Genomic DNA, 115,343 nt, shown 5'->3' on the forward strand with positions numbered 1-115,343 from the left:
ACTACGCCAATAACATCTGGAAACTAGAAGCTGTGAAGCGTTAATTCACACCCCATTTGGTGAATTAAAAGTCTGAATTGATATCAGCAAAACCCTAACATCGTAGCGGCCGCGAGGCCGCTATCGGAGAGAACGATGAAAAACGATCAAGTATTAAAGCAAGTTGCTGACATGGTAGGTCTTGCAGATAGCTATGTCAGTGCTTGGGGAGATGAAGCTAAGGTAAGTGATGAGACGCTGCGTCGTCTGCTTGCAGCCCTTGGCTATGACACAAAGAGCGATGAAACATTGCTGGAATCAGCAACTAAAAAACATCGCCCGGACGTACTGGCACCGGTACAGGTAGTGCGCACTGGTGAGCCGATGCACATTGCCATGAACCTTGGCCAGAGTGCACGCATCAGTGATTTTAGCTGGCATCTTGAAACCGAGCAGGGCGAGGTGATGGAAGGCTGGTTACAGTCGCAGCTGATCAAAGATGAGCGTGCAGAAGGTGGTGCACTGGTATTTGCACTACCGGATGATCTGCCTTGGGGTTACCACAAGTTGCAAGTGTTCCGTAAGCGTCGTAAATCTCCTTTTGAAATGACCCTGATCGTGACTCCTCAATCTTGCTACAAGCAGAATGAACTGCTGGAAGGCAAGAAAGTATGGGGTACCAGCGTTCAGCTGTATTCAATTCGTACCAATCATAACTGGGGTATCGGTGACTTCGGTGACCTGAAACAACTGGTTGCCGATGTTGCTGCCCGCGGTGGTGATTTTGTCGGTCTTAACCCGATTCATTCTCTGTTCCCGGCTAACCCAGAAGGCGCGAGCCCTTACAGCCCGTCTTCACGACGCTGGCTGAACCTTATGTACATTGATGTAAGTTCTGTTTGCGAGTTTGCACAGTGTGATGAGGCACAGCAGTTGGTAGGCAGCCAGGAATTCCAGCAGCGACTTGCGGAGGCCCGCAATTCAAACTGGGTTAACTACAGCGAAGTATCTTGCCTGAAGATGGCAGTACTGCCTTTGCTGTTCGAAACATTCTGTGAACGTCACCTTGATCAGAAGACAGCACGTGCTCAGAAATTCCTTCAGTTTGTTGAAGATGGCGGTGAAAGCCTGCTTCACCAGGCAGCTTTTGATGCGTTGCATGCCGAACTGAAGAAAGAAGATGATTCTGTATGGGGCTGGCCTGTATTCCCTGAAGAGTACCGCCACTTCGACAATTCTGCTGTTCAGACGTTCATTAAGAAAAACTACAAGAAAGTTCAGCTATTTATGTACCTTCAGTGGCTGGCTGATACTCAGCTTGCAGAAGTACATGAATTGGCAGATGAAAAAGGCATGGTAATGGGTCTTTACCGCGACCTTGCCGTTGGTGTCTGTGATTCTGGTGCTGAAACCTGGGCTGACCACGGTGCACTGTGTCAGGACGTCAGCGTTGGCGCGCCACCAGATATCCTGGGTCCACTAGGCCAGAACTGGGGCTTGCCACCACTGAACCCGCAAGTGCTTCAGGAAACGGCTTATGATCCGTATATTCAGCTGCTTCGCGCTAACATGCGTAATTGTGGTGCACTGCGTATTGACCATGTTCTTGGCCTGCTACGCCTATGGTGGATTCCTAAGGGTGAAGGTGCTAAAGATGGCGCGTACATGTACTATCCAGTAGAAGACATGATGTCGATTCTTGCTCTGGAAAGTCATCGTCACAACTGTACTGTTATCGGTGAAGACCTTGGTACAGTGCCTGATGAAATCGTTGATAAGTTGGCTACCGCAGGTATTCACTCTTACAAAGTATTCTTCTTTGAAACAGCGGAAGACGGTGGTTTCTATTCACCGACTCACTACCCGGATCAGTCAATGTCGGCACTATGTACCCACGATATGCCGACCTTGCGAGGCTTCTGGCACTGTGATGATCTGAAAATGGGCGAAGAGCTTGGTCTGTACCCTGATCAGGAGCAACTGGCAGGCCTGTTTGATGGCCGTGCTGAAAGCAAGCAGAAAATCCTTGATAGTCTGGCTTGGCATGGTTATCTTCCTGAAGGTGTTGGTCGTGATGCTGCATATGTACCGATGGACAGTTATCTGAGCGAAGGTATGCAGTTACACCTTGCTTCCGGTTCAAGTGCATTGCTGAGTCTGCAGTTGGAAGACTGGCTGGAAATGGATAAGCCGGTAAACATTCCTGGCACCGTCGATGAATATCCAAACTGGCGTCGTAAGCTCTCAACGACGTTAGACGATATCTTTACACGTCAAAACATTATTGATTTAACTAGACGTTTAACTGAAACACGAGAGAAAGCTTCACAAAAACAATAATCAGGAGTAATGCGTTGGACACACCTACAGTGACCCGCAGTGATAAGGAATACATGCAGCTCGAAAGAGCTGCATTTTCGGACCCGTTTTCATATTTAGGGCCTCAATATCAGTCTCAGGACATTGCACTTCGCGTGTGGATGCCTGGGGCTGAGTCTGTTGAAGCATTAACTGAAAAAGGAGAGCGTTTCACGCTTAACCGCGAAGCCGAGAGTGGCTTTGTACTAGAAGGTGATACGGATTTTACCACTGCACTTTATCAACTTATCGTTCGCTGGCCACATGGCGAACAAACACTCTACGACCCGTACCAGTTCCACAACCTGCTACCATCAGGCGATGCCTTGAATGATCCATCTCAGATGCACAGTGAGATGGGGGCGCAATTGATCACGCTTAACAGGGGCAACAATCCTGTTTCAGGTGTTCGTTTCTTAATTTTCGCGCCAAACGCCTCGGCAGTTAGTGTTGTTGGTCACTTCAATGCGTGGGATGGTCGTCGCCACCCGCTGCAGAAGCTGGATAACGGTTTGTGGGGACTGTTTGTCCCTGGCCTGGATGATGACGAACTGTATAAGTTCGAACTGAAAGATGCAGCAGGCCATGGATTACCGCATAAAGCTGACCCGTGGGGTTACCACTCAGAGCAGTATCCGTCGTTTGCTTCTAAGGTTTATAATCAGGAGAAATACCGCTGGAATGATGAAAAATGGCAGGGCCGTCCGGTTACCGCTAAACATCAGGAAGCGTTGTCATTCTATGAGCTGCATGCAGGTTCATGGCGTACAAAGGAAAACGGTGACTTCCTTAATTACCGTGAATTGGCTGATGAGTTGATTCCGTATCTGAGCGAGATGGGGTACACCCATGTTGAGTTGATGCCTATTTCTGAGCATCCGTTCTATGGCTCATGGGGATACCAGCCAATCGGCCTGTTCGCTCCAACCAGCCGTTACGGTTCACCGGATGACTTCAAGTACTTTGTCGACCAGTGCCACCAAGCGGGTATCGGTGTTGTTTTGGACTGGGTTCCGGCTCACTTCCCGTCAGATGATCATGGTCTGGCGAATTTCGACGGTACCGCATTGTTTAACGATCCGGATCCGCGTCGTGGCTGGCATCAGGATTGGCAGAGCTACATCTACGACTATGGTCGTGATCATGTTCGTCGTTTCCTTGTTTCTAATGCTCTGTTTTGGTTCGAGCATTACCACATTGATGGTCTGCGTGTTGATGCGGTTGCATCAATGCTGTATCTCGATTACTCACGTGAGCATGATCAGTGGATTCCTAACCATGAAGGCGGTAACGTTAACTTCGATGCGGTTAGCCTGCTGCGTTGGATGAACGAAGAAGTTTATCGCCGTTACCCGAATGCAATGACGATTGCTGAAGAATCTACGGCGTTCCCTGGTGTATCTAAACCGACTGATATGGGCGGCTTGGGCTTCGGCTTTAAATGGAATATGGGCTGGATGCACGATAGCCTTTCTTATATTAAGGAAGAGCCTGTACATCGTAAGTACCATCACAACACTATTACTTTCCCACTTGTGTATGCATTCAGTGAAAACTACGTGTTATCGCTTTCTCATGACGAAGTGGTGTACGGCAAAGGTTCTCTTCTGAACAAAATGCCGGGTGATGAGTGGCAGCAAACTGCTAACCTTCGCGCTTACATGGGTTACATGTATGGTCAGCCGGGTAAGAAGCTGAACTTCATGGGTGCTGAAATTGCACAGAGTGCCGAATGGGCGCATGAAGGACAGCTGGAATGGCACTGGTTACAGTATCCAAGACACAGCGGTATGCAGAAGCTGGTTAAGGACCTGAACAAGTTATATACCTCTGCGCCTGCTTTGTACGAACAGGATTGCAGCCCTGAAGGCTTTGAATGGCGTGTTCAGGATGATGCTGATGACAGCATTCTGGCTCATGAGCGCTTTGCTCTTAATGGCGATAAGGTACTGGTTGTCTCTAACTTTACTCCTGTTCCTCGTCAGGGCTACACCCTGGGTGTACCGCAAGAAGGTGAGTATAAGCTGTTGCTAAATACAGATGATGGAAAATATTGGGGTAGCCAGGCACCTGTTACCCAGGCTGTGAAATCGACTGATAAGCCGAGTCATGGTCTGGCGCATTCAATTAAGCTTGATCTGCCGCCGTTATCGACAGTATTCCTTTCTTTTTCCAAGAAATAAATTTACCAATATGAAAAAAGCCCATGATATAAATCATGGGCTTTTTTTGTTATACATATCACCGTTGAATTAGTCCGTTTGTAACTGACAGACACAGAAATGTGCTTTTGTTCCGCTTGCAATAATTTATGTCGATTTAATCTAAATCATTTTGGTAAAATGGAACAAATGTCACAATGGCATTGAAAGCTTGCGTCATTTTAGTGGTTGACACGATCCAACCCGAAATAATACCTACAAAGAATTGAGATAATAATGACAAGAAATGTAAACCCAGCCACAGGTAACAGCGAAGGGAAGGCTGTTGATTACTCCGCCGCGGTTGATTTGATTTCGACGACAGATCCGAAGAGTATCATTACATATGCAAACCAGACTTTTTGTGACGTTGCTGGTTACAGTGAAGATGAGTTGGTAGGCAACCCTCATAACATGGTTCGCCATGGTGATATGCCGAAAGCCGCCTTTAAGCAACTTTGGCAATACATCCAGTCTGGGAAAAGCTGGATGGGGGTGGTTAAAAACCGTTGTAAAAATGGTGATTATTACTGGGTTTCGGCATTTGTTACCCCTATCACTGATGAAAAAGGCCTGGTTATTGAGTATCAGTCGGTTCGAAGCCTGCCAAGTAAAGATGAGGTTGAGCGTGCAACTGAAGCCTATAAAACCATGGACAATGGTAAAGGCACTGGCACATTTCGATTCCGTCAGGGTGCGTTAATGAACAGCATCCTTGTTCTGGCACTATTATTTTCTGTTATTCAGGGCTTAGCTGGCACTGGTTCCATGGTGTCAACATGGCTGTCTGTATTAGTGCCTGTGTTGTTGCTTGCTGGTTTGGGGATCAGTGGCATTATGCACACCCGCCTGAATACATTAAAAGAGTATGCACGAAAAGCGTATGACAACCCGGTAATGGAACCAATCTATACCGGTAAAAGAGATGATTACTCAGAAGTGGAACTGGCATTGCGTATGCGCCGTGCAGAGCTGAGAGCTATTGTTGGTCGTGCCAGTGAGACATCCGGTGATATCTTGCTGTCGGCAGAAGATGAATTTGCCAATACGCAGCAAATCAAAACCAATTTGTCTCAACAGGCTGAAGCGACTGAGCAGGTTGGTGTAGCAATGGGGCAGATGGCTTCAACCGTTAAAGAAGTCGCTGAAAGTGCCGCGCAGGCATCCGAGCTGACTATTCAGGCTCAGCAAGTGGCAGCAAACGGTCAGACGAGTGTAGAAAGTACGATTGAGTCAGTTCACTCGCTGCATAGCGAACTGGATAACTCCAAGCAAGTGATCAATGAATTGTCTGAAAGCAGCCGTCAGATCGAAGGTATTCTGGATGTGATTGGTTCGATTGCAGATCAGACTAACCTGTTGGCACTGAATGCGGCTATTGAAGCTGCTCGTGCTGGTGAAGCTGGCCGAGGCTTTGCCGTTGTTGCTGATGAGGTTCGTTCACTGGCTCAGAAGACCCAGTCGCAGACCGGTGAAATTCATCAGATGATTAACCGCCTGCAAGAGACTGCGAAGCAAGCGGTTGAAGCCGTTGAACGTGGTGGCGAGCAGTCTGAACATTGTCGTCAGCAGGCGATTGAAACCGGTGAGCGTCTGACTGAAATTAACGAAATGCTTAACTTGGTGACAGACAGCAGCCACCAGATTGCCTCTGCGGTTGAAGAGCAAGCAGGAGTGAGTGGTGAAATAGCCCGAAATGTTGAGCACATTGGCGAGCTTACTTCCCAGACATCTGAAACCAGTGACTTGTCGGTTGAAAGTACCCGCATGCTGGTAGAGCGTCTGGAAGCATTACAACGCCTGATGGCGCAGTTTAAACGCGGCTAATACTGCACTTCAGCTAAGGTGTGATTAATAAAAAAACAGCGGATTTATCCGCTGTTTTTTTATGTCTGTTTTGTACCTGTGATTCTCTGGAATATCGGAGGTGTTAGCTAACTGTTATTGCCTGCTTGTTCGTCATGAATTGATTCCAGCGTCTGAATTCGCCTTTTATGTTTTTCTGAGAAGGTGGAGTTTCTTAAGTCTTCTATCGCTTTTTCCTGTTCCTCATAATTAAGGCAGCCATCATTTTGGATGGTTTCACGTTCTTCAAGATATTGGCTGACTTTGTTTTGGAATGCTTCACGTTCACCGGCCAGCTTTTCAAGCCTGGCTGCCGCTTCTGTACCGACTAGCTCCTGGTTTGCCAGGAAACGTTCTTGTGGATCCAGATTATTGGTTGTTTGTAATTGCGGTAGTAACTGAGCATTTCGATAACTTGACTGCAGATCCGGCGGCAATTGATCGATTTCCTGTTGCCATTGGTTTTGGAAATCTTCTTCATCCGTTGCCAGCTTTTTGAGTTCTAGCTTTTTTAGTGCAAGTTCTCGCAATTGGTTTTCTTCACCAAATAACAATGCTCTTTCTTCCGGAGTAAAAAAACGTTGCTGCATGGCTATTAATTGGTCATTCAATTGTCTTAAGGAGTCAAGGTTGAGTTGATCGAACGTTGATGGTTCAAGTGTTTGAAGAGCAGTTTTATAGCGGATAAATTTTTCAAACAGCTCAGTATCTAGCTGAAATGCATCAGTTTGCTGGTTGTTATAGCTTTCGAAGTGTTGCTTCAGGGTTTCCAGATCCGCTTCACCTAAACCAGAAAGAAAGTAATCAAACGTATCCCGGGAGGATTCGCTATCTATTTTTGTATCCTGTTGTGAAGCAACCTGAATAGTAGGCTCATCGGTGGTGCCTGTGTGGAAGTAAAAGACCGCACCTGCAGCGCCGACTAGTCCCAGAATCACAAGTGCGATCTTTTTCATTGTTATAGTCCTTGTTGTTGCAGACGATTAGCGTGCTGACGATACACGGTTGTCGGTGCAGTCTCGAATAAGTGGGTGACACCTAGCATGCCGTTAATTTCATCAAGATGGTTCATCTTGTAGTCATCACGGATCACTTTGCCAAGGTGGGTGCTGCATTTACCGACAAGGCCGTCGTTGGGTTCATCAAAAGCCAGCCCCAAAATCACCATTGCACCGTCAGTCGGATCCAACAGGTTGGTAAAGTTACTGGTGCCGGTCCATGAGTAGTAGTACACGCCGTTATCAGCCAGGTACTCACCTTCGCCGCAGTAAGTTGAAGGAACACCTTCAGGGTATTTCTTGTTAAATTCCATCAAGCCCACTGTTGTTAGTGCGTCCAGTGACGCCAGTGGATCTTGTGGAAGGTGACTACCACCGGAAAGCAGGTTGATCAGTGTTGTCAGCCCTTCAGCCAGTTTTACTCCGATACCTTCAGGGATCGAACCTTCAGGAATTGTATTGCGGGTCAGGTCGGCAATGTAGGAGCCTTTGTTTACGCCGCCAATGCTGGTTACAGAAGCAACCAGTTCTGGTGCAACGGAAGCAACATAGCGCGTAGTAGGGCCGCCATGACTGTGGCCAATTAGATTTACTTTCTCAGCGCCGGTGACTGCCAGTACTTCCTCTACTTGGGCAAGCAGTTGTTCGCCGCGTACTTCAGTACTGTTGGTAGCAGAAATTTGGGCGACATAAACCTTCGCACCGCTTTTGGTCAGTGCTTGCGGAATACCGTAGAAGTAATCCATTCCGGCCAGTGTATCGAAGCCAAACAGACCGTGAACAAGTACGATCGGATATTTAGTTTCGGTATAACCTTGTTGGTTAATTCCGTCTGTACTGGTTCCTGCTTGAGTGGCAAATGAAAATAGCCAGATGACGATAAAAGGAATGAGACGTTTCAATTTATATTCTCCTTGATAGCCCACCGATGAGCATATTCAATCATAGTCATATAAATAGTATCTCGTTGAATAAATGAGCTAATTGTGATCTATAACTTAATCTTTGTTATTTAAGGCCTTTTATGTCACAGATATAAAAAAAGCGCCCCTTGAAGGAGCGCTTTAAGTTGAGTGTATCTTGTTTTATTTGAACTCAGCTTTACGCATGCGGTTCAGTACAGCCATTACTTCGATAGCTCGTGGTTTAGCAAGGTCGCCATAATTTGGCATCATGCGGAACCAGTTATCGTGAAGCATTTGGGCAAATGCTTTGCTTGGATTTTTTTCCCAGCCTTTACCCTGAGCCAACTGGAACCACAGCCAACCTACAGAGTGCAGCTGGCTGGCATCTGCAATCTGCTCAAGCGCCTGTAAGTCGATATATTCGCGACCAAAACGCAGCGAGGTTTTGTCTTTCACCTGAATGCGGAATTTACCGTCTTCCAGCATAGTCTGCAGGGCAGAGCGATTAACCTTGCGAGTACGTGGTCGGTTGATTTCCGTACTGCCTTCAAGTTGACGGCGGGTAGGGTGAGAAGCAACAACTTCACGTGCTTTTGCAGTAACGTCGATGGCTTCGTAGTTGTGCATCTGGATAACTGTGTCTGCAACATCCAGATAATCGCCCGAACCACCCATAACCAGCAGCACTGAAACATTTAGCTGGTCACGAAGAAGCGAAATACGGTCCACAAGTGGAGTGATCGGCTCATCACTTTTTGTAATCAGGGACTGCATGCGCTCATCACGGATCATGAAGTTAGTTGCTGACGTATCTTCATCGATCAGCAGTGCCTGTGCACCGGCTTCAAGTGACTCCTGTAGCCATGATGCTTGCGAGGTAGAGCCCGATGCATTCTGGGTACTGAAAGCGTTGGTATCTCGGCCCATTGGCAGGTTGCTGATGTATGGTGTCAGGTCTACGTTATGAACGCAGCGACCGTCTTCAGCTCGGATCTTTGAAGCCGTGTCATTGGTGACGATATATTCGCGACCGTCGCCCGGAATGTGATCATAGACGGAGTTTTCAATGGCATTCAGCAGTGTTGATTTACCGTGGAAGCCACCACCGACAATCATAGTTATCCCCTTCGGAATCCCCATACCGCGTACAGTACCTTTGTGCGGTGAATCCAGTTCAACAGCAAGGTTGTCTGGGCTGACGAAAGGAATGGCATCTGCCATTGGCAGATCACTGTTACCGGCAAGGCGAGGCAGGATACTTTCATCGGCGATAAATGCCAGCAGGCCTTTTTCTTCCAGCTGACTACGCATAGCCACTTGATCTTCAACCGTTTCACAATGACGTTTCATTTCTTCCAGCGGAAGCTCGCGAGCAATGGTGGCACGGCGAATGATTTTAGGCATCACGAAAGTCAGCAGGTTCAGTGTTTTCTTCGCGATGATGGTGCGGCCGTCTGCCGGTAGGTTGATTCTGAAACGAAGCTCAATTGCGTTGTCGTCAAAAACAACAGCGGTGCGGTCAAGGATCGTCTGACCCGGACGGTCAATTTCGATTTCATTGATTTGCTGGGCAAGATCAGCAAACTGACGCGCAATAAAATCACGGGCGGCACGCTGGTAATCAGCTGATTGCTCTTTCAGCCATTCAAGGTCAGTCAGTGACCATTGACGGCGGGCGCGAACTCGTGATGCCGGTGCATATGGATCGGCCTGTGTCGTGTCGATATAGAAGTCGAAGTCAACGAATTGATATTCTCCGCGGAGACTTGAATAGCTGCGGTAGTTATGACGGTCAATTTTTTTTAGTTTGGCTTCGAGTAATTGCATATCGCCTCGATATCCTTCGTTGATAATTCCGGGGGCAGGATTCTACACGAAAGGTATAGTGATCGATATACATATCTGTATTTAATATTTTGTCTTTAGATGCTTAAGTCGTTCATCATTATTGGCACTGAGAATACAAGCTGACATTTCGTTTCTATGTCAAATGGGAGGTGCTCCACCTTTGTCTAATGGAGTAATTTTCCTTGTGAGCTATGTTGAATAAAGAATTTATATTTCCGAAGGATTACCGAAGGGGTAGGAATGCTGGAAGCAACAATGAAATTTATTGAAATAATTTTCCTGGTTTCAGGAATGATGTTTATCAGCACTGGAATTATTCAATACGGTAGGCGTACATCCGACTGGTTTGGTGTTATCCGGATGTTTTATCGGCGGATCAGCATGAGTGTGGTGGAATACAAGTGGTATCGGTCCGGCGTTGCCTGTTTTGTTCTTGGGGTGATTGCCCGAGTCGCCAACCTGACTTTCTGGCCGACCTGATACAAAAAATGCAGCTTAAATCAGCTGCATTTCTTTAATAAAGAGTGGGTTAGTTACGGGGGATGGGAAGACTTAACTCCGCTTTAAGGCCACCAAGGTCGCTGCGGGTTAAAGTCAGTTTACCTCTATAGCTGTGCGCAAGCTCACTGACAATATTCAGTCCCAGGCCGGTTCCTGGTGTCGTTTCATCAAGTCGGATTCCGCGCTTGAGTACCGATTCATACATGGTTTCTTCAATCCCCGGGCCATCGTCTTCAATGATGATTGAAACCTGCTGTTCATTGATATCAGCCTGGTGCACCCGAATTAATCGGTTTGCCCATTTATAGCTGTTCTCAATTAGGTTGCCGATGATCTCATCAAGGTCTCGCTTTTCTACTGCCACATTTAGTTCACTTTCAAGCTCATTCACCAGAACAACATCCCGATGAGCATAGACTTTGTCCATCGCCATAGATATCGCGTCAACCCGTATTGCAGGGGCAGTTTTAGCTGCCAGAATATTAACTGCGCCCGCCATTCTAGCTCTGCCTAGATGATAGTCGATGTGTTGTTGTAGTTGTTGTAGTGGTGGATTTAGTTTTGAACGGGTATTTTCATCCAGTAATCCGACTTCATTATTTAACACAGCAATTGGCGTTTTCAGTGCATGAGATAAGTTACCTGCGTGGTTTCTGGCTCGTTCTAACAGCTCCTGATAGTGGAAAAGCAGCGCATTAAGGTCATCTATTACTGGCCTGATCTCAACTGGATAAAATCCAGTTAATTCCGTCGAGCCACCTTCGCGCACCTGATTTAGGTTTTTCTGTAATTTTTTTAGCGGCCAGAGGGACCAACTTACCTGTAACCAAGTAAGGATTAGGATGCCGATGGCCATAATCAGCAGGATCATCCACAAGCCGTTGGTGAGTTGCTTCAGCGTGGAATGCAGTTTGTCCAGGTTAGCGGCAATGGTCAGCTCTACGGGTTCATCAATTTCAGGTAACAGGAACTTTCTTTTTACTACCAGAAGCGACTGTTCGTTAGGGCCGGAAAACCCTTTTCTTTCATCACCTGTTATTCGAGTATCCCATAGCGAGCGGGATCTTAGCTCTGTGCCATTGACACTAAGTGTCCAGTACAGGCCACTGTATGGTGACTGAAATCTGGGATTGGACAGCCTGCCTGGTCGTGAAAGCCGCCCGTGCATATCAACATCAACTTGTGCCGTTAGCTCATCCAGGTAGAGATAGAGTTGCTGTTTTTCCTGATCGACCAGGTAGCTTTTGATGAAGCTGGGAACCAGATAACCTGTTGCAAAAATGGTAACAAATAACCAAACAGCCGCTGCAATAAGGAGGCGGCTGCGCAAGCTAGGAAGAAATTTGCTTTGGGTACTAATCAGCATTGATTTTGTATCCGAGTCCGCGAACTGTTTTGATCACATCGCTACCGATTTTACGACGGATACGACCGATGAAAACTTCAATGGTATTGGAGTCGCGGTCAAAATCTTGTTTATAGATGTGCTCAACCAGTTCCGAACGGGAAATAACTTTGTCGGTGTTATGCATCATGTATGAAAGCACTTTGAACTCTAGAGCTGTCAGATCAACCGCCTGTCCCTGATAAAGTACTTTTGAAGTCCTTGTATCCAAGCTTATTCCGTTGGCCTGAATAACTGGTGAAGCATTACCTGAAGAACGACGTATTTGTGCACGTAAGCGGGCAACCAGCTCAACCATTTGAAAAGGTTTAGTCAGGTAATCATCAGCACCGGCATTCAGGCCTTCAACCCTTTGGGTCAGTTCGTTTCTGGCACTAAGAATGATTACCGGACAACTAACATTTTCATCTCGAATGCCTTTTAGTACAGTCAGGCCATCAAGCTTTGGCAAACCAAGATCCAGTACAACGGCATCCCACGGTTCAGATGTTGCTCTGTAAAGTGCATCGATACCGTCGCATGAAAGTTCCGCGACCCAGCCGCTTTGTTCCAGGCCGCTGACAATTTGTTCGCCTAATGTTATTTCGTCTTCAACAACAAGAATTTTCATTTTGTTACCTTGAGAATATGTTCCAGACCGCGGCCTTTGATTTCGATGATGGAAAGTGTTTTCGCTTCATATTCGACTTTAACGATATTGTTGTTGGCATCGATGAGTTTTAGCTCATAAATCCATACGCCATCATCTTCGTCGAGTTCAACTTTAATGATTCTGGCATCGATATCTTTGCTGACTTTTGCCTGCAATGATGAAAATGGTTGAATAAGACCTTGCTCGACGGCTTCCATGACATCGTCATGGTCTTCTTCAATTTCAAGGGGAGGGGCAGCATTGGCTGCTAAAGCCAATAATCCTGCCAGTCCAATTAGTGCTGAATAACGGTATTTTCTCTTCATATTAAGTAATTTATCCGGGCTTTTATGAACGTAAAATGAATGCCCGGTAGAAAGATATTACAAGGAAAAATTCACTTCTTATTGACTAAAAAAACTGTATGATCGTCACGAAATTTCGGGTCAAAACATGCCCAAATATTGATCTTGTGCTCATCGTTTTATACAAGCTGATGTCGTATGTGACACAGTTCATTATATTCGTGAATTAGAATGATAATTCTAATAAGGGAATCTATGCGTCTTAGTTTAAAAATGAAGCTTGTTTTAGCAAGCGTATCACTGATTTTGTTAACCATCCTTGTGTTAGGTGGCATTTCTTACCAAACACTCAATGATCAGGCTTGGTCAGCAATTGAAAGTGAAAGTAATAATACCGCAAATGCGTACAGTAAAGGTATCGGTGACTGGTTCCAGGGCCGCCAGAGTGCTGTTACAGCTACTGTAAATGCTATTGAGCGTGACCCACAGTTAGATATTGTCGGTCACCTGAAACAAACTCTGACATCCGGTGGTTTTGGATTAAGCTACTACGGCACCAAAGAAGGTGTTATGAACCGTCATGATCCTTCTTTAAATAAAGCGGGTTATGATCCTCGTGTACGTGGTTGGTATAAAAAGGCTTCTGCGGCAGGTAAGCAAATTACTACCATGCCTTATGTTAGCCATACAATGCAGACATTGGTTGTGACTCTTGCTGAACCTGTTTACCAAAACGGTGAAATGCTGGGCGTGGTTGGTTCAAACCTTGCTCTGGGACAGCTGATGAAAGATGTTCTTGATATCTCTGTTCCGGGGAACGGCTATGCGATGTTGCTTGATATCAGCAACAACCTTGTTGTAGCGCATCCCGATGAAAACAAGCAGATGAAGCCGCTGACTGATTTAGGTCGTGATGTCAGTGCCCAGAAAATGCAGCAGGTTATTGCCTCCGACAAACTTTATTTCACGGAACTGGATGGTCGCGAAAAAGCGGTAGCAGTCACAGCTATTCCGAATACCTCTTGGGCAATTGCTTTGGTGATGGATAAGGCAACACTGGAAGCGCCGCTGAATGCAATGCTGGTGAAGCAGTTCATGATTGGTTTGGCGATCATGTTGTTTGTTTCTGCATTTACAGCATGGTTGGTTTCTCAGCTATTCCGTGGTCTGAATAATGTTTCTGCGGCACTTTCAGATATCGCAAACGGTGAAGGTGACCTGACAGTACGTATTGATGTTCAGTCGGATGATGAAGTTGGTGAGTTAGCTGAAAACTTTAACCAGTTCGTGTCCCGTCTGCATGTTATGGCTTCTAACCTGCGTGATATTACGCTTCAGCTTAATCGTGCGGCGGCAGAGTCTGCTGACTCAGCGACAGAGCGTAGTAACCGCATTCGTTACCAGCAGGATGAAATTACCATGGTGGCAACGGCCGTGACAGAAATGGCCAGCGCGACTCAGGAAATTGCAGGTAATGCCGAGAATACGGCGAAGACATCAGAACAGGCTGTTGCAATGACGGAAGAGGGCAATGCTCAGGTTGGTCAAAGTCAGTCATCTATCGGTAATCTTGCTAAAGAAGTGAACAGTGCTGTTGTGATCATCGAAGATCTGAACGGTCATGCGCTGAAGATTAGCACTATCCTGGCGACGATTCGTGATATCGCAGAACAGACTAACCTGCTGGCATTAAACGCGGCTATTGAAGCAGCGCGTGCCGGTGAGCAGGGTCGTGGTTTTGCAGTGGTTGCTGATGAAGTTCGTGTGCTGTCACAGCGTACTCATACTTCAACTGAAGAGATTCAGAGCATGATCGAAACCCTGCAATCGACAACCAAGGAGGCAGTTTCTGTTATGTCTGATAGCCATCAGTTGGCTGAGACCAGTGTTCAGGATGTTGATGCTGCTGGTGTAAGTATCAGTAACATTGCTAATGAAATTAATGTCATCAGTGATATGGCAACTCAGATTGCTTCGGCAGCAGAAGAACAGTCAAGTGTAACCGCTGAGATCAGCCGTAATACCGAAGGCGTTCAGGAAGTTGCTAATCAGCTGGCGACTGAAGCTCAGGAAGCGGCTCAGCAGGCAGACGGTTTAAAACACCTTGCTGATCAGCTGGAGCAGGAAGTTAAACGCTACAAGTTGTAAGCTCATTACTATTGATTTAAGACGCAAAGCCGCTCGAAAGAGCGGCTTTATCATATCTCCGGGCTGGAACGAACACGGATAAAACGGGCAAAGCGCGGGATACCGCTTTTGGTATAACCATTGTGGCGATAGTTAATGACAGCACCTAAGGCTGGAGGATTAGCTCTTTCCGCATCACTGAATCCCGAACCAATCTTGAACTTCTTATTATCCGGTGTCAGCACCCATATTGCGCCCATCTTTCCCTGATACTTTCTTTTACCTTCTTCGTACCCCACAACAACGGCTTCGCTATCCTGATAAGGCTTGAGTTTTAGCAGCGAATCAGAGCGCCCATTTTTATACAGGTTATCTTTGTGATGGAGCATCAATCCTTCACCGTCACTCTGATTGATGTGTTCCTGATAGGCACTGAGTTCAGCCAGACTTTCGAAATGCTGTTGAGATATTAGTTGAATGTGGGAGCGGTCAATATCATTAATCAAAGTCGTTAATTGCTTTAAACGCAGTTCAAAACGCCTATTGTCAGAGGGAAGGTCAAACACCATATATTTAATCTTTTTCCATTGAGTTTCGTTGGGGCTGTCATCCATTACTGTCGATGCGACTTGTTGGAAGTTTCCCCGGCCAGCCCAGAGTTCACCGTCAAGGCTGATATTGTCAGGAAGCGCAGCAGTAAACCAAGCTGGGGCTGTGATGATATTTCCGGTTCGTGTTACCAGTTGCTTTCCATTCCAGAAAGCCCGGATACCGTCCAATTTCTCGCTGACGTAATAGTCAGATATTTTTAATTGTAAAAGCGTACTTTCAGAAAGTAATGCAGACTCAAACGTTTTGGTATCAACGGTCTTTGCTTTCATAACTGCCGGAGCTTCAGCGGCTTCCAGCATAAAAGGGCTGACCAGAAAACTGATTGCAGCAGCAAGGTGCGTTAACTTCAGGTTGGATTTATATGCTGGCTGGCAGGGATGTTTTTCAGACATGGTGATTGCTCTCAGGTATGCATCTGAAGAGTTACGTTATTTTTGGTCGTGGTCTGAGTAAATACATTGTGTGCCTGGATTGCATAAATTGGGGCAAATAGCGAAGTTCTGTGTGCATTGTTTGTTTAATGCATATATTGCTTGCGAGTGATGTCTGCTAGGGATGCTATCAGTATGGGGTTGAATATGGCTCCTCTGTGCATAGTCATGTAGAATCAGCGACTTTGATTTTCAATAAATCAACATTTTTTATACAGTGACGTATTATAATGCAGCTAGCACAGAATCAAATTAGTGACTTTCTGAGTCGCAAAAATATCGACTTTTCCGCCCGAACCTATTTTGTTCACGCCATGAGTTTTATGGCATTAGGTTTGTTTTCCTCCCTGTTGATTGGTTCAATTCTAAATACCCTTGGCGCTAAACTTGGGATTCCTCTCTTTTCAGAAACGTTGTGGCCGATTGCAAAACAAATGACCGGCCCGGCAATTGGTGTTGCCATCGCTTTTGCGCTAAAGGCACCACCTTTGGTGTTATTTTCAGTGACTACAGCCGGTGCTGCTGGTGCGGCTCTGGGTGGACCGGTTGGGGCTTATATTGCTGCCGTAGCGGCAACTGAATGCGGTAAGCTGGTAGCGAATGAAACCAAAATTGATATTTTAGTGACGCCTGCTGTTACTGTTATTGTTGGTGTCGCTGTCGGAAGCCTTGTCGGCCCTTCGGTCGCGGCGGTGATGAAAGGTTTAGGCGATGTTGTAATGTATGCAACTCAACTTCAGCCGCTGCTGATGGGTATGATTGTGGCTGTACTGATGGGAATGGCTCTGACTTTGCCAATCAGTAGTGCTGCGATTGCCATTATGTTGAGCCTGAATGGATTAGCCGCCGGTGCGGCAACCGTGGGCTGTTGTGCCCAGATGGTGGGATTTGCGGTAATGAGTTTCCGTGAAAACCGTTGGGCTGGCGTGGTGGCACAAGGTTTGGGAACCTCAATGCTGCAGATGCCGAATATCGTTAAAAACCACAAGGTCTGGCTACCGCCAATTATTACTTCTGCCATTCTGGGCCCGGTGGCGACATTGGTCTTCCAAATGGAAAATACACCGTTAGGTGCAGGTATGGGCACGTCTGGCTTTGTCGGCCAGATTCAGTCATTTATCGCTCTGGATGCAGCAGGGTGGCAAAGCGGCGAAATTTACTTTTCGATTTTACTTCTGCACTTGGTTCTTCCGGCTGTGATCACATTGTTTTTGGCTGAAGTTCTTCGCAAGATCGGCTGGATCAAACCGGGTGACCTTAAACTGCACCTTACTTCAAAGTAAATCGGACTAACCAATCTATAAAAGGCGCAAAAATATGCGCCTTTTTTATGCCTGAATGATCTGCGTACAGAGTGCGACAGCAAAAATTATTAAGTTTTATATCTATTTTGATATAAACATGACACAAGGTGTTATCTGGCTGATATTATTAATATATCTAAGGCATTTTGCTGTTAAGTTATGTGCATATGCATGGGCTTTATCGGTTTGATGAGGTGTTTGTTTGTAAGTGTGGATGGAATTTATGCTGAGATCCTGGAAAGTATCACTGTTTGTCGGGTTTGTTATCGGAAGTGTCGTTGCCTCCGCTGTCTGGAATCGTAATCCCGGACCAACTCAGGAAGAGTTCGAACTGTTGCAGCACAAAAATGCGCAACTGGCAGAAAACAAACAAGCGTTACAGGAAAGCTTTGAAGTTTATGAAACTCAGAAAGCGTTGGAAATTGAGCAGCTATCTAAACAGCTTCAAGAAAAGCAAACTGAGTTGGATAAGCAGAAAGCTGATTACGAGAAGCAAATAGCCCAAATCAAGCAGAAACAGAAAAAGCTGGAAGTAACTAAGAAGAAACTGGATACAGCTGTTGTTGAGCTTAAAACGACAGCAGAGAAGCAAAAAGTTGTACTGGATAATTCCAAGGAGCTTTATCAACAACAACTGGTACTGCAAAAGCAGGTTGCTAATGCCGAAGCTGATGTGAAAAAGGCTCAACGAGTAGCAAAAGACTTTAAACAGGCTTGTGATGAATTTAAAACCGGTTCCGGTTGGAACTGGGTTTCGCAGGCAGACTGTGACAAGTACGAAGCTAAGCTGACAATTGTTGAAGAAGAACAAGCGCAGCTGACTGCTCTTCAGGCTGAACTTGAAACGCTGAATAAGAAGATTGAAATCAGTCTGCCAAAAAAGTAATTTCGAATTAACAAGGCGAGGTTTTATCCTCGTCTTTTTTTAGATAGTTATACAGAACAACAATGACTAATTTATTCAGCAATATTCCAGCAAAGCTGCCGGAAGAAGTGTTCGAAGATATCATCAAAACGCCTGATGTTCGGATTGAGCGAATCATTTCTAAAGGGCATACCACGCCGAATAATGAATGGTACGATCAGGATGAAAATGAGTGGGTGCTGGTGGTAAAAGGTGAAGCAAAACTGTTATTTGATGATGAGAAAGAGGTTCACCTTAAAGAAGGTGATCACGTTAATATTCTCGCTCACCAGCGTCATCAGGTTTCATGGACAGATCCAAATCAGGAAACCATCTGGCTGGCAGTGTTTTATAAGTAATTAAAAACGGCTCCCTCGGGAGCCCGTTTTTGTTGGAGTGGTTAACCGACAGTCATCATAAATATGGCGCCGATTGCCATAACGGTAAGTAGAAATATGCCGAAAACTTCTCGCTTACTGTTAATAAATGCTTTTTGCTGCTCTTTGCGAGCCCACATCATGACCAGAAGCCCCGGGAAATAGAGTAGAGCAACCAGCAATAGGTAGTGAAGTCCGGCCGCATAAACTAACCATGAACCATAAGCCGTTGCAATCATGCCACCGATAAGGTCGAGATGGCGAGCATTACTGTTGTTCCCGTAGCTGTCATTTTTTATCGCAACTTTCAGTCCGTAGGCCGCAGACAGACCATATGGGATCAGAACTGATGATGTTGCGATATTAACAAGGCTTAGGTAAGTGCTCTGGCTGAACATTGTCATGATCAAAAAAGACTGAACAGCAAGTGTTGATGCTGTAAGTGCAACAATTGGAGCTCCATGACGGTTTTCTTTGCCAAATACGCGAGGGAATAAGCCGGATTCAGCCGCGACCAGAGGCGCTTCTGCTGTGATTACTGTCCAACTGAGCAAGGCTCCGCATACCGAGGTGATCAGGCCAAGGTTAATTAACAGCGCCCCCCATGGACCAACGATATGTTCAAGGATCCGAGCCATTGAGGGGTTCTGAAGTTCTGCCAGTTCTTCTTGAGTCATAACTCCGTAGGAGAACAGGGTTACGATTACATACAGCGATAATGCAGCTAAAAGGGCGATAACGGTCGCCTGTCCGATCGCTTCTCGGCTTTTTGCCCGTCTGGATAACATGACGGCACCTTCAATGCCGATGAATACCCAAAGGGTAATCGACATGGTATAGCGAATCTGTTCACCAAGCCCACCTAGAGCAGTGTTGTTTTGTGCCCAGATATCAATGCTGAATTTATCAAAGTTGGCTGCAATGATGGTATAGCCGATAAAGGTAAGGAGAGGGATCAGTTTGGCAATGGTGACAACCATATTAACAATAGCTGCTTCTTTTACTCCTCGCGTGACCAGGAAATGCATCATCCAGATCAGGATGCTGGCACCAAGAACAGACTGCCAGGTATTACCTGCACCAAAAATCGTGTTATCAGGTGTGTCGGTAAAAAAGCTCAGGGCACTGAAAACGACAACCGCATATGAGGTGTTGGCAAGAATGGTATTAAGCCAGAAGCCCCACGCCGAATTGAAGCCCCAGAAGTCACCAAAACCTGCTTTGGCATAGGCGATAACACCGCCATTGATATGAGGTTGGTTAACAGACAGGCTGTAAAAGATACGCACTAATGCGAGCATACCGACTCCGGTGATCAGCCAGCCAATGATTACTGCGCCGGGTCCGGCTCCGGCAGCCATGTTTTGTGGGAGACTGAATATTCCGGCACCGAGCATAGTGCTCAAAACCAAAGCAGTCAAAGATCCTAGCCCGAGTTGATTGTTCATCTTTTCTTATTCTGTTTAATTATGTTCTATCCAGACCGCTTTATAGCTGTCAGGCGCGGACAATAGAGTATTCACTCTATCAAATCAATGAATTGTCCGAATAAGGGAAGTAAGTGGTTAAAAAATGCAAACTTATGAATAATTATGAGGAAAAGGAATGCGAAATTATGCTTATGGTGATGCGTTCGAAAAGATAAAGAGTCGAATATGGCTCTTTATCAGGTAGTTATCAGCGGTCAATATTTAACTGGGCGGGCAAGTGCCGATGGATAATTACGCTGAACTGTCAATGCTTCTGCCATTGAGACAACTACTTCTTGAGTGAATCCGGACGTCACTGGCATTTGTTGTTCAGGATGAATTTCTGTTGGTTTTTCCGCAAGCAGGCCATCATCGTATAACTTAATCAATACCTGATTAGCTGCGTTTAGGGCTGATGAGGCTTTGACAATTTCACTGCGGGCATAACGATTGCCGGCAAAGGAGATATCTGCTGCTCGAAGTGATGGGTCTTCCCCCGGAATTTGTTGAGCACCGAACAAAGGGGTTCCGCCAACAGTGGCTGACTTGTAGGCCGGGAGAAGTTTGGCCATATGCTTAATGGCTCTTTCACTTCGGGTATGGACGTCGCAGCTTTTCCAGCCGAATTGAATCTTTTTGGTGAACGATTCTCCCAGCTGTGGTTGCGCGCTATCGGTTGTACTGGCAACGAGTCCTTTTCTGAATAAGGTAATATCTTCAGTCATCCCATGAAGCTGGAAATAACCTTCAGGGTAGGGGGTTAACTGAGCCATACCATCAGGCGTTCCACGCTCACCGTGGAATATCACTTCAGGCCAGATACCTTCGCATTCCGCCCAGTGGGTTATATAGGCAGCCTTAAACTCGATCATTCGTTTTCGTGGCAGTTTTGCCATGTCATCAATCTTACCGGTTTGGAAGCCACATGCATTTACAAGGTAATCAACGTGGGTTGAATGGGTAATATGATCATTGATATCACTATCATACTGCTGATAAGTGATTTGCCAGCTATTGTCTTGGCTATCTTGCTCAACATCAATCACTCTGGCATTCATATTAAGTGAACAGGTTGGTAGCTTCTCTGCGGCAAGATTTGCTGTTGCAGCCAGACGAAAGACACTCAGGCCGTATTCTTGTACCAGAATAAACGGAAACTTGAATTGGCTGAGGTTTAGGTTCTTAGCAAGCGGAATCATCCAATCATCAAGCGATGCGGGGCTATTGGGTACTGGCTTGTTGGCCAGCTCTTCAAGTTCCTCACGATAATAAAGTTTGAAATATTCTTCCGGAGATCCCAAAACCTGGTTTAGTGGATCGTTGTTGACCAGATTGGCGTATGTTTTTTGCAGAAGGTTTAGCCTGTCAATAAGAGACGATGGTTCACCTTTGTCTCTTTCCGGCACTGCGACAACGGTAGGGCGAATATTGGCTGTTTGAGGGAAAACTCTCAGTGTATCAATAGATTGCTTGAGCAGAGTCTTGCATTGTTCATCAGAAATTTCGCGGTATAGATTTCCACCTGCATGTAGATGGCAGATTGGTGGTCCGTTTACTAGGCTTTTTCCTGCTTCAAACAGTTCGACCTGAATGCCACGTTCGGCAAGGCGGAGGGCAATGGTGGAACCGGCGATACCGCCACCGATAACGCCGATGGAGAAAGGCTTTTGCCCGTCACTATGATTACAGGCACCATGAACATTCATATTGGCTGACAAGTACTTTTGGTCATTTTGATAATAGTTAGCATTCTACTGTGCCTTCTTTATGTTTTAAACATCAACAGAGTGCATACCAGTAGATTAGGGGGGAGAGTTTACAATGTAAATAGCCAGGTTTAGCAAGTGGATAGATATCCGCTAAAACTAGGTTATTGGGGTTACGCTGTCACATTTTAATGAGGTCTTACCTGACATGCTAATTGATAAATTCAACAGATTTAGGCAGACCGGGCAATGTTCAGCTGTTATTATCTTGAGGTTACTTGAGTTAAGTAACATAAGAATAATGAAAAGCGCTCCGCAAGAAGAAGCGCCAAGGAGCTAGCATGGCAACTTCAATTTTGATCTGCGATGACTCAGCGTTAGCCCGTAAGCAGATGGCCCGTGCTCTGCCTGCCTCGCTCGATGCTGAAGTCACTTTTGCTGTAAACGGTGTGGAAGCACTGCAGCACCTGAAGAAAGAAAAGTTTGCGTTGATGTTTTTGGATCTGACTATGCCTGAGATGGACGGCTATCAGACCCTGGAAGCGATCAACCAAGAAGGGATCGACATTAAAGTCATTGTTGTGTCGGGTGATATTCAGCCTCAGGCTCAGGCCAGGGTTAAAGCTCTCGGTGCAATTGAATTCCTTAAAAAGCCTGTCGATAAGGCGCACCTGAAAGAACTGCTTAAAACGCTCATCCCGTCTGAGCCTCCGGCATTTGATGCCGTGATTCAACGGGTAGCAACCCCAGCGCTTCGTCGTCGCGATATTTATCTGGAAGTGGCAAACGTAGCGATTGGTCGTGCTGCGGACTCACTGGCCCGACATTTCGATGTGTTTGTAAATCTTCCGCTTCCTAACGTGAACGTGTTTGAAGTTAGTGAACTTCATATGACGATGCGCCATTTGGCAAGCAGCAGTACCATGTCCGGAATCTGCCAGGGCTTCAGTGGTGAAGGTATTGCCGGGGAAGCTCTTGTTCTGTTGAGTGATTCCAGCCTGACAGATTTGATGTCGATGATGAAATATCCAGTTGAAGAGGGAGGCAACTCTGAACTGGAATTGTTAATGGACGTCAGCAATATCCTGGTAGGTTCTTTCCTCAAAGGTCTGGGCCAGCAGGCTGAAGTGAAGTTTTTCCAAAGTCACCCGGTATTGCTTGGTCAGCATATTCCTATTGAAGATATGATTGAGCAAACAGAAGGTAACTGGCGAAGAACAATGACGTTTGAAGTCAGTTACGGTATCGAGGGTACGGAAATTAAATGCGACCTGTTGTTAATGTTTGTCGATGAATCGTTGCCGCTACTTGATAACAAATTGTCTTACCTGATGGATGAGGATTAAGCCATGTTTTCGTTACCAGCCGAATTTGAGCAGTTTCACTGGATGGTTGACATGGTTCAGCATGTCGATGTCGGGCTCGTTGTACTAGACAAGGATTACAATATCCATGTCTGGAATGGTTTCATGATTCACCATAGTGGTAAGCAGGCTCATGAGGCAATTGGTAAAAATATTTTTGAGATTTTCCCTGAAATTCCTCAGGAATGGTTTAACGCTAAAGCCAAGCCTGTTTTTGAATTAGGATGTCGCAGTTTCCTCATCTGGCGCCAGCGTCCATATTTGTTCAAATGCCGTAATGTGCGGCCGATTACACAGCAGGCTCCTTTTATGTATCAGAATGTGACCCTGAATCCGATGACGTCCCCTAAAGGGGATGTGGACTACCTCTTTATGTCTGTTGAAGATGCCACGGCGGAAGCAATAGCCGAAGAGCGAGGTATGAATAAATAAACCGCATTTCAAAGCCCATGTATATGGGCTTTTTTCTTTTTATTAGATGATAAATTCATCATTTCCCTACTGTTAAATATCTCAATTCCATTTGACCCTAACTCTTTTCCTGAAATGTGAGAAAGACTGGCTTTTTTAGGCTTTTTCAAAGATTTTTATTTGTAAATCAGATGGTTTGATTCTAAGCCTATGAAGTAGTGGCAAAAAACTAATAATAGGGATATCTATATGACAAAGTTATTCAAACTGCTTCCTGTCGTTTTGTTAGTTTCAGGTGTTTCTCATGCTGCAACGGATAATCCGTGGTATGCAGGTGCGCGTGTTGGTGGTACTAATTTCGACAGCTTCGATGGCGCTCTTGATGGTCAAGAAGGAGCTTTCGAACGTGACGATTGGGGTGGTGGCGCATTCATTGGCTATAACTACAACTCATGGTTTGCTGTAGAAGGTGGCTATACTTACCTTGGTCAGGCTGATGCTAAGCAGGGTAGTGGTGGCTTCGAAGTTCATGGTCTGGACATTGTTGGTAAGTTCACCTGGAGTGTCGCTCCATCTATCGATATCTTTGGTAAGGCAGGTGGCTACCTTTATGACGTTGATAACAGCGTAAATAGTAAAGATGACTCCGGTCTGTCCGGTACTATAGGTGTTGGTGCAGAGTATTTCTTCAATGACGATTTGTCTGCTCGACTTGAATATCAATACTACAATCAGGTCGGTGACGATGAGCCGGGAGAAAGCGATGTTCATTTTTACGGTTTGAGCCTGGTATATCATTGGGGCGCAGAACCGGCAGTTGCAATAGAACCAGAACCTGTTGTTGAGCCTGAACCTGTGCCAGAGCCTGAGCCGGTACCGGTTGAACCAGAAGTAATTAAGATTGAGGCTCTGAGTGTGGCATTACCTTTTGCATTCGACAGCAATGCCTTGACTCAGGCTGACATTGAACGCCTAAAACCAATCGGTGATCGTTTAGTTGAGCATCCTGATGCAAAACTGTATGTCATTGGCCACACAGACAGCCGTGGTTCTGAAGCATACAACCAGAAACTGTCTGAAGAGCGTGCTGGTGTGGTTGCTGGATATTTGGGATCTCACTTTGGGATAGAAAAAGACCGAGTTATTGTTCAGGGCCGTGGTGAAACTGATCCTGTTGCACCAAACGATACTGAGGAAGGTCGCGCGCAAAACCGCCGGGTGGAAGCATATACCCCAGGGTTTGAAATTACACAACAGTAAGTAATTTTTCTAAAAAAAAGCGCCTCAGGGCGCTTTTTTTCTCTGTAGCAGCTATGAATCTCAATTCGCTTTGAATTACAGACGGCATTGAGGACGCGTCGCATTATAAGCTGGTAGCCTGCCGATTTCTGCTTTCAGATCATCAATGCGAGTATCGTGGGATGGGTGAGTTGAAAGCAGTTCTGGAGGCTGTTGTCCACCAGATGCTTTATTCATGTTTTTCCATAGGCTGACACTTTCATTCGGATCAAAGCCTGCTTGAGCCATCAAGCGCAGACCGATGATGTCAGATTCAGATTCCTGTGCGCGGCCATATGGCATTAAAACGCCGTACTGAACCCCCAGCCCAAGTCCCGCCATTGCTGCATCATGGTAATCAGTCCCACTGATTGCAATGCTGGAAAGTTTCAAGCCTACGTTAGTCATTTGGCTTCGAGAAAGGCGCTCATTACTGTGTTGGGCGATGACGTGGCCGATCTCATGACCAATAACCGAAGCGAGTTGATCCTGGTTAGTGGCAACGTTGAGTAATCCAGTGTAGACGCCGATTTTACCACCAGGTAAAGCAAAGGCGTTGACTTGCTTGCTGTCAAAGACGACAACTTCCCAATCGCTGAAGCCTTCAGCTGGTGAAAGTTGGGCGGTTAAGGTATCAGTAACACACTGCACATATTGGTTTGTTTTAGCGTCTTTGTTAACTTTTTCCTGTTTTTTCAGAGTGTCAAAGGATTGAGAGCCCAACTGAGACATTTCCTGATCTGAAAACAGCAAAACCTGCTGGCGTCCGGTCGGGGAACTGGAACAGGCTGATAAAACCATTGTCGAGGCTAATACTCCGGTGATAAAAAGAAGACGAAAGTGACTCATGAGTGATTCCTTTCATTCAATTATAGATAAGGTGAATGGCCGAATCATACTATGGGCTCGCCATTCTTTATAGTCGACAAACATTCAGAATGTTATTCTGGTTGGAAACAAAGGTGAAAGGTAACTACATGAGCATATGGAAAAAACAATTTTCGCTGGATACGTTGAACCAGTCATCAGTAAATACATTGGTTGAACATTTGGGGATCGAGTACAGTGGTTTTGATGACACCAGCCTGAGTGCTGTTATGCCTGTGGATGCCCGTACTCATCAGCCACTCGGAATGCTGCATGGTGGTGCATCTGTGGTGTTAGCGGAGACACTTGGATCCCTTGCTGCAAATATGTGTGTTGATGAGCATCATTACTGTGTAGGGTTAGATATTAATGCTAACCATGTCCGTGGTGTACGAAGTGGCTTAGTGAAAGGCCGGGCTGAGCCTGTGCACATCGGTACGACAACTCAGGTATGGCAAATAGAAATCTCTGATGAACATGGCCGTCTTGTTTGTACCAGTCGACTGACAATGGCTGTAATGAAACATAAGAAAAAAGATTAATTGATATGAATCTGACCTTTTCAGAAGGACGAATTATCGCCAACCAGCATGAACTAGTTGTGCGATTGAATGGTAACTCCCGTGTAACCATGCAGGCGCTGGCTGATGATATCACCTTAATTGGTGGCGCTAATGTGATAACCGCTTCAGGTAGCGGGGTAAACTGGTCTGTTAGGCTGGATAATGAAGAGCAGTTACATGAAGTAGCTGAAGCGATAGGTATTGCCGTTCAGCAGCGGTGATATGATTAGTTGTTATGATTGTAATGGATGAGTGCCGTGCATTATGCACGGCTTTTTGTTGCCTGATATTCCATTGGCGTAGCTCAGAATTAAGTGCGAATTCATATTTGAGCTAAGCATATGAAATTCACCATGGGAAAGATTATAAATCTTAGTCTAAGTGAGTGATTTTATGGTTCATTTGATGAGGTTTGTCATTTTGTTTTCGAGTAAAGACTGTTTTTGTACGTCACTAAGCAATATGGTGCATTTTATTGAGAGCACGGGCTCATAATTGACTATTTTGACTCAAAAATCTGGTCTGTGAAGGTGAATTATTGCACTCTGGTTATTGTAAACAAACACATGTGCGTTAGTTATATCTCCGAGTATTTGTACAGGGTATGTGAGTTTGGCTCAGGTTAGATTTAAAGAGCAAAGGGAGTGTCGATGATTCAACCGCAACTTAAGCGAATCGCCGGAAATGCTTATCGGATGATGTTTGGTCTGCGCCCCGAAGTGTGCAATTTACAGGAAACATTTTATGGGTGGGTTGTTTTTGTTGCTTCACCAGGCAGCAGAAAAGCAGTTGTGAAATTCTCTCGGGAAATAGGGCGGCTTGCTAAAGAGGTTCAAGGCTTAGAGCGCTTGTCTCAAGTATTGACCTGCCCTGTACCGGAAGTGCTATTTTTCGGACGCGAAGAAGGCCACGATTACATTATGCTTGAATGGTTGGATGGTGAGTCAGCACATAATTTACCTGATGACCCAGTTGCCTTGGAGCAGTTCCGTGAGAGCTATACAGATGTACTGCTTGCGCTACATGAGCATCAGTCTCAGAAAGGTTTTGAAATTGGGGACGATGAGTTTGTTCCCGACTTTATTCAAGCTTATGAAAGCTGGATGTCGCCAGTTCTACGCTACGTTCAGAGCAGTTGCTCTCCATTTTCTTCAAAATTGAAAGATGCCTATGCGGGGTTGTGGGAAAACAGGGAAGAGATCTTGTCACCGCTTAACCAAATCGCTTCTTTGGTACATGATGACTGTCATGTAGGAAATGTTCTCTTTGATCCCAGAACTTATAAGGTTGCAGCGATCGTTGACCCTTGTGATGTAGGTTTTAAGCACTATGAACTTGATTTATTCCACTTGTATGATGTCCGGCCTGATTTAAGGCTTGTTGAACGTTATCAGGAAAAGAAAAAGTTGGCAGAAGGTTTTGAGTGGCGACGCTGGTTTTTCAGCTTATGGGATGACGCAAAACATAGCCGGAATATGGGGTGGTATGATGAGAGGTGGCTAGTGTCGAAAGTTGCTTTGTTTGAAGCCAGTTACGCCGGCCGTTAAATTTGCTCCGGAATGATATATCTGCATATTATTTTTATATAGGAAAGTATAAGGGGTCGCATAATGAGAACAACAGCAGCCGTTGTTATTGCTCTTTTTCTGGCCGGTTGTGCCCAGCAGATCACCAGAGAACCAGAACCGACGCCAGAGCCGGAAGTCAGTGGTGAGGTTAAGCCGATTCCTCCTGTTGAATCGGTAGTAACTGTACCGGATACGCCTGCGGTCACACCTGTTCCTGAATTGAAGCAGCAAGCTAAGCCAAAACCTAAACCAGCGCCTGTTATCACTAAAACAAAAGATGGAAAATTGATTCTAGGTGCTGAGGAATGGGTATGGCTGGCCCCGGCTAAAAAGCATGTCAGGGTGAAAGTGGATTCTGGGGCCGCAATCTCAACTATCGGTGTTTCTGAGGTTCAAGAGTTTGAGCGGGATGGTAATGACTGGGTGAAATTCAGTGCTGGCGGCAGGCTTGTTGAATTGCCAGTTGAGCGGTGGCTCAAGAGTAAAGACGAAAGTAAAGAAAGAAAAGCTGTTGTAAAACTAAGAGCGAAGCTCGGTGAACTGAATGAACTGACAGAGTTTGCCCTGACTGCGGGCAAAGGGATTGTGCTGGGCGTTAACTTTATCCGAGATGTCGCAATTGTTGACGGCAACCGTAAATATGTACAACCGAAGTCAAAATAATCGTGGATTAAGAATAACAAAACAAAGCGGCTCAATTGCCGCTTTGTTTTGTTATGGATGTCGTGATAATCAGTTACGGTGTCTCGACACTGACTTCATAACTGGTGAATTTACGGATGTTAATTACCCCGGTATCAAAGATCAGATATTGTCCTTTAATACCAAGTAACGTGCCTTCTACAACCGGGTTTTTGTCGAAGTTGTGTGAAGTGATTTTAGTAGGGTGCTGGCTGACAGGGTACTGAATTTTAACCAACTCTTCGTCTAAACGCTCGACAGCATCTTCCCCATAAAGCGCCAGTAACTCATTTAACCTGTTTTCAATGGCAGGCAACAGACGATCTGCTTCCTGTTTCAAATCTAGGTTATTGTTGTCACCTTTAAGCATGGCGCGCCAGTTGGTTTTATCTGCAACCATTTCTGCCAGTGCGATTTCCACCAAACCGGAAATTTGACGGGTTTTCACTTTTAGAATAGCAAGGCCTTGAGTTGCGCCCTGATCAATCCAGCGGGTAGGGAGCTGGGTATGACGGGTGATCCCGACTTTAAGGCCAGAGGTATTTGACAGGTATACAAAGTGCGGCACCATGCAATGGGTATCCCCCCATTCGGGTTCACGGCAGGTACCCTGAGCGTAATGACAGGTTTCTGGTTTCATGATGCACATATCACAACGAGCCAGCTTCTTCATACACGGGTAGCAATGACCCTGTGAATAGCTCTTCTTTGTTTTCTTGCCGCAGGCATCACAATAAATATTACCGGTATGGGTTAGCTTCAGCTTTTTTCCAATCAGCGGATTTAAGGCTAACAAATCGTCTCCGACCGGAAGCTGGTATTCAACTTCCGCACCCAGAGAAGATTTCATCTTCTTCAGTGTTCCAAGCATGACTTTGCTCATTATTTTTAATATGTGGGGCTGATTTTAACATCAGTGACAAGAAATATCTGAGCAGAATAGCGGCCTGAGACAAACAGAGAACAGGCAGTAATGAAAACGCCCTCTTGTTGGAGAGGGCGTTGTGGAGGCTTAGCGGTTTTCGATTCGGTTGTAATCGAGAAGACCTGCTTCGATAGGTTGGTTTTGCTTATTAATCTGGTTCAGTTTATCGCTGAAAGACCAGAAGTCTTTGCTGGTGCGGCGAACACCAAATTTATCAAGGAGCACACGATAGTCATCTTCTGTCTTTGTTGCCTTCACTTGTGCAACAAGCTGAGGTAGCTGTGCTTCCTGAATCAGCCAGAATGCGCCAGGGTAACTACCCAGCAGGCCGTTAACCAGAGTCACATTGTCCTTTTCTGGCAGTCGATTTGATTCCTCGTCAAACAGACTTGAAATGTTTTTGTGGGCGCTGTTACGAACCAGAGTAAACAATTGAGCTTCAACATTACGATTCTTTGGCTCAACCATAATAAAGGTCAGCTCAGGGTATAACGTCGCCTGAGAACCATGGATGTGGCCGATTGTTTTAAGAGCTTGAATACTTTCAGGTGTCAGTTTGGCGTTAACCAGCTCATACTTGTGTGAGCCGACACTATTCAGTTTCGTTTCCAACTTAGTCAAAAGTTCTTCTTTCGGATTGTCAGTTGCGAACTTAACACTTGTTGGCTGATTAAATTCGTTAATGTCACCCTGAATGAATTCGCTCAGGTGTTGGTTGGACTCTTGATACCAGCTTGCCAGCTCCTGATGTCGGACTTCAGCAGGAAGCAGCGACAAGAAGTTGGATTCACCTTCCATACGCAGGAAGTCCATATACATTCGAGTCACTAGCTGGTGGCCGAAGTTGCCATAGACATCAAAGCCAGCGACAAGCAGGTAGTGAACCCTTTCAAGCAGTGAATAATCAAGAACCCAGGCTGTTTTCGGATGTTCGCCAACAAGGCCTTTTGTTACGGTTGCACTGTCAAAGTGTCGGAAAACAGTCAGTGTTGCATTGTCGTTGTTGCCGTCACCATCCCAAATCAGATCCGTGGTCAGGTGTTCACCGTTTTCGAAAGTTTCGTTCAACAAGGCATTCTTTGCTCGCAGGAAACGACCCTGCTGGTTTGCATATGTAATCCAATTAGTTAAAGGCAGTGTTGTACTGTCTTTTTCTGCTGGCATACGCAGGTTTTCAGCCTGAGACTCATAGAAACTGTTTACCTCAGGAATATCTGCCATATCAGGGTCAACAAAGAATACCCAGAAGCGGTCATTGATAACGTTTAATGCCAGCTGGCCACGACAAACCGGCCCTTTGATAAAGCCCATGATGGTGTTTTGCGCATTTTCGATCATGAAGCGGTAACGCGCGTTAACCGGCAGCTGTTTGAATGACATCAACGGATTTGCCGCCACTTCCGGGTCATAGCCCGGCAGGGATTCGATGGTGTATTCCGGCTCGAAGAACAGAGCTTCGATGCGTGCCATTTTGTCAGCACTCAGCGCATAAGGCATGTGTGTCTTATCGACAATGGTTTCACCAACCTGTACCAGACGGTAGTAAACGCGATCAACGCCTGGGTCATCAAATGGACGGCGGGTAGCGATAACATCAACGGGTTTACCCGGTGCGGTACGAGAACGAACAAGGTTGAAGAACACCGGTTGCATTTCGTCGGCAAAATACAGGTGCGATACAAACAGATGCTCGTAGATATAGCGACTGACAAGTTGCTCTTTCAGTGAATCACCGTTGAGAAATGCTTCCCAATGTTTCACTTTTGCCATTGTTGCAGCGGACGGAGGTGCGACTCCTGTCATTGGAGAGCCCGCTGCCAGCCACTCCATCAGCGTATCATTTTCACTTTGGCTGATTTGCGGCAGGCCGTAAGGCATGCCCCATTGCGGGTATTCATGCTCATACTGCGCCATTTCCTCTATTGTTGGGCATTGTTGATCCCGATCCAGCGAGAAATCCCATGCATCATGATCCAGAACTTTCTGATCCGGTAGGGGATGCGCCTGTTTCAGCTGAAGCATACGAGCCATAACACCAGCCTGGGTATTTGCGTCCGGAGATTGTTCACGCTCGTTAAGTACCGGGTGGAAGCCTTTCTCGCGCCATTCTGCTGTGGTCTGGGCATCAATGAACATGCGGGTGGTGTTGGTTGCAATCAGGCGTGTACCTTCATAAACCTTTTCTTTGTTGGCACCGCGGTCGATTCCTTCAGCAGAAGAGAGCTTCAATTGACACGGGGCATCGTAACAGGCATGACAAACCACACATCGGTTTTTGATGATGGGCTTTACGTCGGTCAGGTAACGCTGGGCAATTGGTGTCGCAGCCGGAACTATGCGTTCTTTTGGCTCTGGTGTGCCGTAGAGCTGGTCGTAATTGAAGCCGGCATAAACGGCACACCCTGAGAAAATAACCGCAGTTAATAGCACTACGGCGCGTCTAGTGTGCTTCAGAAATGATAAGTTCATGAAATTATTATGGTTAGCAAAACGGTATTGCTACATTTTATAGGCAGGGAATGAGGTATAACAAGTTATTATTTACACAGCGTTCAATTAGTCGTTAATGAGTCTCATTTTTCCTCAGAAACTGTACTATTAAACAGCTTGTTATATTTGGTGCTGTTATTTATCCAATAAATACCGGTAGCAGGGTAAAACACCAGATCCAGAAATGGCTGTTGATAAAGCAGGTAGCTGTAGACAATGCGCTTGTGTCTGAAATCGTCCCGCATTTGGGCTTCGGTTTTCAGTGCCGTGGATTTGTCTTCAATAATCACATCGCTTGGCTGGTAAGCCCAGTGGAACATGTCGGGTCTCAACGTGGCTGTCGCCAGAAATGGAGAATGATTTTCAACCATAGAGATGGTTGCTGCTCGCACAGACAATGCATGGTGGAAGTCCGTTTTAGCTTCAGTAATAAACGACATATAAGAGTAACTGAAACTATCCGGGTTGTTATTCGAGATGTAGTAATGAACGATTTTAGACTGGATACCGGACCCATCCATATAGTTCATATGTACCTGCGCAGTTGGTTCTCGTGCAAGGTCGGTTTGAATGATCGGAGATTCTCGAACTGTTCGAGTTGTTGAAACCAGAAAATCGGAGAATCGTTTCCAGTCCTGCTCTTCAATTGTGTACGCAAAATCCGTATTTGGCAGACAGGCTTGCTTGTTATCTACCTTGCACCAAGCAATAGAATACAGGCCCTGGCCTTTATAGGCATAACCTTTGATATTCTGAATTATTGGAGGGTTGAATTTAGCCGTATGCATTTGATAGGCAGTAGACAGTTTGTGCTTTATATCTTCAATATCATCGCGGTTATCGGCGATAAACGTCAGTTTATTACTGTCCCAGGTTACATTTTCTGTCAGGAAGCGGGTTTCTTCTAATGGTGTAAAGTCATCAATATTCCAATAGATAACAGCACTGGCTGCCAGCACAGTAGCAGTCGCTAGTAACGAAAAGCCAAAGACTTTCTTTCTGAAACGCTTCTGTTTTTCTGAAGGTACCTTTTTCAGCGGGTATGGAAAGCGTTCGAATTGCGTGATTTGATATCCGACACGTGGCAGCGTTTCGATGACATCGCCTTTACGATGTTCATGTAGTTTAACTCTCAGGGCACGGATTACCTGAAAAAGCGAAGCTTCTGAGACAACCCGCTCAGGCCAGCCTGCTTTCAGAAGTTCTTCTTTAGTAACGGGCCTGTGATTATTGATCAGAAAAGAGAGAATCTTTTGTTCTGAAAGGTTAAGTTTTTGTGTTGAGTCAGCAGATTGAATAATGCCTAGGCTCGGAATGAAGTAAACTTCAGTTCGAAATTTAATCTGTTCGTTGCTTGACATTCATACCTCTGCTTTTCGGAGAAAAAGCGTAACTCTAAATATAAAAATAGTCCTGTTTATACCGGAAGGGGCACATGTTTATTATTCTGGAGCCGGTATCAAATAGACGGTGTTCATTGATGTTTTACGCAGGAAAACAAGTTTACCACGAAAAAAAACGATTGGTATAAGTAGATGGAATTACTTGCGTTATTCGTAGTGAATTGAAGACAGGTCGGGTGAATAAAGAAAAGGAGGCATACGCCTCCCTTTGCTTAATCCAGCTTACTTCTGAAAGATTTCCTGGAATTCACGCTTCATCGGCGGGTGACGACGAGCTTTCTTAAGCTGCTTACACATGTCCTTAACACAGTTGTGAAGCACTTGGTCCAGCATTACAGCTTTGTATTCAGCAAATTCGTCATCAGTCATACCTTCAGGCTTGTTTGTTTCCTGCATTTCGCCCAGGAAGTCTACACCTGAGTAGCTCTGGCTCAGAGCGATCAGAGAGTGGAACTGCTCGAAGTTGTCCAGAACGTTTTGTGCACTTGCAGGTAGTTGGTTCCATGCCTCGTGAGAAATATCTTCAGATGCTTTATAAACATTCACAAGCATATCTAGAAGTTCTTCAGGCACTTGCTCAAACTCAACAACCTGACGCAGTTCAGGAGAACAGTCATCAAGAGTGAATGCCACTTCTTCTACTGTTTGCTCTTCTTTTTTTTCGATTTCAGACATCGTATTTCCTACAGCATGAATAGTTAAGGAGGTGGAATCCTATAGTCCTGTCAATAAAAGTCAACATCCTAATGATAGTCGAGCTTTCGAACGATCAATTTAAAACATCTGTTTGGTGATTTGCATGAAATTGCCGACATGGTGTGGAAACTTGTTAACAAAGTCACGTTAGTAGAGTTGGTGTGAAGTTAAGCTCATATAAACCTTGGTGTTTATATGCCTGTGCTATAAATTAAACACAGGACAACTGTTTTTATTACAACAGGATGCTTTACATGGAAGCAATGCGGATTTTACTTGTCGATGATGTTCATTTAGAGCGAATGCAGCTGGCTATGAGGTTGCAGCGTTTGGGGCATGTTGTAGAGGCAGTCGCTTCCGGGAAAGAGGCAATCGAAAAATACCCTCTGTTTGACCCAGACCTGGTATTGCTTGATGTAAGTATGCCGGACATGAGTGGTACAGAAGTGGCTGAACAAATCAGGATAAAACACCCTGATTGGGTGCCGATTATTTTTTTGAGTGGTCATGATGAACCGGAAATGATTGCCAAGGCAATTGATATGGGCGGCGACGATTACCTTGTTAAGCCTGTTAATAAGATTGTGTTGGCATCTAAGCTGAAGGCGATGCAAAGGATCGCCCACATGAGACATCAGCTGAAGGAAACAACGGTACAGCTTGAACAGGCAAATGAACTGTTGTCACAACAGGTGAACGAAGATGGCTTGACCAAGCTGGCAAACCGTCGTTATCTGGATCAAAAGTTAGTTGAGTTTATTGCCTGGCATGGTCGTCATAACCTTTCACTGACCATGATTATGGTAGATGTCGACCATTTCAAACTCTACAACGATTATTACGGTCACCTTGAAGGAGACCGCTGTCTTCAGTCTGTCGCTAAAGAACTCAAGTCAACCTTTAGTCGTGCTGGTGAACTGGCTGCCCGTTATGGTGGTGAAGAGTTTGTTGTTCTGATCAGCAACTGCGATAAAACCCGTGCGGTGCGGGAGTGTGGTCGCTTAAAAGGCAGTATTGAAAAGCTGGCGATTCCGCATGCTAAATCTACAACTGCTGATGTGGTCACTATAAGTCAGGGAATGGTGTCGTGGATGCCAACCGGTCTTGAGACTATCGAAAACATGTACGAAATAGTTGATAAGGTTCTTTACAAGGCTAAAGAGCAGGGGCGTAACCGCTTTGTCGCTGCTGAGTTCACTTAAGAATAACTTTTCACCTCAATGCAAACTGACAACGGGACACAAAGGTGTCCCGTTTGTTAGTGTGATCTCTCAATAATTACAGTCAATTGATTGATTTTAAGGCAATCAAACCGACAGGTGCTTGTTGTTCAGACAGGTCGTGCTAATCTCCCTAAGAACTCTTTTGCCGATCCAGGTGTCAGTGCAGATCCCAATGCTATGCAAAGCAGGCTTTTTGCTAAGCAAAGCATCGGAATCAGTATTGTTAAAATAAGAAGGGTGAGGGAAGATCATGGAAATATGCTTTACACCGATCGAAGCACGTGTAGTCGGTTGCTTGTTGGAAAAAGAAGTGACGACCCCGGATCAATACCCATTGACATTAAATGCACTAACAACGGCCTGTAATCAGAAAAGTAACCGTGAACCAGTGATGTCGCTGGATGAGGCAACGGTGCTGGACACGCTTGAGTCACTCAAGACCAAACGTATGATTCAGGAAGTCACCGGCTTTGGTAGCCGTGTTGCCAAGTACCAGCATCGTTTTTGTAATACCGAGTTCAGTACTCTGCAGTTTACTGAGCAGGAAAAAGGTATTGTTTGCGTTATGCTGTTACGCGGTCCTCAAACGCCGGGTGAACTACGCACCCGAACCAACCGCCTGTGTGATTTCACGGAAGTTAAAGAAGTTGAAGCTGTTCTGACGCATATGGTTGAGAGTGATAAAGGCCCATATGTCGTTAAGCTTCCGCGTGAGGCAGGCAAGAGGGATTCTCGCTACATGCATCTGTTCAGTGGTGAGGTTGATGTTGAAGCATTGGCAGAAACGTCTCAGCCAGTTGTTTCTTCTTCATCCGGTACATTGGCGCGTGTTGAGCAACTTGAAACGGAAGTTGCTGAAATGAAGCGAGAGATTGCAGAGCTTAAAGCATTGATCGAATCACTGACCTCTTAATCAGTACCGAAATAAAATTTGCGAAAAGCTGAATACAGATAACAGCTTAAATAAAAGATATTACTCAGGCCCGGTAACTACCGGGCCTTCTTATATGAGATATGTCCGGCACTAGGCTGATCTCCAAGAGCAAAAGGAAAAAGAAAGTGACAGAAAAGACGGCTGCTCAATGGTCGGTATATCTGATCAGAACGGCTTCCAACCAACTATATTGCGGGGTAACAACAGATGTTGAACGCCGCTTCAGTGAACATCAAAACAGCAAAAAAGGCGCTAAGTTTCTGAAGGGTAAAGGACCTTTGGCGTTGGCATGGTCAGAACCTGTTGGCGATAAAAAAACGGCAATGAGGCTGGAGTACAAAATAAAGCAGCTGTCGAAAGCCCAAAAAGAGTCAATAGTTAATAAAACCTTGCAAATTAATGCTTTGCTGTAATAAAGCATTGTTCTAATGATGTGCGTTCGATCACGAAATTGACCACGCATAGTCGCTCGAATCACGTATGATTGAATCATCAATACACGTGAGGTTGGTTGGCTGTGTTACGTAAAATCTGGTGTTTGTGTTTATCTTTACTGATGACTGTTTTTGTTGCTGAAGCATCTGAGATTACCGATGCTCGTTATCCTGGTGAGCCAGGGGATATAATTCGTGACAAACTTGTTGGTATTTACGCGACATTTCAACTGAAGGAAGCTGTGATTCGTGGTTGTAACCGTCTGCACAGCAATGTCAGCAATGATGTGGCTGATGTGTTTGAAGCCTATGGCAAGCTTGCACAGGATTATATTGAAGAAGGTAAGCGCCTGCTCAATGAAGAGATGCCTGCGGTTGAAATGATGGAGTGGAAAGCATCTATGTCCAATGCCAGAAAGCATTACCAACAGAAGTTCAGTCAAATGCCACTTCCTGAGTTGAAGATGGAATGCCAGCAACTGGCAACAGAAATGGCCACAGTTAACCGACAGGTTATTGCCTTGAAAAGCCAATAGAAATTGAACTCTGCTCTCATTCTTACTACACTTCGGGCATCTTAAATTTAGGTAATCTGTTATGGCACTTAAAGCCACTATCTATAAGGCCCAGTTCAACGTTGCTGATCTGGACCGCCATGTCTATCTGGACAAATCCCATACCCTTGCCTGTCATCCGTCAGAGACCGTTCAAAGGCTGATGCTTCGCCTTATGGCATGGGGTTTAAATGCTGATGAAGAGCTGAACTTTACTAAAGGACTGTGTGATACCGATGAGCCGGATCTTTGGATCAAAAATCTGAATGACGAAATTGAGCTTTGGATTGAGCTTGGTTTGCCAGATGAAAAACGCCTGAAGAAGGCGGCACACCGTTCTAAGAAAGTGATTATTTTCGCTTATGGTGATAATGCAGCACCGATCTGGTGGCAGCAGAACAAGAGTAAGGTTACTCAATACGGCAATATCTCAGTGGTGTACATTAATGATGCAACCCTTGCAGAGCTGGAAGCCATTGCCGAGCGTACTATGCAGCTTCAGTTAACTATTGAGGGTGAGCAGGGTTGGTTGAGCTCTGGTGAAGTCAGCTGTAACATCGTGCCTGAGTGGTGGCACCGTTAATCGTTGCTGATTGGTCGTTTCTTGTGAAATTGTCCCAATATACCTCTTAAAGAATGGCTGCTTCGCTTCTAGCGGCAGCCATTTTTGTTTTCACCGATAAATGAATAAGGAAATTCTATGACCCCAAAAGTACATGCTATGGCTCAACGGATCTGGAATTACCATCTACTCAATAATCCTTTAGAAAAATGTGACTGCATCTTTGTCCTTTGCAGTAATGATGTCCGTGTTGCTGAGTATGCTGCGCGAGTATATTTGGAGGGTTATGCGCCTTACATTGTTTTTTCTGGTGGTGAGGGGGAGCTGACAAAAGGAATGTTCCCGGCGTCAGAAGCTGAACATTTTGCCGCTATTGCTGCTGATATGGGTGTATCAGAAGAGAAAATTCTGGTCGAGCCTCGATCCAGTAATACCGGTGAAAATGTTATTTTTACCCGTTCACTGCTTGCTAACAGGGGGCTGGAACCACAGCGTTTGATGCTGGTTCAAAAGCCGTTTATGGAAAGAAGATCGTATGCCACGTTTATGAAACAGTGGCCAGGGAAAGAGCTTGTTGTTACTTCACCCCCGCTGTCTTTTGATGAATATCCTAATGAGCAGTTAACTTACAGTGATGTAATTAACGTAATGGTTGGCGATCTTCAAAGGCTTAGGACTTACCCTGACAAGGGCTTTTCTGCTCATCAGGATATTCCGGAAGATGTTTGGGAAGCGTTTGAATCATTGGTAGAGCTTGGCTTTACCGAGCATTTGATTTCAGCCTGATTATTTTGAATTTATCAAAACACCGGGCTCTGTTTCAGTGGCCGATGCATCTGTTATTGCCGTGTTGTTTATCGTGTCACCATCTTCCTAATTTCTTCTGCCTTTTCTCCATCACTGAGATCTGATGGTGGTGGGATGAGGATGCCTTTTTTGCATGCGGGCCTTTCTGCTATTTCATTTATCCAGCGCTGAAGGTGAGGTAAACCTTCAATATCAATTCCACTCCATTCATAGATTCGTACCCACGGCCAGGTGGCGATATCTGCTATGGTGTATTCATCTCCGGCCAGATAGGCGCTGTGAGCGAGCTGAGTGTCCATAACTTCAAACAGTCGCCGACCTTCATGTTGATAGCGTTCAATAGCTGCCGGGATTTTCTCCGGAAAGTAGCGGTAAAAGACATTGGCTTGTCCCATCATTGGCCCGACACCTCCCATTTGGAACATCAGCCATTGAATAACTCTAGAGCGCTTCTTTGGTTCAAGTGGCAGGAACTCGCTGGTTTTTTCAGCCAGATAGAGCAGTATTGCGCCGGACTCGAATACCGTGAAGTTATCGTTATCAGTATCAATAATGGCTGGTATCCGTCCGTTAGGATTAATAGCAAGAAAAGCGGGCTGCTTCTGATCATTTGCCATTAAATCTAACGCATGAACCCGGTATTCAAGTTCCATTTCTTCTAATGCGATAGAGATTTTATGTCCGTTAGGTGTGGCAGCAGTATAAAGCTCGATCATGGCTGTCTCCGTTTATCCTTTGACAGATGGGCGTTCTAAGATTTGTTGGTACCACTCACGCAGGTTAGGTAAGCTGTCGTCCGGCTCGATTTCCAGATTCTTCATAAATTCGCATAACACAACCGTTGTAATGTCGGCGACGCTGAAATGTTCTCCGGCAACGAAAGGGGATACGGCTAACTGGTTATCAATAGTCGGCAGAAATTCAATTAATCTTTGGCGAGATTCATCCCCCCATGCCGAGATACATTTTTCTCTGTCCTGATAGATGCCGGTAATATTGCGAAACGCCTGCATGGCAACTAGCAGCCCTTTTAACTCCACGAGTCGTTGCCACATTTCAATTGTTGCTTTCTCTAGTGGGGTATTGCCAAAAAGGGAATGATCAGAGGGATAAGCCTCATCAAAATAACGGCAGATTGCGATTGATTCACAGATGGTCGTGCCGTCGTCCAGCTCTAATACAGGTATCTGAGCGTTCAGACTTTTTGCCCTGAACTCATCACTCAGGTTTTCGCCGCCAAGAATATCTACGTGGACACGCTCTACATCAATGCCATTTTCGGCCAGAAAAATACTGACGCGACGTGCACTCGGTGCCGGACCAAGTTCATAGATTTTCATGTTTCCACCGTTAGTTACTCAGAACCTGATTAAAACTTATGCAGTAAAGGAGTGGTGAGTCAAGGTGAAGCGGGAGAATACCGATGGTGTATTGATTGAATGAGAAAACAGGCTCTTGGTTGAGAGCCTGCTGAAAAGATTAATGATTGGAGCTTAATTATCTGAAGCGTTCAGTCCCTGTTGCCAGAATGCGACTTCCATTCTGGTGGCTGTTTTGAATATTTCACACAAACGCTGACCGCGACGACTGTTTAAAGGAATTTCTTCCAGCATCAGATCCAGCCGCTCAATGGTTTCTTTGGCTCCCGACTGGAATTCATCACCACTATATAGCTCAATCCAGCTTCTGTAAGGATTGGTTTCAATCGTGGTTTCGCTCCATTCGGTCAGCCATTGTCCGATCACAGCGTAGCCGATTGCACAAGGTGCGAGTGCGGTGAAAAGATCCGTTCGGTCTCCGGCCATTCCTGTATCGAGAACATAGCGGGTGTATGAAACAGTACCGAAATCTTCCGGCTCACCTTCCATATCGGACTCTGTAAGCCCCCACTTTGCGCAGTATTCAATGTGGTGGCTCATTTCGGAATTAAGTAGCGCATTAAGGCTTGGCAGCGGTTCTCGCATTTCAGCCAGAGAGTTTGATTTGAAAACAGCCAGGGCATAAGCGCGGGCATAATGTTTCAGGAACAGAAAGTCTTGTTTAAGGTAATGCAGGTATGCGCTTTCACTAAGTTCACCTTTACCAAGTTGGTGGACAAAAGTGTGTCGGGTGTAGTCTTGCCAGTCTTGTTTGCAGGCATTGATTAAATCTTGATGATCCATTGTCTTTCCTTGATGCTGAATTAGTAAGTCAGAACGTAATCTTGGGCTTTTGGTAGTTTATTGATGATTTTGTGTTGCTTCATAAATGCGGCATAGTCGTCATAACGTTTGAGTTCTACAGCGCCCGGACGGAGTGCAAAACGTGTCAGAGTGTCTTCCCATGCCTGACGGTTTAGGTCGTTATTCAGGGTATCCGGTGCGTAGGCAATGAACTCTAGCCATGCTTTTTCCGGGTGGTTGATCAGGTAAACAGTTGCCTTTTCAATGGCAGTGTTGAATTTTTCGATTGTTTCAGGGTTGTAGTTGTTCGGGTTGGCAACAACTATCAGTTCGTCATAAGGCGGAACACCGTGCTCTTCCGGGTAGAAAGCGGTTGCTTTGTAGCCTTCAAGTTCAAGTTGGTTCAGTTCAAAGTTACGCAAGCCGCCCCAGATAGCATCGACTTTTCCAGAAGCCAGTGATGAAGACAATGCCCAGCCGACATTAATGATTTTCACTTTGTCCATGCTGACATGTGCTGAACGCAGCATGGTGCCGATAGTCGCTTCTTCGTTTCCAACAATGGCGATACCGATGTTTTTTCCTTCCAGGTCAGCCAGTGATTTAATGCTGGACTTATCAAGAACGATCAGTGAGTTAAGTGGTCCGGAAATTAGTGTGGCTGAACGAACCAATGGAAGACCGGCGGCGGCCCCCGAAATTAGCGTGCTCTGGTAAGAAACGGCCAGGTCGGTTTTTCCTGCTGCGACCAGTTTGTCCGGAATACTCGGATCGGCTGGTTCCTGGATCTCGACTTCCAACCCCTGTTCGGTAAACCAGCCTTTTTCTTGGGCAAGGATGATTGGACCGTGATTCGGGTTCACAAACCAGTCCAGCATCAGGCTGAGTTTTTCTGCCGCGGCGTTAAATGAGGCGACGGAAAGGGATAAGGCTGCGATGCTGTGAAGTAACTGTTTTTTCATTAAAGATTCCTTTATGAAGTGATTATTGTTGTGTGGTTTATTGTTGTGTGTGCGATTAAGCTTATTTTTCCTGCCATGGAATCGCTTTCTTAAGCAGTCTGTCGGCAATGAAATAGAGGCTGACTGAAAACAGTGCCAGGATAAAAAGGGCGGCGAACATTTCGTCCACAAACATCCGGGCATTGGCCTGTAACATCAGATAACCGAGGCCTTCGCTGGAGCCGACCCACTCACCGATTACGGCACCGATAGGTGCGACAACAACGGCGACTCGAATGCCGGAAGCTAGGGCGGGTAGCGCAGCAGGCAAGCGGATGTGTCGCAGAAGTTGCCAGCGAGTCGCTCCCATGGTTTTTGCCAGATCCAGATAACCGCTCGGTGTTTGACGTAATCCGTCATAACAACAGGTTGTGACCGGGAAGAAGATGATCAGTGCTGCCATCACAATTTTTGATGCTATTCCGTAACTAAGCCAGAGCATCAGGATAGGGGCAATAGCAAAAACGGGGATTGCCTGACTGGCTATTAAAATCGGTAATAGCCAGCGACGAAGCGGCGCAAATAACAACATTTGCAGGGCGAAAAATAGTCCCAGAATTAACCCTAGCGCTAGCCCTAAAATGATTTCAGAACCGGTTACGAGCGTGTGGTGCCAGAGAATATCGTAGCGGTCAATGATCTTGCTGAAGACAGCAAGTGGCCCCGGCAAAATAAACGGAGGAAGTTCCAGTAAGCTGACAAGGCCTTGCCACAAGCCCAGAACGCCCGACAAGCTCAATACGGCTCGTTTGCCTGACGCTGATATACGTTTGGTGAACTCTGCTGAAGGCTGGTTTGAAAAGACGGAAGGTGTTGGTTTCGCTGCTTTTGATGTCAGCGATGCTGAGATAGGAAGATCAGACATAATCTTTCTCCAGTAGCTCAATGATGGTTTGCTGATGATGAGCTGTTTCAGCATCAAACTGCCTTGGAGGCATTGTCTGCGGCACTTGCAGCTTGGTTAACTGCGCTGGCTTTCCGGACATGATGTAAATCTTATGTCCCAGCCGTAAGGCTTCTTGCGGATCGTGAGTGATCAGCAGAACGCTACGTTCCTTGAGTAGTTGCGCAGAAAGGTTCTGAAGCTTATAGCGTGTAACAGCATCAAGAGCTGAGAAGGGTTCATCCATTAGCACCAGCGGTTTGTCTTGCATCAGTGTTCGGGCAAGTGCAACTCGCTGGCGCATTCCCCCTGAAAGCTGGTGCGGCATTGCTGATGCGTATTGTGCGAGGCCGACAGCTTTAAGCAAATCATGTGCTTTTTTTATCTCTGGCTGATTATTAGATGTATTGGTGGAGGCTCCGAGGCGAAGGCCGAGGCAGACGTTATCAATAACAGACAGCCATGGCAGCAGAAGATCCTGCTGCGCCATGTAAGCAATACGCCCTGACAACGGCAGGCAATCTGACGTAATCAGTTCGCCATTCCAAGTGACTTGCTCATCCATCAGCTCAGCAAGAAAACGGAGCAGGGTAGTTTTTCCGCAGCCACTTTTGCCCAGAAGACAAGTCCACTGGTTTGATGGCTGCGACAGATTTAGCTGGGAAAACAGTTCCTGCTCTGCATCGTTAAAAGCCAGAGATACGTTTTTCAGGCGCACGGAAACGCCAGGCTCAGTCAGAGCCTGTTGATTAGTATTCATTGTAGTTACCCGGTTTTAGCGGTTATTCAGCTTTAAAATGCCCGGCAAAGAAATGGTGAACCGGTCCGTGACCTGAGCCTATTTCAAGATCGCTGGCATGAATAATGGCTTGAGTAATATAAGTCTTGGCATTCTTTACTGCTTCGGTCAGTTCATGCCCTTGAGCCAAGTAAGAGGCGGTTGCGGATGAAAGGGTGCAGCCTGTACCGTGGGTATTTTGTGTATTGATTCGAGGGGTACTGAGACGAATAACATCATCTGCAAGTATTAACAGATCTGTGCTGTTTTCATCTTGTTCAAGATGTCCGCCTTTCAGCAGAACCGAACGGGAACCAAGCTCGCGTAATGCGGTGATCATCGCATTCATTTCCTGCTCAGTCTTTGGTAACTCTGCACCAGTCAGTGCTGTCGCTTCTGGCAGGTTAGGGGTAATGACATCCGCCATTGGTAGCAGTTCAGTTTTCAGGGTGGAAATGGCTTCTTCTTGCAAAAGGAGATCGCCGCTGGTGGCAACCATCACAGGATCAACAACCAGAAACTGAGGCTTGTACTCATGTAGCTTTGCCGCAACCGAGCGGATGATGTTTGCGTCACTGAGCATGCCAACTTTTACCGCTTTTACGTCAAGGTCACAGAAGACGGCATCAAGCTGTTGTTCTACAAACGAAGGGTCGACAGGATAAATACCGGATACTCCAAGCGTGTTTTGTGCTGTAAGCGCAGTGATAACTGAGCAGGCATAGCCACCGGTTGCGGAAATAGCTTTGATATCGGCCTGAATGCCGGCACCACCACCGCTGTCAGAGCCGGCAATAGATAAAGTGATAGGTGTTTTAGATGGAACTGCCATAGCGACTACCCTTATGTGTAGTGCGCAGGGTAGCAGGTATCGCTGACAAGGTGTCGGATCACTGGTGATACAGTGGTTGGCATCTGAGAGGATACGTTTGCTAGTTCCCTACGCCATTATTAAATGGATCAGGTTCAACGGGTCCCACCGAAGTGGTCTCAGCCATAGGCTCCCCGACTAACATACAGATTATATTCTGTTCAATTAACAGCACTTTAGGCTGCTATTGTTGTTGCGCTATTTTAACCATGTTTAATGTCATTGAGCAATACAGGTAAGATCTTTCGCTCAAACTTTAATTAATATTTGAGACTTTTCTCATTTGTTAGGAATTACTTTTGAGATTCTAGTTCGTAAGGTAAGTGCATTAATTGATGATGGTTATTTTTTATAGTGAATCTTTTTATTAATAGTTTGGTAACGTAGTGGGTTTAAGATGAGCTGTTAGCATAGCTAAGGATTTTACTTTAGGGCGGATAAAGAAAAAGGCGCTTAATGCGCCTTTTTTTCTGCTTGTTTTGAGACAAGTCAGCGATTACATCTTACGGCAGTATTCCGCGATGATAACCATGTTTGTACCAGCTGCTTTACCAGAGATATGCAGCGGGTTGTTAGTCAGGCGAATACCGCGAACAGCTGTACCCTGCTTGATTACTAGGCTTGAACCTTTAACTGGAAGATCTTTGATGATAGTTACGTTGTCACCGCTTTGTAGCGGAGTACCGTTCACGTCAACAGTTTTAACTGAATCAAGTTCTTCAAGAGCGATGCCTTTCTCAGCCCACTCAATAGTCTCTTCTTCCATGTACATCATGTCCAGCAGATCCTGAGCCCATGTTTCAGAAGACAGACGCTTAAGCATACGGTAAGCCATTACCTGTACAGCCGGAACCTGGCTCCACATGCTGTCGTTCAGGCAACGCCAGTGTGTTTGATCCATTGCTTCCGGATCTTCGATTTGAGTACGGCAAGTGTTACACACCATTACACAGCTACCAGCAGTTGTGTCAGGAGACGCTGGTACTTCAAATACGCTCAGGTTGTCTTCAGAAGAACAAAGCTCACATTTTGCGCCAGAGCGCTCTTTAACGATATTTTCGATACTCATAAGGAAGTGTCCGTAGATTTATTGTTGGCAATATTATGCACACCAATAGACGATAAGGGAAGAATTCAGGCTAGAGATCACAATTATTCATCACACATATGTGGTTTTTAGTATAGTAAATGACCATTTTTAGGCTCTTGACCAGTATTTTCTTTCAGATAAGTAAAAGGCTGACTCTTAAACATTGAATAGTATAAGTCTGTGTTTTGGTACTGAAATAATGCTCTGATAATGTGCAACTCGTGTCGTTTATTCTTGTGTGTTGGAGTTATTTTTCCTTAGATAATGTGGACTAATAATCGATTTTTAGTGAGTTTGGAACATTGTGAAATAAAAGCTAAAGTAAACATTGCCTTGTCAATTATTATTAAACATAGGGACTATGATGAAAAAGGCTATTTATTTTTTATCTGTGCTGGCGTTAGCAGGTTGTAATGAGGATGATATTAAAGATTTAGCAGAGGGGAATACTAAGGTATTTGCTGTAACCGGTGCTAACGTACAGAGTAAAATGGGGACAATCGACCCGGGTTATTATGATATCAAAACTATAACTGAAGGTATGAGCAGCACCCCGGACAAAATACCGGTAGGAGCGAAGTCGACGCTGGAAAATTTAGGTATTGATGTTGAGAGAGAAAGTTGCGGAAAGATCGATATTACGCCGCCTTTGTGCTTCGAAGAGGGGAATTCTGATAGCTGCCTACCTTCTGAAATTAATATGTTGGGACTGGCTGTTTACACTATTGATTTGGATAAAGTAAAAACCGCTTCAGAGAACGGTTTTTATCCGACATTAGCAACTGATCTTGGTGGGCTATACGTTGATATCAGTTATCAGGAAGTCAGTTGCGACTACTTGAAGAGTTTATAAATAATTGTCTAATGACATCATAATTAAGAGCTGACTTATTATTACTGAGTCGGTTCTTTTTGTGAATAAACACTAAAACAGTATTTGTTTTTTGTAAGTCCTTGTGAAAATAAAATTAAGTTGTTCGCAATATCTTCCTTTCCATTATTCAGATTAAATTCTGAATGGTAGTTTAAATACCATATTTGTGCCGAAGGGGAGTGTTAAATGAAGTTAAAACAGCTGTTGGTTGCCGTTATCTTTCCGATGTTGATGCCTATTGCTTCTGCTAATGATGTTGTTCCGTTTGTTGTTGGTGGTGAGCCTATTCAGCCGCCGTCTTCAGAAAATTGGATGGTTTCTTTAAGGTTGACACCAAAACAAAATATGCATTTTTGTGGTGGCTCGATTATCGATGCCCATTGGGTATTAACGGCAGCGCACTGTGTAGTTCATTCGCGTGATTCCGGATATTTTGTCTTACAGCCTAATCAGCTAAATGTCATGGCCGGAACGTGGGATAACTCAGTTACTGACTTTGAAAATTTATATTCAGTTACCCATGTTGTTGTTCATCCTGACTACTCGCCTGATGCGACAATTCAACAACAGACGGTTCCGGGCGATAGTACAACCGTCGAGCTGAAATCAATAGCTTTAGATAATGATGTAGCTTTAATTCGTGTTGAACGTGCTTTTACTAATACTAACGCTGCATCTATTAAACTGGCAACGCCGGAAGTGGCTGATGAGATAGATAATCGCTTAGGTAATGAATGGCAAGAGCACCATAGGCCTGAAAATACAACAGTATTTGGATGGGGGGCTATAGATACTGCTGCGCAAGTTTCCACTAGTCAATTATTATCGACTTCTCTGTCTTATATTCCAATGCCAGATTGCTTTAAGCGTTTGGAGCTTGGTAGCGAGATAAATGAAATTATCGACAGTCCGGTTAATAGAACTAAGATCTGCACATTGCCGCCTAAAATTATCGCCCCAGAAGGAAGCAGTTTAGTGTACGGGCCTGATTCCTGTAAAGGTGATAGTGGTGGACCGTTAACAGCACAAAATAACAATGGCGAATGGGTACAGATTGGGATTGTCAGTGGTGGCCCAGTTGGTGAGTTAGTGTGTGGTTCTTTAACACGACCGAGCTTTTATTCCCGTGTTGGTACTTATTTCAACTGGATTGAATCTTACAAAGACACCATACCGGTTAGTACAGTGATAGAACCCAATATTATTAGGGAAAGTCGGGCGAATAGATGTAGACCCGGAGTGGATGGAATCGCGCATACAAATTGCAACATGGTTGAGGGGAATGGTGGTTCCGCTTCATGGGGCGGATTATTCCTTTTATCTTTTTTCGGTTTTCTCCGTTGTAAACAGTTAAAATAAACGAGTTGTTGCTCTTAACAAATACCACCGCAATTGTGATGGTATTTGTGTAATGACTTCATCTTTATCTTTTGAGTCTCGGGTAGTTGCGTCAGGCTAATAAAGCGATTATTCACGTTTGAAAGTTATGATTTCGCTTTGTTCGCCAAGGTTAATCTTTGTTAGTGCCGGTTGAGTTTTTGCTATAACGTGCCCATTTCGTATTGAGTATCGAACAGGCACCTGGCGGCGAATTGCGTCGAAGCCATTATTGGCAGGAAGAATAATTAAATTACCCGGTTTGCCGACTTCGATACCGTAATCTGGCTCAAGACACATCGCTTTCGCTGAATTCTTACTAATCAAATCAAGTGACTGATTTATCTGCTCATACCCCATGATTTGGCAGACATGCAGGCCCATATGAAGAACCTGCATCATATTGCCGGTTCCCAGCGGGTACCATGGGTCAAACACATCGTCATGGCCAAAGCAGACGTTAATATTTGCAGCCAACATTTCTTTTACACGCGTGATTCCACGGCGTTTCGGGTAGTCATCAAATCGTCCTTGAAGGTGAATATTAACCAAAGGGTTTGCAACAAAGCTAATACCGGAGAGTTTAAGTAACCTGAACAGGCGGGATGTATATGCGCCATTGTATGAGTGCATTGCGGTGGTATGACTGGCAGTGACTTTGCTCCCCATATCGTATTTGTGGGCAAGAGCTGCAAGAGTTTCAATGAAGCGTGATTGTTCATCGTCGATTTCGTCACAATGAACATCAATTAGACGGTTATATTTTCTTGCCAAATCAAAGATAAAGTGAAGTGACTCAATACCGTATTCGCGGGTGAATTCGAAGTGGGGGATTGCACCGATTACATCTGCTCCCAGCTTAACAGCTTCCACCAGCAGTTCCTTACCATTTGGATAGGAGAGAATTCCTTCCTGCGGGAAAGCAACAATTTGTATGTTGATGTGATCTTTCATTTTCTCTTTCACTTCAAGCATCGCTTTCAGTGCGGTTAAGTCAGGATCTGATACATCAATATGGGTTCGGACATGTTGGATACCGTTGGCGATCTGCCATTTCAGAGTTTGGCTGGCACGCGTTTTTACATCATCTTTTGTAAGCTGAGCCTTGCGTTCGGTCCATCGTTCTATCCCTTCAAATAAAGTGCCGCTTATGTTCCAACTTGGTTCTCCGGCTGTTTGGGTTGTGTCTAAATGAATGTGGGGTTCACAGAAGGGAGGGAGAGCAATGCCACCTTCACCGTCAAGGACTTGGCCAGTGAATTTGTGGATATCACTGTCAGGAGCGACATACTTGATGATGCCATCTTCAATCAGGATTTTTTGACGTCCTTGTTGGCCCGTAAGTGAAATATTCCTGATCAGGAGGCTGCCTTTGTCCATATTCATGTCCTTATTCTAATTGTCTGGCTTTTGTCAGAAGCCATCTTTCATTGATTGATAAAGAAAGCTGAGACCTCTCTATTAAACCTTTAAATATTAACAGGTTAAAGTTATTTTTACGCCAAGAGGGAATATGCACCGTATACCACTTTGTGTAGAAGGAATTTTCTCTCAAAAAAACGTTAATTAATCTTAATTTTTCCTCATATTTGTCGCTTGAATAATGTGAAGCTGGTCTTATTGATAGAGATCGTAGTAAGCTTCGTTTTCCAGGACTCTGTGCACATTGTCATACATGGATGTAAATCGCATGGCAGGCAACTTTGGACAATAAGAATCAAAGGTAAAACTCATTCATGTTTTTAAAGAATCTCTCAATCGGCAAAAAGATTGCCGTGGCCTTTTCGGCTATCGCGGTGCTTAACTTAGGCTTTGGTATATTTCTTGTCAGTGAGTTAGGCAAAATCAAGGCCGAACTTCTTAACTTCACCGATGATACGCTGCCTGCCGTGCACAATGTTGACGGCATTCGAGACAAGATGTCGTACTGGCGTCGAACTCAGTTTGCCCTGCTGGCTCTGGAAGATGTCAACGAAGTTAAGCAAACCGTTCAGCGTAACGAAGGTATCCGTCATGATATTCAGTCTGGTCTGGAAGCATATGGCAAAACTGTATGGCCGGGTGAAGAAGAGCAGACATTCAAACGCCTGATGGGCAACTGGAATACCTATGTGGCAAACATGGGTACTTTTAATAGCGCAATGTTGGTGATGGACAAAGAAACTGCACACCCAATCTTGAAGCAGTCACTGCAGCGCTTTGAGTCTATTGAATCCGACATCAATAAGCTAATTGATATCTTGCAGGGTGCAATGGGCGATAACCGAAACTCTATTCTTAGCTCAATTAATGGATTGAATAACACATTTATTACCAGCAGTGTCGTTGTTTTGCTATTGATGGTTGCAATGACGGTATTTCTAACACGCATTATTTGCGGTCCGCTGAAACTTGTTGTTGATCAGTCTAATGAGATTGCTGAAGGGAATCTGGCAAAGAACCTTGATCGTGATGCAATTGGTAATGATGAACTAGGTGTTTTGGCAGATGCATCTATTAAGATGCAAAATAACCTACGCCAGCTAATTGAAGAAATCATTTCAGCAGTAACCCAGCTGAGTAGCGCGGTTGAAGAGATGACTCAGATCTCTGACATGTCTGCACAGGGTATGAAAGAGCAGCAACTGCAAATCACTCAGGTTGCGACAGCAATGACTGAAATGAAGGCGGCTGTAGGTGATGTTGCAAGCAACACAGAAGACACTGCCAGCCAGGCAATGACGGCGAATAGTCAAGCCCAGGAAGGTGCTCGTGATAACGAGATGATGGTTGGCTCGATTCAGGATGTTGCACAGGTTATTGATCAGACTGGTGAAACTGTTTCTGAGTTGGAGCAGCAGTCTAAGCAGATTAATGTTGTGGTAGATGTTATCCGTGACATTGCTGAGCAGACAAACTTGCTTGCGCTTAATGCTGCGATTGAAGCTGCGCGTGCTGGTGAGTCTGGTCGTGGATTTGCGGTTGTAGCGGATGAGGTACGCACTCTTGCAGGACGTACACAGGATTCAACTGGTGAGATCACTTCTATTATTGAAAAGCTTCAGGTAATGGCAAAGCAGGCAAAAGATGCAACTGATCGTTCGCGTGCCAGCATTGAAACGTGTGTGGAGCAGGGCACTCATTCACAAGACATCATGTTGTCGATTGAAAAATCAATCGCTCAGATTGCTGATATGGGCGCACAAATTGCCAGCGCATGTAGCCAGCAGGACTCAGTTGCTGATGATCTGAGTCGTAACGTGGAAAATATTCACGTTGCTTCACAGGAAGTTGCGCAAGGTTCTGAGCAAACAGCTCAGGCATGTCGTGAATTGAGCCAGCTATCTATAACTCTTCAGGATGCAATGAACCGCTTCAAGCTTCAATAAGCCTTTCTTGTTATATCTCCGGGAGTGCAGTTATCGCTCCCGGAGACTTTATCCACATCCTATCGCAACAAATTGCGTTCAAACAAGACCTCTCAATTCGTTGTTGTAGCGAAATGTCCCCCAAACAGTTAAAGCTGTATAAAAAAAGAACTTCTCATATCTTTCTGCTCTATTAAACGTATTTTACGGATAACTGCTTGGTGTGTTATTGCTCAATAAGGGTTCAGGTTAGGCGAAAAAATGGGCAAAAAATGGAGTGGGGATAAGTTCTTTATCCACAAAAGCTGTGAATAACTCTGTGGGAAATGCCAGAAGCCTAATAACCATGCTGGTTTCGATAAAGTCAATACCTGAAGCAGTGAAAAACTAATGTAATCTCAGTAGGATTGACCTAGTTCAAGACGGTTAAAAGAGCAAAAAAATAACGCTACGATTTCGTAATAACCAATGTATTTATTGCAGAGTGAATGGTTATTTATGATAATGCGAATGGTTTTTATTATGGTGTTGTGGTTTCGTGTCAAAATTTCTGATCGTTGATGATGATGTTTATCTGTGTGCACTGTTGAAGGAGGTGCTGACGGAAGAAGGCTATGAGGTACATTGCGAGCACTGTGGTGAAAGTGGCCTTACTTATCTGCAGAGTAATGCTGTTGATCTGGTGTTGCTAGACGTGATGTTACCTAATATTGATGGATTACAGGTTGCGCGGCGTATTTGTCAGCGTTTTGCTACACCTATTCTTATGTTGACTGCGCTCGGTGATGAACCATCAATGCTGGAGGGTTTGCAGGCAGGCGCTGACCATTACCTGGCTAAGCCTTTTCGTGTGCCGGAATTGCTGGCAAGAATTACCGTAATATTGCGCAGAGTTGGCCTTGAGCGTCAGCGACAGAGTATTAGTCAGTATCAGACATCATTGAATGAGCAAATATCCCGCTTGCCACTAACCGGAACAGAGTCTGAGTTGCTTGAATATCTAATTAACAATAACGGTGTGGTGGTGTCCAAAGCTGAGCTTCAAAAAGAAGTATTAAAGAAAGAGTTGAGTCCTTTTGATCGCAATCTCGATATGCATGTAAGTAACATACGTCGCAAGATGGTACAGTTGGGTTTATCTAAGCAACATATCAAAACGGTTCGCGGGAAAGGATATAGCTTTGTCGAAAGGGTATAAGTGAAAAGTGGAAGAATTTAAATGAAAAAGTGGCGCCATGAAAGGCACCACTTTTTTCAGTCTTACTTACTGTATGAACTAGCGATGTTATCAATACGCTGGTTCGCACGCATAGCTTCCTGGTACGCTGCGTCAGCGGCTGCACGTGAATCATTAACCGCGCCGGCCATTTGATCTTGCTGACTTTGCAGAGCTCCAACCTGATCAGAAAGCATATCTACTTTGTTGGTCAGTTGTTGCAGTTGCTCTGCTTGTTCTGAGCTTGAACAGCCCATTAGTGTCGCACTTAGAATAATTCCGGTAAGGATAGATAATGAACGGTTCATTTTTCTTTCTTCTCCTTTGTTTGCCACTACAGACCGAGTGTTAGAAATTGTCAGTCGGCAGAATTAGTATGGCATATGTTGCTCAAATTTCTTCTAAATTCACTTATCTACTTGGAAAAACAACTCTCAAAATCGAGAAATAGGGTGGAGTCGGGCATAAATACTCGGCTCTAGCTCGTGGGCTCATCAAGAATACGTTCGATGGTTTCAACCAAAATGGCCGGATTTAACGTATGCTGAACCTTTTCAACCAGAGTTCCGTCCGGTTTCAGGAAGTAAAAATAGGAGCTGTGATCAACGGCATATTCAAGTGAGGAATTTTCCAGTTCAGTTCTTTGGTAAAGCACGCCATATCGCTGTGTCAGTGCTTTAGTCTGTTTGGTTGTCCCTGTCATACCATCAATGTTTTTATGGAAAAAATGCGCATATTGAGCACTTTTTTCCGGTGTATCACGGTCAGGATCTAATGTAATAAAAATAGGCCAGAGTCTGGCCAATTGTTCATGCTCAATAGTCTTGAGAGCGGCAGACAAAACCGCCAGCGATGTCGGGCAGACATCAGGGCAATGGGTATAACCAAAGTAAATTACACGGAGTCGGGAATCGTCAGTATTGTAAATATCGACAGTTTGCAGGCCATTTTCCAGGACATTGGCTGCAACAGTTGGTGTTGCAGCGCTATTGTTATTAGAGTCAACAATGATTCGGGTGACAGTGCCTGCTGTTAGTGCCAGTGCTAATACAATCCATTGAAATTTCACTTTGTCATCCTTACTGAAATGTAAACGGGCTTAATGCCTTTGATGTTAGTGACGGGCGCGATACTGCCTTTCCATGTCATTGCTTTAGAAGTACAGAATGGAAGCAGCAGTTTCCCTGAGAATTTACCATCGCCACCTGATAATTGTAGATGATACTCGCCCATCATCATTTCATGTCCTTTAAGGCTGAGGAGAAGGTTGTCTGTGTTATCAGGTAATTCTGGCCAGCTAACATTTATCCCAGTTTCTACCATCGGGTGGACTATATCCTGGCCGAGTTGGATGGTAATTTTGTCCTGATGACAACCTTGTGTAGTTAACGGGCAGTATTTTTCCAAGGAGGTATCAGTTTTGTTGGGCTGCGTGATAAATCCTGTGAGCTGATAAGCGGCGAATCCCAAAACAAGCACAAGAAGGGTATTGATGATTAAGGTTCTCAGTGATTGCAGAGACATTAGCTAACCCCTGTTTGTTATGGTTTTGTAATCATAACATTGTTGTCAGAAAATCAATCAATTAGCAAAAAGAAGTGAGAAGGAGAGGGATGTTCGGAGAATGCCTTGCCCCAAATATCTCAGGGCAAGGAATAAGGTTTTTATTTATCAGCTAGTTTTTCAAGTCCCCAGACAAGGGCAATACCCATGATCATTGCAGCGATGGCATAGGCCAGCAATGCAGGTTGACCTGTTACTTGTTCGAATGTAAGTGGAGACAGGTTTCGCTCCAGTAGTGGTACCTGTTCACCGCTTGAGTTGATGCGCCATGTCAGAGTCTCTTTCCACGGCCAGATTTTAGTCAGAGTTCCAAGCATTAGGCCGGTCAGAAAAGTAAGTGCGATATCGCGGTAGTTACGAAGTACCCATGAAAGCAGGTGAGAGAACGTCAGAAGACCAATCACACAGCCGGTAGCAAATGTGCCCAGCGTAATAATGTCGACAGATTTAGCTGCGGCCAGAATCGGGCTATACATCCCCAGAAGAAGCAAGATAAAGCTGCCAGAGATGCCCGGCAGGATCATGGCGCAAATGGCTATTGAACCGGCAACCAGGATATTAAATGTAGTCGGTTCAAGGTTCAGTGGGTGAAGCACAGTGATTCCGTACGCGAAAAAAGCGCCGGCCAGGACAGATACAAACCGATTAATTTTCCACTGTTTCACTTGTTTAAACATGTGATTTACGGAAACGATGATCAATCCAAAGAAGAAGGACCATAGAGGGATCGGGTTGTTATGCAACATCCAAGTGATAAAGCGAGCCAAAGTAAAGATACTGGTCAGAATACCGGACAGTAATAGGATCAGGAATGTACCGTTAACATGATTAAAGGCGGCTTTCAGTCCGTCTTTTTTAATGATCCCAATCAGGCTTGGATTTACGCGACGGATACTTTCTAGCAGTTTATCGTAGATTCCGGTAATGAAAGCAATGGTTCCGCCTGAAACGCCGGGAACAACGTCAGCGGCACCCATTGCCATGCCTTTCAGAAAGGTAAAAACTCTACTCATGGTTTCCCGTGTACTTCAAAGATGAATGTCAGATTTGGGCAGCATTATAACTTGTCGAAGTGAAAAAAGTGTATTGCTTGCTGATTTGTAGCCGAATATAGCATCAAATCAGCAATTTATATCATTGTTATTAGTTACTTATTGTTTCTGCCCGCCTGGAGGAAACCTGAAGAGTTGATTGCTGTTTTATATCTGGTTCTACCTTTTTTTGACTTAAAGCTTCATACCATTGAGCGTCTGTTTATGAAAGGTATGGGGACACCCGGATAGTAATGAAGTACAGGATGATCAGATTTGCCCTCGTTGGAGGTGCCGGTTTTATTGTTGATGTGATGGCTTTGGCATTGTTTTCATCTATTGTGCCTTTTGTGTTTGCTCGCGCAGGTTCTTTTTGGATTGCGGCTACGTCAAATTGGTGGTGTAACCGGGTTTTTACGTTCAGAGATGCTGAAAAAAGAACCCCCGTGATGCAGTGGCTGAAGTTTCTCCTCTGTGTCTGTTTCAGTTTCTTGCCTAACTGGGGATGTTATTGGATGTTGTTGGAGTGGTTTGAGCCAACCATGATTGAAAACATAACAGGCCAGAATGTTGCGCTATTCTGGCCCTATGTAGCCATGATCCCCGGTATTCTTCTCGGGATGCTGACTAATTTTATTCTGTCTGAGCTTTGGGTGTTTCGTCTGGCTGAAGCATGATTTCAGCGGTGCATCCACCGAACTCATTGTTTTTATGGCTGAGCTGCCAGCCATATTTCCGGCAAATATCACTGGCGATCAGCAGCCCCAGTCCATAACCCTCAACGCCTCTTGGCTTTGAGTCCAGGCCGATTCCAGTATCGATAACCTGAATGGATTCTGGCTTTACTTTAATTATTACGTTGCCTTCTTCTGTGCAGGCGAAAGCATTTTTTATTAGGTTGCCTAACAGAATTTTGAATGTAGTTTCAGGGGCTTTGACCAGAGCTTGCCCTGATAATTCCACCTCCCATTTAACCTGCTTTCCTTCAAGTAGGTGACTATGCTCAGCGGCGATAGCATTTAGTTCATCCACCGTCAGCTTGCGTGAAGTAAGCGTCCTGATGTCCTCTTCTTTAGTTAAAGAAAGCAAGGTAGAGATGAAATCGTTCATTTCATTGGTTGCATGCAACAGGCGCTGCCGCTGTTTTTCGATGAATGCCGGGTTATCTGACTGACCAAGTAAAGAGATGGCTCCTTTCATAACCATAAGTGGAGTACGCAATTCATGGCTTGCATAGCGGTTAAATGAGCGTTCACGCTCAATCAGATTTTGAATCCGTTCAGAATAATTGTTAAAACTTTCAACTAGTTGAATAAGTTCCTTGGTAAGAATGCCATTGGGGGGCGTGATTGGAGATAGGTTGTTTACAGATCTGTTTTCAAGTTCATCGGCCAGTTGTGATAACGGGCTGTTCAGGCGATCAGCTACTCTTCTTACGACAACCAGACTTATGATGATCAGGACTACCGAAATAAGTAAATGCTGTGCTTGGGTCCGGATGATCTGTTCTTCACTTGATTCATAAATATCATCGAAGTAGAGAAAATAAACGATCTCTGTTTTATTTCCTATCTTCATGATTGTTTCCATAAGGAAGTATTCCGTGTCATCGATTGACTGTCTTTTCAACTCGATCACTTTATCGATTTTCAGAACAGGTGGGATTTTCAGGTGAGTCGGGAGCAGTTTTTTATCTCGGTACGCATGGACAAAAGGAGGGATAGCCAAATCCTGAATATCGTTATCATTAAAGACTTCTTGAGCAATGCTTTTAGCATGGTTGATGCGATTATTGGCATTGAGTTGTTCAAAGTCCTCCAGAGTGGCGTCGAGTAAAGTAAAATGAATGGTAATGATGGCGAAAGCAACAATCGAAAAATAGGTAAAGGTTAGTTGCTTTGCGCTTTTAAATGTTTTGCCTTTGATGTTTTTATCTTTGCTCACTTATCTTCCTCGGCAATAAGCTGGTAGCCAACTTTGGGAATAGTCTTGATATAGGAATGCTTAAACGGTTTGTCTATCTGGTTTCTTAACTGATAGATATGGCTGCGTAATACATTGCCTTCAGGCTCATCATCTCCCCACAAGGCTGAAATGATCTCTTCTTTAGGAACGACTTTGGGCGCTCTCATCATCATTAGTTTGAGAATGGTAAACAGAGTGGGGTTGAGGGAGAAACAGCAATCATCGCGACTGACGGTATGTTCATTTAAATTCAGCTTCAGTTTGTCAAACGTTAAAACAGTGTTTGCTGTATTACCATGGCGTCTGCGGGTCAGTGCTTTGATTCTTGCCTCAAGAATTTCAAGGTCAAACGGCTTTACCAGATAATCGTCCGCCCCTTGAGAGAAACCTTCCAACGTATCTTCCCGAGTATCACGTGCTGTTAGCATCAGAATAGGGATATCAACGCCATGTTCCCTTAGTTTCTGGCATACTGTGAAGCCATCCATTCGCGGCAGCATCACATCAAGAATAATGAGGTCGTAAAAGTTATCACAGCCCAGTTCATAACCGTGTTGGCCATTGTTGGCGTAATCAAGTGTATATCCTTTCATCTCAAAGAAATCAAAGATGATGCCGGCAATATCCTGATGATCTTCAACAAGGAGTAGTTTCATAGCAGTTCTGGCTGTAATCAAACAAAAATTTAGTCACATGATGGCACATTTGGGCGTGAAAAAAATGTCAATGACCTTTTTGCGATACCGTTTTAATAGGATTGTTCACTGGAATGATAAGCGTTCCTCGGGATATTTTTATTGAAACGAAAAGTTATACTTTTTCCGGCCAGGTTCAGCCTGAGCCGGATGTCTGCTCAAAACTAACATTATTATTCATAAGATATTTTGTGTTTTTTACCAGTTGATTGATAACCAATAAATTTTCGTTCGAGCAAAATGGTGTATGTAAGGGAATAAAATATGCTCAATAAAAGTTGTTTTACTTTGCGAAAGTGTGCATCGGACAACAAATACAGTACGGATGCTGGATTAAATTATCTAATGACTTGACGATGTGCTGAATAGCTGTGAAAGTATATGGATATTCAACCTTGCGTATATTGACGTGTGATTCGACACGTCCGTCACAGGGAAAAGAATACAAATTCAAAATTAACCCATATAAAAGTAAGTGATTATCGCTGCGGAATTATTTTCAAAGGATGATAAGCCCATGATACCTAGAGACGCGACACTACGTGTTGTCAGACCTACCGACAATCTTCATCAAATAACATCTATGTACAGCAAAGCGCTGGGTTTTGAAATGCTCAAGCAGTTCAAAGACCGAGATGGCTTCGATGGCGTTGTTTTGGGCCATCAGAAACATGCATATCACCTGGAATTTATTCATCAGCATGGTAAAACAGTCGGGAAAGCTTCAACTCAGGATAATTTGTTGGTGTTTTATATTGATTGCAGCCGTGTATGGGAACGTGCATGCCGTAATATGATTGATGCTGGTTTTGAAGTTGTTGAGTCTAATAACCCTTATTGGGAAAATGTTGGTAAAACATTTGAAGACGTTGATGGCTATCGATTGGTGCTGCAGAATATGGATTGGGATCGCTAGTCGAAACTGCCACTAATGACCGAAATATAAAGCTCAGGTTATTCCTGAGCTTTTTTGTATGTGTTGTGTTTATAGCTAACGTATTAATCGTTAAATACGTTTAGCCATGCTGTCATAGGCGGACTTAAACATCAGCGTAAATCCGTCTTGCGATAATTCTTTGGCTGTCATTTTGGCGGCTCTCAGACGCCGATAACATTCACCTAAAGCAGCAATGACTGTATCAAGTTCTTTAGTGTTAAGGTTTTTAGTATTCATATTGCCCACTTCCTGATTATTGCCAGAAACAGTGACTAATACATGTCAGATATTCAGAAGCTTCATTGCAGTTATGACGATACCGATGTCATTATGAATGTAAACTGAACAGCATGTGATTAGGTTTTGTCCATGTTTTCTTGATGGCAACAGGTTATTGATTTTCAAAAAGTGCTTTGTCAGTTAACTGTAAAAATGTTAGCTAATTTGCTGTTTTGTAAAAGGATGAGAGAACTGTTACCGGGCTGTGGTTATAATACAGCCCGGTTTGATGAATACAGGTTATATAGTGGGTGTTTTGAGGCTGTCAATTAACCTATGGCTGCTGGGCGGCCTAGTATCTTTTATCTATCTCCATCAACTTATGAAGGAACTCTTGGATCTGTGCTTCGTTATTATTGTGAAAGTCAGCGGTAGTTTGATTGATGATCCCTTCGGGGTCTTCATTAGCCGTATGGAAGTGATAAGTATTATGGAAATTGATGTCTAAGCTGACATTATTATCGGCAAGATTAACATAATAACCGTCAGGGTTTTCTGTACATGTCACATCTTCCAGCTTCATTCCGTTAGTAGTTGGTACACCCTGAGTTTTGATTTTTTCATAAACACTCAGTACTGTGCGAATATCTACACTATTTTTCATCTCTACCTCCACCCATTTCAAAGTGATGAGTCATTAAATCCCTTCATAATTAAATTTAGGCTTTGCATAGGTAGCTGCAAGCAAAGTTGCTGAAATGTTAATGCCGATCAATATTTCTATCTGATATAGCTCTCATTTTTGATGAAAAAAAGCAGTACTGGTGTTGATATTTTTGTTTATCTAAGCGTGATTTTTTGGAAAGTAAGTGATAGCTTGAAGTTATGAAGTAAGGCTAAATGGAATTAATTCGATGTTTAAGCAGTTAACTGAAGCACCACAAGACCCGATTTTATCTTTATCGATCGCTTACAGAGACGATCCTCGTACCGAGAAAATGGACTTAGGAATCGGTGTATATAAAAACAGTGACGGCGTAACACCGATCATGAAGGCCGTTCATCTGGCGGAACAACAGATTTTAGATAGTTCAACTACCAAGTCTTATGTCGGACTTGCCGGCAATGAAGCCTTTAATCAGTCAATGATGGATTTGTTGTTGATCGGAACTTCAGCTCACAGCCGAGCTGCCGCTGTTCAGACTCCGGGAGCTAGTGGGGCGCTTCGTATGCTGGCCGATCTTATTTATTTGGCACAGCCTGAAACGACGGTATGGATTTCTGATCCCAGTTATGTGAATCATAAGCCGGTAATGGAAGCCGCCGGACTGAAAGTGAAGTATTACCCATACTTTGATCGTGTGACTAAACAGGTCAATAGTGAAGCAATGCTTCATGCTTTGGAAGAAGCAGGTCCGAAAGATGTTGTTTTGCTTCATGGTTGCTGCCATAACCCAACAGGTGCAGATATCTCGTTTTCTGACTGGCAGGCGATCACTGAGTTGGCAAATAAAAACGGTTTCATGCCATTTGTCGATATTGCTTATCAGGGCTTTGGTGATGGTTTAGAGCAAGATGCAGCTGGTTTGCAGCATATGGCTGATAATGTTGAAGAAATGGTTATTGCGACTTCTTGTTCAAAAAACTTTGGCTTATACCGCGAGCGTACCGGTGCCGCAATAGTGGTTGGAGATAGCCTGAGGCAAGCCCAGAAAGCGAGAGGACGAATTCTTACTCTTGCTCGTTCTACTTATACGATGCCACCGGATCATGGTGCTGCTTTGGTGGCGACAATTCTGGCCGACGACGCGCTAACACAAAGTTGGAAGAAAGAGCTTAATGAAATGAATCAGCGTCTTTTGACTTTACGCTCTGGCTTGGTCAAAGCAGTAAGAGCTCAGGGTTCAGATGGTTTTGATTTTATTGAGCACCATAAAGGAATGTTCTCGGTGACAGGGTTGAGCCCGAAGCAGGTAGCTCGCTTACGTGATGAGTGCGGTATTTATGCGGTGGGGGATGGACGAATCAACATTGCCGCCCTGCAAGAGCAGCAAATGGATTACTTGGCAAAGGCACTGATCGCTGTATCAAATTGACATTTATACGGAATAATTAACTTGGGGAGTATTTTGCTCCCCATTTTTCGAGCATTTCTCTTAGTTCCTGAGACTGGTATGGTTTGCATAGAATATCATCCATACCGGCTGCCAGACACTCTTCTCGTTCTGCGGATGTTGTACCTGCGGTAAGTGCCAGAATGGGTTTAGCGTATCCGCCTTTTCGGAGTTTACGCGTAGCGCAGTAGCCATCCATCACAGGCATTCGACAATCCATCAGGATAACGTCGAATGACTCGCTACTCAGAATGTCCAGTGCCTGTTGACCGTTATCTGCAATGGTCGGGAGTATGTCCAGTTTGCTCAGCATGAGCTTTATGAGCATTTGATTTGTCTTTAGATCCTCGACGACCAGAACATTCAAGTTATTGAGGCTTTGAGATGATTGACTGGTTTTAACGTAGTCATCTACATTTTGATTATGAATTGGCAGGGGCAGGGAAACAGTAAACGTGGTTCCTTTACCATAGTCACTGTCTAGCTGAATTTCCCCCTTCATTTGCTCCGATAACTGCTTACAAATAGCGAGTCCGAGTCCGGTGCCTTCATGGCTGCGTTTACTCGAAAGATCGACCTGACTGAAAGGTTTGAATAGTTTATTTTGTTCTTCTTTCGCTATTCCGCAACCTGAGTCCTGAACACTAAATACCAGCCTTTCTTCCTGCCAGTCGAGGTGAACGCTGATGTGTCCTTTAGCCGTAAATTTTATGGCATTGCCAATCAGGTTTACGAAAATTTGCTTGATTCTGTCTTCGTCGCCGATAAGCCACCGAGGTACTTTATTACTGCAACTAATTTTCAGATCAAGCCGTTTTTCAGATGCCCTCAGGTGAAAAATATCTTCGAGCATTTTAGCCATATTATGGCAATTGAAAGGCTTTTCTATCAGCTCCAGCATTCCAGCATTGATTTTACTGTAGTCCAGTAGGTCATTGATGATTGCACGCAGCAGTTCACCAGAGTGATTAAGTGTATTCAACAACTTATGCTGTTGTTGTGTCAAACGGGTGTCTTCAAGTAACTCAGCAGAACCCAACACACCATTTAAAGGAGTACGTAATTCATGGTTGATCATTGCCAGGAAGTCGCGGGTTGCCAGCTCAGATGCCTCAGCCCTTCTTCTGGCCTCAATGGCTTCTTCTAACGTGAGTTGTCTACGAATAGAAGCCCTGATCATTTCACAGAATATAGTGATGTGTTTTTTTATCGTTTGCTGCCAGGAACGTGTTGCTTTTATTCTTACAGCAAAAAATCCTGATATTGTCTTTTCGCTGTCGAGAGAAATCCACAGAATGCCTTCAGTTTGGTCCCAGAATGTTTTTGTTGTTGCTAACTGTTCAGGACGAGCCCATTTCTGGCGACGTCCTGAAGTATAACTTGTATTGATCCCAACATCAGGTGTGCATGAAATATCAATGCAGCAGGCGGTTACTGAAATACTGTCGATCAAGCTGTCGACCAGTTCCTGTATTAACGGTTTTGAGGGCGGATGTTTCAGGAAAAGCCTGCCATATTCGACCAACATGGTTTCAATCTTCGCCTGATAAGCGAGCAGCTCGGAGTCTGTCTCTGATTTTTGTTTCAGTTTCTCCAGAGAATTCTCAAGCAACTTTTTGGCATTGAATAACTCATAGCTCTTTACTTCAAGCAGCTTTTCAGCATCTTTCCTTGCGGCTTTTTCACGTTCTAGTTTTTTTCCCAACAGTTCAATGCGCCGTTCCAGCTCCATCATGCTTACTCCGCAATCAGGCTAAGGTTAAATCTTACATGGCTCTGAGATTTGTTCATGGGCTCCATGCTTACCTTAAGTTCCTGCGAGAAATGTTTAGCGCACCCTTTAATTAAACCAAGGCAGACATGCGACATGCAGCGTGCTGATTTATAGTCCATGATCATCTTGGTTGAAGTTTGGGTGATAAAGTCAAACTGAGGAGGCGTCGCATCCGGATACAGTTTTTTGACTTCTGTGTGAATATGGTCTTCAACGCTCCGGATGAAGCTGAAAGTATCTTGGTGGGGTGGGTCCATTGCCGGCAGGGTTTTCAGAAGACGTAAAAAAACGGCTTCACCATAGATTTCCTGTAGTTGTTCCGCCGGAACATTGGTGATTTTGCTCAGTGTAATGATTAACTTCACCAGTGCGCGGTGATCATAACTTCCTACAGCTGTATAGATACCTTCATCTTCAGCCTTATCAAGCATTTCCTGACAGATATCCAGCCCAAATGCTTCTTCAACGATATCTAAAAACTCAGTAAAAATGATTCCTTTCACATCACTTTCCTTTATCCACCGTTACTTAAATTTAGTATGGTAACTGAATGATGATGAGTCAAAATTCTTTAACAAAGAAAGGCTTAAAGTGAGTGGTTTGTGGGGAAGGTATTGAAAGTGCCAGACTTCGCGAGTGTAAATACAGTCCAAAAACTGGCACTTAGTTATTAACGGTTTAGCGCAACTGTTTGTTTCTCGCTTGATGCGATCTTAAACAGTTGCTTTTCCATTTCAGAGATCAGGTCTTGTTGATTATTAAGAGGCAGGGCATGGACATCAGTGATAAGCGTTAAGTCATCTTCCGACTGGAAAATCATGCCGCATGCTGCTGGCTTACCTTTAAAAAAACCGACGAACAATCGGGCTGGTGAGTCTTCCTCGAACATGATTTGTGTCAGATATTCAAGCATGGCTTCTTTATCGGATTCTGACTCCCACTTACTGGACAGTACAACAGAATAGCGAATAGTGAGCGGATGACAGTCGACGGGATAAACAGAAAGGGAAAGAGCAGAATTATCGGGAACGGAAGATATCAGCTCACTTGATTGTTGCTGAGACTGGTAAAGGGCGAGTCCTTTTTGGCTAAGCGGTGTTGGAAATTCCGCTTCAGTAACGTGGCTGGCCATCCAGGTGTCTTTTAGTTTGATGAGTTGTTCAATCTGTGACTGCATATCATCTGTTCTTTATTGGTTTTACCCACACCTTACCTGAATTAATCGAGGGAAGGTATGGGGGAATGAGTTAAGTGGTTAATTAATGACTAATTATTACTTCCTTGTTATCTACTCGGTGCCTTTCACTATAAATTCCTTCTTCGGTGCGTTTACCGCATCCAATAATCATGGTGATTTCGGCATCTTTTGGCAATTCGAGTAGTTTTTTCGCTCGCTTCGAATCAAATCCTTCCATCGGGCAGGTGTCATAACCTTCAGCACGCATTGCCGTCATGAATGTCATAGCAGCCAGAGAGCTGCTTTTATGCAGACAAACTCTGAGATCGCTTTTGGTTACTTCGCGCAGCATCGGCCTTTTGAGTCCTAGGATATTGCTCAGGATTTTCCGTCCAAAACCGAAAAGGCCGAATTTATCGTTTCGGTAAACAAAGGGAATGAGTTTTTCGTAATATTTTAGCGCTCGCTTAGCCGTCGCATCTTCTCTGCCGTCAAACGCTTTACGGATCTTTGCTGCATTCATCTCAGCCCGGCCCTGCCATTTATATGGAGTAACAACAAAGGCAACGAGTTCATTTGCTGTTTTGGCGGCATTTTGGCCCATACAGATTTCAGCGAGTTGTTGGCGTTTGTCTTCACTGATCACGCGGTGGAATTCCCAAAGTTGCATGTTTGAGCTGTTAGGTGAAAGTGCGGCTAACTCCAGTGAACGCTCAACAGCTTTGTGATCAAATTCCGTGTTCTGGTCATATTTTCTGACCGAACGACGTGAATGAATAAGTTCTTTGAATAAATGCTGAGTATCTGACATCGGTGACTTTATTTCGTAATTAACATGGCTTTCGTCCGATCATAACACAGACCGCATATTTTTTTGCTGGCGAGGGGGTAGATTTAGATGATTACATTCATCAGCTTTGTTTTCTTCATTTGTCATTAATTACATCACTATCCAGTCGTAAAAATGCACTGTTATATGAAAGTGAATTTTGTCAGGCTGTGCTGCAGCAGGCTGAACAGAAAAAAGCTCTGGTGTTAAGTCTGCTTCAGGGTTGTAGTTTGATTTTGCAACTGGAGAGTATTTGTTTGCAGTATATTATTGGACAACATTCGAAATTTCTGAAAATTTACACGCTATAGCTGCAAATTTAGTCTAATACCTTGTATGGTTTTTATAAATTTCAGGGAGATCAATAAATGGATGTTGAACCAAATAAAAGTATTTATATCCCGTCATTTTTACTGCAGTCTGGTGATGATTACATCAGCCAGGTGCAGACTCTTAGTTTATTAGGAAAGGTGGCTGAGAGTGTATCAGTAAATTACGCCCGACAATTTATTGAGGGGGGATACAACCAAGCTAGTGAGATATTAGAACAGATTGATAATCGTATAATGCATATTAGCCGATTATCAGAAGAAGGATTATGTTTTCCTTTTGATGTTATGGATTATACAAGTCGATCAGCTCTTGAGACCTGGCGAGTCTTTATGGGTATAAAAACACTTGCTGAAAAAGAGCTTACAAATAAGATTCAGGAGCAGAGCGAAGAATTTGTTCAAGCAGAAAAAAAGCTCAGCAACAAACTTAATGCATTAACAAGAAGCGTATCAGATAACGAAGATAAACTATTACAACGATTGTCTGAACTTGATAAAGAGAAGAAAGCAAGACTAGCAGCTCAGCGAGCACAGCGTAAGCTGAAAGCAGAACTTGAGAGTAGTAGCGATGAGGTTGGCAGATTAAAATTAGAGGTTGATGAAACTGCGGAGAGATACGCTCAAAAAGCGTCAGAGGCTGATTCATTTCAGGAGCAGAATGAACAAATAAGAGCTGAACTGAGCAAGGTATTGCAAGACTACAAATCACAACAAGCTGATGCAGAAAAAATGGTTGCAAGAATTGAGGCTATGACAGCCACACAGGAAAAACTATTAGCCGAGAAGGACGGCTTACATAAACGTATTGAGGAGCTACAGCAGCAGTTGGAGCAACCTTCAGATTATACCGAATAATAATTCTTTCTTCTTTATTTAAGCGCCAAGCTCACAGGGCGCTTTTTATAAATGGATAGGATGAATTCCGAAGTTAATTAGCCTTAGTTTTAATAAGCCTCAGGGATTTTGAGGCTTATACATTACTATTTGTTTTTTATAGTATTTAATACAGAAGCAACACTATCAAAGTTGTTCTTGATTTCGTCATATTGGTTATCAGTCAGAGTTGCTCTTCCTTGCCTTGCACAGTCAGTGGCAATATAGAGGGAAAACTCAAGGTCGTCTTTGGCTCTTTCTAATTGGCGACAAAGTTCATTTTTAGGATCACGTGTAATCATCATATCCTCCGTTTATCACCCATAAAGGGTACCAAGAGTATAGTTGTGAAGTTATTTAGACATTTTTCTTATTTTTGAGACAAGGACAACTTAATTAATTGTTTGAATTATAGAGTAATTAATAAGTGAGAATATTCTGATAATGATTAAATAATCAGGCATATGGCTGATAAGACAGTCATTTAGTGATATTGCGTTATTTGGTCATGTCTGGCTTAATTACGTAAATTATTACAAGTTACTATAAAGGCCTATTTATTAGCTGTTTAGTGTGTTTGATCTAAAAGCTTCTACCATTATTATGAGACATTAATAATATTGGGATTAAATTTATGAGCAGTGGTCAACGTGAAGTCACACTACGATTTCTTGCTGAGCCAGGTGATGTGAACTTTGGTGGTAAAGTGCATGGTGGAGCAGTGATGAAATGGATCGACCTTGCGGCATATGCTTGTGCAGCAGGATGGAGTGGCAAGTATTGCATCACCGTATATGCTGGAGGAATCCGCTTTGTACAACCTATCCATGTAGGTAACCTGGTCGAGGTTGGCGCTAAAGTCATCTTTACTGGAAAAACGTCAATGCACATTGCGATTGATGTTCAGGCAAGTGACCCGAAAACGCTTGATAACCGCCTGACAACTCATTGTATTGTAATTATGGTTGCTGTCGACGAGCAGGGTAAACCGACATCTATACCAGAGTGGATTCCTGTTACGGAAGAAGACAGGCAACTTCATGATTCAGCAGTTAAATTGATGAATATGCGAAAGCAAATCGGAGAAGAAATGGAAGCGCATGTTAAGTACCTGAAGAAGTGACTACTAGCTATATCGCTTTGGAGCGTTATGAGGGACACAATTAAGGATTGATTTAGATAGAAAGGTGAGTGCGTTGACTTTACTACTAAATTAATAAAGAACTTGTTTATATCAACATCAATGGTAATAATAATTACTCGCATTAACCTCTTCAGAAGAACTTAAATGAACACTATAGTTGTATTCGGTGCTAGTCGTGGCCTTGGTTTAGCGATTGCTAAGTATTATCGAAGTATGGATAACCCAGTAATTGCTATGGTCAGAGATCCTTCAGCGGCTCAAGAGTTGATAGAAACCGGTGCGTCAGTTGTGAAAGGTGATGCCCTGAACACAGAAGATATCGAGGCGGTTCTGGCAAAAACACCTAAAGAAGCTTGGGTCATTTCAACGATGGGTAGTTTTAAGACAAGTCAGCCGGTAGATTACCTCGGTCATCGAAACCTGATTGATGCTTTGGAAGGAAAAGGTATCAAGCGTTTTTTAATGGTGACATCGTTGGGATGTGGAGATTCATGGGCAACGCTACCTGAACGTGCTAAAGCAGTTTTTGGTCAAGCGGTGCGAGAGAAGGGCTTAGCTGAATCATGGTTGCAAAGCAGTCGTTTAGATTTCACTATTTTAAGACCTGGCGGCCTGAAAGACGGAGACATTACTGAGCACGGTGAACTTTCTCAGGGGAGGGAAGTTCATGGATTGATTACTCGGTCTGAAGTTGCACGTCTGACTTTCGAATTATTCAATGACGATGCATCAATTCATCAAATTTATGCCTGTGTTGACCCGACTCTAAGTTATTAAAGCCAATTTTATATAGTTAAGTGGGCCGTTATACAATTGGCTATGGTTGGTTTGTAATGGCCTGTTATTTCCCTAGTGGTATAGGTTGTAAGCTTTGAGTCTATTATCAGAACAGTTTTAAGAGATTCATTATTAGTCATTCAGATTGTATTAGGATTATAAATATAAAATATCGACGGAGATGACTATAAGGATTTCAATATGGCTAAAAAAAGCGGTCACTATCAAGGTTCGTCAGCTTTGGTTGTAGAGGGGGGAGCAATGCGGGGAATCTTTGCGGCTGGCGTTCTCGATAGCTTTATCGATAAGTCTTACCGACCATTTGATTTCTGTATTGGTGTCTCTGCTGGTTCAACCAATCTTGCCGCCTGGCTTGCCAACCAGCGAGGCCGTAATTACCGGGTTATCACTGATTACTCCTGTCGCCCTGAATTTATTGATTTTCGCCGCTTCGTGCAGGGTGGTCATTGGTTAGATCTTGACTGGCTGTGGGATATTACTATGCGTGAGATTAATATCGACACTGATGCTTTTGATAAACAGCCAATCCCGTTATATGTTGTTACGACAAATATAGAAACGGGTGATGCAGCTTATATAGAAGCAAATGCGGATAATATGAATGACCTTTTGAAGGCATCTTGTTCTGTTCCTGTCGCTTATCGTAATTATCCTCGAATTAATGGTAAGCAGATGACGGACGGTGGTGTGGCTGATTCTATTCCTGTCATCAAAGCGTATGAAATGGGGGCAAGAAAAATAACGGTTATTCTGTCTCGCCCATGGGGATACCGTAAGTCACCGGTCCGCAATAAATGGCTTGTTAGAAAATTACTGTCAGATACGCCACAGTTGTCGGAAGCCATGATTAATCGCGCTGAAAGTTACAACCGGGCTATTGATTTTATTGAAAATCCTCCGGCTGACTGCGAATTGGTTGTGATAGTACCACCGGAGAGTTTTGCTGTCGGTCGTACAACAACGAATTTTGAAAAGCTGGATGCAGGTTACTATCTTGGTGTTGAGGCGGCATCTGAAGCTGCTTTATAACAAGCCTTGTGTCGACCCCCTGAATTAATAGATGGCAGCGATTTCATAGATTTTGTGTTCGCTGCCAATAGTCACATCTATTTCATCATCCAGCATCTTTCCTGATAATGAATGACCTAATGGCGCAGAAGGTGTCACAACGGTTATTTCCATACCATTAAACGTAATTTTCAACCCTCCGGCTGCCGGGCCGAGGAATACATACTTTTCGTCATCGTCTTCGTCGATAAGTTTAACAAGACATCCCATAGCAATATGGTTTTCGGCATCAAAGTCTTTCGGCGTGAGCTGGGTAAATTTCTCCAGATCTTCCTCACATTCTGCGACACGTTGGGCTTGTCCCTGCGCAAGGTAAGAGGCTTCAAGGCTTAAGGTATCGTATTTGTGCTCTGGGACATTTTCTTCATCTGTTGCAGTCTCATAGGCTCGCATCGCAGCATCCACGGCAGTTTGGTGGACTTTCTTCAGCTCATCTAGAATATGTGAGAGTAACTGTGTTTTATCCATAGTTTATGTTAGTTCAATTGAATCATATCTTTAGCGCATCCTACCTTAAGGGTAGTGCAATTTCATGTTATCAATCGAATGATTGATGTTTTTGTCGATAAGATTTAAGTCTATGCAAAGAATCGGATTTGGCGGAAGTTGCTACTGGTGTACCGAAGCGATTTTTCGATCTCTGGTTGGTGTCGAAAAAGTCGAACAGGGATGGATTCAAGCGAAACAACTTGGTGATTTTGCTGAAGGTGTAATTGTGGCTTTTGATGAGTCGAAAATTAGTCTGCAAAGTTTGATTGAGATCCATCTTCATACCCATAGCGCCACATCTGAACACGCGCTTCGAGAAAAGTACCGATCTGCTGTTTATATCTTAGATGGCCATCAGAGGCTGCAGGCTCAAGAGAGTTTGGCACTTTTGCAGGGTGACTTTGAGCAACCATTGGTGACTCAGGTGCTTGACTTCAAGGACTTCAAATTATCGAAGCCGGAATATCAGGATTATTATTTTTCGGATCCGGATAAACCCTTTTGCGTGAATGTGATTACACCAAAACTGCGTGCTTTGATGGATAAATTCGATAACAAACTAACGAATGAGGCAAAAAGTGTGATAACGAAGCAGAGTTAAAAAGAGAAGGCGATAACAGCCACCTTCTCTTATGATTTATTTAGTTACTATTAGCTTCGCACGATACTGATTTCAATTAATACCGTGCTCAACATACGGAAAAGCAATTTTTCTGATTCATGAAATTAACTCAAGTTTCTCGTTGAGCTGGTGGATTTCTCGCTTCCATGCTTCTTGTCGCGCAGGTTTCTGATGTTTCATCTTTCTCGCCAGGTCTTCGGCAAGCTTGGTTTCCAGCTTAACTAACCTGTCTAAGAGCAATTCATCATCAACGAGGGCTTTATTAGCTATTGGTTCAGAAGCCATATCTGACTCTCCCTGCTTGTCCTTCAGGTTGAGAGTATGAAATTTCACTGCCATAGACTGATAAAGTTGATCCAAATCACGCCACTCAGTCAGGTGACCATTTTCAACAAGCCAAAAGCGATTGCAGCTTTTTTCAATTAACTCACGATCATGGCTGACCAATAGGAAACCGCCTGAAAATTCCCCCAGGGTTTCGCCCAAATCTTCCTTTCCTTCCAGATCCAGATGGTTGGTAGGCTCATCTAAGAAGAGCAAGTGATAGTTAGCTAGAGTCAGACCGACAAACAGCAATCTAGCTCGCTCACCACCACTTAGCCCCCGAACCTTTTCGTTGTGCCTGATATAAGGAAAACCGGCATTGATGAGGGCCATCTTACGTTCCTCATCAGACAAAGGAGCAAAATGTCGAAGGCCTTCCAGTAAAGTGTCTTGATCGTTAAGTTGTTTGAGCCCCTGATCGTAGTAACCAAGGCGACAACGCGGGTGAAAAACAACTTCTCCGTCCCTAGCTAAAAGCTGCTTATTTCTTTGGTTCTTTTTACCTACAATGGTTTTTGCTTGATGGTTTTCACGTTGGTAGCAGTGCCATAGGTGCCTTAAAAGAGAGGACTTACCCGTGCCATTGTGACCGAGAACGGCAATGCGGTCTCCACTTCTTAGCTGCTTTTCCATAACCTTAAATAGCACAGGTGCGCCCGGCTCAGGACGAACATTCAGCGCCGGAATTTCAAGAAGACGGTTAGCAGGCAAAGATTCGCTTTTTAATCGTAACTGCCAGGGAGTGCCGGATGAGAACTTAGTCTGCGCTTCTTTCATTTTATCGATGCGTTTTTCCATGCTCTTGGCTTTTCTGGCCAGATCTTCATTATCGTATATCTTTCCCCACAGCGCGAGTCGTTTTGCGCTTTTTTCAACCCTGTTGATCTCTTTCTGTTCATCGTGATATCGCTGTTGATCATTCTCGTCTTTGCTTGCCAGAGCTTGTCTGGCTTGAGAGCAGGGTAAACGGAAAAAGTGCAATTTTTTATCTCGTAAAATCCACGTGCAGTTAGTGACATTATCAAGTAAGCGTTGATCATGAGAGACTAATATAAAACTGCCATGCCAGGATTTGAGGAAACTCTCCAGCCACAGTAATGTGGGCAAATCCAGATGGTTACTGGGCTCATCCAAAAGTAGCAAGTCAGGTTGATTGATTAGCGCTCGTGCCAGAAGCAAGCGGGTGTGCTGACCACCACTGAGAGTGCCAGCAGTAAGGTGTTTTTCTTGTTGTGAAAATCCCATATCAGACAGCAACAGGTCGCCTCGCCAGGACTCAGCATGACGAATGGTCTTTGGTATGCAGGCGGTGACGGCGTCTAACAAAGAAACCCTATAGAGTTCGTCGGAAAGGGATTGTTCAACCCGCGCCATAATACAGTGGCTTGATTGGGTAACCTGCCCGGAATAGCCTTTAACTTGATTATCAAGTAGCTTCAGAAGAGTACTTTTGCCACAGCCGTTATGACCGATGAGACCTATCCGGTCTCCTTTGTTTAAGGTAAAAGAAATACCTTCAAGCAGCGGGCCTGAAGCTAATTCATAAGATACAGATTGTGCAGATAGTAGAGTGCTCATTGCTTACCTTGGATTTACAGGCACAAAATGCCTATCGTCAAACATTACTGACGACAACCCCGTAAGCCTGAGTGAAGGTACTTCAGTCTATTATGTGATTGCTTCGCTCAAGCAGAGGTTATCGCAGCGCGATATCGGTAAAGCTTGAGCAGAAAGAATTACCTAAGAAGTGTGCAAAGTTCTTTTCGCACGACAGCATAATATTCCTCCTTCTTGACTTCTGAGTGATGAAAATAGTTATTTTATAAGTGTTCAGTTGAGTAGTCTATGGCATCACCATTAACGTGTAGAAGAGTGGATGTTGTGTCACATCAGTTGAGCTATATCGCTAATATTTTAAGTGTTATTTCATCAGTATTATCTGCATGAGTGAACAATAGTGAAAGCAATACCTGAAATAGAGTCATTGTGATCGCGTATGCTTAAAGTTGACAATATCAACCTTTTTCTTTATGGTTGATGTTGTCAACTATATTGGTGTGATCAGGCAAAAGAGGAAAAACGAGTGAAGCAGAAAAAGCCAAATATGCGATTAACTCATGTTTCAGAAGTAATTGAGCTTTCACCTCATTTGCGTCGCATTGTGGTGGCTGGAGACAATCTGAAAGATTTTCCAGTTGGTAAGGAAGGTTCTTATGTGAAAGTTGTTCTGCAAGAGGACGATGTAATTGAGCTTAAGATGCGTTCATACACGATTCGCTTTTTTAACCAAAAAACTAATGAATTAGCGCTGGATTTTGTTGTTAATCGTCATAACGGACCTGCAACTAACTGGGCGATGAACGCAAGAGTTGGTGATAGTGTCATTATTGCTGGCCCAGGGCCGATGAAAATGACTAACTATGATCACCACAGCTATCTGCTGGTTGGTGATCTTACTTCTGTAAATGCGATAAACGGTTATGTTCCAAGATTTAAAAAAGACGCGGATGTAAGAGCTATCGTTTCCGTTCCGACTCGTGCCGATATTATAGAAATGGACTATGACGATTCACTCAATACTGAATGGTTTATCGAAGATGAAGCCACAGCAACATTGGAAGAGAAGGTTATTGAGACTGCGAGAGATATGTCGAAGGATACCCATGTATTCTTAGGACTTGAGGCTAGAACCATTCGCTCACTTCGCCCTGTGCTGCAAGACGATATAGGTTTTAGCCGGCTCAATGTATCTGCGGTAGGTTACTGGAAAAAAGGTGTTGATGCTGATCGCTTCGGGGCGCAGAAGAAAGCTAATCCATTGTAATTACTGTCGGGTTATCAAAAAGGCGAACCATTCAGTTCGCCTTTAATCATATTTCAGTAGAGTGTGTCACTCTCTTTACTCGCCCTTTCACGCTACACTTTTGAACACAGGTAACTAAGATGGAAACTTGCCAGCTTTCCAAATCAATAATCTGAAATACTCTATAAACATAACCGAGTTGGAAACTCCTACGTTTCTGGATGAACGAAGGTGGTAATTTCGATTAACTAAGTTGGAAACTAGTTAATCGTAAAGGTGGTTGATTTAGAGCAATAACCCAGTTCGTGAAGCCCGAACCGTACTTTACGAACTGTAAGTTTGTATTAAACCAGCCGTTTGTTTACGTAAATAAGTCATTAAGCGCGAAGTTTACTTACTTCAAGCATCATCATCTTTGGTCTGTATGAAGCCAGGCACTAGAGCTCGAATAGAGTCAACATGCTCCAGCTCGTGCCTATTCATCAACTGCAAGTTGAAGGCATGCGGCGGCAAAGAAGTATCAGGAGTACAGTCTACGTGAAGGTCATTGAGCACGTAGCCCGCTAACGCTTCGTTAGTTGTAATGTTTCGCACGTATTGACCTTCCATACCAAGATCAATGGCTAAGTCATTTCTATTTTCATGCTTAGAGTGCGGTGCAACACTTAGGATGACATCACGGTTCCAAAGAGCATCATCTTCTATAGTCTTGTCGTATGAGCAGTCAGTTTGTTCAGCCTTAAGAATTCGACTAATTCGAAAACACAGAAACTTTTTCCTTTTACTGTCCCAAGCACGAATGTGCCACGCCCCTAATCCCTTGAATAGAGAATGAGGTGTAAGGGTTCTAGTCTCGGTGCTGGTAGCAGAGCTGTACAACACTTGGATACAGTGCCTATTCAATATTGCTCTCGTCACTTGAGAGACAATATCAGTAGATAGTGAATCTAATACTGTTGCAAAACTACCCACACCATAAGTAGTTACTGGAATTGAGTTCAGTTCCTGACCCCAAGCGATCAGTCTCAGAGCTGCTTCTGGGTCATGGTCAAATGCTGGGCTAAATGACTCTGACTTCATATATGCTCGGATGCTTTCGTTGAAAAGCGTGTTTTGTGGGAAACGTTCTTTATACGCGTTAAAGGAACGACTCGCTGTAGCGATAGCAATGTCACCGTGCAGAATAAGGTCGGAGCGATTTACTTTCCCAAAGAAGCAAAGATAGAAATCAATAAGCCTTAGTCGTTTTGTTTGTGGAGATTCAACACAACGCACAATGATTACCCTTATCAAAATGAACTGTATTAATTTACTCTAACGAATCATTTGATACCAGTGTAATATGATACCAGTTGAATCATGAGCTAATGCTTGACACCATACATTTGGTGTAAATTTCTGGTTGTTGAGGATTTCAATGAACTTTTCTTCACTGAACACGCATCTATTCAGACCCATTGCAGGTGATAATGGCCCTCATATGCTTGCTCTGCTGGTGGAGCTTGATGCCTTTTTAGATCCAGCCCAACTAATAGATGAACCGACCCCATCGCAAGTGCGGGTTTTTATCAGAGACTATATCGCTAATCATAATTTGCGAATTGAGATAGAGTCTGGTGAATCGAATGAGTCCAAGTCTGCACCAGAGCAATACACTTATTCACGTTTGCGTGATACAGGGTGGCTAAGGGAAGAGCGAGAAAGCGGGTATCGTTATGTTGTATGGATGTCACAAGATGGACGTCGATTACTAAACTTTTTGCAATCGATGAGCGCCGAGCATCCCTCACTAGGAATTGTATGCTTGTCAGTGCGATCTAACTTAGCAGAGGTAGTTAAAGATCCTACTAGTGGTTCATTGATACGAAAAGCAGCTGACGATATGGAGAGCTTCTTAAATCGAATGCGTGCTTTGGTGGGGAATATTCGTGAAATTCATCATCAACTAAATCATGGTAGCTCACAAGTTCATGGCCGATTTGAGTTTTATTTTAATGAATATTTAGGTGAGCTTTTTCTCCCAAACATTGAAAAATTAGCACTCAAAGGCAACCCTAAGCTTCATGGCAACAAGATTCTTAAACTGGCTAATAAAATCCGTTTTGACTCTGATCTTCTCGAAGAATGTGTAAAAGCGTACAAGCGAAGTGATATTGCTAATTCATCTAAGGATTTAGTGGAGAACGACCTTGACCGACTGAGTAAAGCTTTTGAAGGGATTGAACCGTTGTTTGCCAAAACACAAGATTACGCTAGGCGTATCACTCGTCGAATTCATGAACAAATCAAATATACGGTTCATACACCAAGTAACATCGGTCAACAAATTCAATTTTTGCTTGAGAAGATCGGACAAGATGACTCAGTCGATAAACTCCCTAGCTTGTCTATTGGTGAAGAACTGATTTCTGGTAGCCGCCTTGCTAAACCGAAGACTAAACCAATCGAGCCTTCTGAATCATCACGACGGCAACAAAAGCCGCTATGGGAAAAGCGAGCCTACAACCAGCTCAAACAGGAACATATCGACTTTCAGAAGTGCAACTTAGAGCGTGTAGATAAGTACTTAGAAGATTCATTGAGAGGACGTACACAAGTCACTACTGATGAGCTGACGATTAAAAGTCCAGATGAAATGATGGCTGCTCTTCACTTACGCTTGCTTGCTCAAGGAATATCCAAAACGCATGTGTTGCATCCGCTTCAAGAAAAATATCAAGTGTCGTTTGATGATGAAGAGGCATGGACAACTTTAGAGGCTATGGCAGGGCGACGTTTGGTTATCCGCCGCATTAAAGATATAGAGGACGCATCATATGGCAAGTGAAATAATCCTTAGAGAGCTGAAAGATATCGAGTTAAAAAAATCTGCTGACTATATCGATAGCTTGCGGAAAACTTCAGCCTATTTGATTCGGAATCAATGGGTTTGGAACGAAAAACGAGGTCATAAAGAGCACTTTAAGCGGTGCGAAGAAAATCAAACTTACTTTCATAAACTGTTCGATAGCTTAGATATGACATGGCACTTTGATCGTAATTTTGGCTATGCGGGAGTCCTTCCAAGAGGTGCAGGAAAACGGCTTGATGTTACTACTACGCTTTTCTTATTAATTTTACGCAAGATGTACGATACCGAAGCTTCAATGGGGCGTACAGAGCTTGGGCGTGTAAAACCTCCAGCCACTGAACTTATTAACCAATATGAGTTAATTAGAGGGGATCGACCACCAGTTACAGAAACCTCTTATGCATTGGAAAATTTGAAAAGGAAAGGCGTCATTGAACTTGGAGAGAGGGATGGGGATACCAAGTTGTATGAAATTACAGTACTCCCTAACATTACGAGAGTAGTAAGTGCAGCCTATTTGGGTGTCTTAGAGCAGTTTATGGATAGTTATTCTGATGCCGTGTTAAAAGAAGACTCAGCAGAATGTGACGAAGCAATGGAGATGTCTAATGATTAGTGATAAACAACCTATGACCTCACACAGATTGAGCAATATTATTCTTGCTTAATGGTACTTGTTTGAATTAGAAACATTTGATGTTAATCAAGCAGGTGCGACTTTGTTTTCTGGTGATAATGGAGCAGGCAAAACAACCATCTTTGATGCTATACAGTTTACGCTCATGGGAGGAGACCAACGGCTCACTCGCTATAATGCAGCAGCAGACGGTAGGACTTCAGAGCGTACAGCCCGAAGTTATGCGCTTGGTGAGTTTCAAGATAATGACTCAACTAGTTTGCTGCGTGATAATGCCAACTCCTACATTTTCCTCAATTTTTATGATGAGTTAAAGCGTCCATACAGTTTTGGTCTCACCTTCTATGCCTCTAAGCAATCCCCTAGTGTTGAGAAAATACGCGGCCATATAATAAAAGGTTATCATGTAACTGAGTCTGATCTTCTGTCCGATGAAGGCAACTTTTTACCTTGGGTTGATTTCGTGGAACATATGAAGCGCACAGCCAAGGGACTAAATGGAGCGATGAGTTATGAAACGGTTGATGGGGCCCGTATTATTCGAGAAAAAATTGCAGAGTTAATGTCTCGCAATCAAACAAGAACAGGGAAGATAGAGTCCAACTTATTGGTCAAAACACTATCGAGCGCACTGCAACTGAAAATGGACAGCCCTATTGACGTGTTCATTCGCGACTTTATTTTACCTCCGATGCCTATTGAGACTGAGCAACTGCGTGAGGATCTTATTGCTCATCAACGTATTGAAGAAGAAATAGAGCGAGCAGAGAGTCATAAAAGTGAAAGGGAAGCTCTTTTGAAGGAGTGCGAAAATATCTCCAACTTTCGTGTTGCTACCCATCATGCTAAGTGGGTGTCTCAAGAGGCCGAAATATCACGACTTAACCAAGAATGTGATGTAAATGAAGATGAAAAAGAAAAACAGTGTCGACGTTTAAAGCATGCAAAAAGTACGCTTGAACTGCAATCACCGCGCTTACCAAAACTTCAAGCAGATTATGATGATGCTGTAATAGCATGGAATAACTCGGATTCTGCTAGTTTGAATAGAACGGTATCTCATGCGAGTCGAACAGTTGAAGAGTATAAGAATCAACTCCACTCAAATTTGGAGTCCATACAAGCTATAACTCGCAATATTCGGTCATTCCAATTTCCCGATACACTTAATCTACAAAGTTTTGAGTTATTTGCGCAGCAGTGGGGAAGTTGTTTAAATGCGATTGAACGGTCTGGAATACACCAATTATCAATATCTGCACCAGGTGATATTGTATCTGTTGCAGATAAACTCAATGAGTCCCAATCACTTATATCTTCTATAGGTAATTTAGTAGAAGTTGCTGATAAAGATGTAAGTAAGCTGGTGATGGATTTAAGAGTACGAGGTGAATCTACTCAGAAGCGCCTTGACCGTTTATGTCAAGGGTTATCGGATATTAATCAAGCAACAGCTATCACGATTCACTTGTTGCAAGGTGCAGGAATTTCGGCAACTCCTGTATGTGATGTTTGCGAAATTAGTGATAAAGCTTGGCAGCAAGCTATTGAATCATACTTAGGTACGAACAGAGAAGCTCTATTGGTATCGCCAGATGACTTTGAACAAGTTCTTGAGCTATATGAAATTGCACAGCAACATGATGGACGAATTAAACGTGCTCGAATTATTAACCCCGATCACGCATTAAAGCAAAGTAGAAGTCCTTCAGCTGGTATGGTGTCGTCCTTGGTTGAGACCTCCGACCCTGTGGCTCGCGGTTTTATGAATATTGTGCTTAACCGTACTCGAATTGCAAAAACACTCAGTGATTTACGAAGGGAGACGAAGGCCCTGATGGCTTCTGGTCTTGCTACTGGTGGTGGTACCGTGGGGGGGACCTCCAATATTAGTGGCCTTATGATAGGTAAGAGTGCCAAATTGGATCAGCAGAAACTATTAGAGATCGAGATACAGGAGGTGACTAAACTTCTTGTTAGTGCTAAAGATCCGGCAGTGTCGCTAAGTAAGCTCAACCAGCAATGGGCAAAACTTTCCTCAGAGTTATCACAAAGACTAATAGATGCTCAAAATATTAGCTCACAATACCTACACGCATTGAATTCGCTTAAACAAGCTCAAGAGCAGTTAAAACCTCTCTCATCTGAAGATATGCAGCTAGAGTTAGCAAAGAAGCAAGCAGAACTAGAATTAAGCAATTGTAACGTATTGATTATACAGGCTAATTCTGATGTTGAGAGTATATCGCCAGCATTGGAGAAGTTGGATGAAGTCATCGGGTTATTGTCAACTAAGCGGGAGGAGGCAGAGCAGCATCGAACCCAAATGGAACAGTCTGCCTTGCATGATGATACAAAAGCAGACCAATTTTGGCAGAAATACGAAGAAAAATTCGATGATGGAATCAACGCCTACTCTCTAATTCGTATTGAAGCGGAAAAAGAAGCTCAAAAGCTTCATGAGAAAGAAATACGTGCACGGGGTGTATTGCGAGAAAAAATTATTGCCTTCACTAACTACTACTCTGAGGACATTGCCAATAGACAGGAGTTGCTGGAGGCGGCAAGGCAAGATAACAATAACGTTGAAGCCTACTTGTTTATTGAGGCAGATTGTCGTGATTGGATAGAACGTATTTTGTCAGTTAAGCTTTTGCAACACCGCCAAGCTGCTCAGGCAGCAGCAGAACAGATGGAGCAAAATTTTAGAGGTATTATTGTTGGAGAGTTGCAGAGTCGGTTTGAGCAGATGAAATTCACTTTTAATCAGCTCAACAATTTACTGAAAAAAATCCCATTCCACGACAATATTTATAGCTTTCACTACAGCGTCGTAGAATCAAAAAGCTTAAAAGAAGTATATGACTACATCACCACAGCAGATCGTGAAGAAACAGAGCTCGTAGGGACTATGTTTGATTTACCTTCTGAGCATGAAGCCATTGGGTTGTTAAAGAGTGCGCTTATCAATGGGGATGATCTTATTAACGAGATAAAAGATTATCGAAACTTCTTTACTTATGACATGAAAATGAAAAATAAAGAAACAGGAGAGGAAAATCGCATAAGTAAGATGCAAGGTACGGGTTCAGGTGGTGAGCAACAAACTCCAGCGTATATAGCGCTGGCTGCTAGCTTTATGAATGTCTACAAAATAGGTAGTGAATCAGGGCAAGGGGCATCAATAGTTTTACTTGATGAGGCATTCAATAATATGGATGCTGGCAATGCTAGCGCCGCTGTAGCATTTCTCAAAGAGATCGGTTTACAGCTATTAATTGCAGCTCCCCCAGAGGTTACGTTAAAGATAGGCAAAGAGATGGATCAGATTTATACAATTTGTCGTGAAGGAAGAGATGTCGCCATCGATCATACTAAGATTTATGAACGTGGTCAGGAGTTCATTGATCAAAGTAATCCAGCATATCACCCTGAATTGATTAGTGAGAGAGTTGCTGAACTGAAAACAAAGGCTACATCTGATGTTTGAGATGAGCCAAAACCTCAAGAGGTTTCTGACACAATTAAGTAAGAAGATTGACCTTTCGGGAGAGGTCAAATCTGGGGTCACTATACGTATAACCGATCATGCCTATAAGTGGTACTTTGCTCTAAGCGATACTACCAAAGATGCGTTACATCGAGAGATGGAGAATCTTGGGTTTGTTCGCCTCTGTTATCGCAAAAAGGTGATGCTTGGAGCATTTAAACATATTGAATCCATTCATGTGGTTGATGGTGGCGTTTTGCTTGATAGTTTAGGTATTACACCGAGAACGAAGCTTATAGGTGATTTGAGCGCTCAACTTGAAAATGTATCTTTCCAGGTATCATGGTGGGAAGAAACGCGTGACAACGTTATTATTGCATGGTCGCAGAGCAAAACTTTCCATGGTATCAGGCCTGCGCAAATCGAACTGATTTTGGACGCTATGAAGTTGGTAGAGCTCATTTCATCATCATCGCTTTCTGCGTCTCTACCAGATATGCGAACCCTGAGTGTTAACCTCTATTACGACTCAAAGCGGTTGGAGAATAAAACGCTTGTTAATCTTGTTTATAAGTTGATGTCGCCGCATTTAGATCCTGACGTTGCTGAGATGATTGAAACTGGGGAAGAGTTGCTAGAGCACTTTGGTATTTGTAAGTACCCAGTCCCGATGCGTTTTAAAGCCAAAGGAACATTGATCTGCCAAGGCAGAATTGATTTATCAGCTTTGCAATACGGTATTGGTGTTTCACCGGATGAGGTTTTGGGAGTTGAGTGGGCACAGGATGTACCTTATGTTCTTTTTATTGAAAATAGAACCAGCTTTGAACGATATGTCCGAGAAGTTGATGATGATGGGCTTGTCATTTATACCGCAGGATTCCCTCCTAGCGCATGGATGAGAGCCATTAACCTTCTGGTGAAGAATCTTATAAACCATGTGCCAGTATATCATTGGGGAGATCGTGATGTCGGAGGATATAGGATCTTAGCGTTTTTAGCCAAGTGGCTTAATGCTGACATCACCCCATATTTGATGGGGCTTGAATTGGAGTTAGATATCGAATTTGATGAAGCCAACACTACAAGACCTGTCTCTGAACTTATTCTCGCTTTGGAGTCTGCGAGAGGTTACCCATCGATATCAGTACTTTATGATCAGCTTGTAGCATTGAATCAAAGAGAACTGATTTGGATAGAGCAAGAGAAAATCTCCCCTAGGAGTCCAGTTCCTCCATCCTGATAATGTCAATTTGTAGCTGTTCACTTTTATGGTCTGAGAGCTGTAGTGGAATGGAAGTAGCCCATGGGCAAGTCTGTTTCTTTTGATGTAGGTTCACTTCAAGCAGAAGGAAGACCAAAAAATAGACAAACTTCAGTTTGTCTATTTTTTATTACTTTGTCTAAGTTTTAAATACTCGGAGACACTCTGTTAATCCTCAACATAGTTCTCGATGCTAGGGCAGGAGCAAACTAGGTTACGGTCACCGAATACATTATCGACACGGTTGACGGTTGGCCAGTATTTAGCGTCTTTCGTTTGGTCTGACGGGAAGCAACCCTGTTCGCGACTGTAGCTGCGGTTCCATTCTGCTTCCATCAGATCTGCCTGAGTGTGCGGGGCATTGACCAGAGGGTTATCTTTCAGATCCCACTCTCCGTTTTCGACACGGGCTATTTCGTGGCGGATGGCAATCATTGCATTACAGAAGCGATCCAGTTCGGCCAGATCTTCTGATTCCGTCGGTTCAATCATTAAGGTTCCGGCGACCGGGAACGACATAGTTGGCGCATGGAAACCATAGTCCATCAGGCGTTTGGCAATATCTTCTTCAGAAATACCTGAAGCATCCTTGAGCGGTCGGATATCGATAATACACTCGTGAGCGATACGTCCATGTGTGCCGCGGTATAACACTGGGTAGTGCGGACGCAGACGCTCCATAACGTAGTTAGCGTTAAGAATAGCCAGCTTGGTTGCTTCTGTTAGACCTTCTTCACCCATCATCGCAATGTAAGCATACGAAATCGGCAGGATGGAAGCGGACCCTAAGTTAGCAGCTGATACTGCGTACTGAGGCTGATCGCTTTCGGTGTTTTCAACATGACCCGGCAGGAACGGAGCCAGGTGAGATTTCACGCCAATCGGCCCCATGCCCGGACCGCCACCACCATGCGGGATACAGAAGGTTTTGTGCAGGTTCAGGTGTGAAACGTCAGAGCCGATGAAACCCGGGCTGGTTAAACCGACCTGTGCGTTCATGTTGGCACCGTCGAGGTAAACCTGACCGCCTGCTTCATGCACCAGTTCACAAACTTCCTGAACGGCTTCTTCATAGACGCCGTGTGTCGACGGGTAGGTGATCATGATGCACGACAGGTTGTCGCGGTGTTTTTCAATCTTGGCTTTCAGATCGTCAATATCAATGTTGCCCTGATCGTCACAACCAACAACCACAACTTTCATTGAAACCATCGCGGCTGAGGCCGGGTTGGTACCGTGGGCTGAGCTTGGGATCAGGCAGATATTACGATGCGAATCACCGTGGGCTTCATGATAGCGCTGAATTGCAATTAGTCCGGCATATTCCCCCTGAGCACCGGAGTTTGGCTGTAGCGACATGGCATCGTAGCCGGTGATAGTGCACAGCATTTCAGAAAGTTTGTCCGCCATTTCGACATAACCTTTTGCTTGTTCGATAGGCGCGAACGGGTGGAGGGCCCCGAATTCCGGCCAGGTGACAGGGATCATCTCAGCGGCGGCATTCAGCTTCATGGTACAGCTGCCCAGTGGGATCATGCCGTGGGTCAGTGAGTAGTCTTTGTTTTCCAGTTTCTTCATATAACGCATCATCTGCGTTTCGCTGTGGTACTGGTTAAACACCGGATGAGTGAGGTATTCGCTGGTGCGTCGGCAGTTTTCAGGAATAGCTGCAAACTCATCACTGGCGATATCAGTGGTAAACATTGATGATTGTAGGTTGTTGTCGCTGAACAGACCAAGCAGTGCTTCAACATCCTCGACTTTGGTCGTTTCATCCAGGCTGATACCCAGACGTTCGCCAAGGTCACCTGAAGCTGGATATTTACGCAGGTTAATACCAGCATTCAATGCCTTTATGTAGAAATCGGCAGTTTTCTTGCCGGTATTTAGCGTCAGAGTGTCGAAGAAGCTGTCATTTGTTAGTTCAATGCCGGAGGCCCGAAGTCCGGCCGCCAGAATCGCGGTTAAGTGGTGAACGCGACGGCCGATTTTACGTAATCCTTCAGGACCGTGGTATAAGGCATAGAAAGCTGCCATGTTAGCCAGTAATGCCTGTGCGGTACAGATATTAGACGTCGCTTTTTCCCGGCGGATATGCTGTTCACGGGTTTGCATCGCCATGCGAAGAGCCTGGTTATCTTTGGCATCTTTTGATACGCCGATAACACGGCCCGGCATGGTGCGCTTGTGTTTGTCTTTGGTTGCCATAAATCCGGCGTGAGGACCACCGAAGCCCATTGGCACACCGAAACGTTGGGCGCTGCCGATCACAACATCTGCGCCCATTCCTCCCGGTGATTTCAGCAGGGTAAGGGCTAGCAAATCGGAAGCAACGGCCACAAGGGTCTTTTTGCTGTGAGCTTGCTCGATGATGTCAGTCAGGTCATGGATATTACCTGTGGTACCAGGGTACTGTACCAGAGCACCGAATACATCGTGGTTATCGAGTTCGTCGATAGAGCCGCTGATAATTTCAATGCCAATGTATCCGGCTCGGGTGCGGACGACATCGATGGTTTGCGGGTGCAGCTCATCAGAAACAAAAAAGGCTTTGCTCTTGTTTTTGCTTGCGCGCTGGCACAGGGTCATGGCTTCGGCGGCAGCAGTGGCTTCATCAAGCAATGAGGCATTAGCCAGCTCCATGCCAGTCATATCCATAATCATCTGCTGGTAATTAAGCAGGGATTCCAGGCGGCCCTGTGAGATCTCTGGCTGGTAAGGGGTGTAGGCGGTGTACCAGCCCGGGTTTTCAAGAACGTTACGCAGAATAACGTTTGGGGTGTAAGTGTTGTAGTAACCCTGACCGATGTAGCTGCGGTTGATGGTGTTCTTAGCGGCCATTGCTTTTAAGGCTGCCAGCATGTCCGCTTCGCTTTGTGGCTGGTCAAGCTTCATTGGTTCCGGCAGGCAAATTGCTGCAGGAACAGTTTCTTCAATCAACTGGTCAACGCTTGCAACGCCGATAGTATCTAGCATGATTTTTTGTTGTGCTGAATCCGGGCCATTATGACGACCTGCAAATTCCTTATCGTCACTTAATGCATTTAGAAGAGTCATGTCGGTCATGGTTCTATCCTGAACTGTTACTACCTGTTACCTGTGAGCATCAGGTAAATAAAGAGAATTCTTCGATAACAACGTAAAACGGCTTTTAAGCGCAGATTTGTGTGCTTAAAAGCCGAAGTTCATTAGTCTTCTTCGAGGGTCGCCAGGTATTTCTCGCCGTCGATTAGCTTTTCAAGTTCTTCAATATCTGCAATCTTGATTTTAGCAATCCAGCCGCCTTCGTATGGTTCTTCGTTTACAAGCTCCGGGCTGTCTTCCAAATCTTCGTTAACTTCAACGATTTCACCGGTAACAGGGGAGTAGATATCAGACGCTGCTTTTACCGACTCAACCAGAGAGAAGGTTTCGCCGGCTTCTGTTGAATCACCGACTTCAGGAAGGTCTACGAAGACAACATCACCAAGCAGGCCCTGAGCATGATCCGAAATCCCCATGGTGATAGTGCCATCACCGTTGTCGCGTACCCACTCGTGACTTTCAGTGAACTTCAATGTATTTTCCATTTCTAACTCCTTGCGCAGTGTTTTCGCTGATATTGATTGTTTTTCTTTTTAAGCCGGTTGTCTCTGCTTATGTTTATAGGTATGAAACATTGGTTTTGCCTTTATTTAAAGCCGCCGACGGGCTTCCGTGTCAGCGGCGGTGAAGGCTTGTTGATTTAGTGATAAAGCGGGAAGCGGCCACAAAGTTTCTGTACCTGCTGCTTAACACGCTTTTCAACCTCACTGTTGTTTTCCGGATTGGCTGCCAGTCCGTCGAGGACATCACCAATCCATTCACCGATTTGTCTGAATTCTTCTGCACCGAAACCACGGCTGGTGCCAGCCGGTGTTCCGAGGCGAATACCTGATGTCACCATTGGTTTTTCAGGATCGAATGGGATGCCGTTCTTGTTGCAGGTAATGCCTGCACGTTCCAGAGCTTCTTCAACCTGATTACCCTTCAGGCCCTTAGGGCGAAGATCGACTAGCATCAGGTGTGTGTCTGTACCACCGGTTACAATGTCGCATCCTCGAGCTTGCAGGACTTCGGCCAGCACTTTCGCATTGTTGATCACGTTTTTAATATAGAGCTTGAATTCCGGTTCCAGCGCCTCGCCAAGGGCAACTGCTTTACCGGCGATAACGTGCATCAGTGGTCCGCCTTGCAGACCGGGGAATACCGCTGAATTAATCTTTTTATTAATGTCTTCATGGTTAGTCAGGATCATGCCGCCACGTGGTCCGCGCAAGGTTTTGTGTGTTGTAGTTGTGACAACATGGGCATGAGGAATCGGGCTAGGGTGTTCGCCTGCGGCGATCAGTCCGGCGATATGAGCCATATCGACCATCAGGAAAGCGCCGACTTCATCGGCAATGGCGCGGAATTTAGCAAAATCAATTTTGCGTGGAATGGCAGAGCCACCAGCAATGATCATTTTGGGCTGACTTTCGAGAGCCAGTTCACGAACGTTATCGTAGTTGATTTCACAGGTATCTTTATCCACCCCGTACTGGACGGCATTGAACCATTTACCGGAAAGGGCAGGACGGGCACCGTGAGTCAGGTGGCCTCCGGCATCGAGCGACATGCCGAGAATGGTGTCGCCCGGCTGAAGCAGGGCAAGCATAACCGCGCCGTTTGCCTGGGCGCCGGAGTGTGGCTGAACATTGACATATTCACACTGGAAAAGCTGTTTGGCTCGGGCGATGGCGATCTTTTCTACCTCATCGACATGCTCACAGCCGCCATAGTAACGACGACCGGCATAGCCTTCGGCGTATTTGTTTGTCAGGCAGGTTCCCTGAGCTTGCATAACCGCTTTAGATACGATGTTTTCGGAAGCAATTAGTTCGATTTGCTGATTTTGGCGGTTGAGCTCTGCCATGATGCCAGCGTTGACTGCTCCGTCGATCTGAGCAAGATCGGTTGAAAAAAACATCTCAAGGTCATGGTTTTGGTATGAAGCTTTCATTTCACGTTATCCTCAGTCGCGCCCCGGGAGGGGGATTTCCTTTTTCCAGCGTGATGCGCTTTTGTTGTTATGCTTGTTATAAATGATGCTTTCAGCAGTTTTAGCACAGGGCATATGTGCACTTCGATGCTTTGTACTAACAACTGCGTAACATACCTTTCTATTGATAGCCGATCAGCGTCGAATTTCCAATAGTGGATCCTTGTCTATTTTAATCGCGATGATTTTAAGCAAACGTTTGCGTTGTGTCATGGGGTTTTCTGCTGATTGATCTGTTTTTTGTTCAAATTGTCGGGCGGATCATGTGTTGATATTGAGTTAAAATTGTAAATAAGCCCCTGTGGGGTATGGTCTCGAAGGGGATTTGTTCGTGTTACTGAGGAAGAAGAAAAAGAGGAATAAGACATTTGTTTTCCTGTTTAAATCGGATTAAATCTTGTTCACGGATTACGCAGTTTCCTTTTGGAAACTTTGTTTTAAATATGACGTATGGGTCATACTTTTTGATTCGTATGACTTTTGAGTTTCTTATCGGCTATGCCAGAATGAAGGGATTGATGTATCAGGGAGAGGTGTAATGAGCGACGAACATCAAGTTGATATCTACCCGTCTATGACAGTTGAAAGAGAGCGTGAAGCCGAAAAAGCTGAAAAAATAGAGCCTTTGCAACTCGGTAAGCGTCTGAAAGAAATTCGCGTAGCTCACGGCTTGACCTTGGAAGAAGCCAGTAAACGTACCGGCTTGGCCCGTTCCACACTATCAAAAATCGAAAATGAGCAAATCTCACCGACGTTTCAGGCAATGCAGAAACTTGCTGGTGGGTTAGAGATTGATATTCCTCAACTGTTTGCTCCGCCAAAACAAATCCGCGCGACTGGTCGACGGGACATTACCCGCATTGATGAAGGTAAACCGCATCCGACGACTACCTACGAACATGAGTTGCTGGCAACGCAACTGACCAATAAGAAAATGATGCCGTTCAAGTCACGGGTACGTGCCCGCCGATTTGAAGATTACTCTGATTGGATCCGCCATGACGGCGAGGAGTTCCTGTTGGTACTTTTCGGTGAAATCATTTTCTATTCTGAGTTTTATGAACCAGTAAACCTTAAAGAAGGGGACTCGGTTTACTACGATGCCACCATGGGCCATATGCTGGTTTCTGTCAGCAATGAAGATGCCCATATTCTTTGGGTTACTGCATCATAGAATCAGCTGGCAATGCTTTGCTGTTGAGGGCAAGTTATTCTTTCGTCGGTTTAATCATGGGTACAAATTTCCTTTTTACTAAAATTATGTGAAGTCACGCAGTTTGCTCACAAAGAAACTTTGTTTACTATAAGAAACTGCTTTTAACATGGCTGCAACATTAAATGGAAACTGTGCCGCATGCCTGCGGTTGATGGAGTAATACGTATGTCTCAAGAACTACTGGTAACACCCCTGCACGCACTTCACATTGAAATGGGTGCAAAGATGGTTCCTTTTGCCGGCTATGATATGCCCGTTCAATACGCATTGGGTGTGCGTAAGGAACACATCCATTGTCGTGAGGCTGCCGGCCTGTTTGATGTATCCCATATGGGTCAGCTTCGTCTTCACGGTGAGAGCGCAGCAAAAGCATTAGAAGCGCTGGTGCCGGTAGATATTATCGATTTGCCCGCTGGTAAGCAGCGTTATGCCTTCTTTACTAATGAGCAGGGCGGCATTCTTGATGATTTGATGGTGACTAACTTCGGAGAACACCTGTTTGTTGTGGTTAACGCAGCCTGTAAAGAGCAAGATATTGCACATATCAAAGCCCACCTACCGCAGGATGTAGAGCTGGAGCTTATTGAAGATCGCGCACTGCTTGCGTTGCAGGGGCCGAAAGCAGCTGAAGTGCTGGCTCGCCTGAATCCGGCTGTCAGTGACATGGTGTTTATGGATGCCGGTAAGTATGAATTGCTGGGCGTTGAATGCTTTGTTAGCCGTTCCGGCTATACCGGTGAAGATGGGTATGAGATTTCCGTGCCGGCAGGTAAGGCTGATACCCTGGCTCGTGAGTTGCTCGGTCAGGAAGAGGTTGAATGGATTGGCCTTGGTGCCCGAGATTCACTGCGCCTTGAATGTGGTTTGTGCCTGTACGGGCATGATATTGATACAACTACAACACCGGTTGAAGCCAGCCTGCTTTGGGGAATCAGCAAGCCACGCCGCGCTGACGGTGAGCGTGCAGGAGGTTTCCCTGGTGCGGAAATTATTCTTGAGCAGATCAAAACTAAAGATGTGGCACGAAAACGTGTCGGCCTTGTAGGCCAGTCTAAAGCTCCAGTCCGTGAAGGCAGTAAACTGTTCGATGCTGATGATAATGAAATCGGTGTTGTGACCAGTGGTACGTTTGGGCCGACTAAAGGCGTGCCTGTCGCGATGGCATATGTTAAAACAGATCTTGCTCAGTTGGGAACAGAAATTTTTGCTGAAGTGCGTGGTAAGAAGCTGCCAATGACAGTCGAAAAAATGCCGTTTGTTCCTCAGAATTACTATCGCGGTTAATTGTTTTAAAACTAAGAAAAACACGCTGTATGAGGGAGTCTGTTGGCTCCCTTTTCTTTATTTCTCATTATTTAACTGGCAGAGCTTTGTGTCATCAACTTCACTTAAAGAAGTCAAAAACAGCGGTATGAAGGTTGTGAGTAATGATGAAGGTGAAGCTACTCCTTGCAGGAGCAGGGTTGATGGTGATGGCATCGGCGCATTCGGACACACTGTTAATGTCATATGAAGAATACATGGATCGTTGTTTGAGCACTTACGGAGAAGACAGAGTGACAGAAAGTGTCTGCGAAGCCCAGTTCCGGACAATGGAGAAAAAAGAGCAGGAGTTGATGGCGCAGGCTGATGTGACGGAAAGCAGTTCAGGACGAGCACTGATACCGGAAGGCAATAATGAAGACAGTCAGCTTGAGTAAAAAGATTATGTTTTTGAATGGCTGATTAGCTGCTGACTGCTGAGTCCAGCTCTGCAGATAGCATGGTGCTGAAAACTTCACAAGGTAGGCGTTCGTGAGACCGTGACTCCTGTTGCTTGCCAATTAATGAAAACAGTTTTTGTTCAGCGTCTTTTTTGGCTGTTAGCCTCTGTTCGGTATTGAAGTAACTCAACAGAGGAGAGTGGAGGTCTTTGTCTATTCTTTGTAAATGATAATAGCAATGGTTAATCTCAAGACTTAGTTCAAGTATTGCCTTCGCATGTTTTTTATCTGTAATCGTTAAATTATTATTGTGGATATCTAACAAAAGCTTCCAGTGTTTTGCTGATAATAATCCCATTGCGACATATTCCGGGTGTTGATAATTCGACAAAAGCATTGCCTCGTAGTCATCTCTGAATTGATTGTTATTTTTATCTTCACCATAAATATCGTTGATGTCTGAATTAAATAGTGCCGGAAGTTGAATGGTGCTGACTTTTGACTTTGCCAGCAACCTGAGAGCGCTGTACTCATTGAATGGTAATAAAATGTCATTTATTTCAATTGAATAGCTGTAGCTGCTGATAGTAATGACAGCAGAGATAAATAAATTTTTCAGTGAATCCATTAATATATTTAGATCATAAGTGAAATATGACGCTCAATTAATCAGTCGGGCATCGAATTTATCAAGCTATTTAAAGCTGTATTGGGAATTACGGCGTGGTTATCTATGAAACTGAGGTTTAAGTACTTTTAATCATTAGAAATGAATCAGAATGTTTGTAATGAATTTACATGTTTTTTTTGTTGTTCAGCCTGGATTTAGCCATTACAGGTAAGATACAAAATGTAGTGTGGCTGAAGTGCTTAAAAGTACTTTTAATCGCCATTTTTTCAATGGTTGGATAGTTTATGTTTGAGAAGATGTTTGAAGTGCTGTTAGCCATTGCGGCGATTTTAATAGCTGTGGGGCTGTATACAGCTGCGGTATCGTAATTTCATTCGAAAGTTGAGTGGTAGAGTTACAATAAAAAAGCACCCGAAGGTGCTCTTTTTGTATGTGGGTGAACGAGCCAACCTTAGAGCTTTCTGGGGTGAGTGTGCAGTTGAGTATGTCTTAGGGTTTACGATAGAGTAGATGCGTTGAGTTATATATCAGGGTTGAACGATGGCGGGCAATACAACTACAGAACAAAGTCATGATTTAAAGGTGTGCAGAGATGAAGTGCTTGCAGTCCTCATGGTGCGAGGCGGGCAATACCACCTGCGTAAAACTGCCAATTATGACATCTGCTTTGTAGGGTTGGATGCTTATGACAAGTTTAAAGATCGTTTTAAAAAGCCAATCGTCGTCGTAACGGAAAGCCCCCATATTGAAGAGTTCATTGTTCATGGTGTTCGCGATATTTTGACTGGTGAGCATGTATACGCAAGACCGGTTAATGGTGCAACAGGGCGGAATATCCGGGACTATCTTGCGGGATTGTTATTCAGAGAACAGATTTCATTAGAAGATGGAAACTATCCGGTTATTGTTATCAATGCCTTGCATGAGCAATGTTCACTCGGGGTGAAAGATACATGTGTACACCGTACGAAAAATTTCTTGCGTTTGTGGGCTGACAGGAAAGTCTTTTTGGAGCAACGGTTAAGCGCGATAGAGCCTTTGCTTGTTATTAATGCCTGTACTGTAGGTGATTTTTACACCGAAAATGGTTCAAGCGCATACAGCAGCGGTAACCGTAATACCTTCGAACAACACTTTATTGACGTGGTGCAACAGCAAACCGGCCTTTCAATAGCGGAAAGCAGTCAGAATATCACAGAGCCGTGTATCGGTGCGTCGGGTTCAATTGATTTAGCTGGCCTGACTATGTTTGTGATTGAAAAGGTATACGACGGGAGAACACTGATTGCTAAAACCACTCATCCGGCAGCATGGTCACGAAAGCAGCCTTCATTTCAGAAACGGCGAAACAGGGTAGTATTGTTTACCCGGCAATCATAGAGGTAATTAGGTGTTTGCGCTTAATTTGTATTAGTTTGCCAACATCGGATATGTTTTCCTATCCCTAACTTTTATCGAAATAGCAATAAATAGCTTGTTTACTGGGAAATGCCTCTCAATTTTCTAGTCAAATTAATTTTACATAATCGCTACCAGTGCATAAGCCCCATGCAATAAAATATGTGCTGCGTATTGTATTTCTTTTTTGCCTGAACATTAATTAATGTTCCAGATCAAAGTTACCGCTTTATTTCTCCCGTCAGTAAATACTTATCCCCCGTTCGGGTGATGAAGCCCGAGTAAGTAAATCCTATAACCATCGTAAAAGTATTAATCATTTATTCCTTAAGGTATCTGTGCAGTATGACGGAATAGGGTTGAAATGCCTTCTTGTATTAAGTGAAGGTTAAGTATTTATCTATCTGACGCCGTTACCTTGAGGTTCTTTAATCGTAGAAGAGATACAAGGAACGGTATTATGAAACGGCATCCTCTCGCAACGGCAGTAGGGCTGGGTACCTTACTACTGATGACAGCCTGTGATGATGATAGCTCGAATAACTCGCAGGCCAGTCCAGAACCTAAGGCGTCAATGAGTGTAACCGCGATTGACGGATATTTGAGAAAAGCGGATGTATGGCTTGATGTAACACCAAACTACGTGCAGGACAGTAATGAGCCTGCTGGTGTTACTGGTGAAGGCGGTAAAGTTGAACTGGATGTTACCGGCATCGCTTCTCCGGAAAGTTATCCGATTATAGTGAAAGCTAAAGCCGGTGTGACTGTCGATGAAGATAGCCCGGATAAGCCTATTTCCGGCGGTTTTGTAATGTCAGCACCGGCCGGTGAAACTGATGTTACGCCACTTTCCACTCTTGTTCATATCAAAATGAAAACCGCCAATCAGTCCAAAGAGCTGGCTTCAAAAGAGCTGGCTGATGAGCTGGGTATAGAAAGTGATGAGGTATTGGGTGATTTTACCCAAAATAAAGCGGTAGCGAATAAAGCATCTGCGATGGTCAAAGCAGAGTTGTTGCCGAAAACCCTCGATGAAATGGAGGACAATGCTAAGGGTGAAGCTACGGATGTGCTTGATAGTTTCGATGCATCTAAGGCTGTGATCAAAGATCTTCAGGAGGAAGAAACCATTATCGTTGATGGTTCTGTTTACTCAAAAGCAACCGATGACGACGATGACGACGATGACGGGGTAAAAGATCAGGATGATGTGTTCCCGAATAATGCTCAGGAGTGGCGGGATACTGACGGCGACGGCTATGGTGATGAAGTTGCTGATAAGTTCCCGAATGATCAAACCGAATGGGCTGATAAGGACGGGGATAATCATGGTGATAACGAAGATGATCTGTTCCCGGACAACAGTGAGGAATGGGCAGACGCTGATGGCGATGGTTACGGTGATAACTTAGCTGATAAGTTCCCGGAAGATAAAACGGAGTGGGCAGATAAGGATGGGGACCTGCATGGTGATAATCATAACGACAAGTTCCCTGATGATGTCAATGAATGGGCCGATGCTGATGAAGACGGTTATGGCGACAACTTAGCCGATAAGTTCCCGGAAGATAAGACAGAATGGGCTGACGGTGATGAGGATGGTTATGGCGATAACCATGTTGACAAATTCCCCGGAAACAGTGACGAATGGGCCGATGCTGACGGCGATGGTTACGGTGACAACCTGGCGGATCAGTTCCCTGATGACGCAGAAAAGTCAGCGGCTGATGTAACAACATCAAAGCAGTTTTCTGGCCCCGTGATGGTTCAGTTACTGAATGATGTCCGTGAGTTAAAAACAGACACAAGCACAGTTGTAGAAACGCTAAATAACGGCGATATCCGCACCACACAAACTGTCACTTATCAGATTGCAGACGGCAATCAATATTTCGGTAAAGAAGTATCGGTTGATGTCTTACATTCATCCGGTGAGTTCTATCGTCAAACTTCATGGGATTTTGATTATAACCAGGATGGAAACGCTCAATACAAAGGTAAGTCACTGGATCGTGGTAACCGCACCGAGACAGGTGAAACCCTCTGGCGTTATATCGATGAAGATAATGCTAAGGCTGAAGGTGGTGATAACGGACCAAATCCGCGTGAATTTAACAACATCAACCTGTTAGCACAAATTGATGCTAAAAACCTGACTGGTATTGATGTTATTCAGTACGTCATTGAAACCAAAGCCACACAAGTTAACTCTGAAACTCTGGATACAACCGACACAGTAACTACTGTCGTTGAACAGTATCCAATTTCCGAGTTCGATTTTGATGCAGAAAGTCATACGGCTGATTACAGTTGCCGTATCGTCAATACGCTAGTTAATCATGTTCAAAATCAGTTTGAAGAGAGTCGTGACTGGCAGGCTGATGGAACAACGAATGCCAGCTTCCGTTTAACTATTGGCGAAGCCGGGGCTTATACTTTTGCTTATCAGCGTCCGATTTGGCCTAATCCTCATGGTGTTGATTTCGAAGAATATGCTCACTTTAACTATGTGCAAGGCAAGCATGATGTTTTAGGCCCTTACTGGTATGAAGTGAACCGGGAAGTGACTCTGGTTGATGGGCTGAAGATGGTGAGTCAGTCTGGTCAGCGTTATCTATTAGATCAGGTAGATAATCGTCATGTGAAATTGACTGATGAAACCAATCCCAATGGTGTGATATTCAACCAGTATCATCTACAGAAGAAAGATGTGAGTGTTACAGAGAACACTGAAAGTGTTGAGTGGTCGCATTTCGCTTTAGCCGATTCTTACTTTAATCAGCCAAGTGAAAACTTCACCGCGGTAACAGATGATATCGGGCAAGATTATAAGATCTATCAGCAGTTGGATAACGGCATGTGGCTGGGCCATCGCTTTGCCGAGTGGGGTAGCCAGAATGTTGGGGACCTTGCCGGTAAAGTCGAAAGCCTGAGGCAGAATGGTCACGACTTATCGCAGATCACTACGATTGAATTACCGGGATTGAGCAGTTATGACAGTAAGTTGCTGACCTCATCGTTCCGCATTGATGAAGCACAGCAGCCTGTCACATGGCACCTCATTACAAATCATGCAGCCTTTACCGGTAATGATGATGGTAGCTATCAGCTGATAGACATCACATTGGTTGATAATGGCATCAAGCAGGGATGGCTGGCTAGTGATGACGGAGCCGGTACTCTGATAATTGCTATACCGACAACGGATGAGCCTTGGAACTGGTATGACGCATATTCACGCATGGTGATTGGTATCAATACAGTCAGTACTACTCCTGCATTGAGCTGGACCAGTTGGGTCGGGGAATTCTATCTAAATCAGGAACAGGCCAACCTTCGTGCGAAAGAGCTCGGTATTGGCGTGAAAGAGTATACCGTCTGTACAGATGGTGACTCTCAGTGGGATGAGGTTAATGATGTGCCAGTTGGCAACCCGAGTTATGACGACTTCCTGACAACTGCTACACAATGTGAATTTGAAGCAACCAGTCAGTCTGTTATTGGTGGAGCTGAGTATTATCGCCTGAACAGCCGCGGTGAGTTGCGTCATTGGGTATTTAATGAAAACGGAACCGGTACGTATTATCGCAATGGTTATCCGGATGGTGACTTTACGTGGACGATAAATTCAGACGGTATTGTTGTGGTTGATTTCGGTAATGGTGATCTGGATTACTTTGCCTATGTGAGTAGTGATGATTCGCGTATCAGCTTCAAGACATACAGTGTTTGGACGGAAAACGAACAAGTGCTTAAAGATATCTCATCGTCAGGGTTTACTTACCAGCGTCCGGAGGATTACACCGTGCGTAGCTGTGATGTTAAGCAGTCTGACGCAACAGTAGAGGACTTTAACGCAGCTGTAGAGCAATGTGGTGATCATCATGTCATTACCGGCGAAGATACGGCTGAAATCGCTGACACCATGTTTGTCCGCGTCCGTGCTGATGGTGATACGCGTGCGTATAAGTTTAACGCAGACAACTCGTTGAGTTACTTCCGTGCCGGTGAAAACCGTGTCAGTTCAACACGTACATGGGCATTAACATCCGAAGGTTACCTGAAGTTGTGGGACAGCACTAACCCGGATGAATACATGTTGTTGGCAAACTTATTGTTCTCAGACGAACAAAGCAGCTTTGTTACTTATGATGTCTATCAGGAAGATGGCGCATGGGTACGAGATATCTGGAGTTTCGTATTCCGTGAATATGAGGAACCGATAACTGAATGCCAGACAGGGAATACACCATGGGACGAAGCTAACGATCAGCCGTCAGCGTACAAACGCATTGCAGACTTCTATGACGCTGTCAGTCAGTGTCAGGTTAAGACAGACGATAAGTTGCTGCAATTTACAGAAGATATGCTGGTGGGCTCTCAGAACAAAACTTCTACCTGGTCTTTGATGTTCCTGCAATCAAATGAAGGTGAAACACCGAGCTATGTTGAAGATGAGCAACTGCGTTTCAATCCGGATCATACCGGGGCATTTATTGATGCCGAAGATGGTGAGTTCGCCTTCAACTGGCAAATTAATGAAGGGCACCTGATCCTGAACATGACTCATTCTGAATATGTAGGCTCAACAGAAACTATGTCGATTGTTGAGACTGACGGTGAATATTTCTCAGTGAAGTCATTCTGGATTGATACATCCGGTGAGTGGGATAATCCAGCTCCGCAGGAAGGTGAGGGAGAAATACTGAGCCTTATCTTTAAGCAAATAAGTAAACAATAATAGCCGTTCTTTTGATGTAGTTATCCCCCTGACGACTGGCGTGTTGTCAGGGGGATTTTTTTATCCGATTAGCGCTTATGTATAACACCTATCGGACTGTACTTGTTTCTGAGCTACTTGCTGTTCATCGTTTTAAGCTTATCACCCACTGGTTTGGAGAAGTTATAACCGTCATGCTGATCCCAGTTTATCGACCATGTCATGACGCCTCCGAAGTTTGGATACAGCTTAGTTGGAACAACCGTGCCACAGCTAGTGCCGACCGCCAGGCAATCCAGGGCATTAATGATATTCTGGATTGGTGCCTGGCCTGAGTTCGCTGAACTTGGACCTGATGGTAGACCAATGGCTACCTGATCATCCCTCAATGGCTGGAACATGGTGCCGTTAGCCAGTTTAAAGCCTTCAACCAACATTTTCGCAGAAGCCACCATCATATCGACAGAACCTTCAGGAGCAGCTCCCGGCATGTAAGGGTTTGCAAGCCCGCCGTTGTTATATAGCTGGACATGAAGCAGATCTAGCGTGTCTCTCAGTTCATCAATAAGCGGGATGTAAGCGCCCCAAATTCCAGAGTAAGCGATCATACCGCCCTGAACATAAGGATGTTCCGGGGCCATAGTCAGGTACATATTTCCGCCGGTGTTGGCTTCAATCTTCTTCAGTGCGCGAGGCAGACGAGCCTGAATTTGAGTGCCGTGAAGCAGGTTAGAACCGCTTTCCAGATCAATATCGAGGCCGTCAAATCCCCATTCCTTGATGATATCAGTCAGGCTGGATACAAAATTAGCTTCATCCGCATCAGTGTTGAGGGTGATAGTGCCTTCGGCCCCGCCCAGTGACAAAACAATTTTCTTGCCTTGTGCCTGAAGTGCACGGATATCCTGCTTGAACTGAGCAGGATCCAACGCCGGACAGGAACTGTAGATATCACCGGAATACAGGTTGAAGTGAACGGTTCCGTTGCTGTTACGATCGTTTTCTGCAAAAGCGATATCAATAACATCCCATGCCGGAGAAATGTCATGTAAGTTCATTGGACAGCCAGCACCATTAACAAAGTTGTGCCAGTAACCAATCAGTTGATGTTTGGTATTTGAAGGCAAATGCTCTGTAACTTTGACCGATGCTGAGGATGAAATTGCGGTATTACCCTTAGTATCTGTCGCCATGGCGGTGACGGTGTAACTGCCCGGTGAGCCTGCAGTCCAGTTAACGCTGTATGGAGCGGTGTTATCAGTCGCAACAATGCTGCCGTTAACAAGAAAGTCTACTTTTTGAATTGCATTTGTGAGTGAGGATGCCGTTGCAGCCAAAGTGAACGGTTTACCAAGGGTGGCCGTTGTACCGCTGGCTGGTGATGTCAGGCTGGTAGCTAACGTTTGATCACTTAAGCTAACTAGCACGGATGCTTCACCCTTGTTGCCTTCGTTATCTGTCGCAACAGCTTTCAATGCTATGTCGCCTGTGCCGTTGGCTAACCAATTGGCAGAGTATGGTGCTGTTGTATCTGTTCCAAGGGCTGAGTTACCGGCAAAGAACTGAACCTGAGCGATTGAGCCGTCGCTGTCTGCGGCGTTGGCTTCTATTTTGACATCACTTCCGGCAAGGAGGTGGCTGTTGGCTGTCGGAGCTGTAATTTTGACTTCAGGCACAATGGCACAAACACCAAGGTCACTCCAGGCTTCGGTCCAATGTTGCCCTTGTCCCGGTTCGTAGGCCCAGGCTGCTTTGGAGGAACACCAGCCAGCAATATTACATCGGTATTTATGGTTATGGTTTTGAACTATATCTCCGGCGTTATAGGCACTGCCTGCTTTGTATACAGGCATTCCGGCGCAGCCAGTGCCCGATGTTTGTTCTGCAACTGTAACGGAGATCGCTTCGCTGATTGTTGAAGCCTCTTCATTATCGGTAGCTTTAACCACAAATTTATTTGTACCTTCCGTTACTTGCCAGTTTAACTCGAAAGGTGTCTCAGTGTCGGATTCAATAAGTTTATCATCAAGATAAAAATCGACTTTGCTGACAGCGCCATCTAGATCAGAGGTTTTTGCCAAAATCAGAACTTTTTGCCCAGAACTTAACTGAGACTCCTGTACTGGAGTAACAAGGCTGACAGTTGGTGGCTGGTTTCCAGTTGCTCTTACAACAGAAATAGTGGCAGAATCTGTGCTTGTACTACCCTGATTGTCGGTAACCTTTGTTGTTACTTTATGGGTTCCGTTCTCAGCTCTCCACTTAAGGGAAAAGGGCTCAGAAGTCAGCGTTCCCACGATTTTATCATCAATCAAGAACGTCACATTTTCTATCGAGCCATCAATATCGTTGGTATGTGCCGAAAGGATAATAGTATTGGAGTCAACGAATTGAGTGTTATTTAGAGGAGAGGTAAGAGTTACTTTGGGAGGTATATTCCCGATATTATTATCGCAGTTGCTTATTTCTTTCCATTTTTGCGATTGTTCGAGTTGAGAGCAGTCTATGTCATGAGCTTGTCCGACAGCACTGAAACTCAGCATCAGTGCGCAGGTTATTAATGATTTTTGCATAAAATGTCCTTATCAAAATTCATTATTACATTAATGGGGAGGCTTTCTTTAATAGATTCCTACAATTCAGTTAGTTACTTATTTGGAGCCTGATAATTTTAAGTGGTGGGAACATTAATGAGAGCGTTTTCGAAATTCTTGTTTAAACCCTTCGGCGACAATCACAAGGACCTGGTAATACACGAAAACCGGATTGGATTTTTGCGAGTGAAATAAAGCATATGATGAGAGGGCTTTCTGAAATTAAGTTGCGAAGTAGAAGTTAAGTAGAAGTCTGTGTGAGCCTTTATTTAAAAGGCATTTATCGGATTATCAAAAGTTATTTGATAATGATTCAATGATTAGATGGTTTGTAGTCGTGCTATCGCCTTCTATTATTATTCCAACGTAATTTGAAATGAATCCGTAAGAAGGTAGGGGATACTGAATGACAAAATTGACGATTGTTGCAAATATTATCGCTAAGGCTGACAAGGCAGAATTGGTTAAAACAGAACTTGAAAAACTGATAGATATCACTCGTGCTGAGGAGGGATGCCTGCAGTATGATTTGCATCAAGACAATGAAAACCGAGCGCACTTTTTGTTTTATGAGAACTGGGAATCTCGAGAGTTATGGCAAGCCCATATGAACGCACAGCATTTGAAGGACTATATGGCGGCAACAGAAGGTGCGGTTGATTCATTTGTTGTGAATGAGATGACAATAATTGGTTAGAGAAATTTCCATTGATCGCTTAAAGAAAACGCCACCAGCAAAAACTGGTGGCGTTTGCTATTAAAAGTGCCTGTTAGGCAGATTCAATTATGCAGAGCTGCTGTGAACGTAATGCTTAGTGTAAGTTCTTCTTCGGTCCATAGCGCACAAGATCTTTTCCGTTCTCGTAAACATCCTGAGATACCCAACGGCCAAGAATCAGTTGATGCTTATCATCCAGCACTGCAACAAAAGGGCGGCCATCGGCATTGCTGGTTGCCATCGCAACACCTGCAACGTTTGTCAGTCCCAGCGCACCACTTTCAACAGCCAGCAGGAAAGCTTCCAGTTCATCAAGGCTATCAATTACTTTGTCATCAAAATTCATATGTTTTTCACTTCTTGTTACTGCAACCCACCTGTTTATTACAGCACAAAGCATTATCACATGTTGGATAAAGGTGGGTGTCTTAAGTATATAAAATCGCAGTTATTACCGTGGACATCATGCCCTTAGGGTAATGAATCTGGGTACTTTACAGCTGATACAAGATGATTGGAACCGTGAGTGATTTGACTGCTCTAAAAGAGCACAAATTCTTTAATCTTCTCATCCGTGATGATGGCCTCAGAATGAAATAGTGCGGATTAAAAATATATAAAAATGTATGTTTTGATTCTAACATATGGGAAATGAAATGTTTTTGATGGCTAATCATGAAAGAGAACAAATTTCCACCGTTACCGAACCTGGATAACGTAGACATCCGTTCATTGAGAGTCTTTATGGCTGTCGTTCGCAATCGGGGTTTTTCTGCCGCTTCAGATGAATTAAATCTTAATCAGCCAGCCATCAGCTCTTACATGTCGCAGTTGGAATCGAGACTAAAACTGACTTTGTGTCAGCGAGGAAGAGGTGGTTTCCAGCTGACAGATCATGGTGAGTTGGTTTATGCATCAGCCCGCAAACTGTTTTCAGCCGTAGAGACATTCCGAGCGGATGTGGCTGAATGCCGAGGTCAGTTGGTTGGAGAGTTACACATTGGCATGGTTGATGTGTTGGCGACATGTCAGCATTTTAAGTTGCCGGAAGTGATAGGTGAATTTGGCCTGCAAGCACCTGAAGTCAATATACAGTTACACAAGAGCAATCCCAAAAAGTTGCTTAAAATGCTTCAGGAAGAGCAAATCCACGCGGCTGTGATGCCTGTGTATAAAGCTCCTGATTCGATCAGCCATTTCAGTATTTTTGATGAGTTTCAGGTGATGTATTGTGGTAAGAATCACCCTTTATTTTCTTTACGGGATGATGAGTTGACATTGGATAGGCTACAGGAAACTAACTATGCCGCAAGAGATTACACTCAGGACTGGACACCGCCACCATCTCCTTACTTAAAGACTGCGTCCCTCACAGGTGATATCGAGTGCATCGCAACCCTGATTTTATCGGGTAATTATGTTGGTTATCTACCGGAACACTATGCTGAGTATTGGGTGAAAGCGGGGCTGATGAAACCATTACTCATTGATGAAACTGCCTATTATTGCAATTTGCAGCTGGCATACAGAAGGAATGACAAGAATCTGGCAGTTGAACTCTTAGTTGATTTAATGAAAAAGGCTTATGGCGTGTAGTCTTAGCAGAGAACCTTGTCTGCGACTTCGAGTGCATTGAATGTGTTGATGAAAACTTAATTCATATGAATTGGCCAATATTAACATCGCCGAATTGATATTTAACCAGTTAACCAGGTGAATAAACTTGAGTAATTCGGTTTTATCAGCGAGTAATTAAGGTACAGCACATGAAAATAGATAAATCTATCGTTGCCCAAAGAACAGCAGCATTACAGGAAAAGCAATTTTATTCAGACAACGGAGTTGTTAAGACACCGCTGGTGTACTCGAAAGTTCTGTCAGAATTATGCCGATGTAACCTTTATTTCAAGTGTGAAAACCTGCAAAACACTGGCAGTTTTAAAGTTCGCGGCGCTACCAGCGCGATGTTAAACCTGAGTGAAAGTGACAAAGTAAAAGGTGTGATTACAGCCAGTTCTGGGAATCACGGTGCAGCTACGGCTATGGCTGCTAAGACTTTGGGTATTCCTGTAACTATCTATGTACCAACTTCCATCAGCGCAGCTAAAGAAGAAAAAATTCTTAGCTGTGGTGCAACTTTGATTAAGGTGCCAGGGGTTGGCGATAATGCAGAACGTCAGGCTGCCGCCGATGCTAAAGAGCAGGGGCTTACTTATATCAGCCCTTATAATGATCTCAACATTATGGCAGGGCAGGGAACTCTGGCTCCTGAAATTCTCGAAGATCTACCTGATGTCGATGCCATTTTTATTAGTGTCGGCGGTGGCGGTTTGATTAGTGGCATTGGCTCTTGGATGAAAACCCGCGGTTGTGATGCTAATAAGAATGTCGACATTGTTGGCTGTTGGCCTGAAAACGCACCAGCGATGCTTGAATGTATGAAGGCCGGGAGAATTATCGAAGTTCCGGAAAAAGAAACGTTGTCTGATGGTACTGCTGGCGGAATAGAAGAAGGGGCCATAACTCTTTCTGTTTGTCAGGATGTTATTTCCGCAACTACAACAGTGACAGAAACTGAAATCGCTGATGCGATGAAGTCAGTCTTCGAACATCATCATTATAAAGTTGAAGGTGCCGCTGGTGTTGCACTGGCTGGTTTATTGAAAAATACCTCAAAGTATAAAAATAAGAATGTAGTGGTGCTTCTGTGCGGAGGAAATATCTCTGAAGATAAATTTAATTCAATAGTGAACATCAGGGGATGAAGCAATGAAAATTTTCACCTATGCAGAGATAGAACAAAGCTTGCCTCATCTCAATGATTTAATGACTGAGTTAGAGGCTGGATATATCGCCTACTCTCAGGGTGACTGTATTATTCCTCCCGTCGGGCATTTGCCCTTACCGCATGGCGAGCTCCACATTAAATATGGCCTGATGAAAGCTTCTGCTTATGCAACGATTAAAATTGCAGCAGGTAGTTACAGCAACAGTGAGATCGGTTTACCCACATCGTCCGGATGTATGATGATAATAAATACGCAAACCGGTTTTCCTGTTGCGCTTCTTCAGGACGAAGGTTTACTGACAACTTACCGTACTTCAGCGGCAGGAGCTCTGATCGCACAGAAGTTTTCACCGGGTGCTGAAATTATGGGGGTGGTTGGCTGCGGGACTCAGGGGTTCTTCCAAACATTGCATACCTGCCAGGCTGTCGGGATAGATCGCGTCATAGCTTATGATATGGCACCTGAAAATGTAGAAAAGCTTCAGGAAAAATTACGCGAAGCCAATATTCAGGTTGAAAAGGCAAGTAGTGTGGAGCAACTGTGTCGAGCTGCCGATATTATTACTACAGTTACACCGAGTAACACGCCTTTTATTGACGCTCGTTGGTTGAAGCCCAATGCGCACATCAATGCTTTTGGTTGTGACACTGTCGGAAAAAGAGAGTTGCTTGAAAATGTTTTCGATGTTGCGAATTTAATTATGGCCGACAGTTATGAGCAATGTATGGATCATGGTGAGTTGCAATATATTGATGACGGGAGTAAGCCAAGAGTAAAAGAGATTGGCAGCCTGTTGTCAGGTCTTTCAGATTTCGTTGATGGGCTGACAGTTGCTGATTTTACCGGTATAGCTGTTCAAGATATTGTGATTTCAGGAATGGTCTACCAAAGCTTAATGGCTTCAACAGTTCAGTGAATATCAGAATATTCTGGCTGATTTAGTTGTTGTGGCTTACAGGGTACTTTCCCCCTGATGTAAGAAGCATAACTAGCGGGGTATAGATGATTAAAAAGGCGAACTCATTGGTTCGCCTTTTTGCGTTTGATTATGAAGTTCCTCAATATCATCAAATCTAGAAATTTCCCAGCAAGTATTTAATTCATATCCATAATTAGTAGAAGTAATGAGAAAGATATCTGATAGGGTAAGGAGACCGTATGAAGAAGAAAGTATTAGCTGTCACTTTAACTGCGATGGTGACAATCCAATTAGCCGGTTGTGGAACCATATTACACCCAGAAAGGAAGGGGCAAAAAGGTGGGAATATTGATCCGGCCATTGCGGTTTTGAATGCTGCGGGCTTGTTACTGTTTATTGTTCCGGGGCTGGTCGCTTTTGGTATCGATTTGTATTACGGAACGATTTATTTGCCAGGAACCGCACTTGATTTGAATGATGATGAACTAAATCAGCTCAAGAATATTGATGGGCAACTCAATTCTGAAGCACTAGCCCGCTTTATTTCAGAGAAAACCGGTGAGGAAATCCATGCTGATGAGATGATTTCTTATAAAATTGGATCAGCAGAAGAATTAAGCTTTATGATTGATCAAGTCGGTGAACAATCGACTGGATCTTATCAGTTCAATACGTATTGAGCATGTATTCATGAAGACTTGATGAAGTCTGTTTTTACACGATAATCAGCGTTAAGAGGTGTGTGAAGTGGATGAGCCTTTATGCACCTCAATACCCAGTAAAGATGCAACCAATATGCATTCTAAGCCAAACGGAAAGTATCCGGCATAACCCAGTAAAGGCATTTCAAAGATATGGAAACGGTCCACGTAAGGAATGTTATATTTCCACGGAGCCGCCGAGCCATAGTTCCACATTTCCCAAAAGAAACCACATTGAAGACTGGCCAGAGCGGACAGGCTGAAAGGGCGCCAGTCGCCTTTTTGCATTGAAGAAAAGACGGTTTGTTTTTCAGCCAGAACCTGTAGTGACAGTAATACAATAAGTGGCGATACCCAGACCAGAGGATACAAAGAGTCCGGCCATGCTCCTAAAGCAAACAAAGACAGAGTCGAAGCCGTTAACCCAAGAATTGCGAGCAGGCGAGGGCACGATATTCTGAGCTTCCAGTAATTAGTGTAAGCGTGGTTTATGCGAGAGAAAGTTGTCATCCAGCAGGCGGTGCTCATTACAGCGGGAAGCACTGTAGAAAATGACAAACTGGCTGTTAAAACCCGGGTTACAGTGGAAATTGGCGGGCCTATGTAATACCAGTTATGTACGAAGTGGTTGAGGTATTCGAAGAACCACCAAAATAGGATGCTGGCAGGAAAGAGCAGTATAAACTTACCTGGCTGTTTCAAAAGCAGGCAGCTTCCACTACGCTTTACGGTTAACGCATTGATTAACAAAATATAGCCAAGCCAGAGTGGCGTGAATGTGTAGCGTTGCCAATCACTTGTAGTGTCAAAATCCGTCCAGGCCAGCAACCAATTTAGAGTGATTAATGCGATACCAAGCCATCCCCACCAGGGAAATGAAAACTGTTGAGGAGCAGGGCCTCCGGTCACACTCATAAGACGGTAAAAAAGAGGCAATATGCAAGTCAAGATCAATAACGAGAGCAAGATAAATACCGGCCATGAGAAAGGGGGATGTTCTACATAAAGCGTCGAAGGTTGCAAGGACAGATATTGCGACAGCGGCTCCCCGGAAAATAAAGCACCCGCCAATGGCGGTAAAACCAAAAGCCCGGCTGCCACCAATCCCCAAGTAATCCCTACCAACCAATCGAACTTATTCGCACGTTTTTGTCCCCAAGCCATGTATTAGCACTCCTGAATATAGGGTGACACAGCATAACGATAGCTTAGCTGCGCTGTGATTGAAGTGTGGCTTATTCCATGTGATTGGGTCGTAATGATGGTGATTTTTTGGCGTATGAATTACCTGATTAGAGATAAAAGTATCAATATACAACTTAAGTCTGACAGATGAAATTAAACAGCTTTTCTGTAATTCACTTTAAGATTCGGAAGGTGAGACAGGCATTGATTATTTAATCATGGGCCCCTCTGGTTATGCCGGGAATATCTTTACCACGGTAAAGCTACCTTCTGAACTCGACCAAGAGTCAAGAGTAATAATTTATGCGAGATGATCTAATTTGGTCTCATACACGATAGGGTTGTGAATACTATATCTTATTTTTCATACATTAATTGAGCGAGTTTTCTACCAATGTTAGTTAAACAATTTGGCATTATGACCTATTAATAAAAGTGATTTAATTTGTTTTTTTGTCAATAAAGTTACTGCAAAAAATCATGTGATAATGATTCCAAACTTATTTGCAATATTATTTAATCGATAATGCAGCATATATTTAATGGAAATAAGTCTTTCCTGGGTCAAGGTTGTGTTAAACGGTAATATTTGTGTGACATTCTGCAAAACTATTTATCATGGTGTGGCTGGTATCTATCTCATTGATTTATTTGTTGTATAATGAATCGTTTGGCTCTTCTGATTAACCCACCCTAGAAGCATGTCTTGGTCATTAATTCATAAATTTTGGTTATAACTAAGTGTGATATCGACCTGTTTTATATTGATTATCAGGATGTTAATGTTTGTCTCGCTTTAAAAACATTAAAACAAAAGCTTAATCAGGCAACTCCGTATTGATAAATACTTTGCCCAGAGGAAAAGTGTTATTGGGTTCATGTCAATACTAACTTGCTTATCGCTAATAAAGAACCGTTATATGAAGGACAATATAATGAAAGCAAGACAATTCTATCTTTCTGCTCTTTCCGGCGCTGTGATGGCGGCTATTTCAGTTCCGGCTTTGGCTGCCAGTGATGATATTCAGCCAGCACCTTTTGAACAGTTAACAACTGTGAAAGGTACTATTATTGAGCAGGTTCAACAAGCTCCACAAATTAGAACTCGCGCAAAAAGAAGTTTATATGATAGTGCTACCGGCCAGCTAGAAGGAGACTGGTTTAATTTAGATCCTGAAATGGATGGTATGGAAGGCTCAAGTGTCGACCGTGTTTACGACACAATTACGATGCAACCAAGTCATCAACCTGTTGTTGTTGCTGTTATCGATTCTGGTGTGGATGTTCATCATGAAGATCTACAGGGACATATCTGGGAAAACCCGTATGAAATTCCTAATAATGGTTTTGATGACGACTTCAACGGTTATGTCGACGATGTTCATGGCTGGAACTTCATTGGTGGTCGAGATGGCTCTCACGTAGCACACGATACATTGGTTGTTACCCGTGAATATAAGCGTTACCTGGCCTACAAGAAGTTTGGCATGTGGCTGACTCCCGACGAAAAAGCTTATTTTGAAGGCGTAGAAAAAGACTACTTGTCAGCGTCTTCTGAAGCTCAGAAGAAATACGACAACTTCAAGCCAATGTATGATCAGGCTCAGTCAAGCAAAGCAATTCTTGAAGTCAAGCTAGACCAAAAGGATTTCTCTTTGGCTGCACTTGAGCAAATCAACAGCGATGAGCCTGAAGTTACTGAAGCGGCAGACTTCTTGGTTAAAACGCTGTCTGTATGGCGCTCAATGGAATATCTAGATGCGATGATGGAGCGTTATGGTGATGATGTAAATTATCACTACAACCTGGATTATGATCCTCGTGCTGAAATCGTTAAAGACTCGCCATTTAATCCATGGGAATCTGATTACGGTAACAATGATGTAATCGGCCCTGATGCGTCTCACGGTACACACGTTGCAGGTATTATTGCCGCAGACCGCTACAACCAGCTGGGTGTAAGAGGTGTTTCTGATAACGTTAAGATCATGGCATTGCGTGTTGTACCAAATGGCGATGAACGCGATAAAGATATTGCCAATGCGGTTTACTATGCGGTTGATAATGGCGCGAAAATTATCAACATGAGCTTTGGTAAAGCGTACTCACCATATAAAGGCATCGTTGATGAAGCATTCCGTTATGCTTCACGTCGTGGTGTACTGCTGGTTCACTCAGCGGGTAACAGCCATACCAACAATGATATTAAATCTAGCTATCCAAACCGCTTCTCTTTGTACTATCCGGGTGAGCGTATCGGCACATGGCTGGATATCGGTGCATCAGCCAATTATAAAGATGCGAAAATGGCTGCCAGCTTTACTAACTTCGGTAAAGACAGTGTTGACCTGTTCGCGCCAGGTTACAAGATCATGTCTACCACGCCGGGTAATGAATATCAGGCATTCAGTGGCACAAGTATGGCATCACCGGTTGTTTCCGGGGTTGCAGCTCTTGCTCTGACATACTTCCCTGACTTGGATGGTCATGAACTGAAGAAAGCGATTCTGGAATCAGTCAGAACTTATGAAGGTCACATGGTTACAAACCCTGCGACTAAAGAGACTGTTCCTTTTGCAGATTTGTCGGCAACCGGTGGCGTAGTAGATGCCTACCAGTTACTACAAAATTTGCAGAATCAGCAAAAGTAATGTGAGCTAATCGCAAGTAGAAAAAGCGGGTAGGGGAAAGCGCTACCCGCTTTTGTTTTGGGATGTAATGGATAATTCCTTGGCTCCCTCACAAGACTGTCCTATTTCCCACAGTGCCTGGAACCATTCTCTGGCTAATCTGGTCATCTCTTTTCCACTTACTTTATAGCGAATTGTTTGTTCTATTAGTGCCGGATCAGAGCGAAACATTAAAAAAACTACATCGTCATCGAAAATGATCATGTTGATAAAAGGAGTTTCTTTATTCCATTCAAGGCCTTTGAAGACCCTGTTGCTGATATTTTCTTGCTTTGTGCATTCTTCTTTGAACCAATCGTGATTTGCATCATTACTTAACCCTACCAACCTAAGGTAAGTTCGTCCCGATTGGGCATTGGTCCATTTATCAAGATTTTCATACCATTGAGCTGCACCGGGGGAATAGCTTTTTAGAGTCTTTGGCGGATCAGGACGAAAACCTGTCGCCCAGACTTCTTTATCTGTATCTGATAAAGCGTCACTTAATTCTCTGAATATCTGGTCTGTTGACGTGATTGACTTAAATTCCTGAAAACCCTCTCTTCTGAAAAGATCCGATGCTTGTTCCCATCTAATATCAGCTTTTTTTCCAATATGCTCGACTCGAGCGGCAATGACCGCTACGAAAATCAGAACCAGCATAAGAATTGTCTCTGTTTCCAGAATGGCTTTCAGCTTTCCTAGTTTTCCTTGCGGGAGAAAGTGGAGAACATATGCGCCAATAAAAACGAAAGTTAGTATGCCATAGACATAGTGATGCCACTCTGATAGATAACTCAGCACGATAAGCCTCTCTGAAGTCGTATGTCTGATTAACCGAGAATTAAAGGATGATCTTTCAGCCAGGAAAATATCTGATGTGAAAGTATAGTAAGAATACGGAGTCTGTAATGGGAAAGTAGAGAAGGGCTGTGTTTATTGAGATAAAAAAACGCCACCTTTTTAGGTGGCGTTTTTGAATTAACGAGGAGAATTAGTTGGTTACCGGCGTGCGGTAATACACCATTTCGGTTCTCATTCCCATCACTAAGCTCACGCACATGATCAGCAGGATGACACAGAATGGCAGGGCTGTTGAAATTGCTCCGGCCTGAAGTGCCTGGATTGCTTCCTGACCGCCGACCCAAAGGAGAACTGCTGCAATAGCACCTTCTACTGTAGCCCAGAAGATACGCTGCGGAACAGGTGCATCAACTTTACCGCCAGCAGTAATACTATCGATAACCAGCGATGCTGAGTCTGATGATGTGATGAAGAAAATCATTACCAGAGCGATAGAAATCACTGAAAGAACGGTGCTGAATGGAAGCGCTTCATAAACATTGAAAAGTGACAGCGTAATGTCATTCAGGCCATTGGTACCAAGTTCGCCCACTTTGTTGATGACCTGATCGATAGCAATACCACCGAATACCGACATCCAAACCAGAGTCACCAGGGTAGGGATGAATACAACAGCACAAATGAATTCACGAACTGTACGGCCTTTAGATACGCGGGCAATAAACATACCTACACATGGCGACCATGAAATCCACCATGCCCAGTAGAATACGGTCCAGCCGTGCATCCATGCTTCGTCTTCACGACCGTGCGGGTTACTTAGCGGAATAATATTTTCGATGTATCCCAGCAGAGCTGTCTGAATAGAGTCAAAGAAAACAGCAAAGCCAACCAGTGTCATGAATACCAAAAGGGCAAAAGCGACAAGCAAGTTAGTATTACTCAGTACTTTTACACCGCCATCAATACCACGCATGACCGAGATAACAGCCAGAGCCGTAACAAATACAATCACGCCCAGTTGCAGGCCGATACCGGATTCAAAACCGAATACATGAGTAATACCGCTTGAAGCCTGCTGTGCACCTAAGCCCAGTGACGTTGCAAGGCCAAACAGTGTTGCCAGTACGGTCAGAATATCGATGATATGACCAAACCAACCCCAGGTACGATCACCCAGAATAGGGTAGAAAATGGAACGCATTGACAGAGGCAGGCCTTTGTTAAATGCGAAGAAAGCCAGTGCCAGCGCAACTACGGCATACATAGACCATGGGTGAAGACCCCAGTGGAACATGGTTGCACCCAGTGCAAGCTTGGCCGCTTCTGGTGTATTCGCTTCAACACCCAGAGGTGTTTCATACCAACCGGTAAAGTAAGCAACCGGTTCAGCTACGCCCCAGAACATCAGGCCGATACCCATTCCAGCAGCAAAAAGCATGGCGAACCAGGAAAAGTTTGAGTGCTCTGGTTGGGCATCTGAACCACCAATACGGATTTTTCCGAATGGTGAAGCAATTAAAAACAAGCCGAAAAGTAAGAAGATATTGCCGGACCACATAATAAGTCCGTCGAAATTATTAATGATTTTCCATTTGATCCCGTCAAGTGCAGCTTTAGCTGTTGCTGGATCGGCAGCCAGAATAGCTACGATGAAGAGTATTATGAGTCCGGCACTGATTCCAAAGACCGGGTTATGTACATCAAAACCCCATTTCTGAATATTGTCCTGTCCAACTGTATAGTCAGTATTTTCGATACTGTACTTATCAATAACGTTTGTCATTGTCCCTCGCTTATTGATTTGTGCTCTAAACTAATTCTTCGGATTTTTGCTCCTTTCCCTGAAGTAGAAAATCACAAAAGTTTAGTGCTCAAATGTATTTTGTGCGGAAAATAATAACAGGGATGATAGAAAATGACAATTTATGTATAAAATGGGCTTTGAAAACATAATAAGTCATTGTTTTATAGTTGTGTGGCGCATATTTTTCTTTTTCTTGATGTGTTTAATTGCTTATGTTGGGTATGGTCACCCCGCTCGATGGTTAGTTGTCTAAACATTTGTGTTTTTTTAGAGGTGAAAAGGTTGTGTCATGTTGTGACCTGGTGAAGTAAAAATGAGGGGGCATTCTAATGTACTTCAGGAGGAGCCACCTTTTTAGCTATGCGTTTAAGCAGGGTATAAATACGCTTAAAACTATCAAGGATAGTCATTTCCATCCGGATTGCTTCTATATGGTTTCTGCTCACTTTGGCCAGTTCCTGACTTTGAATATCCATGGCTTGTTTAATCAGGCTGGAGATGTCTTGCTTCATGTTAAGCACATCGTTTGCCGCATTCTGATCATCATTTTTGACAGCCTGTATGGTCGCATTGATGGCTTCGATGAGCTTTTCACCCAGTTTTGAATTAAGGTGTCTCATTGTTTCACTGGGTTGTATGTTTTCATCCAGTGCGCGATAAGCAAGGTTGGTAAGGTCATACTCAATGACATCGCCGATGCTTTCAAATTCATCAGCTGTAATCATCACTCGTTCGATATAAGCGCTTTCTTGTTCGGTAAGGGGTTGTTGTCTTATCGCCCCCAGATAACGTAATATTTCGCTTTCCAGAATGTCGACTTTGTCATCCATCTCTCTGACTTTCTCAAACTTCTTCCTGTCTCTACTCATCGAACCTAATCGAAATTCACTCAACATACGATGGACAATTTCCCCCATACGAGCAGCTTCCAGTTGAGCCCGCTGAAGTGCTAAAGATGGTGTTTCAATCAGTGATGGGTCAAGGTACTTAGGGCTTATGATTATTCTCTGAGTTTGTTTTTTATGTGGGATAATCCATAAAACAAGTTTAGCCATGTAATTGGTAAAACTAATAAATATCAATGTGTTAATTACATTAAATAACGTATGGGCGTTAGCAATCTGACGAGGTGCTTCTGCTGCCAGCCGGGTAGTTCCTGTTAGTTCAGGGTAGGACGGTGAAATAGTAATAATCCAGTCGGAAAGTACTGAAACAAAAGGCAGCCAGATGATCACGCCACCGACATTAAAGAACAGATGTACACAGGCAGCTCGCAAGGCTTCGCGTGATTTGCCGATTGCAGCAAGTTGTGCGGTAAAGCAGGTGCCTATATTAGAACCAAAGGCCAGCAAAATTCCAGCTTCAAGACTGATCAGTCCCTGTCCGGCCATAGTGATGACAATGGCTGTTGTCGCTGAGGAAGACTGGACTAATGCTGTGAATAAGGCACCAACTAATATAGCTAATAAAGGCTGCACCATTTTATTCATCAGTTCCAGGAAAGGCTCGAAGCTGCGAAGTGGGTGCATGGCTTCACCCATTAGTCCCATGCCGAAAAAGATCATACCCAAGCCCATCAGCATGCTGCCATAGTGTTGAAAACGTTCTGTTTTGGCTGTAAACATCAGCAGAAAGCCGATTGCAATTATCCAGAGGGCGGCTTCTTCTACTTTAAAAGCCACAATTTGTGCAGTGATGGTTGTGCCGACGTTAGCCCCCATGATGATGCCGATTGACTGAGCCATTGTCATCATTCCGGCAGAGACAAAGCCAACGACCAATACAGTAGTAATAGATGACGACTGCACAACAGCAGTTACGAATGCGCCGGTTAGTGCGCCGGTGAAGCGGTTACGGGTAAGTTTGGCCAGCAGGTCTTTCATTTGATCGCCGAGTGCTGATTTCAGCGCATCGGACATCTGATCCATACCAAACAGGAACAAAGCAAGGCCACCAAACAAGCCCATAGCCATGTCAGCCCAATCGATGTCACCAGAAAGGGATTCGCTTGCAAATGCACTAAATGAAGCCAATAAAAGAATAAGTAATCCCCAGATAAAAGGGGACGAAAAAGATAGCTTGTTTTTGGTTTTTATTAAACAGCGTCTGTTCAAGGCAAGCCCTCCGACTGGCATCTTTTATTGGTTTCATTGTTTTGTAATATTTAGTCTAGAAACCAAGAGGAGGATTTGCCTGAAAGGGGTAAGAAATTGTGACTATGAAGTTAAAATAGCCACCTTCTTTTATTCGAACGATTAAAGCTAGTGTTATTTTTTCCTGAACTCTGCAAGCCCATCAATACCTGAGCGGGCAACAATCTTTGCTGTATCATCAAGAATGGGCTGATCGTCAGTATCTTCGTCGGAATTAAAGAAATAGAGAAGACCGTTGCCAAAAAGGGCAATGGCTGAAAATGCAGCAACAATCATAGGGATGATGCCAAGTATATTCATATAGGAAAGGATCAACGCAACTATTAGCAACACGCTATTAAAAGTTATCCCTTTAAGTCTTTTCTTTTTTAGTTTTGTCATTGTATTTCTCATCACAAAAGGTGAAATTTTTTATTAGTAATTGAAAAAGAGAATGAAAGTTACGGTGCCATAATTTACCTGTACAAAGGTTGAGAAAGGTCTTGTTTTCGAGGGTATGTGAAATGGTGTTTGAGGTGAGCGTTAGTAAAAAAGCCGCAGGCGGTATACACCTACGGCTGATTATTAGCTTCTTAACTGTCAGAACAGTCCCATTGGTTTAGTGCTGTAAGACGTCAGAATATTTTTGGTATGCCGGTATGAGTTCAGCATCATCATGTGTGTCTCACGGCCAATGCCTGATTTTTTATAACCACCAAATGAAGCGTGTGATGGATACATATGGTAGCAGTTCACCCATACACGACCGGCTTCGATACCGCGGGATAGTCTGTGAATTTGGTGAGCATTACGTGACCATACGCCAGAGCCTAATCCGTACATGGTATCGTTGGCAATAGCCAGTGCTTCTTCTTCATCTTTAAAGGTTGTGACTGCCAGAACTGGTCCAAAGATTTCCTCCTGGAAGATCCGCATTTTGTTGTCGCCTTTGAAGATCGTTGGCTTAATGTAGTTGCCGTTCGGATAGTTCGGGTTGTCATATTTTTCCCCGCCGATCAGACATTCTGCGCCTTCTTCTTTACCGATACGAATGTACTCCAGAATTGTTTCCATTTGAGCAACAGAGCACTGAGCACCCATCTTGGTTTCTGTATCCAGAGGGTTTTCTTGTGTAATAGCTTCAATACGTTCCAAAACACGTTTCATGAATGGTTCGTAGATTGACTCCTGAATCAGGGCGCGAGAAGGGCAGGTGCAGACTTCACCTGAGTTAAAGGCAAATAACACTAATCCTTCTACAGCTTTATCAAAGAACTCATCGTCAGCATCCAGGATGGATTCAGTAAAGATGTTCGGTGATTTACCACCCAACTCCAGAGTGGAAGGAATAATATTCTCTGCTGCATACTGCATGATTAGCTTGCCGACAGCAGTTTCACCGGTGAAGCCGACCTTCTTAATATCTGGGTGAGTTGAAAGGTATTTACCGATCTTACCGCCAGCACCATTGATGATGTTGACCACACCTTTCGGTAGTACATCCTGGATTGTTTCCATAAGCAGTAATACAGACATAGGTGTTGCACTGGCAGGTTTCAATACTACGCAGTTACCAGCGGCGATAGCAGGAGCAATTTTCCAGGCAGCCATTAGTAGTGGGAAGTTCCATGGAATGATTTGAGCTACAACACCCAAAGGTTCATAAATTTCTTGAGAAATTGTGTTTTCATCAAGATCAGAAATCGAGCCGGATTCACTACGGATGACAGAAGCAAAGTAACGGAAATGGTCGATAACCAGTGGTACGTCAGCGTTTAGTGTTTCTCTGACTGCTTTACCATTGTCCAGAGTTTCTGCAATTGCCAGATTTTCCAGATTGGCTTCAATAGCATCAGCAATTTTATTTAGCAGGGTACTTCTTTCAATGACGGAGGTGTGTTTGTATGACTCAAACGCTTTTTTCGCAGCGGCCACAGCCATATCAATATCGGCTTCATTAGAGCGTGGAATGCGGGTTAAATGCTCACCATCAACTGGTGATATGTTATCAGAATACTCTCCGCTTAATGGGGCGACCCATTCTCCACCAATAAAGTTTTCGAATTGTTCTTTATATTGAGGTTTCGCGTATATCATTTTTATTACCTTGTTGTTTTCGTTATTGATAAAAATGCTATTCATTGATAGCAAAGTATTACTTGTGGTTTTTATAATTAAAAGTGGAGATAATGATATCTATATATAATTGAAATTCATTATCATCTACCTGATTACAGTATCTGATCTTTTTTAAGAAGGTCATGATCACAATCTCAAAATTGAAATTTTATGTTTCAACTGTAAATTTTGAAGTGGGTTTTGTTTTTACATAGAACCGAGCTAATAAGTTAATTAACTATAGATGTTTTTGTTAGTTATTTTATGGACAGGTGATGACTGACTCTATGGTAATTTGATACATGCTCGTCAGAATCTATATTGATAAATAAGACAAGGAAGGTATTTATGTCATCAGTACCTCAAAATAAAGCAGAATTAGAAACAGCAATACAGGTAGCATTTGAGAAGCTTTTGGCTGACTACCAGAGCATTCCAGCTGAAATGAGCAGGGTAAAAGGAGTTGAAGGTAATATCAAAGGGACAGAAATCAGCATATGTGACACGCTTGCTTACTTGATTGGCTGGGGGCAACTGGTACTTAAGTGGCATGGTTTAAAGTCACAGGGTAAAACTGTTGATTTCCCGGAAACAGGATTCAAATGGAATCAGCTTGGAGAGTTGGCAACCTCTTTTCATCAGCAATATAGTCAGTGGGGATATCATGATCTCCAAGAGGAGTTTGAGGCTGTTACACGTAAAGTACAGAAGCTTATAGCTGATACTAGTAATGAAGATTTATACGAAGTTAATTGGTATGAAAAATGGACGCTAGGTCGAATGATTCAGTTCAACACGTCTTCACCAATGAAAAATGTGAGGACCAAAGTAAGACGATTTAAACGCTCGTTTATACCGAAGCAATAATTTTTTGTAGGTACTGAACGTTATTAAATATAAGTTCGCTAGTCACACT

At 44.1% G+C, this 115,343-nt stretch carries 101 protein-coding genes and 1 riboswitch; of the genes, 50 read left to right on the forward strand and 51 right to left on the reverse strand.

All coding sequences use genetic code 11. The features are described from left to right. The first annotated feature begins 135 nt into the window (after positions 1-135). The 3 genes from malQ (at position 136) to C942_RS10145 (ending at position 6,365) form a co-directional block, all read left to right on the forward strand. Positions 136-2,319 (forward strand): 4-alpha-glucanotransferase, encoded by a 2,184-nt coding sequence (gene malQ / locus C942_RS10135; RefSeq protein ID WP_007465330.1) that lies wholly within the window; start codon positions 136-138, stop codon positions 2,317-2,319. 53 nt (positions 2,320-2,372) lie between these two features. Further along, positions 2,373-4,520, forward strand: a complete 2,148-nt coding sequence (glgB, locus tag C942_RS10140) for a 1,4-alpha-glucan branching protein GlgB (protein ID WP_007465332.1) — start codon at positions 2,373-2,375, stop codon at positions 4,518-4,520. A gap of 255 nt (positions 4,521-4,775) precedes the next feature. Further along, positions 4,776-6,365, forward strand: coding sequence for a methyl-accepting chemotaxis protein (locus tag C942_RS10145; protein WP_007465333.1), 1,590 nt, complete (start codon positions 4,776-4,778; stop codon positions 6,363-6,365). Between the two features lie 107 nt (positions 6,366-6,472). Here C942_RS10145 and C942_RS10150 read toward each other — a convergent pair whose 3' ends face one another. From C942_RS10150 to C942_RS10160, 3 genes are all read right to left on the reverse strand, one after another. After that, positions 6,473-7,339, reverse strand: coding sequence for a lipase secretion chaperone (locus tag C942_RS10150; protein WP_007465336.1), 867 nt, complete (start codon positions 7,337-7,339; stop codon positions 6,473-6,475). 2 nt (positions 7,340-7,341) lie between these two features. Continuing rightward, positions 7,342-8,283, reverse strand: coding sequence for a lipase family alpha/beta hydrolase (locus C942_RS10155; protein ID WP_007465338.1), 942 nt, complete (start codon positions 8,281-8,283; stop codon positions 7,342-7,344). A 183-nt stretch (positions 8,284-8,466) separates the two neighbouring features. Beyond that, the gene (locus C942_RS10160; RefSeq protein WP_007465339.1) at positions 8,467-10,113 is read right to left on the reverse strand and encodes an ABC-ATPase domain-containing protein; all 1,647 of its coding nucleotides are present in this window, start codon (positions 10,111-10,113) and stop codon (positions 8,467-8,469) included. Between the two features lie 261 nt (positions 10,114-10,374). Here C942_RS10160 and C942_RS10165 point away from each other — a divergent pair, with 261 nt between their 5' ends. Continuing rightward, entirely contained in the window at positions 10,375-10,614 is a 240-nt protein-coding gene (locus C942_RS10165) for a hypothetical protein (RefSeq protein WP_007465340.1), read from the forward strand. A 49-nt stretch (positions 10,615-10,663) separates the two neighbouring features. On the opposite strand, the gene C942_RS10170 is transcribed toward C942_RS10165, so the two are convergent. The 3 genes from C942_RS10170 to C942_RS10180 are packed head-to-tail and all read right to left on the reverse strand — an operon-like array spanning position 10,664 to position 12,997. Further along, a complete protein-coding gene (locus C942_RS10170; protein ID WP_007465342.1) occupies positions 10,664-12,001 on the reverse strand; it encodes an ATP-binding protein in 1,338 nt (445 codons plus the stop codon). After that, positions 11,991-12,650 (reverse strand): response regulator transcription factor, encoded by a 660-nt coding sequence (locus tag C942_RS10175; protein WP_007465344.1) that lies wholly within the window; start codon positions 12,648-12,650, stop codon positions 11,991-11,993. The genes C942_RS10170 and C942_RS10175 overlap by 11 nt, the downstream gene beginning before the upstream one ends. Beyond that, a complete protein-coding gene (locus C942_RS10180) occupies positions 12,647-12,997 on the reverse strand; it encodes a PepSY domain-containing protein (protein WP_007465346.1) in 351 nt (116 codons plus the stop codon). The genes C942_RS10175 and C942_RS10180 overlap by 4 nt, the downstream gene beginning before the upstream one ends. A gap of 234 nt (positions 12,998-13,231) precedes the next feature. Between C942_RS10180 and C942_RS10185 the strand changes: the two genes are divergently transcribed. Further along, positions 13,232-15,124, forward strand: a complete 1,893-nt coding sequence (locus C942_RS10185) for a methyl-accepting chemotaxis protein (RefSeq protein ID WP_007465347.1) — start codon at positions 13,232-13,234, stop codon at positions 15,122-15,124. 50 nt (positions 15,125-15,174) lie between these two features. Here C942_RS10185 and C942_RS10190 read toward each other — a convergent pair whose 3' ends face one another. Continuing rightward, positions 15,175-16,107 (reverse strand): DNA ligase, encoded by a 933-nt coding sequence (locus C942_RS10190; protein ID WP_007465349.1) that lies wholly within the window; start codon positions 16,105-16,107, stop codon positions 15,175-15,177. Positions 16,108-16,376: 269 nt separating this feature from the next. Between C942_RS10190 and C942_RS10195 the strand changes: the two genes are divergently transcribed. The 3 genes from C942_RS10195 (at position 16,377) to C942_RS10205 (ending at position 18,713) form a co-directional block, all read left to right on the forward strand. Further along, positions 16,377-17,429 carry a PTS transporter subunit IIC gene (locus tag C942_RS10195; RefSeq protein WP_007465351.1) on the forward strand — a complete coding sequence of 351 codons (1,053 nt, stop codon included), beginning with the start codon at positions 16,377-16,379 and terminating at the stop codon, positions 17,427-17,429. A gap of 244 nt (positions 17,430-17,673) precedes the next feature. After that, positions 17,674-18,336: a hypothetical protein gene (locus C942_RS10200; protein WP_007465353.1), complete on the forward strand. Its 663-nt coding sequence runs from the start codon at positions 17,674-17,676 to the stop codon at positions 18,334-18,336. A 62-nt stretch (positions 18,337-18,398) separates the two neighbouring features. After that, entirely contained in the window at positions 18,399-18,713 is a 315-nt protein-coding gene (locus tag C942_RS10205) for a cupin domain-containing protein (protein WP_007465354.1), read from the forward strand. Positions 18,714-18,754: 41 nt separating this feature from the next. Here the strand turns inward: C942_RS10205 and C942_RS10210 are convergent, their stop codons facing one another. Together C942_RS10210 and C942_RS10215 are read right to left on the reverse strand one after the other, a co-directional pair. Next, the gene (locus tag C942_RS10210) at positions 18,755-20,179 is read right to left on the reverse strand and encodes a basic amino acid/polyamine antiporter (protein WP_007465357.1); all 1,425 of its coding nucleotides are present in this window, start codon (positions 20,177-20,179) and stop codon (positions 18,755-18,757) included. Positions 20,180-20,415: 236 nt separating this feature from the next. Continuing rightward, positions 20,416-21,906, reverse strand: a complete 1,491-nt coding sequence (locus tag C942_RS10215; protein WP_007465359.1) for an FAD-dependent oxidoreductase — start codon at positions 21,904-21,906, stop codon at positions 20,416-20,418. A gap of 341 nt (positions 21,907-22,247) precedes the next feature. Here C942_RS10215 and C942_RS10220 point away from each other — a divergent pair, with 341 nt between their 5' ends. The 3 genes from C942_RS10220 (at position 22,248) to C942_RS10230 (ending at position 24,941) form a co-directional block, all read left to right on the forward strand. Beyond that, positions 22,248-23,252: a response regulator gene (locus C942_RS10220; RefSeq protein ID WP_007465361.1), complete on the forward strand. Its 1,005-nt coding sequence runs from the start codon at positions 22,248-22,250 to the stop codon at positions 23,250-23,252. Positions 23,253-23,255: 3 nt separating this feature from the next. Beyond that, positions 23,256-23,702 (forward strand): PAS domain-containing protein, encoded by a 447-nt coding sequence (locus C942_RS10225; RefSeq protein WP_007465363.1) that lies wholly within the window; start codon positions 23,256-23,258, stop codon positions 23,700-23,702. Between the two features lie 228 nt (positions 23,703-23,930). Continuing rightward, positions 23,931-24,941, forward strand: coding sequence for an OmpA family protein (locus C942_RS10230; RefSeq protein ID WP_007465365.1), 1,011 nt, complete (start codon positions 23,931-23,933; stop codon positions 24,939-24,941). A gap of 75 nt (positions 24,942-25,016) precedes the next feature. Here C942_RS10230 and C942_RS10235 read toward each other — a convergent pair whose 3' ends face one another. Next, a complete protein-coding gene (locus tag C942_RS10235) occupies positions 25,017-25,808 on the reverse strand; it encodes a M48 family metallopeptidase (RefSeq protein WP_007465366.1) in 792 nt (263 codons plus the stop codon). Positions 25,809-25,936: 128 nt separating this feature from the next. On the opposite strand from C942_RS10235, the gene C942_RS10240 reads away from it, so the two are divergent. The 4 genes from C942_RS10240 to C942_RS10255 all read left to right on the forward strand — a co-directional run bounded on the left by C942_RS10240 (position 25,937) and on the right by C942_RS10255 (position 28,620). Beyond that, on the forward strand, positions 25,937-26,368 hold the full coding sequence (locus C942_RS10240) for a hotdog fold thioesterase (protein WP_036799751.1): 432 nt from the start codon (positions 25,937-25,939) through the stop codon (positions 26,366-26,368). 5 nt (positions 26,369-26,373) lie between these two features. After that, positions 26,374-26,610: a DUF3389 domain-containing protein gene (locus C942_RS10245; RefSeq protein ID WP_007465370.1), complete on the forward strand. Its 237-nt coding sequence runs from the start codon at positions 26,374-26,376 to the stop codon at positions 26,608-26,610. Positions 26,611-27,039: 429 nt separating this feature from the next. After that, positions 27,040-27,936: a phosphotransferase gene (locus C942_RS10250; protein WP_007465372.1), complete on the forward strand. Its 897-nt coding sequence runs from the start codon at positions 27,040-27,042 to the stop codon at positions 27,934-27,936. Between the two features lie 63 nt (positions 27,937-27,999). Further along, a complete protein-coding gene (locus tag C942_RS10255) occupies positions 28,000-28,620 on the forward strand; it encodes a putative ATP-dependent zinc protease (RefSeq protein ID WP_007465374.1) in 621 nt (206 codons plus the stop codon). 73 nt (positions 28,621-28,693) lie between these two features. Here C942_RS10255 and C942_RS10260 read toward each other — a convergent pair whose 3' ends face one another. From C942_RS10260 to C942_RS10275, 4 genes are all read right to left on the reverse strand, one after another. Then, positions 28,694-29,521, reverse strand: coding sequence for a DUF2797 domain-containing protein (locus tag C942_RS10260; RefSeq protein WP_083882334.1), 828 nt, complete (start codon positions 29,519-29,521; stop codon positions 28,694-28,696). Positions 29,522-29,650: 129 nt separating this feature from the next. After that, positions 29,651-32,032 carry a fatty acid cis/trans isomerase gene (locus tag C942_RS10265; RefSeq protein WP_036799595.1) on the reverse strand — a complete coding sequence of 794 codons (2,382 nt, stop codon included), beginning with the start codon at positions 32,030-32,032 and terminating at the stop codon, positions 29,651-29,653. Positions 32,033-32,136: 104 nt separating this feature from the next. Then, positions 32,137-33,414 (reverse strand): winged helix-turn-helix domain-containing protein, encoded by a 1,278-nt coding sequence (locus C942_RS10270; RefSeq protein ID WP_007465379.1) that lies wholly within the window; start codon positions 33,412-33,414, stop codon positions 32,137-32,139. A gap of 264 nt (positions 33,415-33,678) precedes the next feature. Next, a complete protein-coding gene (locus tag C942_RS10275) occupies positions 33,679-34,131 on the reverse strand; it encodes a DUF3069 domain-containing protein (RefSeq protein ID WP_007465381.1) in 453 nt (150 codons plus the stop codon). 284 nt (positions 34,132-34,415) lie between these two features. On the opposite strand from C942_RS10275, the gene C942_RS10280 reads away from it, so the two are divergent. From C942_RS10280 to C942_RS10305, 6 genes are all read left to right on the forward strand, one after another. Beyond that, positions 34,416-35,354: a GGDEF domain-containing response regulator gene (locus C942_RS10280; protein WP_198287488.1), complete on the forward strand. Its 939-nt coding sequence runs from the start codon at positions 34,416-34,418 to the stop codon at positions 35,352-35,354. 271 nt (positions 35,355-35,625) lie between these two features. After that, complete coding sequence (locus tag C942_RS10285; RefSeq protein ID WP_007465386.1) at positions 35,626-36,288, forward strand: YceH family protein; 663 nt, start codon at positions 35,626-35,628, stop codon at positions 36,286-36,288. Positions 36,289-36,434: 146 nt separating this feature from the next. Beyond that, entirely contained in the window at positions 36,435-36,722 is a 288-nt protein-coding gene (locus tag C942_RS10290; protein ID WP_007465388.1) for a GIY-YIG nuclease family protein, read from the forward strand. 104 nt (positions 36,723-36,826) lie between these two features. Then, positions 36,827-37,279 carry a hypothetical protein gene (locus tag C942_RS10295; protein WP_157372607.1) on the forward strand — a complete coding sequence of 151 codons (453 nt, stop codon included), beginning with the start codon at positions 36,827-36,829 and terminating at the stop codon, positions 37,277-37,279. A gap of 61 nt (positions 37,280-37,340) precedes the next feature. After that, entirely contained in the window at positions 37,341-37,880 is a 540-nt protein-coding gene (locus tag C942_RS10300) for a YaeQ family protein (RefSeq protein WP_007465393.1), read from the forward strand. A 117-nt stretch (positions 37,881-37,997) separates the two neighbouring features. Continuing rightward, positions 37,998-38,645: a YdcF family protein gene (locus C942_RS10305; RefSeq protein ID WP_007465395.1), complete on the forward strand. Its 648-nt coding sequence runs from the start codon at positions 37,998-38,000 to the stop codon at positions 38,643-38,645. 68 nt (positions 38,646-38,713) lie between these two features. On the opposite strand, the gene C942_RS10310 is transcribed toward C942_RS10305, so the two are convergent. From C942_RS10310 to C942_RS10345, 8 genes are all read right to left on the reverse strand, one after another. Then, complete coding sequence (locus C942_RS10310; protein WP_007465397.1) at positions 38,714-39,382, reverse strand: glutathione S-transferase family protein; 669 nt, start codon at positions 39,380-39,382, stop codon at positions 38,714-38,716. A gap of 12 nt (positions 39,383-39,394) precedes the next feature. Beyond that, complete coding sequence (locus tag C942_RS10315) at positions 39,395-40,006, reverse strand: glutathione S-transferase (protein ID WP_007465400.1); 612 nt, start codon at positions 40,004-40,006, stop codon at positions 39,395-39,397. A gap of 153 nt (positions 40,007-40,159) precedes the next feature. Continuing rightward, positions 40,160-40,828, reverse strand: a complete 669-nt coding sequence (gene tenA / locus C942_RS10320; protein ID WP_007465402.1) for a thiaminase II — start codon at positions 40,826-40,828, stop codon at positions 40,160-40,162. Between the two features lie 20 nt (positions 40,829-40,848). Beyond that, on the reverse strand, positions 40,849-41,790 hold the full coding sequence (locus C942_RS10325; protein WP_007465404.1) for an ABC transporter substrate-binding protein: 942 nt from the start codon (positions 41,788-41,790) through the stop codon (positions 40,849-40,851). A gap of 61 nt (positions 41,791-41,851) precedes the next feature. Continuing rightward, positions 41,852-42,694 carry an ABC transporter permease gene (locus C942_RS10330; protein WP_007465405.1) on the reverse strand — a complete coding sequence of 281 codons (843 nt, stop codon included), beginning with the start codon at positions 42,692-42,694 and terminating at the stop codon, positions 41,852-41,854. Beyond that, positions 42,687-43,472 carry an ABC transporter ATP-binding protein gene (locus tag C942_RS10335; RefSeq protein WP_007465408.1) on the reverse strand — a complete coding sequence of 262 codons (786 nt, stop codon included), beginning with the start codon at positions 43,470-43,472 and terminating at the stop codon, positions 42,687-42,689. The genes C942_RS10330 and C942_RS10335 overlap by 8 nt, the downstream gene beginning before the upstream one ends. 22 nt (positions 43,473-43,494) lie before the next feature. Next, entirely contained in the window at positions 43,495-44,322 is an 828-nt protein-coding gene (gene thiD, locus C942_RS10340) for a bifunctional hydroxymethylpyrimidine kinase/phosphomethylpyrimidine kinase (protein ID WP_007465410.1), read from the reverse strand. An 88-nt stretch (positions 44,323-44,410) separates the two neighbouring features. Beyond that, a riboswitch (TPP riboswitch) is annotated at positions 44,411-44,508 on the reverse strand. 349 nt (positions 44,509-44,857) lie between these two features. Further along, the gene (locus C942_RS10345; RefSeq protein ID WP_007465412.1) at positions 44,858-45,430 is read right to left on the reverse strand and encodes a PhnA domain-containing protein; all 573 of its coding nucleotides are present in this window, start codon (positions 45,428-45,430) and stop codon (positions 44,858-44,860) included. Positions 45,431-45,812: 382 nt separating this feature from the next. Here C942_RS10345 and C942_RS10350 point away from each other — a divergent pair, with 382 nt between their 5' ends. Further along, positions 45,813-46,304, forward strand: a complete 492-nt coding sequence (locus tag C942_RS10350) for a hypothetical protein (RefSeq protein ID WP_232428164.1) — start codon at positions 45,813-45,815, stop codon at positions 46,302-46,304. Positions 46,305-46,511: 207 nt separating this feature from the next. Continuing rightward, positions 46,512-47,684 (forward strand): S1 family peptidase, encoded by a 1,173-nt coding sequence (locus C942_RS10355; protein WP_007465416.1) that lies wholly within the window; start codon positions 46,512-46,514, stop codon positions 47,682-47,684. Between the two features lie 108 nt (positions 47,685-47,792). Here the strand turns inward: C942_RS10355 and C942_RS10360 are convergent, their stop codons facing one another. Then, complete coding sequence (locus tag C942_RS10360) at positions 47,793-49,082, reverse strand: cytosine deaminase (protein WP_007465418.1); 1,290 nt, start codon at positions 49,080-49,082, stop codon at positions 47,793-47,795. A 356-nt stretch (positions 49,083-49,438) separates the two neighbouring features. On the opposite strand from C942_RS10360, the gene C942_RS10365 reads away from it, so the two are divergent. Together C942_RS10365 and C942_RS10370 are read left to right on the forward strand one after the other, a co-directional pair. Continuing rightward, positions 49,439-51,070: a methyl-accepting chemotaxis protein gene (locus C942_RS10365; RefSeq protein WP_007465420.1), complete on the forward strand. Its 1,632-nt coding sequence runs from the start codon at positions 49,439-49,441 to the stop codon at positions 51,068-51,070. Positions 51,071-51,587: 517 nt separating this feature from the next. After that, a complete protein-coding gene (locus tag C942_RS10370; RefSeq protein ID WP_007465421.1) occupies positions 51,588-52,247 on the forward strand; it encodes a response regulator transcription factor in 660 nt (219 codons plus the stop codon). 62 nt (positions 52,248-52,309) lie between these two features. On the opposite strand, the gene C942_RS10375 is transcribed toward C942_RS10370, so the two are convergent. The 4 genes from C942_RS10375 to C942_RS10390 form a co-directional block, all read right to left on the reverse strand. Next, a complete protein-coding gene (locus C942_RS10375) occupies positions 52,310-52,573 on the reverse strand; it encodes an Lpp/OprI family alanine-zipper lipoprotein (protein ID WP_007465423.1) in 264 nt (87 codons plus the stop codon). 170 nt (positions 52,574-52,743) lie between these two features. Next, positions 52,744-53,334, reverse strand: a complete 591-nt coding sequence (locus C942_RS10380; RefSeq protein ID WP_007465425.1) for an SCO family protein — start codon at positions 53,332-53,334, stop codon at positions 52,744-52,746. Next, positions 53,331-53,789, reverse strand: a complete 459-nt coding sequence (locus C942_RS10385) for a hypothetical protein (protein WP_036799600.1) — start codon at positions 53,787-53,789, stop codon at positions 53,331-53,333. The genes C942_RS10380 and C942_RS10385 overlap by 4 nt, the downstream gene beginning before the upstream one ends. Positions 53,790-53,929: 140 nt before the next feature. After that, the gene (locus tag C942_RS10390) at positions 53,930-54,841 is read right to left on the reverse strand and encodes a DUF368 domain-containing protein (protein ID WP_036799603.1); all 912 of its coding nucleotides are present in this window, start codon (positions 54,839-54,841) and stop codon (positions 53,930-53,932) included. A gap of 284 nt (positions 54,842-55,125) precedes the next feature. Between C942_RS10390 and C942_RS10395 the strand changes: the two genes are divergently transcribed. Then, entirely contained in the window at positions 55,126-55,536 is a 411-nt protein-coding gene (locus C942_RS10395; protein WP_051035788.1) for a GtrA family protein, read from the forward strand. On the opposite strand, the gene C942_RS10400 is transcribed toward C942_RS10395, so the two are convergent. After that, positions 55,493-56,803, reverse strand: coding sequence for a sensor histidine kinase (locus tag C942_RS10400; protein ID WP_007465434.1), 1,311 nt, complete (start codon positions 56,801-56,803; stop codon positions 55,493-55,495). The two genes, C942_RS10395 and C942_RS10400, sit on opposite strands and share 44 nt — an antisense overlap. After that, positions 56,800-57,480, reverse strand: coding sequence for a response regulator transcription factor (locus C942_RS10405; protein ID WP_007465437.1), 681 nt, complete (start codon positions 57,478-57,480; stop codon positions 56,800-56,802). The genes C942_RS10400 and C942_RS10405 overlap by 4 nt, the downstream gene beginning before the upstream one ends. 556 nt (positions 57,481-58,036) lie before the next feature. Between C942_RS10405 and C942_RS10410 the strand changes: the two genes are divergently transcribed. Continuing rightward, positions 58,037-58,435, forward strand: coding sequence for a VOC family protein (locus C942_RS10410; protein WP_036799608.1), 399 nt, complete (start codon positions 58,037-58,039; stop codon positions 58,433-58,435). A 90-nt stretch (positions 58,436-58,525) separates the two neighbouring features. Here C942_RS10410 and C942_RS25330 read toward each other — a convergent pair whose 3' ends face one another. Both C942_RS25330 and C942_RS10415 read right to left on the reverse strand, forming a co-directional pair. Beyond that, positions 58,526-58,693 carry a hypothetical protein gene (locus C942_RS25330; RefSeq protein ID WP_007465441.1) on the reverse strand — a complete coding sequence of 56 codons (168 nt, stop codon included), beginning with the start codon at positions 58,691-58,693 and terminating at the stop codon, positions 58,526-58,528. A gap of 334 nt (positions 58,694-59,027) precedes the next feature. Continuing rightward, positions 59,028-59,339 carry a DUF3081 family protein gene (locus C942_RS10415; protein ID WP_007465443.1) on the reverse strand — a complete coding sequence of 104 codons (312 nt, stop codon included), beginning with the start codon at positions 59,337-59,339 and terminating at the stop codon, positions 59,028-59,030. Positions 59,340-59,589: 250 nt separating this feature from the next. Between C942_RS10415 and C942_RS10420 the strand changes: the two genes are divergently transcribed. Beyond that, positions 59,590-60,771: an amino acid aminotransferase gene (locus C942_RS10420; RefSeq protein ID WP_007465445.1), complete on the forward strand. Its 1,182-nt coding sequence runs from the start codon at positions 59,590-59,592 to the stop codon at positions 60,769-60,771. A 16-nt stretch (positions 60,772-60,787) separates the two neighbouring features. Here C942_RS10420 and C942_RS10425 read toward each other — a convergent pair whose 3' ends face one another. The 4 genes from C942_RS10425 to C942_RS10440 all read right to left on the reverse strand — a co-directional run bounded on the left by C942_RS10425 (position 60,788) and on the right by C942_RS10440 (position 64,551). Continuing rightward, a complete protein-coding gene (locus C942_RS10425; protein WP_007465447.1) occupies positions 60,788-62,524 on the reverse strand; it encodes an ATP-binding protein in 1,737 nt (578 codons plus the stop codon). Between the two features lie 2 nt (positions 62,525-62,526). Further along, positions 62,527-63,066, reverse strand: a complete 540-nt coding sequence (locus C942_RS10430; protein ID WP_007465449.1) for a heme NO-binding domain-containing protein — start codon at positions 63,064-63,066, stop codon at positions 62,527-62,529. A 167-nt stretch (positions 63,067-63,233) separates the two neighbouring features. Beyond that, positions 63,234-63,740 (reverse strand): hypothetical protein, encoded by a 507-nt coding sequence (locus C942_RS10435; protein ID WP_007465451.1) that lies wholly within the window; start codon positions 63,738-63,740, stop codon positions 63,234-63,236. Positions 63,741-63,822: 82 nt separating this feature from the next. Further along, positions 63,823-64,551 (reverse strand): nitroreductase family protein, encoded by a 729-nt coding sequence (locus C942_RS10440; RefSeq protein WP_007465453.1) that lies wholly within the window; start codon positions 64,549-64,551, stop codon positions 63,823-63,825. A 386-nt stretch (positions 64,552-64,937) separates the two neighbouring features. Here C942_RS10440 and C942_RS10445 point away from each other — a divergent pair, with 386 nt between their 5' ends. Further along, entirely contained in the window at positions 64,938-65,756 is an 819-nt protein-coding gene (locus C942_RS10445) for a hypothetical protein (protein WP_036799610.1), read from the forward strand. A 125-nt stretch (positions 65,757-65,881) separates the two neighbouring features. Here C942_RS10445 and C942_RS10450 read toward each other — a convergent pair whose 3' ends face one another. Further along, the gene (locus tag C942_RS10450; RefSeq protein ID WP_157372608.1) at positions 65,882-66,079 is read right to left on the reverse strand and encodes a hypothetical protein; all 198 of its coding nucleotides are present in this window, start codon (positions 66,077-66,079) and stop codon (positions 65,882-65,884) included. Between the two features lie 329 nt (positions 66,080-66,408). On the opposite strand from C942_RS10450, the gene C942_RS10455 reads away from it, so the two are divergent. The 3 genes from C942_RS10455 (at position 66,409) to C942_RS10465 (ending at position 68,745) form a co-directional block, all read left to right on the forward strand. Then, positions 66,409-66,897 (forward strand): acyl-CoA thioesterase, encoded by a 489-nt coding sequence (locus C942_RS10455; RefSeq protein WP_007465460.1) that lies wholly within the window; start codon positions 66,409-66,411, stop codon positions 66,895-66,897. A gap of 165 nt (positions 66,898-67,062) precedes the next feature. Then, positions 67,063-67,695, forward strand: coding sequence for an SDR family oxidoreductase (locus tag C942_RS10460; protein ID WP_007465462.1), 633 nt, complete (start codon positions 67,063-67,065; stop codon positions 67,693-67,695). Between the two features lie 201 nt (positions 67,696-67,896). Then, complete coding sequence (locus C942_RS10465) at positions 67,897-68,745, forward strand: patatin-like phospholipase family protein (RefSeq protein ID WP_007465464.1); 849 nt, start codon at positions 67,897-67,899, stop codon at positions 68,743-68,745. A gap of 24 nt (positions 68,746-68,769) precedes the next feature. On the opposite strand, the gene C942_RS10470 is transcribed toward C942_RS10465, so the two are convergent. Next, positions 68,770-69,252, reverse strand: coding sequence for a GreA/GreB family elongation factor (locus C942_RS10470; protein WP_007465466.1), 483 nt, complete (start codon positions 69,250-69,252; stop codon positions 68,770-68,772). Between the two features lie 112 nt (positions 69,253-69,364). On the opposite strand from C942_RS10470, the gene C942_RS10475 reads away from it, so the two are divergent. Continuing rightward, positions 69,365-69,874, forward strand: coding sequence for a peptide-methionine (S)-S-oxide reductase (locus C942_RS10475; protein WP_007465468.1), 510 nt, complete (start codon positions 69,365-69,367; stop codon positions 69,872-69,874). Between the two features lie 117 nt (positions 69,875-69,991). Here the strand turns inward: C942_RS10475 and C942_RS10480 are convergent, their stop codons facing one another. Continuing rightward, positions 69,992-71,797, reverse strand: a complete 1,806-nt coding sequence (locus tag C942_RS10480) for an ABC-F family ATP-binding cassette domain-containing protein (RefSeq protein ID WP_007465470.1) — start codon at positions 71,795-71,797, stop codon at positions 69,992-69,994. A gap of 505 nt (positions 71,798-72,302) precedes the next feature. On the opposite strand from C942_RS10480, the gene C942_RS10485 reads away from it, so the two are divergent. Next, positions 72,303-73,043 (forward strand): siderophore-interacting protein, encoded by a 741-nt coding sequence (locus C942_RS10485; protein WP_007465472.1) that lies wholly within the window; start codon positions 72,303-72,305, stop codon positions 73,041-73,043. Positions 73,044-73,421: 378 nt separating this feature from the next. Here the strand turns inward: C942_RS10485 and C942_RS10490 are convergent, their stop codons facing one another. After that, a complete protein-coding gene (locus C942_RS10490) occupies positions 73,422-74,297 on the reverse strand; it encodes a WYL domain-containing protein (RefSeq protein ID WP_007465475.1) in 876 nt (291 codons plus the stop codon). Between the two features lie 142 nt (positions 74,298-74,439). Between C942_RS10490 and C942_RS10495 the strand changes: the two genes are divergently transcribed. Genes C942_RS10495 through C942_RS10510 form a run of 4 tightly spaced genes read left to right on the forward strand, consistent with a single transcriptional unit; the run spans position 74,440 to position 81,243 of the window. Further along, the gene (locus C942_RS10495) at positions 74,440-75,849 is read left to right on the forward strand and encodes a Wadjet anti-phage system protein JetA family protein (protein WP_007465477.1); all 1,410 of its coding nucleotides are present in this window, start codon (positions 74,440-74,442) and stop codon (positions 75,847-75,849) included. Continuing rightward, complete coding sequence (locus tag C942_RS10500) at positions 75,839-76,489, forward strand: DUF4194 domain-containing protein (RefSeq protein ID WP_007465479.1); 651 nt, start codon at positions 75,839-75,841, stop codon at positions 76,487-76,489. The genes C942_RS10495 and C942_RS10500 overlap by 11 nt, the downstream gene beginning before the upstream one ends. A 58-nt stretch (positions 76,490-76,547) precedes the next feature. Next, on the forward strand, positions 76,548-80,000 hold the full coding sequence (locus C942_RS10505; RefSeq protein WP_157372609.1) for an SbcC/MukB-like Walker B domain-containing protein: 3,453 nt from the start codon (positions 76,548-76,550) through the stop codon (positions 79,998-80,000). Further along, positions 79,993-81,243, forward strand: coding sequence for a Wadjet anti-phage system protein JetD domain-containing protein (locus tag C942_RS10510; RefSeq protein WP_007465484.1), 1,251 nt, complete (start codon positions 79,993-79,995; stop codon positions 81,241-81,243). The genes C942_RS10505 and C942_RS10510 overlap by 8 nt, the downstream gene beginning before the upstream one ends. Before the next feature lie 189 nt (positions 81,244-81,432). Here the strand turns inward: C942_RS10510 and gcvP are convergent, their stop codons facing one another. The 3 genes from gcvP to C942_RS10525 form a co-directional block, all read right to left on the reverse strand. Beyond that, entirely contained in the window at positions 81,433-84,330 is a 2,898-nt protein-coding gene (gcvP, locus tag C942_RS10515; protein WP_007465486.1) for an aminomethyl-transferring glycine dehydrogenase, read from the reverse strand. Positions 84,331-84,452: 122 nt separating this feature from the next. Beyond that, entirely contained in the window at positions 84,453-84,833 is a 381-nt protein-coding gene (gcvH, locus tag C942_RS10520; protein WP_007465488.1) for a glycine cleavage system protein GcvH, read from the reverse strand. A gap of 155 nt (positions 84,834-84,988) precedes the next feature. After that, positions 84,989-86,284: a serine hydroxymethyltransferase gene (locus C942_RS10525; RefSeq protein WP_007465490.1), complete on the reverse strand. Its 1,296-nt coding sequence runs from the start codon at positions 86,282-86,284 to the stop codon at positions 84,989-84,991. A 577-nt stretch (positions 86,285-86,861) separates the two neighbouring features. Here C942_RS10525 and C942_RS10530 point away from each other — a divergent pair. The 3 genes from C942_RS10530 to C942_RS10540 all read left to right on the forward strand — a co-directional run bounded on the left by C942_RS10530 (position 86,862) and on the right by C942_RS10540 (position 89,239). Further along, positions 86,862-87,497 carry a helix-turn-helix domain-containing protein gene (locus C942_RS10530; protein WP_007465492.1) on the forward strand — a complete coding sequence of 212 codons (636 nt, stop codon included), beginning with the start codon at positions 86,862-86,864 and terminating at the stop codon, positions 87,495-87,497. A 207-nt stretch (positions 87,498-87,704) separates the two neighbouring features. Then, complete coding sequence (gene gcvT / locus C942_RS10535) at positions 87,705-88,823, forward strand: glycine cleavage system aminomethyltransferase GcvT (RefSeq protein ID WP_036799615.1); 1,119 nt, start codon at positions 87,705-87,707, stop codon at positions 88,821-88,823. Positions 88,824-88,966: 143 nt separating this feature from the next. After that, entirely contained in the window at positions 88,967-89,239 is a 273-nt protein-coding gene (locus C942_RS10540) for a hypothetical protein (protein WP_232428165.1), read from the forward strand. 25 nt (positions 89,240-89,264) lie between these two features. Here the strand turns inward: C942_RS10540 and C942_RS10545 are convergent, their stop codons facing one another. Beyond that, positions 89,265-89,870 carry a hypothetical protein gene (locus C942_RS10545; RefSeq protein WP_007465501.1) on the reverse strand — a complete coding sequence of 202 codons (606 nt, stop codon included), beginning with the start codon at positions 89,868-89,870 and terminating at the stop codon, positions 89,265-89,267. 543 nt (positions 89,871-90,413) lie between these two features. On the opposite strand from C942_RS10545, the gene C942_RS10550 reads away from it, so the two are divergent. Both C942_RS10550 and C942_RS24370 read left to right on the forward strand, forming a co-directional pair. Further along, positions 90,414-91,253 (forward strand): hypothetical protein, encoded by an 840-nt coding sequence (locus tag C942_RS10550; RefSeq protein WP_007465505.1) that lies wholly within the window; start codon positions 90,414-90,416, stop codon positions 91,251-91,253. 478 nt (positions 91,254-91,731) lie between these two features. Continuing rightward, complete coding sequence (locus tag C942_RS24370; RefSeq protein WP_007465507.1) at positions 91,732-96,012, forward strand: hypothetical protein; 4,281 nt, start codon at positions 91,732-91,734, stop codon at positions 96,010-96,012. A gap of 113 nt (positions 96,013-96,125) precedes the next feature. Here the strand turns inward: C942_RS24370 and C942_RS10560 are convergent, their stop codons facing one another. Further along, a complete protein-coding gene (locus C942_RS10560; protein ID WP_007465509.1) occupies positions 96,126-98,564 on the reverse strand; it encodes an Ig-like domain-containing protein in 2,439 nt (812 codons plus the stop codon). Between the two features lie 427 nt (positions 98,565-98,991). On the opposite strand from C942_RS10560, the gene C942_RS10565 reads away from it, so the two are divergent. Beyond that, a complete protein-coding gene (locus C942_RS10565) occupies positions 98,992-99,282 on the forward strand; it encodes a putative quinol monooxygenase (protein WP_007465511.1) in 291 nt (96 codons plus the stop codon). Between the two features lie 115 nt (positions 99,283-99,397). Here the strand turns inward: C942_RS10565 and C942_RS10570 are convergent, their stop codons facing one another. Next, a complete protein-coding gene (locus C942_RS10570) occupies positions 99,398-99,649 on the reverse strand; it encodes a hypothetical protein (RefSeq protein WP_007465514.1) in 252 nt (83 codons plus the stop codon). Positions 99,650-99,978: 329 nt separating this feature from the next. Between C942_RS10570 and C942_RS10575 the strand changes: the two genes are divergently transcribed. The 4 genes from C942_RS10575 to C942_RS25335 all read left to right on the forward strand — a co-directional run bounded on the left by C942_RS10575 (position 99,979) and on the right by C942_RS25335 (position 103,691). Further along, positions 99,979-100,899, forward strand: coding sequence for a LysR family transcriptional regulator (locus tag C942_RS10575; RefSeq protein ID WP_036799621.1), 921 nt, complete (start codon positions 99,979-99,981; stop codon positions 100,897-100,899). A 170-nt stretch (positions 100,900-101,069) separates the two neighbouring features. Continuing rightward, positions 101,070-102,068, forward strand: coding sequence for a threonine/serine dehydratase (locus C942_RS10580; protein ID WP_007465518.1), 999 nt, complete (start codon positions 101,070-101,072; stop codon positions 102,066-102,068). A gap of 4 nt (positions 102,069-102,072) precedes the next feature. Beyond that, positions 102,073-103,008, forward strand: a complete 936-nt coding sequence (locus C942_RS10585; protein ID WP_007465520.1) for an ornithine cyclodeaminase family protein — start codon at positions 102,073-102,075, stop codon at positions 103,006-103,008. A gap of 242 nt (positions 103,009-103,250) precedes the next feature. Next, complete coding sequence (locus C942_RS25335) at positions 103,251-103,691, forward strand: hypothetical protein (RefSeq protein ID WP_007465522.1); 441 nt, start codon at positions 103,251-103,253, stop codon at positions 103,689-103,691. Positions 103,692-103,742: 51 nt separating this feature from the next. Here the strand turns inward: C942_RS25335 and C942_RS10595 are convergent, their stop codons facing one another. Beyond that, entirely contained in the window at positions 103,743-104,876 is a 1,134-nt protein-coding gene (locus C942_RS10595; RefSeq protein WP_007465524.1) for a hypothetical protein, read from the reverse strand. Positions 104,877-105,832: 956 nt separating this feature from the next. Here C942_RS10595 and C942_RS10600 point away from each other — a divergent pair. Next, entirely contained in the window at positions 105,833-107,548 is a 1,716-nt protein-coding gene (locus C942_RS10600) for a S8 family peptidase (RefSeq protein WP_007465530.1), read from the forward strand. Positions 107,549-107,590: 42 nt separating this feature from the next. Here the strand turns inward: C942_RS10600 and C942_RS10605 are convergent, their stop codons facing one another. The 5 genes from C942_RS10605 to C942_RS10625 form a co-directional block, all read right to left on the reverse strand. Beyond that, positions 107,591-108,370, reverse strand: coding sequence for a hypothetical protein (locus C942_RS10605; protein WP_007465532.1), 780 nt, complete (start codon positions 108,368-108,370; stop codon positions 107,591-107,593). 190 nt (positions 108,371-108,560) lie between these two features. Continuing rightward, positions 108,561-110,156, reverse strand: coding sequence for a BCCT family transporter (locus tag C942_RS10610; RefSeq protein ID WP_007465534.1), 1,596 nt, complete (start codon positions 110,154-110,156; stop codon positions 108,561-108,563). Positions 110,157-110,503: 347 nt separating this feature from the next. Next, positions 110,504-112,210, reverse strand: coding sequence for a Na/Pi cotransporter family protein (locus C942_RS10615; RefSeq protein ID WP_232428166.1), 1,707 nt, complete (start codon positions 112,208-112,210; stop codon positions 110,504-110,506). Positions 112,211-112,444: 234 nt separating this feature from the next. Beyond that, complete coding sequence (locus C942_RS10620) at positions 112,445-112,711, reverse strand: hypothetical protein (RefSeq protein ID WP_036799624.1); 267 nt, start codon at positions 112,709-112,711, stop codon at positions 112,445-112,447. 198 nt (positions 112,712-112,909) lie between these two features. Continuing rightward, positions 112,910-114,406, reverse strand: coding sequence for an aldehyde dehydrogenase family protein (locus tag C942_RS10625; protein WP_036799627.1), 1,497 nt, complete (start codon positions 114,404-114,406; stop codon positions 112,910-112,912). A 369-nt stretch (positions 114,407-114,775) separates the two neighbouring features. Here C942_RS10625 and C942_RS10630 point away from each other — a divergent pair, with 369 nt between their 5' ends. Further along, entirely contained in the window at positions 114,776-115,294 is a 519-nt protein-coding gene (locus C942_RS10630) for a ClbS/DfsB family four-helix bundle protein (protein WP_007465541.1), read from the forward strand. Positions 115,295-115,343: the final 49 nt, after the last annotated feature.

The sequence above is a fragment of the Photobacterium marinum genome (genome assembly GCF_000331515.1).
GTDB classification, from domain to species: domain Bacteria; phylum Pseudomonadota; class Gammaproteobacteria; order Enterobacterales; family Vibrionaceae; genus Photobacterium; species Photobacterium marinum.

Excerpts from the sequence above, each read along its gene's own strand:
- malQ (WP_007465330.1), top strand. The coding sequence starts at position 136 with ATGAAAAACGATCAAGTATTAAAGCAAGTTGCTGACATGGTAGGTCTT.
- glgB (WP_007465332.1), top strand. The coding sequence starts at position 2,373 with ATGCAGCTCGAAAGAGCTGCATTTTCGGACCCGTTTTCATATTTAGGG.
- C942_RS10145 (WP_007465333.1), top strand. The coding sequence starts at position 4,776 with ATGACAAGAAATGTAAACCCAGCCACAGGTAACAGCGAAGGGAAGGCT.
- C942_RS10150 (WP_007465336.1), bottom strand. The coding sequence starts at position 7,339 with ATGAAAAAGATCGCACTTGTGATTCTGGGACTAGTCGGCGCTGCAGGT.
- C942_RS10160 (WP_007465339.1), bottom strand. The coding sequence starts at position 10,113 with ATGCAATTACTCGAAGCCAAACTAAAAAAAATTGACCGTCATAACTAC.
- C942_RS10165 (WP_007465340.1), top strand. The coding sequence starts at position 10,375 with ATGCTGGAAGCAACAATGAAATTTATTGAAATAATTTTCCTGGTTTCA.
- C942_RS10170 (WP_007465342.1), bottom strand. The coding sequence starts at position 12,001 with ATGCTGATTAGTACCCAAAGCAAATTTCTTCCTAGCTTGCGCAGCCGC.
- C942_RS10175 (WP_007465344.1), bottom strand. The coding sequence starts at position 12,650 with ATGAAAATTCTTGTTGTTGAAGACGAAATAACATTAGGCGAACAAATT.
- C942_RS10180 (WP_007465346.1), bottom strand. The coding sequence starts at position 12,997 with ATGAAGAGAAAATACCGTTATTCAGCACTAATTGGACTGGCAGGATTA.
- C942_RS10185 (WP_007465347.1), top strand. The coding sequence starts at position 13,232 with ATGCGTCTTAGTTTAAAAATGAAGCTTGTTTTAGCAAGCGTATCACTG.
- C942_RS10190 (WP_007465349.1), bottom strand. The coding sequence starts at position 16,107 with ATGTCTGAAAAACATCCCTGCCAGCCAGCATATAAATCCAACCTGAAG.
- C942_RS10195 (WP_007465351.1), top strand. The coding sequence starts at position 16,377 with ATGCAGCTAGCACAGAATCAAATTAGTGACTTTCTGAGTCGCAAAAAT.
- C942_RS10200 (WP_007465353.1), top strand. The coding sequence starts at position 17,674 with ATGCTGAGATCCTGGAAAGTATCACTGTTTGTCGGGTTTGTTATCGGA.
- C942_RS10205 (WP_007465354.1), top strand. The coding sequence starts at position 18,399 with ATGACTAATTTATTCAGCAATATTCCAGCAAAGCTGCCGGAAGAAGTG.
- C942_RS10210 (WP_007465357.1), bottom strand. The coding sequence starts at position 20,179 with ATGAACAATCAACTCGGGCTAGGATCTTTGACTGCTTTGGTTTTGAGC.
- C942_RS10215 (WP_007465359.1), bottom strand. The coding sequence starts at position 21,906 with ATGAATGTTCATGGTGCCTGTAATCATAGTGACGGGCAAAAGCCTTTC.
- C942_RS10220 (WP_007465361.1), top strand. The coding sequence starts at position 22,248 with ATGGCAACTTCAATTTTGATCTGCGATGACTCAGCGTTAGCCCGTAAG.
- C942_RS10225 (WP_007465363.1), top strand. The coding sequence starts at position 23,256 with ATGTTTTCGTTACCAGCCGAATTTGAGCAGTTTCACTGGATGGTTGAC.
- C942_RS10230 (WP_007465365.1), top strand. The coding sequence starts at position 23,931 with ATGACAAAGTTATTCAAACTGCTTCCTGTCGTTTTGTTAGTTTCAGGT.
- C942_RS10235 (WP_007465366.1), bottom strand. The coding sequence starts at position 25,808 with ATGAGTCACTTTCGTCTTCTTTTTATCACCGGAGTATTAGCCTCGACA.
- C942_RS10240 (WP_036799751.1), top strand. The coding sequence starts at position 25,937 with ATGAGCATATGGAAAAAACAATTTTCGCTGGATACGTTGAACCAGTCA.
- C942_RS10245 (WP_007465370.1), top strand. The coding sequence starts at position 26,374 with ATGAATCTGACCTTTTCAGAAGGACGAATTATCGCCAACCAGCATGAA.
- C942_RS10250 (WP_007465372.1), top strand. The coding sequence starts at position 27,040 with ATGATTCAACCGCAACTTAAGCGAATCGCCGGAAATGCTTATCGGATG.
- C942_RS10255 (WP_007465374.1), top strand. The coding sequence starts at position 28,000 with ATGAGAACAACAGCAGCCGTTGTTATTGCTCTTTTTCTGGCCGGTTGT.
- C942_RS10260 (WP_083882334.1), bottom strand. The coding sequence starts at position 29,521 with ATGAGCAAAGTCATGCTTGGAACACTGAAGAAGATGAAATCTTCTCTG.
- C942_RS10265 (WP_036799595.1), bottom strand. The coding sequence starts at position 32,032 with ATGAACTTATCATTTCTGAAGCACACTAGACGCGCCGTAGTGCTATTA.
- C942_RS10270 (WP_007465379.1), bottom strand. The coding sequence starts at position 33,414 with ATGTCAAGCAACGAACAGATTAAATTTCGAACTGAAGTTTACTTCATT.
- C942_RS10275 (WP_007465381.1), bottom strand. The coding sequence starts at position 34,131 with ATGTCTGAAATCGAAAAAAAAGAAGAGCAAACAGTAGAAGAAGTGGCA.
- C942_RS10280 (WP_198287488.1), top strand. The coding sequence starts at position 34,416 with ATGCGGATTTTACTTGTCGATGATGTTCATTTAGAGCGAATGCAGCTG.
- C942_RS10285 (WP_007465386.1), top strand. The coding sequence starts at position 35,626 with ATGGAAATATGCTTTACACCGATCGAAGCACGTGTAGTCGGTTGCTTG.
- C942_RS10300 (WP_007465393.1), top strand. The coding sequence starts at position 37,341 with ATGGCACTTAAAGCCACTATCTATAAGGCCCAGTTCAACGTTGCTGAT.
- C942_RS10305 (WP_007465395.1), top strand. The coding sequence starts at position 37,998 with ATGACCCCAAAAGTACATGCTATGGCTCAACGGATCTGGAATTACCAT.
- C942_RS10310 (WP_007465397.1), bottom strand. The coding sequence starts at position 39,382 with ATGATCGAGCTTTATACTGCTGCCACACCTAACGGACATAAAATCTCT.
- C942_RS10315 (WP_007465400.1), bottom strand. The coding sequence starts at position 40,006 with ATGAAAATCTATGAACTTGGTCCGGCACCGAGTGCACGTCGCGTCAGT.
- tenA (WP_007465402.1), bottom strand. The coding sequence starts at position 40,828 with ATGGATCATCAAGATTTAATCAATGCCTGCAAACAAGACTGGCAAGAC.
- C942_RS10325 (WP_007465404.1), bottom strand. The coding sequence starts at position 41,790 with ATGAAAAAACAGTTACTTCACAGCATCGCAGCCTTATCCCTTTCCGTC.
- C942_RS10330 (WP_007465405.1), bottom strand. The coding sequence starts at position 42,694 with ATGTCTGATCTTCCTATCTCAGCATCGCTGACATCAAAAGCAGCGAAA.
- C942_RS10335 (WP_007465408.1), bottom strand. The coding sequence starts at position 43,472 with ATGAATACTAATCAACAGGCTCTGACTGAGCCTGGCGTTTCCGTGCGC.
- thiD (WP_007465410.1), bottom strand. The coding sequence starts at position 44,322 with ATGGCAGTTCCATCTAAAACACCTATCACTTTATCTATTGCCGGCTCT.
- C942_RS10345 (WP_007465412.1), bottom strand. The coding sequence starts at position 45,430 with ATGAGTATCGAAAATATCGTTAAAGAGCGCTCTGGCGCAAAATGTGAG.
- C942_RS10350 (WP_232428164.1), top strand. The coding sequence starts at position 45,813 with ATGATGAAAAAGGCTATTTATTTTTTATCTGTGCTGGCGTTAGCAGGT.
- C942_RS10355 (WP_007465416.1), top strand. The coding sequence starts at position 46,512 with ATGAAGTTAAAACAGCTGTTGGTTGCCGTTATCTTTCCGATGTTGATG.
- C942_RS10360 (WP_007465418.1), bottom strand. The coding sequence starts at position 49,082 with ATGGACAAAGGCAGCCTCCTGATCAGGAATATTTCACTTACGGGCCAA.
- C942_RS10365 (WP_007465420.1), top strand. The coding sequence starts at position 49,439 with ATGTTTTTAAAGAATCTCTCAATCGGCAAAAAGATTGCCGTGGCCTTT.
- C942_RS10375 (WP_007465423.1), bottom strand. The coding sequence starts at position 52,573 with ATGAACCGTTCATTATCTATCCTTACCGGAATTATTCTAAGTGCGACA.
- C942_RS10385 (WP_036799600.1), bottom strand. The coding sequence starts at position 53,789 with ATGTCTCTGCAATCACTGAGAACCTTAATCATCAATACCCTTCTTGTG.
- C942_RS10390 (WP_036799603.1), bottom strand. The coding sequence starts at position 54,841 with ATGAGTAGAGTTTTTACCTTTCTGAAAGGCATGGCAATGGGTGCCGCT.
- C942_RS10395 (WP_051035788.1), top strand. The coding sequence starts at position 55,126 with ATGATCAGATTTGCCCTCGTTGGAGGTGCCGGTTTTATTGTTGATGTG.
- C942_RS10405 (WP_007465437.1), bottom strand. The coding sequence starts at position 57,480 with ATGAAACTACTCCTTGTTGAAGATCATCAGGATATTGCCGGCATCATC.
- C942_RS10410 (WP_036799608.1), top strand. The coding sequence starts at position 58,037 with ATGATACCTAGAGACGCGACACTACGTGTTGTCAGACCTACCGACAAT.
- C942_RS25330 (WP_007465441.1), bottom strand. The coding sequence starts at position 58,693 with ATGAATACTAAAAACCTTAACACTAAAGAACTTGATACAGTCATTGCT.
- C942_RS10415 (WP_007465443.1), bottom strand. The coding sequence starts at position 59,339 with ATGAAAAATAGTGTAGATATTCGCACAGTACTGAGTGTTTATGAAAAA.
- C942_RS10420 (WP_007465445.1), top strand. The coding sequence starts at position 59,590 with ATGTTTAAGCAGTTAACTGAAGCACCACAAGACCCGATTTTATCTTTA.
- C942_RS10425 (WP_007465447.1), bottom strand. The coding sequence starts at position 62,524 with ATGATGGAGCTGGAACGGCGCATTGAACTGTTGGGAAAAAAACTAGAA.
- C942_RS10435 (WP_007465451.1), bottom strand. The coding sequence starts at position 63,740 with ATGCAGTCACAGATTGAACAACTCATCAAACTAAAAGACACCTGGATG.
- C942_RS10440 (WP_007465453.1), bottom strand. The coding sequence starts at position 64,551 with ATGTCAGATACTCAGCATTTATTCAAAGAACTTATTCATTCACGTCGT.
- C942_RS10445 (WP_036799610.1), top strand. The coding sequence starts at position 64,938 with ATGGATGTTGAACCAAATAAAAGTATTTATATCCCGTCATTTTTACTG.
- C942_RS10450 (WP_157372608.1), bottom strand. The coding sequence starts at position 66,079 with ATGATGATTACACGTGATCCTAAAAATGAACTTTGTCGCCAATTAGAA.
- C942_RS10455 (WP_007465460.1), top strand. The coding sequence starts at position 66,409 with ATGAGCAGTGGTCAACGTGAAGTCACACTACGATTTCTTGCTGAGCCA.
- C942_RS10460 (WP_007465462.1), top strand. The coding sequence starts at position 67,063 with ATGAACACTATAGTTGTATTCGGTGCTAGTCGTGGCCTTGGTTTAGCG.
- C942_RS10465 (WP_007465464.1), top strand. The coding sequence starts at position 67,897 with ATGGCTAAAAAAAGCGGTCACTATCAAGGTTCGTCAGCTTTGGTTGTA.
- C942_RS10470 (WP_007465466.1), bottom strand. The coding sequence starts at position 69,252 with ATGGATAAAACACAGTTACTCTCACATATTCTAGATGAGCTGAAGAAA.
- C942_RS10475 (WP_007465468.1), top strand. The coding sequence starts at position 69,365 with ATGCAAAGAATCGGATTTGGCGGAAGTTGCTACTGGTGTACCGAAGCG.
- C942_RS10480 (WP_007465470.1), bottom strand. The coding sequence starts at position 71,797 with ATGAGCACTCTACTATCTGCACAATCTGTATCTTATGAATTAGCTTCA.
- C942_RS10495 (WP_007465477.1), top strand. The coding sequence starts at position 74,440 with ATGAACTTTTCTTCACTGAACACGCATCTATTCAGACCCATTGCAGGT.
- C942_RS10500 (WP_007465479.1), top strand. The coding sequence starts at position 75,839 with ATGGCAAGTGAAATAATCCTTAGAGAGCTGAAAGATATCGAGTTAAAA.
- C942_RS10510 (WP_007465484.1), top strand. The coding sequence starts at position 79,993 with ATGTTTGAGATGAGCCAAAACCTCAAGAGGTTTCTGACACAATTAAGT.
- gcvP (WP_007465486.1), bottom strand. The coding sequence starts at position 84,330 with ATGACCGACATGACTCTTCTAAATGCATTAAGTGACGATAAGGAATTT.
- gcvH (WP_007465488.1), bottom strand. The coding sequence starts at position 84,833 with ATGGAAAATACATTGAAGTTCACTGAAAGTCACGAGTGGGTACGCGAC.
- C942_RS10525 (WP_007465490.1), bottom strand. The coding sequence starts at position 86,284 with ATGAAAGCTTCATACCAAAACCATGACCTTGAGATGTTTTTTTCAACC.
- C942_RS10530 (WP_007465492.1), top strand. The coding sequence starts at position 86,862 with ATGAGCGACGAACATCAAGTTGATATCTACCCGTCTATGACAGTTGAA.
- gcvT (WP_036799615.1), top strand. The coding sequence starts at position 87,705 with ATGTCTCAAGAACTACTGGTAACACCCCTGCACGCACTTCACATTGAA.
- C942_RS10540 (WP_232428165.1), top strand. The coding sequence starts at position 88,967 with ATGATGAAGGTGAAGCTACTCCTTGCAGGAGCAGGGTTGATGGTGATG.
- C942_RS10545 (WP_007465501.1), bottom strand. The coding sequence starts at position 89,870 with ATGGATTCACTGAAAAATTTATTTATCTCTGCTGTCATTACTATCAGC.
- C942_RS10550 (WP_007465505.1), top strand. The coding sequence starts at position 90,414 with ATGGCGGGCAATACAACTACAGAACAAAGTCATGATTTAAAGGTGTGC.
- C942_RS24370 (WP_007465507.1), top strand. The coding sequence starts at position 91,732 with ATGAAACGGCATCCTCTCGCAACGGCAGTAGGGCTGGGTACCTTACTA.
- C942_RS10560 (WP_007465509.1), bottom strand. The coding sequence starts at position 98,564 with ATGCAAAAATCATTAATAACCTGCGCACTGATGCTGAGTTTCAGTGCT.
- C942_RS10565 (WP_007465511.1), top strand. The coding sequence starts at position 98,992 with ATGACAAAATTGACGATTGTTGCAAATATTATCGCTAAGGCTGACAAG.
- C942_RS10570 (WP_007465514.1), bottom strand. The coding sequence starts at position 99,649 with ATGAATTTTGATGACAAAGTAATTGATAGCCTTGATGAACTGGAAGCT.
- C942_RS10575 (WP_036799621.1), top strand. The coding sequence starts at position 99,979 with ATGAAAGAGAACAAATTTCCACCGTTACCGAACCTGGATAACGTAGAC.
- C942_RS10580 (WP_007465518.1), top strand. The coding sequence starts at position 101,070 with ATGAAAATAGATAAATCTATCGTTGCCCAAAGAACAGCAGCATTACAG.
- C942_RS10585 (WP_007465520.1), top strand. The coding sequence starts at position 102,073 with ATGAAAATTTTCACCTATGCAGAGATAGAACAAAGCTTGCCTCATCTC.
- C942_RS25335 (WP_007465522.1), top strand. The coding sequence starts at position 103,251 with ATGAAGAAGAAAGTATTAGCTGTCACTTTAACTGCGATGGTGACAATC.
- C942_RS10595 (WP_007465524.1), bottom strand. The coding sequence starts at position 104,876 with ATGGCTTGGGGACAAAAACGTGCGAATAAGTTCGATTGGTTGGTAGGG.
- C942_RS10600 (WP_007465530.1), top strand. The coding sequence starts at position 105,833 with ATGAAAGCAAGACAATTCTATCTTTCTGCTCTTTCCGGCGCTGTGATG.
- C942_RS10610 (WP_007465534.1), bottom strand. The coding sequence starts at position 110,156 with ATGACAAACGTTATTGATAAGTACAGTATCGAAAATACTGACTATACA.
- C942_RS10620 (WP_036799624.1), bottom strand. The coding sequence starts at position 112,711 with ATGACAAAACTAAAAAAGAAAAGACTTAAAGGGATAACTTTTAATAGC.
- C942_RS10625 (WP_036799627.1), bottom strand. The coding sequence starts at position 114,406 with ATGATATACGCGAAACCTCAATATAAAGAACAATTCGAAAACTTTATT.
- C942_RS10630 (WP_007465541.1), top strand. The coding sequence starts at position 114,776 with ATGTCATCAGTACCTCAAAATAAAGCAGAATTAGAAACAGCAATACAG.